This is a genomic window from Litorimonas haliclonae, from assembly GCF_965138505.1.
Taxonomy (GTDB): domain Bacteria; phylum Pseudomonadota; class Alphaproteobacteria; order Caulobacterales; family Maricaulaceae; genus Litorimonas; species Litorimonas haliclonae.
Genome location: NZ_CBCSCO010000007.1, coordinates 1 through 115,343, shown reverse-complemented (window position 1 = coordinate 115,343; position 115,343 = coordinate 1). Strand labels below are relative to the sequence as shown.

96 protein-coding genes (1 of these 96 running past the window's edge) are annotated in these 115,343 nt (G+C 52.1%); 60 read left to right on the top strand and 36 right to left on the bottom strand.

All coding sequences use genetic code 11. The features are described from left to right. A protein-coding gene (locus ACNA05_RS13445) for a penicillin acylase family protein (protein ID WP_415812025.1) crosses the window boundary here: on the bottom strand, positions 1 to 552 show its 5' end (the start). The gene continues 1,596 nt to the left of window position 1, outside the view; 552 of the gene's 2,148 nt are visible here — the first part of the coding sequence; its start codon is at positions 550 to 552; the stop codon falls past the left edge of the window. A gap of 120 nt (positions 553 to 672) precedes the next feature. Between ACNA05_RS13445 and ACNA05_RS13440 the strand changes: the two genes are divergently transcribed. From ACNA05_RS13440 to ACNA05_RS13430, 3 genes are all read left to right on the top strand, one after another. Beyond that, positions 673 to 1,071 carry a Kazal-type serine protease inhibitor family protein gene (locus ACNA05_RS13440; RefSeq protein ID WP_415812034.1) on the top strand — a complete coding sequence of 133 codons (399 nt, stop codon included), beginning with the start codon at positions 673 to 675 and terminating at the stop codon, positions 1,069 to 1,071. A gap of 159 nt (positions 1,072 to 1,230) precedes the next feature. After that, a complete protein-coding gene (locus ACNA05_RS13435) occupies positions 1,231 to 2,418 on the top strand; it encodes a vWA domain-containing protein (RefSeq protein WP_415812024.1) in 1,188 nt (395 codons plus the stop codon). Between the two features lie 61 nt (positions 2,419 to 2,479). Beyond that, positions 2,480 to 3,061, top strand: a complete 582-nt coding sequence (locus ACNA05_RS13430) for an FKBP-type peptidyl-prolyl cis-trans isomerase (RefSeq protein WP_415812023.1) — start codon at positions 2,480 to 2,482, stop codon at positions 3,059 to 3,061. A 372-nt stretch (positions 3,062 to 3,433) separates the two neighbouring features. Here ACNA05_RS13430 and ACNA05_RS13425 read toward each other — a convergent pair whose 3' ends face one another. Further along, on the bottom strand, positions 3,434 to 6,367 hold the full coding sequence (locus tag ACNA05_RS13425; protein WP_415812022.1) for a M16 family metallopeptidase: 2,934 nt from the start codon (positions 6,365 to 6,367) through the stop codon (positions 3,434 to 3,436). A 46-nt stretch (positions 6,368 to 6,413) separates the two neighbouring features. Here ACNA05_RS13425 and ACNA05_RS13420 point away from each other — a divergent pair, with 46 nt between their 5' ends. The 16 genes from ACNA05_RS13420 to ACNA05_RS13345 all read left to right on the top strand — a co-directional run bounded on the left by ACNA05_RS13420 (position 6,414) and on the right by ACNA05_RS13345 (position 28,865). Continuing rightward, positions 6,414 to 7,091, top strand: coding sequence for an HAD-IB family hydrolase (locus ACNA05_RS13420; protein ID WP_415812021.1), 678 nt, complete (start codon positions 6,414 to 6,416; stop codon positions 7,089 to 7,091). Between the two features lie 139 nt (positions 7,092 to 7,230). Beyond that, positions 7,231 to 16,068, top strand: coding sequence for a peptidoglycan-binding protein (locus tag ACNA05_RS13415; RefSeq protein ID WP_415812020.1), 8,838 nt, complete (start codon positions 7,231 to 7,233; stop codon positions 16,066 to 16,068). 306 nt (positions 16,069 to 16,374) lie between these two features. Further along, a complete protein-coding gene (rplU, locus tag ACNA05_RS13410; protein ID WP_415812019.1) occupies positions 16,375 to 16,686 on the top strand; it encodes a 50S ribosomal protein L21 in 312 nt (103 codons plus the stop codon). Positions 16,687 to 16,720: 34 nt separating this feature from the next. Next, entirely contained in the window at positions 16,721 to 16,990 is a 270-nt protein-coding gene (gene rpmA / locus ACNA05_RS13405; protein WP_415812018.1) for a 50S ribosomal protein L27, read from the top strand. 143 nt (positions 16,991 to 17,133) lie between these two features. Then, positions 17,134 to 17,721 (top strand): GNAT family N-acetyltransferase, encoded by a 588-nt coding sequence (locus ACNA05_RS13400; RefSeq protein WP_415812017.1) that lies wholly within the window; start codon positions 17,134 to 17,136, stop codon positions 17,719 to 17,721. 28 nt (positions 17,722 to 17,749) lie between these two features. Then, positions 17,750 to 18,832, top strand: a complete 1,083-nt coding sequence (gene obgE, locus ACNA05_RS13395) for a GTPase ObgE (protein ID WP_415812016.1) — start codon at positions 17,750 to 17,752, stop codon at positions 18,830 to 18,832. 5 nt (positions 18,833 to 18,837) lie between these two features. Next, on the top strand, positions 18,838 to 19,989 hold the full coding sequence (gene proB / locus ACNA05_RS13390) for a glutamate 5-kinase (protein ID WP_415812015.1): 1,152 nt from the start codon (positions 18,838 to 18,840) through the stop codon (positions 19,987 to 19,989). Beyond that, entirely contained in the window at positions 19,982 to 20,557 is a 576-nt protein-coding gene (locus tag ACNA05_RS13385; RefSeq protein WP_415812014.1) for a nicotinate-nucleotide adenylyltransferase, read from the top strand. The genes proB and ACNA05_RS13385 overlap by 8 nt, the downstream gene beginning before the upstream one ends. A gap of 59 nt (positions 20,558 to 20,616) precedes the next feature. Continuing rightward, positions 20,617 to 21,066: a ribosome silencing factor gene (rsfS, locus tag ACNA05_RS13380; RefSeq protein ID WP_415812033.1), complete on the top strand. Its 450-nt coding sequence runs from the start codon at positions 20,617 to 20,619 to the stop codon at positions 21,064 to 21,066. Then, positions 21,067 to 21,543: a 23S rRNA (pseudouridine(1915)-N(3))-methyltransferase RlmH gene (locus ACNA05_RS13375; protein ID WP_415812013.1), complete on the top strand. Its 477-nt coding sequence runs from the start codon at positions 21,067 to 21,069 to the stop codon at positions 21,541 to 21,543. Positions 21,544 to 21,691: 148 nt separating this feature from the next. Next, positions 21,692 to 22,780: a murein hydrolase activator EnvC family protein gene (locus ACNA05_RS13370; protein ID WP_415812012.1), complete on the top strand. Its 1,089-nt coding sequence runs from the start codon at positions 21,692 to 21,694 to the stop codon at positions 22,778 to 22,780. Positions 22,781 to 22,899: 119 nt separating this feature from the next. Further along, a complete protein-coding gene (locus ACNA05_RS13365) occupies positions 22,900 to 24,267 on the top strand; it encodes a S41 family peptidase (RefSeq protein WP_415812011.1) in 1,368 nt (455 codons plus the stop codon). A gap of 12 nt (positions 24,268 to 24,279) precedes the next feature. After that, the gene (locus ACNA05_RS13360; RefSeq protein ID WP_415812010.1) at positions 24,280 to 25,668 is read left to right on the top strand and encodes a S41 family peptidase; all 1,389 of its coding nucleotides are present in this window, start codon (positions 24,280 to 24,282) and stop codon (positions 25,666 to 25,668) included. 68 nt (positions 25,669 to 25,736) lie between these two features. Beyond that, entirely contained in the window at positions 25,737 to 26,957 is a 1,221-nt protein-coding gene (locus tag ACNA05_RS13355) for a divergent polysaccharide deacetylase family protein (protein WP_415812009.1), read from the top strand. A gap of 13 nt (positions 26,958 to 26,970) precedes the next feature. Further along, positions 26,971 to 27,477 carry an RNA pyrophosphohydrolase gene (locus tag ACNA05_RS13350; protein ID WP_415812008.1) on the top strand — a complete coding sequence of 169 codons (507 nt, stop codon included), beginning with the start codon at positions 26,971 to 26,973 and terminating at the stop codon, positions 27,475 to 27,477. A 17-nt stretch (positions 27,478 to 27,494) separates the two neighbouring features. Next, positions 27,495 to 28,865 (top strand): TCR/Tet family MFS transporter, encoded by a 1,371-nt coding sequence (locus tag ACNA05_RS13345; RefSeq protein ID WP_415812007.1) that lies wholly within the window; start codon positions 27,495 to 27,497, stop codon positions 28,863 to 28,865. Here the strand turns inward: ACNA05_RS13345 and ACNA05_RS13340 are convergent. The 8 genes from ACNA05_RS13340 to ACNA05_RS13305 all read right to left on the bottom strand — a co-directional run bounded on the left by ACNA05_RS13340 (position 28,862) and on the right by ACNA05_RS13305 (position 40,451). Beyond that, positions 28,862 to 29,698 carry a metallophosphoesterase gene (locus tag ACNA05_RS13340; RefSeq protein ID WP_415812006.1) on the bottom strand — a complete coding sequence of 279 codons (837 nt, stop codon included), beginning with the start codon at positions 29,696 to 29,698 and terminating at the stop codon, positions 28,862 to 28,864. The genes ACNA05_RS13345 and ACNA05_RS13340 overlap by 4 nt on opposite strands. Before the next feature lie 39 nt (positions 29,699 to 29,737). After that, entirely contained in the window at positions 29,738 to 30,130 is a 393-nt protein-coding gene (locus ACNA05_RS13335; protein WP_415812005.1) for an ATP synthase F1 subunit epsilon, read from the bottom strand. A 28-nt stretch (positions 30,131 to 30,158) separates the two neighbouring features. Further along, on the bottom strand, positions 30,159 to 31,685 hold the full coding sequence (gene atpD, locus ACNA05_RS13330; protein WP_415812004.1) for a F0F1 ATP synthase subunit beta: 1,527 nt from the start codon (positions 31,683 to 31,685) through the stop codon (positions 30,159 to 30,161). Positions 31,686 to 31,707: 22 nt separating this feature from the next. Beyond that, a complete protein-coding gene (locus ACNA05_RS13325) occupies positions 31,708 to 32,601 on the bottom strand; it encodes a F0F1 ATP synthase subunit gamma (RefSeq protein WP_415812003.1) in 894 nt (297 codons plus the stop codon). 9 nt (positions 32,602 to 32,610) lie between these two features. Then, entirely contained in the window at positions 32,611 to 34,143 is a 1,533-nt protein-coding gene (gene atpA, locus ACNA05_RS13320; RefSeq protein WP_415812002.1) for a F0F1 ATP synthase subunit alpha, read from the bottom strand. Positions 34,144 to 34,153: 10 nt separating this feature from the next. Beyond that, entirely contained in the window at positions 34,154 to 34,711 is a 558-nt protein-coding gene (locus tag ACNA05_RS13315; protein ID WP_415812001.1) for a F0F1 ATP synthase subunit delta, read from the bottom strand. A 248-nt stretch (positions 34,712 to 34,959) separates the two neighbouring features. Next, entirely contained in the window at positions 34,960 to 37,926 is a 2,967-nt protein-coding gene (locus tag ACNA05_RS13310; protein ID WP_415812000.1) for a TonB-dependent receptor domain-containing protein, read from the bottom strand. Positions 37,927 to 38,297: 371 nt separating this feature from the next. Beyond that, entirely contained in the window at positions 38,298 to 40,451 is a 2,154-nt protein-coding gene (locus tag ACNA05_RS13305; protein WP_415811999.1) for a primosomal protein N', read from the bottom strand. Positions 40,452 to 40,510: 59 nt separating this feature from the next. Between ACNA05_RS13305 and fsa the strand changes: the two genes are divergently transcribed. Next, the gene (gene fsa, locus ACNA05_RS13300) at positions 40,511 to 41,164 is read left to right on the top strand and encodes a fructose-6-phosphate aldolase (RefSeq protein ID WP_415811998.1); all 654 of its coding nucleotides are present in this window, start codon (positions 40,511 to 40,513) and stop codon (positions 41,162 to 41,164) included. Positions 41,165 to 41,233: 69 nt separating this feature from the next. Here the strand turns inward: fsa and ACNA05_RS13295 are convergent, their stop codons facing one another. From ACNA05_RS13295 to ACNA05_RS13275, 5 genes are all read right to left on the bottom strand, one after another. Beyond that, entirely contained in the window at positions 41,234 to 43,414 is a 2,181-nt protein-coding gene (locus ACNA05_RS13295; protein ID WP_415811997.1) for a penicillin acylase family protein, read from the bottom strand. Positions 43,415 to 43,552: 138 nt separating this feature from the next. Beyond that, positions 43,553 to 46,201, bottom strand: a complete 2,649-nt coding sequence (gene ppdK / locus ACNA05_RS13290) for a pyruvate, phosphate dikinase (protein ID WP_415811996.1) — start codon at positions 46,199 to 46,201, stop codon at positions 43,553 to 43,555. A gap of 72 nt (positions 46,202 to 46,273) precedes the next feature. After that, complete coding sequence (glyS, locus tag ACNA05_RS13285) at positions 46,274 to 48,529, bottom strand: glycine--tRNA ligase subunit beta (protein ID WP_415811995.1); 2,256 nt, start codon at positions 48,527 to 48,529, stop codon at positions 46,274 to 46,276. Beyond that, positions 48,529 to 49,449, bottom strand: coding sequence for a glycine--tRNA ligase subunit alpha (locus ACNA05_RS13280; protein ID WP_415811994.1), 921 nt, complete (start codon positions 49,447 to 49,449; stop codon positions 48,529 to 48,531). The genes glyS and ACNA05_RS13280 overlap by 1 nt, the downstream gene beginning before the upstream one ends. Before the next feature lie 218 nt (positions 49,450 to 49,667). Beyond that, a complete protein-coding gene (locus ACNA05_RS13275) occupies positions 49,668 to 49,883 on the bottom strand; it encodes a putative signal transducing protein (protein ID WP_415811993.1) in 216 nt (71 codons plus the stop codon). Between the two features lie 104 nt (positions 49,884 to 49,987). On the opposite strand from ACNA05_RS13275, the gene ACNA05_RS13270 reads away from it, so the two are divergent. Beyond that, entirely contained in the window at positions 49,988 to 51,004 is a 1,017-nt protein-coding gene (locus tag ACNA05_RS13270) for a polyprenyl synthetase family protein (RefSeq protein WP_415811992.1), read from the top strand. On the opposite strand, the gene ACNA05_RS13265 is transcribed toward ACNA05_RS13270, so the two are convergent. From ACNA05_RS13265 to ACNA05_RS13250, 4 genes are read right to left on the bottom strand one after another with little or no spacing between them, the layout of a single operon-like run. Next, entirely contained in the window at positions 50,997 to 52,055 is a 1,059-nt protein-coding gene (locus tag ACNA05_RS13265; RefSeq protein WP_415811991.1) for an MraY family glycosyltransferase, read from the bottom strand. The two genes, ACNA05_RS13270 and ACNA05_RS13265, sit on opposite strands and share 8 nt — an antisense overlap. Further along, on the bottom strand, positions 52,052 to 52,894 hold the full coding sequence (locus ACNA05_RS13260; protein WP_415811990.1) for a 4-(cytidine 5'-diphospho)-2-C-methyl-D-erythritol kinase: 843 nt from the start codon (positions 52,892 to 52,894) through the stop codon (positions 52,052 to 52,054). Before ACNA05_RS13260 ends, ACNA05_RS13265 begins: the two co-directional genes overlap by 4 nt. Before the next feature lie 8 nt (positions 52,895 to 52,902). Beyond that, on the bottom strand, positions 52,903 to 54,630 hold the full coding sequence (locus ACNA05_RS13255; RefSeq protein WP_415811989.1) for a tetratricopeptide repeat protein: 1,728 nt from the start codon (positions 54,628 to 54,630) through the stop codon (positions 52,903 to 52,905). Positions 54,631 to 54,663: 33 nt separating this feature from the next. Beyond that, positions 54,664 to 56,349 carry an electron transfer flavoprotein-ubiquinone oxidoreductase gene (locus ACNA05_RS13250; RefSeq protein ID WP_415811988.1) on the bottom strand — a complete coding sequence of 562 codons (1,686 nt, stop codon included), beginning with the start codon at positions 56,347 to 56,349 and terminating at the stop codon, positions 54,664 to 54,666. A gap of 205 nt (positions 56,350 to 56,554) precedes the next feature. Between ACNA05_RS13250 and rimK the strand changes: the two genes are divergently transcribed. Genes rimK through bla form a run of 3 tightly spaced genes read left to right on the top strand, consistent with a single transcriptional unit; the run spans position 56,555 to position 59,566 of the window. Further along, positions 56,555 to 57,931 (top strand): 30S ribosomal protein S6--L-glutamate ligase, encoded by a 1,377-nt coding sequence (gene rimK, locus ACNA05_RS13245; protein ID WP_415812032.1) that lies wholly within the window; start codon positions 56,555 to 56,557, stop codon positions 57,929 to 57,931. An 11-nt stretch (positions 57,932 to 57,942) separates the two neighbouring features. After that, a complete protein-coding gene (locus ACNA05_RS13240) occupies positions 57,943 to 58,698 on the top strand; it encodes a uracil-DNA glycosylase (RefSeq protein WP_415811987.1) in 756 nt (251 codons plus the stop codon). 28 nt (positions 58,699 to 58,726) lie between these two features. After that, positions 58,727 to 59,566 (top strand): subclass B1 metallo-beta-lactamase, encoded by an 840-nt coding sequence (gene bla, locus ACNA05_RS13235; protein WP_415811986.1) that lies wholly within the window; start codon positions 58,727 to 58,729, stop codon positions 59,564 to 59,566. On the opposite strand, the gene ACNA05_RS13230 is transcribed toward bla, so the two are convergent. The 3 genes from ACNA05_RS13230 to ACNA05_RS13220 form a co-directional block, all read right to left on the bottom strand. Next, positions 59,526 to 60,116, bottom strand: coding sequence for a TIGR04282 family arsenosugar biosynthesis glycosyltransferase (locus ACNA05_RS13230; protein ID WP_415811985.1), 591 nt, complete (start codon positions 60,114 to 60,116; stop codon positions 59,526 to 59,528). The two genes, bla and ACNA05_RS13230, sit on opposite strands and share 41 nt — an antisense overlap. Further along, a complete protein-coding gene (locus ACNA05_RS13225; protein ID WP_415811984.1) occupies positions 60,109 to 60,789 on the bottom strand; it encodes a glycosyltransferase in 681 nt (226 codons plus the stop codon). The genes ACNA05_RS13230 and ACNA05_RS13225 overlap by 8 nt, the downstream gene beginning before the upstream one ends. Before the next feature lie 109 nt (positions 60,790 to 60,898). Beyond that, a complete protein-coding gene (locus ACNA05_RS13220; RefSeq protein WP_415811983.1) occupies positions 60,899 to 61,453 on the bottom strand; it encodes a hypothetical protein in 555 nt (184 codons plus the stop codon). Positions 61,454 to 61,584: 131 nt separating this feature from the next. Here ACNA05_RS13220 and ACNA05_RS13215 point away from each other — a divergent pair, with 131 nt between their 5' ends. The 4 genes from ACNA05_RS13215 (at position 61,585) to ACNA05_RS13200 (ending at position 68,021) form a co-directional block, all read left to right on the top strand. Beyond that, complete coding sequence (locus tag ACNA05_RS13215; protein WP_415811982.1) at positions 61,585 to 62,223, top strand: ribonuclease HII; 639 nt, start codon at positions 61,585 to 61,587, stop codon at positions 62,221 to 62,223. Between the two features lie 169 nt (positions 62,224 to 62,392). Next, the gene (locus ACNA05_RS13210) at positions 62,393 to 63,514 is read left to right on the top strand and encodes an efflux RND transporter periplasmic adaptor subunit (RefSeq protein ID WP_415811981.1); all 1,122 of its coding nucleotides are present in this window, start codon (positions 62,393 to 62,395) and stop codon (positions 63,512 to 63,514) included. After that, a complete protein-coding gene (locus ACNA05_RS13205; protein ID WP_415811980.1) occupies positions 63,511 to 66,612 on the top strand; it encodes an efflux RND transporter permease subunit in 3,102 nt (1,033 codons plus the stop codon). The genes ACNA05_RS13210 and ACNA05_RS13205 overlap by 4 nt, the downstream gene beginning before the upstream one ends. Next, positions 66,609 to 68,021, top strand: a complete 1,413-nt coding sequence (locus tag ACNA05_RS13200; RefSeq protein ID WP_415811979.1) for a TolC family protein — start codon at positions 66,609 to 66,611, stop codon at positions 68,019 to 68,021. Before ACNA05_RS13205 ends, ACNA05_RS13200 begins: the two co-directional genes overlap by 4 nt. 106 nt (positions 68,022 to 68,127) lie before the next feature. On the opposite strand, the gene ACNA05_RS13195 is transcribed toward ACNA05_RS13200, so the two are convergent. From ACNA05_RS13195 to ACNA05_RS13185, 3 genes are all read right to left on the bottom strand, one after another. Next, positions 68,128 to 70,698: a TonB-dependent receptor domain-containing protein gene (locus ACNA05_RS13195; protein ID WP_415811978.1), complete on the bottom strand. Its 2,571-nt coding sequence runs from the start codon at positions 70,696 to 70,698 to the stop codon at positions 68,128 to 68,130. Between the two features lie 131 nt (positions 70,699 to 70,829). Beyond that, on the bottom strand, positions 70,830 to 73,625 hold the full coding sequence (locus ACNA05_RS13190; RefSeq protein WP_415811977.1) for a hypothetical protein: 2,796 nt from the start codon (positions 73,623 to 73,625) through the stop codon (positions 70,830 to 70,832). A gap of 236 nt (positions 73,626 to 73,861) precedes the next feature. Further along, the gene (locus ACNA05_RS13185; protein WP_415811976.1) at positions 73,862 to 74,419 is read right to left on the bottom strand and encodes a tetratricopeptide repeat protein; all 558 of its coding nucleotides are present in this window, start codon (positions 74,417 to 74,419) and stop codon (positions 73,862 to 73,864) included. Positions 74,420 to 74,788: 369 nt separating this feature from the next. On the opposite strand from ACNA05_RS13185, the gene ACNA05_RS13180 reads away from it, so the two are divergent. From ACNA05_RS13180 to ACNA05_RS13145, 8 genes are all read left to right on the top strand, one after another. Beyond that, the gene (locus tag ACNA05_RS13180) at positions 74,789 to 75,415 is read left to right on the top strand and encodes a hypothetical protein (RefSeq protein ID WP_415811975.1); all 627 of its coding nucleotides are present in this window, start codon (positions 74,789 to 74,791) and stop codon (positions 75,413 to 75,415) included. Positions 75,416 to 75,563: 148 nt separating this feature from the next. After that, the gene (locus ACNA05_RS13175) at positions 75,564 to 77,243 is read left to right on the top strand and encodes an alpha/beta fold hydrolase (protein WP_415811974.1); all 1,680 of its coding nucleotides are present in this window, start codon (positions 75,564 to 75,566) and stop codon (positions 77,241 to 77,243) included. 166 nt (positions 77,244 to 77,409) lie between these two features. Beyond that, positions 77,410 to 78,387, top strand: coding sequence for an alpha/beta fold hydrolase (locus ACNA05_RS13170; RefSeq protein ID WP_415811973.1), 978 nt, complete (start codon positions 77,410 to 77,412; stop codon positions 78,385 to 78,387). A 12-nt stretch (positions 78,388 to 78,399) separates the two neighbouring features. Further along, complete coding sequence (locus ACNA05_RS13165; protein ID WP_415811972.1) at positions 78,400 to 78,951, top strand: phasin family protein; 552 nt, start codon at positions 78,400 to 78,402, stop codon at positions 78,949 to 78,951. Between the two features lie 12 nt (positions 78,952 to 78,963). After that, on the top strand, positions 78,964 to 79,602 hold the full coding sequence (locus ACNA05_RS13160) for a TetR/AcrR family transcriptional regulator (RefSeq protein WP_415811971.1): 639 nt from the start codon (positions 78,964 to 78,966) through the stop codon (positions 79,600 to 79,602). Between the two features lie 114 nt (positions 79,603 to 79,716). Beyond that, entirely contained in the window at positions 79,717 to 81,630 is a 1,914-nt protein-coding gene (locus ACNA05_RS13155) for a DUF885 domain-containing protein (protein ID WP_415811970.1), read from the top strand. Positions 81,631 to 81,740: 110 nt separating this feature from the next. Further along, positions 81,741 to 82,685 carry a glutaminase gene (locus tag ACNA05_RS13150; RefSeq protein ID WP_415811969.1) on the top strand — a complete coding sequence of 315 codons (945 nt, stop codon included), beginning with the start codon at positions 81,741 to 81,743 and terminating at the stop codon, positions 82,683 to 82,685. Positions 82,686 to 82,754: 69 nt separating this feature from the next. Continuing rightward, on the top strand, positions 82,755 to 83,729 hold the full coding sequence (locus ACNA05_RS13145; RefSeq protein WP_415811968.1) for a glutathione S-transferase family protein: 975 nt from the start codon (positions 82,755 to 82,757) through the stop codon (positions 83,727 to 83,729). A 13-nt stretch (positions 83,730 to 83,742) separates the two neighbouring features. On the opposite strand, the gene ACNA05_RS13140 is transcribed toward ACNA05_RS13145, so the two are convergent. The 3 genes from ACNA05_RS13140 to ACNA05_RS13130 all read right to left on the bottom strand — a co-directional run bounded on the left by ACNA05_RS13140 (position 83,743) and on the right by ACNA05_RS13130 (position 85,600). Beyond that, on the bottom strand, positions 83,743 to 84,153 hold the full coding sequence (locus tag ACNA05_RS13140; protein ID WP_415811967.1) for an arsenate reductase family protein: 411 nt from the start codon (positions 84,151 to 84,153) through the stop codon (positions 83,743 to 83,745). An 11-nt stretch (positions 84,154 to 84,164) separates the two neighbouring features. Then, complete coding sequence (arsB, locus tag ACNA05_RS13135; protein ID WP_415811966.1) at positions 84,165 to 85,184, bottom strand: ACR3 family arsenite efflux transporter; 1,020 nt, start codon at positions 85,182 to 85,184, stop codon at positions 84,165 to 84,167. Positions 85,185 to 85,264: 80 nt separating this feature from the next. Then, positions 85,265 to 85,600, bottom strand: coding sequence for an ArsR/SmtB family transcription factor (locus ACNA05_RS13130; protein WP_415811965.1), 336 nt, complete (start codon positions 85,598 to 85,600; stop codon positions 85,265 to 85,267). Positions 85,601 to 85,763: 163 nt separating this feature from the next. Between ACNA05_RS13130 and ACNA05_RS13125 the strand changes: the two genes are divergently transcribed. Further along, entirely contained in the window at positions 85,764 to 86,306 is a 543-nt protein-coding gene (locus ACNA05_RS13125) for a hypothetical protein (RefSeq protein WP_415811964.1), read from the top strand. Here ACNA05_RS13125 and bioB read toward each other — a convergent pair. Then, on the bottom strand, positions 86,303 to 87,325 hold the full coding sequence (gene bioB / locus ACNA05_RS13120; protein WP_415811963.1) for a biotin synthase BioB: 1,023 nt from the start codon (positions 87,323 to 87,325) through the stop codon (positions 86,303 to 86,305). The genes ACNA05_RS13125 and bioB overlap by 4 nt on opposite strands. Before the next feature lie 326 nt (positions 87,326 to 87,651). On the opposite strand from bioB, the gene ACNA05_RS13115 reads away from it, so the two are divergent. After that, positions 87,652 to 88,752, top strand: coding sequence for a site-specific DNA-methyltransferase (locus ACNA05_RS13115; RefSeq protein WP_415812031.1), 1,101 nt, complete (start codon positions 87,652 to 87,654; stop codon positions 88,750 to 88,752). 75 nt (positions 88,753 to 88,827) lie between these two features. Here ACNA05_RS13115 and ACNA05_RS13110 read toward each other — a convergent pair whose 3' ends face one another. Together ACNA05_RS13110 and mutY are read right to left on the bottom strand one after the other, a co-directional pair. Further along, positions 88,828 to 89,145 (bottom strand): DMT family transporter, encoded by a 318-nt coding sequence (locus tag ACNA05_RS13110; RefSeq protein WP_415811962.1) that lies wholly within the window; start codon positions 89,143 to 89,145, stop codon positions 88,828 to 88,830. A gap of 133 nt (positions 89,146 to 89,278) precedes the next feature. Continuing rightward, on the bottom strand, positions 89,279 to 90,355 hold the full coding sequence (gene mutY / locus ACNA05_RS13105; protein WP_415811961.1) for an A/G-specific adenine glycosylase: 1,077 nt from the start codon (positions 90,353 to 90,355) through the stop codon (positions 89,279 to 89,281). A gap of 56 nt (positions 90,356 to 90,411) precedes the next feature. On the opposite strand from mutY, the gene ACNA05_RS13100 reads away from it, so the two are divergent. The 13 genes from ACNA05_RS13100 to ACNA05_RS13040 all read left to right on the top strand — a co-directional run bounded on the left by ACNA05_RS13100 (position 90,412) and on the right by ACNA05_RS13040 (position 102,698). After that, complete coding sequence (locus ACNA05_RS13100) at positions 90,412 to 90,942, top strand: DUF721 domain-containing protein (protein ID WP_415811960.1); 531 nt, start codon at positions 90,412 to 90,414, stop codon at positions 90,940 to 90,942. Between the two features lies 1 nt (position 90,943). Continuing rightward, positions 90,944 to 91,732, top strand: coding sequence for a thioredoxin domain-containing protein (locus tag ACNA05_RS13095; RefSeq protein ID WP_415811959.1), 789 nt, complete (start codon positions 90,944 to 90,946; stop codon positions 91,730 to 91,732). Positions 91,733 to 91,851: 119 nt separating this feature from the next. Further along, on the top strand, positions 91,852 to 92,328 hold the full coding sequence (gene dps / locus ACNA05_RS13090) for a DNA starvation/stationary phase protection protein Dps (RefSeq protein WP_415811958.1): 477 nt from the start codon (positions 91,852 to 91,854) through the stop codon (positions 92,326 to 92,328). Positions 92,329 to 92,571: 243 nt separating this feature from the next. Beyond that, complete coding sequence (locus ACNA05_RS13085) at positions 92,572 to 93,312, top strand: thioredoxin domain-containing protein (protein ID WP_415811957.1); 741 nt, start codon at positions 92,572 to 92,574, stop codon at positions 93,310 to 93,312. A gap of 5 nt (positions 93,313 to 93,317) precedes the next feature. Next, complete coding sequence (smc, locus tag ACNA05_RS13080; protein WP_415811956.1) at positions 93,318 to 96,770, top strand: chromosome segregation protein SMC; 3,453 nt, start codon at positions 93,318 to 93,320, stop codon at positions 96,768 to 96,770. 227 nt (positions 96,771 to 96,997) lie between these two features. Continuing rightward, positions 96,998 to 97,333 carry an AtpZ/AtpI family protein gene (locus ACNA05_RS13075; RefSeq protein ID WP_415811955.1) on the top strand — a complete coding sequence of 112 codons (336 nt, stop codon included), beginning with the start codon at positions 96,998 to 97,000 and terminating at the stop codon, positions 97,331 to 97,333. A gap of 9 nt (positions 97,334 to 97,342) precedes the next feature. After that, the gene (locus ACNA05_RS13070) at positions 97,343 to 98,107 is read left to right on the top strand and encodes a F0F1 ATP synthase subunit A (protein ID WP_415811954.1); all 765 of its coding nucleotides are present in this window, start codon (positions 97,343 to 97,345) and stop codon (positions 98,105 to 98,107) included. Between the two features lie 39 nt (positions 98,108 to 98,146). After that, on the top strand, positions 98,147 to 98,374 hold the full coding sequence (locus tag ACNA05_RS13065) for a F0F1 ATP synthase subunit C (RefSeq protein ID WP_415811953.1): 228 nt from the start codon (positions 98,147 to 98,149) through the stop codon (positions 98,372 to 98,374). A gap of 33 nt (positions 98,375 to 98,407) precedes the next feature. After that, the gene (locus tag ACNA05_RS13060) at positions 98,408 to 98,959 is read left to right on the top strand and encodes a F0F1 ATP synthase subunit B family protein (protein ID WP_415811952.1); all 552 of its coding nucleotides are present in this window, start codon (positions 98,408 to 98,410) and stop codon (positions 98,957 to 98,959) included. A gap of 13 nt (positions 98,960 to 98,972) precedes the next feature. Next, positions 98,973 to 99,473 carry a F0F1 ATP synthase subunit B family protein gene (locus ACNA05_RS13055; protein ID WP_415811951.1) on the top strand — a complete coding sequence of 167 codons (501 nt, stop codon included), beginning with the start codon at positions 98,973 to 98,975 and terminating at the stop codon, positions 99,471 to 99,473. A gap of 157 nt (positions 99,474 to 99,630) precedes the next feature. Beyond that, on the top strand, positions 99,631 to 100,737 hold the full coding sequence (locus tag ACNA05_RS13050) for a PD-(D/E)XK nuclease family protein (protein ID WP_415811950.1): 1,107 nt from the start codon (positions 99,631 to 99,633) through the stop codon (positions 100,735 to 100,737). Positions 100,738 to 100,746: 9 nt separating this feature from the next. After that, a complete protein-coding gene (locus ACNA05_RS13045) occupies positions 100,747 to 101,412 on the top strand; it encodes a hypothetical protein (protein WP_415811949.1) in 666 nt (221 codons plus the stop codon). Between the two features lie 17 nt (positions 101,413 to 101,429). Continuing rightward, on the top strand, positions 101,430 to 102,698 hold the full coding sequence (locus ACNA05_RS13040) for a M24 family metallopeptidase (RefSeq protein WP_415811948.1): 1,269 nt from the start codon (positions 101,430 to 101,432) through the stop codon (positions 102,696 to 102,698). A gap of 25 nt (positions 102,699 to 102,723) precedes the next feature. On the opposite strand, the gene ACNA05_RS13035 is transcribed toward ACNA05_RS13040, so the two are convergent. Next, complete coding sequence (locus tag ACNA05_RS13035; RefSeq protein ID WP_415811947.1) at positions 102,724 to 103,929, bottom strand: potassium/proton antiporter; 1,206 nt, start codon at positions 103,927 to 103,929, stop codon at positions 102,724 to 102,726. A gap of 88 nt (positions 103,930 to 104,017) precedes the next feature. On the opposite strand from ACNA05_RS13035, the gene ACNA05_RS13030 reads away from it, so the two are divergent. Beyond that, positions 104,018 to 104,161 (top strand): DUF2256 domain-containing protein, encoded by a 144-nt coding sequence (locus ACNA05_RS13030; RefSeq protein ID WP_415811946.1) that lies wholly within the window; start codon positions 104,018 to 104,020, stop codon positions 104,159 to 104,161. 21 nt (positions 104,162 to 104,182) lie between these two features. Further along, positions 104,183 to 104,923 carry an SDR family NAD(P)-dependent oxidoreductase gene (locus ACNA05_RS13025; protein WP_415811945.1) on the top strand — a complete coding sequence of 247 codons (741 nt, stop codon included), beginning with the start codon at positions 104,183 to 104,185 and terminating at the stop codon, positions 104,921 to 104,923. Here the strand turns inward: ACNA05_RS13025 and ACNA05_RS13020 are convergent. Further along, the gene (locus tag ACNA05_RS13020; protein ID WP_415811944.1) at positions 104,888 to 105,529 is read right to left on the bottom strand and encodes a P-loop NTPase family protein; all 642 of its coding nucleotides are present in this window, start codon (positions 105,527 to 105,529) and stop codon (positions 104,888 to 104,890) included. The two genes, ACNA05_RS13025 and ACNA05_RS13020, sit on opposite strands and share 36 nt — an antisense overlap. A 3-nt stretch (positions 105,530 to 105,532) precedes the next feature. Beyond that, a complete protein-coding gene (locus ACNA05_RS13015; protein WP_415811943.1) occupies positions 105,533 to 106,546 on the bottom strand; it encodes a hypothetical protein in 1,014 nt (337 codons plus the stop codon). A gap of 163 nt (positions 106,547 to 106,709) precedes the next feature. Here ACNA05_RS13015 and purM point away from each other — a divergent pair, with 163 nt between their 5' ends. The 3 genes from purM to ACNA05_RS13000 all read left to right on the top strand — a co-directional run bounded on the left by purM (position 106,710) and on the right by ACNA05_RS13000 (position 109,890). Then, positions 106,710 to 107,747, top strand: coding sequence for a phosphoribosylformylglycinamidine cyclo-ligase (gene purM / locus ACNA05_RS13010; RefSeq protein ID WP_415811942.1), 1,038 nt, complete (start codon positions 106,710 to 106,712; stop codon positions 107,745 to 107,747). Positions 107,748 to 107,749: 2 nt separating this feature from the next. Beyond that, a complete protein-coding gene (purN, locus tag ACNA05_RS13005) occupies positions 107,750 to 108,343 on the top strand; it encodes a phosphoribosylglycinamide formyltransferase (RefSeq protein ID WP_415811940.1) in 594 nt (197 codons plus the stop codon). A gap of 176 nt (positions 108,344 to 108,519) precedes the next feature. Beyond that, the gene (locus ACNA05_RS13000) at positions 108,520 to 109,890 is read left to right on the top strand and encodes a TadE/TadG family type IV pilus assembly protein (protein WP_415811939.1); all 1,371 of its coding nucleotides are present in this window, start codon (positions 108,520 to 108,522) and stop codon (positions 109,888 to 109,890) included. A gap of 78 nt (positions 109,891 to 109,968) precedes the next feature. Here the strand turns inward: ACNA05_RS13000 and ndk are convergent, their stop codons facing one another. Further along, the gene (ndk, locus tag ACNA05_RS12995) at positions 109,969 to 110,391 is read right to left on the bottom strand and encodes a nucleoside-diphosphate kinase (protein WP_415811938.1); all 423 of its coding nucleotides are present in this window, start codon (positions 110,389 to 110,391) and stop codon (positions 109,969 to 109,971) included. A 114-nt stretch (positions 110,392 to 110,505) separates the two neighbouring features. On the opposite strand from ndk, the gene ACNA05_RS12990 reads away from it, so the two are divergent. Both ACNA05_RS12990 and ACNA05_RS12985 read left to right on the top strand, forming a co-directional pair. Next, positions 110,506 to 112,398: an ABC-F family ATP-binding cassette domain-containing protein gene (locus tag ACNA05_RS12990; RefSeq protein ID WP_415811937.1), complete on the top strand. Its 1,893-nt coding sequence runs from the start codon at positions 110,506 to 110,508 to the stop codon at positions 112,396 to 112,398. 116 nt (positions 112,399 to 112,514) lie between these two features. Next, positions 112,515 to 113,321, top strand: coding sequence for a hypothetical protein (locus tag ACNA05_RS12985; protein WP_415811936.1), 807 nt, complete (start codon positions 112,515 to 112,517; stop codon positions 113,319 to 113,321). A gap of 8 nt (positions 113,322 to 113,329) precedes the next feature. Here the strand turns inward: ACNA05_RS12985 and ACNA05_RS12980 are convergent, their stop codons facing one another. Beyond that, positions 113,330 to 113,830: a hypothetical protein gene (locus ACNA05_RS12980; RefSeq protein WP_415811935.1), complete on the bottom strand. Its 501-nt coding sequence runs from the start codon at positions 113,828 to 113,830 to the stop codon at positions 113,330 to 113,332. A 222-nt stretch (positions 113,831 to 114,052) separates the two neighbouring features. On the opposite strand from ACNA05_RS12980, the gene ACNA05_RS12975 reads away from it, so the two are divergent. Both ACNA05_RS12975 and ACNA05_RS12970 read left to right on the top strand, forming a co-directional pair. Further along, entirely contained in the window at positions 114,053 to 114,505 is a 453-nt protein-coding gene (locus ACNA05_RS12975) for a hypothetical protein (RefSeq protein ID WP_415811934.1), read from the top strand. A 2-nt stretch (positions 114,506 to 114,507) separates the two neighbouring features. Further along, positions 114,508 to 115,068: a DUF6680 family protein gene (locus tag ACNA05_RS12970; RefSeq protein WP_415811933.1), complete on the top strand. Its 561-nt coding sequence runs from the start codon at positions 114,508 to 114,510 to the stop codon at positions 115,066 to 115,068. The last annotated feature ends 275 nt before the right edge of the window (positions 115,069 to 115,343 follow it).

Below are 115,343 nucleotides of genomic sequence, written 5' to 3'. Positions count from 1 at the left end.
GAACAGCTCCTCTAAATACCCATCAAGACGATAAAAGAACGGTGTTGCCCAAGTAAACCCGGCTAGAACATCTTGTTCTGTAATCGGCAAAACGGCTGGTAGAACCGCTTCTGGGTGCTCAACAGCATAAAGGTTCAGAGCGTCTGCATAGCCTTTCGCCACCGCTTTCACGTCATCACGAACCTCCGTGTCATATTTCTCGGAAACAGCCTCATGGACCTTAAACAAATCATAAAGGTAATCCTGCGGCGCAACTGACTTACCCTTATACTGCGCGCTCATTCCGCGGGCCGCGATGACAACGTCCTGAATAGTTGTCCAGTCATCTTCGGCATGGGCATAGCCAAAGCCAAAGCTGGCATCCGCATCCGTCTGGCCAAAGACATGCGCAACACCGAAATTGTCCCGAATGATACGGGCATCATATTCAGACGCGACCGCCTTGATTTCGTCTTCGTTATATTCAGCGCCTGACGGGGTCCATAAATAGACCCCACCCGTGATAAGGACGACTAAGATAAGAACTGCGAGAATCTTTAGGACTGTTTTCATAAAACCTTTGTGCCGTCTGCAGGGCCGAAGGGAAAGATGAAATTTACGTATAGCATTTGTGCGGCGCCTGATGATACCCTAACAGGAAGGAATAAATTGTTCAGACTGGAGTTCACCGTGATGAAAAAAATATTCCTTTTGTTATCCATTACCGCACTGTGTGCCTGCGCCGCGCCCAACACTAATGGTCCAGCTGACCCGCCGCCTCCCGGAACAAAGAATCAGCCCCATCTTTCCCCGCCGGATTTGACCGAGTCCGAAACCGATGACGAAAGTGTCAAATATTGCGGCGGCATGGTTCAGGGCGAAGGCCCCCAATGCGGACCAGAAGAGTTTTGCAAACGGACTATTGGCGACATGTGCGGGGCAGCGGATGCGCCAGGTCAGTGCACTACGGTTCCGGAAATTTGTACGCAGGAATATCGCCCGGTTTGCGGCTGTGACGGCAACACCTATTCCAACGAATGCGCGGCCAATGCCAAAGGCATCAGCGCGTCATATGAAGGTGAATGTAAGTAAAAACTGGCTCTGTTGTTCTCTACCATAAGCTTGAGATAATCATGACACGTGCGGCGCGAATGGCAGACCTTTAGAATTTGTTGTTTTCATATACCCTGCGCGTGATAGGTCATGCCAACCGATCCTGAACCAACACGTCCTGAAGAGGTAGAAAACTAAGTGTTTCATTCATTTTTCAACGAACTTCGCGCCGCAAAGGTCCCTGTGTCTATCCGGGAATATCTAACCCTGCTGGAAGGCGTTGAAAAAGGGGTCGCGCATGAAAGCTTGGACGGGTTTTATTATCTGTCGCGCACGGCCCTCGTAAAGGATGAGCGAAATCTGGATAAGTTCGATCAGGTCTTCTCTCATGTTTTCAGAGGGCTGGATTATGTCGGTGATATCTTTGGTCAAGATGAGCACCAGATACCGGAAGATTGGCTTCGGAAGATGGCCGAGCTTCACCTCTCCCCCGAAGAAATGGCGGAGATTGAAAAACTTGGTGACTTCGACAAAATTATGGAAGCTCTGAAAGAGCGCCTTGAAAACCAAGACAAACGCCATGAAGGCGGCAATAAAAATATCGGCACGGCCGGGCGCTCGCCCTTTGGCGCCTATGGCTATAACCCCGAAGGCGTCCGTATTGGCCAGAAAGAAGGCCGCCACGGGAAAGCCGTAAAAGTATGGGATAAACGTCAGTTCAAAAACCTCGACGGGGATAAAGAGATCGGCACGCGTAACATTAAAGTCGCGCTTCGCAGACTTCGTAAGTTTGCCCGTGAAGGCGCGGCGGAAGAATTGGATTTGAACGGCACGATAAAAGGTACAGCCAAACAGGGCTGGCTCGATATTAAAATGCGGCCCGAACGGCGCAACGCCGTTAAAGTCCTAGCCTTTTTCGACATCGGCGGCTCAATGGACGCCCATATTCAGCAGGTAGAAGACTTATTCTCGGCCGCCCGCAGCGAGTTCAAACGCCTAGAATACTTTTACTTTCATAACTGTCTGTATGAGCAAGTCTGGACAGATAATGTTCGGCGAATGAACAACGTCACACCAACTTGGGATATTTTACATAAATTTGGGTCTGATCACCGCGTTGTTATCGTTGGCGACGCAGCGATGAGCCCCTATGAAATCGCCATGCGCGGCGGCTCGGTTGAGCATTGGAATGAAGAAGCCGGCGGCGTCTGGCTCAAAAGGCTCGCCGATATCTATCCCCATATTGTCTGGATAAACCCGACCTCAGAAAAATATTGGGATTATTCTCAAAGTACAAAAATGATTCAGGACATTATTGGCAAAGACCGGATGTTTCCTATGACTCTTTCTGGATTAGAAGACGCCATGAGGGAACTTGCGCGCTAGTCAGTCGTATGGCTCTTTGATATCCGTTTTTACGAGTTTAATGCATAGAAAGGTTTTTTACATGCGCTCACTTAAAACAATTGCCCTCGCAGGCTTTTCGGCCCTCGCTTTCACAGCCTGTAATTCTGGCGGCGACGGAAGTAGCGAAATGGTCTATACATGCCCCGTTGATCAAGTCTTTACCGCCAATGACGCCTACGGTGATGACGCGAACGCCCCTGCCCTCGAAGGCACAGATTACGCCGCTTACCACACCGCCAATGACGAACGTGATGACGTCACCACAACAACCAGTGGTCTGCAGTATAAAGTCGTCCAAGAAGGTCTTGATGACGGCGCCTCCCCTGAGGGCAGCGAGATGGTGACGGTCCATTATCACGGCTATTTTCCGGATGGATCCGTTTTTGATAGCTCCTATGAGCGCGGCGAAACCATTGAGTTCCCGGCTGACGGCGTCATTAAAGGCTGGATTGAGTCCCTTCAGGATATGAAGGTTTGCGAAGCCCGCACGCTCTATATCCCAGGTGACTTGGCTTATGGCCCTCAAGGACGCCCGGGCATCCCGGCAAATGCGACGCTTCTGTTTAATGTACAACTTGTCGGCGTCGAAGAACCCGCAGGTGTCACAGCCCCAGCTGAATAAATCGGACTACCATACATCAAATTAGAAAGCCGCCCATCCGGGCGGCTTTTTTATTGATGAACTCGCTTCGTTACGCCGTTAACCGGAGCTGTATGAGACTTCCCGCGATGGAATTATAAGCCTCCCTCACGACAGCTCCGCTCCTAGCTGTGAAGAAATTATCATTTGAGGTCGCAGACTCAGCTTCGAAAAGATTTTCTCCATCCTAAGAAGGTCCCTTGGAGCAAAGCTCCCACAGTCCGCCCGACCAGGAATTTTCACCGTTAGATCGCGTCTCTAAAGCCTAATTTTATGGTAAATATACAATTAAACCCTCAGTAATAGTGAGGATTTAAGGTTAAGAAAATTAAGAAACTCCATATTCGGCAACGATTAGGTCTCGGGCAAAATCTGTACGCGAAAGGCTGAACCGGGCTCAAACACAGTTTTAGCACGGGCCCGAAGATCTTCTACTTTCATATTTTGATACGCCTCGGATCGCGAGCGGTGACGAGCAAGACGCTCTTTATCCGTTTGCGCTTCAGAAATTACACTCATCCAATACCCATTGCTTTCCAAAGACGTCTCGATACTTTCCAAAACCGGCTTGATGGCGCGCTCAAAAAGTTCGTCGTCAATTTGTCCGGCTCTAAACTCTGCCGCGATCTCATCCACTCTGGCGCTGACGCGGTCAATATCTTCGGGAGAAACTTCGAGCGACACACCTAAATAGCCATAATCAGGGAAAGTCCGAGACGTGTGGGCAAATGCTGACGGTGAATAGCTTGCCCCCTCCTCTTCCCGCAACACCTCTGTCAGCCGCAATCGAAACAATCTGGAAATCATCGAAATTTCGCGGCTTGTCTTAGCATTGCTTCCATCAGGGGCCGGCCAATATGTCCGAAGCAACGCTGTGCTCGGGTCGCCGGCATGTGTGAGTTTCACCGGACGTTTCTTTCCATCCGGGAATGTGACTTGAACATCTTCTTCAGCGAGTTTCTGAAATGATGTCTGCCGATCAGGCAAAGCGCCAAATGTCCGCGACACAGCTTCTATGGCTCTATCCGGCGTTATATCTCCGACAATGCCGATCTCAACAGCGCTATCCGTAAGAAAGGGGTCCAACCAGTTTTTGACCATATCCGTATTTACCCGAAGCATTTCTTCCTCGCTCGGAAATCCAAATCGGGCATCGCCCGAGCGGATCAATCGATCGACATCGCGCGAAGCGACGCCGCCCGGTGTAGAATCCAAAGTTGGATAAAATGACTTGATATATTTGGCATATTGCGACTTCGCTTCAGGGCGGTAGCCCGGCGCCGTTGCGTAGGCCGCCATCAGGTCCAGCTGTAAATCCAGATCATCAGGCACGGTTGAGCCGTTAATATAAAGACGGTCATCTCCCAGACTTTGGCTCGCCCCGACAGAGCGGCCCGCCATAATTTTCCGAATATCGTCCACTTTGTGGGCCTCCAATCCGCCCAGACTAAGCGCATTAGAGGTAAAAACGCGCAATCCCGGTTCATCTCTAGGCAAAGTGAATTGTCCGCCGCTCATCGCGACCGAGATGGAAATTACGTCTTTCTGATAGGGCGTCTGTTTCACATTTAATTTGACACCATTGTCAAAAACCACGCTCTCGAAGCCTATATCTTCGATTGTTTCCCGGCTGACGACCTCCCCTTTTGGGCCCCAATCCGTATACGCAAATTCAAGTGTTTCCTGCTCGGCTCTCGGTTCAATTTCGACAGAACGGGCCGATTCCAGAGCAGCAATTAATTTTGCATCTGCGTCTTCTATGATTTCAGGTGTCGAAAGATAAAGCTGCGGAGCCTCCATAACGCCGTCCCACTGCGCGCGGAACGCTTCGTTGACCTCTTCCAGAGTAATGTCGTCCACATAGCCATTAAAGCGCTCCAAATTATAGGCGGGGTCCGTCACGACATTTTCACTTGCAAAAGAAGACAAAATTGAACGGGCCAATCCCGGCGTGCGGCGTGTTGGGGAAGTCTGAACTGCCACTTCCAAAGACTTGCGCGTATTGGCAATTTGCTCGTCTAGTTCGGCTTGGGAGAAACCGTATTTCAATGCCTGCCGTAGGAGAGGCTCCGCCCCGCGAAGCGCACTCGCCCATTTTCCCTTTTCCGGCCGGATTGACAACGAACTTAACTCGGTAATGTCGAAAAGATTTGAATTACTGGCAGATGCGCTAATAAAAGGCGCGTCTGTCGTGCGAGAAAGCTCGCCTAATCGCCGAGACAAAATACGATTTCCTAATCCTTCGACAAAATTGTCCCGACGGCTCTGCGCTGTGTCGTCTTTGATTTCGGCCGGACGAAGTGTGGACAGAGTGAGGCTCGTTTGGATTTCCGGATTTACGTAATAGCGGGTACGGGCCTCTCTCGCGGGCAAAGTTTCAGCCTCGTATTTTGCAAGCGCCTGGCCGTCTGCTTCCCAGTCACCGAAATATTCTTCAATCTTCTTCGCTGCATAGTCTGTTTCAATATCCCCCACCAAAACGATGAAGGTGTTTTCAGGACGGTAATAGCCTTCGTAAAACTCTCTGAATTGCTCGGGCGTCACCGAGTCGATCGTTTCAACCGTTCCGATAGGAATGCGGTCCGGAATAGGGCTATCGCCCAGGTAAAATTCAAGATTGTCAAGTGAGGCATCAAAAGCCGGGCTGCTACGGGCCCGTTTTTCCGCCTGGATGATCCCTCGTTCACGGTCAATCGCCTCAGGATCAAGGGTAAGTCGGTCTGCCGTTTCGCGCATAATCATCAACGTTTCATCAAGAATAGCCTCATCTACTTCAGGCAATTCCAACTGATAGGTCGTTTGCTCAAAACTGGTTGAGGCGTTTGTATCTGCGCCAAAAGCCAAACCAAACTTTTCCAACCGTTTGATCATCTCGCCTTCGGGGATATTTTTTGACCCGTTAAAGGCCATGTGCTCCAAGAAATGAGCTAGCCCCCGCGTCTCATCCGTCTCGTTCAGAGATCCTGTATCGACGCGCATTAATAGGGTCGCGGTTTTAGTCGGCGTCGAATTTGACCGCACAGCATATCGCAATCCGTTAGGAAGCATTCCATACTCAACGTTCGGGTCGACGGTAAGGTCGCTATTATCCTGCGCAAATGCCGGCAATGTGCTTATTTTTTCATTTTCCTGATTTCCGGAACAGGCGGAAAGAACCAAAGCGGTTAAAACCAAAGGGTAAGCTATCATTCTGCGCATATTTGTACCTATTTGAGGGTCGAAGACGATATCTTCATGTAAGCTTTGGCGGAAGGTCGCAAGGGTTGTTTCAGCTATTAACCATGGCATCCCACAGTGGCTTGAAATTGCTTTTTTTATGGGGCAATTCCTCCAGGTGGAAAATGATTCGTCAAATAAGCCTGTGCCGCCTTCTGAAAAGCTGAAGGGCGCTAAAAAATCAGGTCAAGCTGACGAAGGCCTGATCGTATTTGATTTTGACGGCACGATTACCACCAAAGACACTTTTGCACTCTTTTTGCGGTATCACGCCGGCTTTTGGCGATGGCTGCTGAATATTACGCTCCTCCTCCCGACCTTCATTGCCTACAAGCTCGGGCGGATTGACCGCCACCAAGTTAAGGCAGCGGTGATAAGACGATTTTTCAAAAATAGCTCCGTCGCCGAAGTCGATGACCGGGCGAAACGATTCGCCCAAGAGGTCATTCCGGGCCTCATTCGCCCTAAAGCTCTGGCTTGCTTTAAGGAAAAAATGGCCGAGGGAGACCACGTCTATATCTGCAGCGCCTCTATTTCGCCCTATCTGCTTCACTGGGCCGAGTCCCACGGTTTCCCGGGAAAAAACGTTCTTTCTGTGGAACTTAGCGAGGCCTCTGGAGTACTTTCCGGAGAGATAGCGGGCTATAATGTATGGGGCCCAAACAAAATTCGACGCCTTAACGACGCGTTACGTTCAGGCAATATTCATATAGCAGAAGCTTATGGAGACAGTGAAGGGGATGGCGAATTGCTTAACGCCGCAAAAGAGTCTTTCTACCGACCTTTTCGCGTCTGACCGTCGTCGACATTGAATTGAAAAATTTTCCTCTTAACAGGGGATTAACGCCTAGTCATATGGTTAACATTTGTTTAGGCTATTGGAGAGTTTGCTATTTGCGGACTGTAGTAATTTAGACTTTTAGGGGTTTTCCGAAATGAAACGTACTCTTTTACTGGCCGCATCGGCTGCCGTGCTTGCTGCACCCACTATTGCCCAGGAATTGCCCCCGGGCAATCCGCTGCCCGGTGAGTGTTTTGCTCGGGTAATCGTCCCCGCGCAATACGAGACATCAACCGAGCAAGTGGTTTTGCGCCAGGCTGGTGAAGAGCTTCGGAAAATTCCAGGCCGCCTAGAAACCGTCACAGAACGAGTTCTTGTTCAAGAAGAAAGCTTTGAACTCGTCGTTGTCGGCTCAGGCGGAACGATTATCCCAGGGCGCGGCGACATTACTGTCACTATTAATCAGACCCCTTACAATATCGACTCCTCCAGAACAGTTACAGACCGCAACGGACGCCGGATCGGCTCTGTTGACAGCGACGGCAATATTGTTGGCGCGAACGGGAATGTGCTTGTTGCCAATGCAGTTGACCCCCTCACACTGATTGGCCGCGGCTCTAACATGACCACTCTCAATCTTGGCTCCAACAGTTATTCCGTCGCGTCTGATCGTAGCGTTCGCAACGCTTCCGGCGCACGCATCGGCATGATCGACTCAAATGGCAATCTTGTTGGAACAAATGGAAATGTTATTTCCCGCAGCGCTGTAAACGCATTTTCTGGGAATACTGGAACAACAGGTCAGCCGACATTCAACACGGTTACTGAAACCATTGTCGCGCAAGAAGCCTCAACTGAACTCGTCGTAATTCCCCCTGTTTATGAAACAGTGACTGAGACGGTCGTAGTGCAACCGCAATCCGTTGAGTATGTCACTGTCCCGCCTGTCTATGAAACATTTGAAGATACTGTTGTAGTTCAAGAAGCCTCAACTGAACTCGTTACCATCCCCCCCGTTTTTGAAACGGTTACTGATACAGTTGTCGTTCAGGAAGCCACAACAGAACTGGTCACTATCCCAGCGACTTATGAAACCGTAACAGATACGGTTGTCGTCCAGCCTGCCGGCGTTGAATATGTTTCTGTTCCTGCAGAATATGAAACAGTGACTGAAACTGTCGTGACGCAAGAAGCGTCCACAGAGCTCGTCACTATCCCTGCCACATTTGAGACTGTCACAGACACAGTCGTCGTGCAGGAAGCCACAACCGAGCTTGTGACGATCCCGCCAGTTTTTGAAACCGTCACAGAGACCGTCGTGGCCCAAGAAGCGTCTACTGAACTCGTCACAGTTCCGCCAGTCTTCGAGACCGTGACAGATACTGTCGTCGTAACGCCTGCCTCTGTCACCTATGAAACTATTCCGGCTGTTTATGAAACCGTCGAAGATGTTGTTACGGTACAAGAAGCTTCTACAGAGCTTGTGACCATTCCGGCAACCTACGAAACCGTCACAGAGACAGTTGTCACACAAGAAGCGTCTACTGAACTCGTGACCGTTCCCGCGGAGTTTGAAACCAAAACAGATACTGTCGTGGTTCAAGAGGCGTCAACTGAACTCGTCACGGTTCCAGCCACTTATGAAACCGTTACTGACACCGTCGTCGTTCAGCCCGCCGGCGTCGAATACGAAGTTGTACCGGCGCAATACGAAAATTACGAAGAGACAGTCGTGGTTCAAGAAGCGTCAACAGAACTCGTCACTATTCCGCCTGTATTTGAAACTGTCACCGACACAGTCGTCGTGCAGCCTCAGTCCGTCGAATATGTCGTCGTTCCGGCTGTCTATGAGACAATTGAAGAGCCTGTCGTCGTTCAGGAAGCCTCAACAGAGCTCGTCACCGTTCCAGCGACTTACGAAACGGTCACTGATACCGTCGTGATGACCCCTGAAACAGTTGAATATGTATCTGTTCCGGCGGTTTATGAGACAATCGAAGAGCCTGTCGTTGTTCAAGAGGCGTCTACAGAACTCGTCACTATTCCGCCTGTATTTGAAACTGTCACAGATACCGTCGTCGTTCAGCCTGCTGGCGTCGAATATGAAACTATTCCTGCCGTTTACGAAACTGTAAACGAAACGGTTGTCGTTCAAGAAGCGTCTACAGAGCTGGTGACGATCCCGGCCACTTTCGAGACCGTCACAGATACAGTCGTTGTACAACCTGCGGGCGTCGAATACGAAACGGTTCCAGCCGTTTATGAAACGATTGAAGAACCCGTTGTCGTGCAAGAGGCGTCAACTGAACTCGTCACTATTCCGCCCACATTTGAAACTGTCACAGACACTGTTGTCGTGACCCCGGCGACTGTAGCTTACGAAACGATCCCGGCTGTTTTTGAAACAATAGAAGAGCCTGTGGTCGTGCAAGAAGCGTCAACTGAACTCGTCACGATCCCTCCAGTGTTTGACACAGTGACGGATACGGTTGTCGTGCAGCCGCAAACCGTAACTTACGAAGTTATTCCGGCGGTTTATGAAACCATCGAAGAACCTGTCGTCGTACAGGAAGCGTCAACAGAACTTGTGACCGTTCCGGCGACTTATGAGACTGTCACCGACACTGTTGTCGTCCAGCCTCAAACCGTTGAATATGTAACAACTCCTGCTGAATTTGAATCCTTTACGGAAACGGTTGTTGTTCAGGAAGCGTCGACAGAGCTCGTAACGGTTCCCGCGACCTATGAAACCGTAACCGACACCATCGTTGTCACACCGGAAACGGTTGAATATGTGTCTGTTCCGGCCGTTTACGAAACTGTCGAAGACACCGTTGTGGTTCAAGAAGCGTCCACAGAACTCGTCACGATCCCGCCTGTGTTCGAAACCGTTACGGATACTGTCGTGGTGACACCTCAAACAGTTGAGTATGTGTCCGTGCCGGCCGTTTACGAGACAATCGAAGAGCCTGTTGTGGTTCAAGAAGCCTCCACAGAACTGGTCACAGTACCGGCCACTTATGAAACTGTGACAGATACTGTCGTTGTTCAGCCCGCCGGCGTTGAGTATGTGACTGTTCCGGCTGAGTATGAGACAGTCACTGAAAATGTTGTGGTACAAGAAGCCTCAACAGAGCTGGTGACTATCCCGCCTGTTTTCGACACAGTCACAGATACTGTTGTCGTTACACCGGCAACGACGACATATGAGTCTGTACCGGCTGTTTATGAAACCATCGAAGAGCCTGTCGTCGTTCAAGAGGCATCAACAGAACTCGTCACGGTTCCAGCCACTTATGAAACCGTAACGGATACCGTTGTCGTGACACCTGCAACAGTCGATTATGAAACTGTTCCGGCTGTTTATGAAACCATCGAAGAGCCTGTCGTCGTCCAAGAAGCGTCTACAGAGCTCGTCACCGTGCCGGCGACCTTCAAAACGGTAACAGAAACCGTTGTCGTTCAAGAAGCGTCCACAGAACTCGTCACAATTCCAGCCGTTTATGAAAATGTCACCGAGACTTATGTGGCTCAGGAAGCCTCGACAGAGCTCGTTACCGTTCCGCCTGTTTTCGAAACAGTCACGGACACCGTTGTGGTACAACCGCAAACTGTTGAATATGTACTTCAGCCTGCTGAATATGAAACTTACGAAGAAACGATTGTTGTCCAGGAAGCCTCAACTGAGCTTGTGACCGTTCCGGCAACTTTTGAAACAGTTACGGAAACAGTCGTCGTTCAGGAAGCTTCAACAGAACTCACAACTATACCGGCCGAATTTGAAACCGTGACAGACACAGTCGTGGTCAAAGAAGCCACGACAGAACTCGTCACGGTTCCGGCAACCTTCAAAAATGTCACCGACACGGTCGTCGTCTCGCCTGAAACTGTTGAATATGTCACTGTTCCGGCTGAATACGAGACATATGAAGAAGCTGTCGTCGTCCAAGAAGCGACGACCGAGCTCGTTGTTGTCCCTGCGACTTATAAAGACGTAACCGAAACCATTGTAGTTCAAGAAGCGTCCACAGAACTCGTCACCGTTCCGGCGACTTACGAAACTGTGACAGACACCGTGGTCGTCACGCCTGAAACCGTTGAATATGTCGCGCAACCCGCAACGTACCGGACAGAGCAAGAAACTTACGTCCAACAAGACGCGGCGCAAGAACTGGTCGTCATTCCAGCCACCTACGAGACTGTCACAGACACAATCGTCACGCAGGAAGCCAGTACACGCGTCGAAGTGGTCCCGCCAACTTATAAAACTGTGACGGAAACCATTACGGTCCAACCTGCCCGCACAGAGCTGGAAGTTATCCCGGCTAAGTATGAAACACGTTCAGAGCGCGTTCTCATCGAACCTGCGCGCGAAGAATGGAAGCCTGGGAGCCAAGCCATCAATTATGGTTCTCTGACAGCCGGCGGACAAATCAATACTAATACGCGCGGTCAATTCACCGTCTTTAACGGTGTTTCCGAGCAAGTAGTTGAATCTACTCAAACAATTGTGAACCAAACCGGAGAAATCCTCTGCCGCGTACTAATCCCGGCCAAATATAAGACAATCACCAAGCAAGTCGTCGCAGAGCCGGCCCGCACGGTTGAGCGTCAAATTCCGGCGGTCACGAAGCAAATCACGAAACGTGTTGTGGACACTCCGGCAACAACACGTGAGGTGGCCATCCCGGCCGTCACTGAAACGGTGACCCGCCGCGTTGTCAAAACTCCGGCCCGCGTAGAAAAGCGCAATGCGACTGATGCGACCTATAGCCAGAAAATCGGCTCGGTTGAGAAACAGGTTCTCGCAGAAGAAGCCCGTATCGTAGAACGCCGTATTCCAGCCGTAACGAAGACAGTTCAGCGGCGCGTAACGAAAACGCCTGCGACAACAACAGAGCGCGTCATTCCGGCTGTGACTGAAACCGTAACGCGCCGCGTTGTGGATCGCCCGGCCTCTACACAAGAACGCGTCATCCCGGCTGTTACCAAAATGGAAACTCGCCGCCGCGTCGTAACTCCGGCTCGGACAGTTGAAAAAGTCGTTCCAGCCGTGACGAAACAAGTCACTCGCCGCGTTGTTGACCGCCCTGCCTCTACGCAAGAGCGCGTCATCCCTGCCGTGACTAAGACAGAGAGCCGCCGCGTTGTTAAAACGCCGGCCCGCACTGTTGAAAAGACGATCCCAGCTGTCACTGAAACTGTTTCTCGCCGCGTCGTGAAAACGCCGGCAGCGACAACAGAGCGTGTCATTCCGGCCGTCACAAAAACGGAAACGCGTCGCCGTATCGTCTCTCCGGCCAAAACCGTTGAGAAAATCATTCCGGCCGTCACGAAATCAGTATCTCGCCGCGTCGTGAAAACGCCGGCTCAAACTGTTGAGAAAGTTATCCCGGCAGTTTCGAAAACACGTCAGCGCCGCGTGGTGAAAACGCCGGCCCGCACGGAAGAGCGCGTTATTCCGGCTGTTACAGAAACTGTCACCCGCCGCGTCGTCGATGTTCCAGCCTCAACCCAAGAACGGGTCATCCCGGCTGTGACGAAGATGGAAACACGTCGCGTCGTGAAAACGCCGGCGAGAACAGTTGAGAAAAAAGTGCCTGCTGTCACCAAAACTGTCTCTCGCCGCGTGGTTAAGACACCTGCCTCGACACAAGAGCGCGTAATCCCGGCTGTTACCAAAATGGAAAGCCGCCGCGTGATCAAAACGCCAGCAAGAACGGTTGAGAAAGCTATTCCGGCTGTCACGAAGACCGTTTCCCGGCGCGTGGTCAAAACGCCGGCTCAGGTCACAGAACGTGTCATTCCTGCTGTCACCAAAGCACAAACCCGCCGCGTGATCAAAACACCAGCAAAAACAGTTGAACGCGCTGTTCCGGCTGTAACGAAAACGGTTTCCCGCCGTGTCGTGAAAACACCGGCGTCTACACAAGAACGCGTCATTCCTGCTGTGACTAAGATGGAAACGCGCCGCGTTGTGAAAACACCGGCCTCTACCGTTGAAAAGGTTATCCCAGCTGTGACAAAACAGGTTGAGAGACGCGTTGTGAAAACACCGGCACAAACCCAAGAACGCGTCATTCCGGCCGTGACTAAGGTCGAAACGCGCCGCGTTGTGAAGACACCGGCGTCTACAGTTGAGAAAGTTATTCCAGCTGTGACGAAAACTGTTTCGCGCCGCGTAGTCAAAACGCCTGCGGCAACGACAGAACGCGTTATTCCAGCTGTTACCAAACAGGAAACACGCCGCCGCATCGTTACGCCTGAAACAACCGTTGCGCGCGTCATTCCGGCTGTCACCAAACAGGTTCAGCGCCGCATTGTGAAATCTCCGGCCTCTACGGTTGAGAAGGTCATACCGGCCGTTACCAAGATGGAAAGCCGCCGCGTTATCAAGACGCCGTCTAAAACAGTAGAGAAGGTTATTCCAGCGGTAACCAAAACGGTTTCCCGCCGCGTGGTCAAAACGCCGGCCCAGACACAAGAACGTGTCATTCCGGCTGTCACGAAAATGGAAAGCCGCCGCGTCGTAAAAACACCAGCGAAAACTGTTGAGCGGGCCGTTCCGGCGGTTACAAAAACGGTTGAACGCCGCGTCGTTAAAACGCCGGCTCAGACGCAAGAGCGGGTCATTCCGGCGGTTACAAAGATGGAAGCTCGCCGCGTGATCAAGACACCGGCAAGAACAGTTGAACGCGCCGTCCCAGCGGTTACAAAAACTGTCTCTCGCCGTGTCGTCAAAACACCGGCCTCTACGCAAGAACGCGTCATTCCGGCGGTTACAAAGGAGCAAAGTCGCCGTGTGATCAAGACACCGGCAAAAACAGTTGAGCGCGCCGTCCCGGCCGTCACAAAAACTGTTTCGCGCCGCGTCGTGAAAACACCGGCCTCTACGCAAGAGCGCGTCATTCCGGCGGTTACAAAGATGGAAACACGCCGCGTTCTAAAAACACCGGCTTCTACAGTTGAGAAAGTTATCCCAGCTGTGACAGCTCAAGTTGAACGCCGCGTTGTGAAAACACCTGCTTCGACTCAAGAGCGGGTTATTCCGGCCGTGACAAAAATGCAGAGCCGTCGCGTCATAAAGACACCGGCTCAAACGGTCGAGAAAGTCATTCCAGCCGTCACTAAGCAGGTTGAGCGCCGCGTCGTCAAAACACCGGCTCAAACACAGGAACGCGTTGTTCCGGTTGTGACCAAGCAGGAAAGTCGTCGACGTCTCGTCTCTCCGGCTCGCACGGTAGAGCGCGCTATTCCAGCTGTGACGAAAACGGTTTCTCGCCGCGTCGTGAAAACGCCAGCGTCTACGCAAGAGCGGGTTATTCCGGCCGTGACCAAGCAGGTTGAGCGCCGCGTCGTCAAGACACCTGCTCGAACTGTTGAGCGCGCCATCCCGGCCGTGACAAACACAGTTGAGCGCCGCGTCGTTAAAACACCGGCCTCTACTCAGGAACGGGTTATCCCCGCGGTCACGAAGGTGGAAACCCGCCGCGTGATCAAGACACCAGCAAGAACGGTTGAGAAACAAGTTCCGGCTGTGACCAAACAGGTCAGCCGACGCGTTGTGAAAACGCCGGCTCAGACGCAAGAACGCGTCATTCCGGCTGTCACGAAAACTGTTGAGCGCCGCGTTATGAAAACGCCGGCTCAGACACAAGAGCGGACCATCCCTGCCGTAACGAAGCAAGTCAGCCGTCAGGTCGTGAAAACGCCGGCTAAGACGCAGGAACGGGTCATCCCGGCGGTCACGAGCACTGTTGAACGCCGCGTCGTCAAGACACCGGCTCGGACTGTAGAGCGTGCGACGCCAGCTGTGACAAAGACTGTTCAGCGCCGCGTCGTAAAAACGCCGGCTCAGACCCAAGAACGGGTTATCCCAGCGGTCACAAAAACTGTCGAACGCCGTGTTATGAAAACGCCTGCGCAGACGCGCGAGCGGGTTATTCCGGCTGTCACTAAGACGGAAACGCGTCGCCGCATCAAAACACCAGCTCAGACACAAGAACGGGTTATCCCGGCTGTTACAAAGCAGGTTACGCGCCGCGTTGTTAAGACGCCAGCGACGACACAAGAGCGTGTCATTCCAGCGGTAACCAAAACAGTGACGCGCCGCGTCCCTGTCGGTGCCCCGAGAATTGAACGCCGCGTGATCCCGGCTCGTTACGAAACGATTGAAGTGCAGCGTGTAGTCGAAGCCCCTCGTACTGAAACGGTCGTTATCCCACCGGAATACGGAACCATTGAACGCCGCACTCAAATCTCAGCTGAAAGGGCCGAGTGGCGTCAAGTTCTCTGTGAGGCCAATGCAAATGTCACCGTGATCTCCGCCATCCAACGGGCTCTTCAAGCTCAGGGCTATTATAGCGGCGCGATTGACGGAGCCTTGGGCCGCGCAACCTATGCTTCTGTTGAGTCCTTCCAGCAAGACAACAACCTTTCAACGGGTGGTTTGACCCTTCGGACAGTTGATGTATTGGGCGTTGACTGGCGCTCAATGGTCGGCGGGGTTTCCGGAACGGAACGCGGCGCATTCCAAAGCGGTCAAGCTTTTGACGGTGGACGTTCTAATAGTTCAAGCACAGGCTTTACGTCCGGCAACACGACTACAACCACGACCACAACCCGCACTGGCTACTCTATCGGAGCAGACAGAACTGTCCGCGACAGCTCCGGCCGCCTCATTGGGCGTCTGGACGGGAACGGCAATGTTGTTGACGCCTCTGGCACCATTATTATCCGCGACTTCGCAACACGCTCCGGCGCGCTCGGATCCGGCGAGATGGGTCTTGGCTCAGTCGGCACAACAACTGGTTCTATCTCCACGACGAACTCTGTTAACGGAACTGTCACCGATAGCCGCACAACAGGCTTCACAGTCCGGAATGACGGATCCGTTGTTAACGCCGAAGGCACTGTTATCGGCCGCGTTGATGGAAACGGAAATATCGTGGATGCAAATGGCCAAGTGATTGGTCGCGTCAACCCGCGCTAAGCCCTGACAAACAGGAATGGCAACGTTCCTTACTAGACTTAGCCCTGCCTCCCTTCTGTGAGGCAGGGCTTTTCATTTCATCCGTCAGAACATTTCACTTTGCCAAAACGCCCTGAAACCTGTAAAAGATGAACCCTGTGCGTTGACAGAGACGGCTCTGACTGTATAAGGCGCAACGAATTGGCCGCCGCCTTTCGTCTGCGATTCCCTTGATAAGGTTCAAAGGATGTCAGACAAGCCCGAGGCGGCTTTTGAATTTTTGGGTGTCCTTCTTGATGTTTGGACGCCTTATTGGAAGGAAAGATCATGTTTGCAGTGATCCAAACCGGCGGTAAACAGTATAAGGTCGCCGAAAACGATATTATTGTTGTTGAGAAACTTGACGGCGAAGCCGGAGACAAAGTCTCTTTCGGCGATGTCCTTATGCATGGAAAAGACGGCGACGTAAAAGTCGGCGCCCCGCTTGTTAAAGGCGCCAGCGTTGCAGGTGAAATTCTAGAGCAGCGCAAAGGCGCAAAAGTTCTTGTCTTCAAAAAGAAGCGCCGTCAGAACTACCGTCGTAAGAAAGGCCATCGTCAAAACGAAACGGCCATCAAAATCACAGGAATTACAGGCTAGGCTTCGCGCCCGCCTTTTGGAACAGGAGTAACTCATGGCTCATAAAAAAGCAGGTGGTTCGTCCAATAACGGTCGCGACAGTGCAGGCCGTCGCCTGGGCATCAAGAAATCAGGTGGCCAAGCGGTCATTCCTGGAAACATTATTTTGCGCCAGCGCGGCACAAAATATTATCCTGGGGCAAATGTAGGCATGGGCAAAGACCACACTCTATTTGCCAAGTCCGAAGGCCGCGTGTCCTTTGAAACCAAACGCAATGCACGCACATTTGTGTCTGTCATGCCGCTGGCCGACGCCGCAGAATAGACCCATTTTAAATTGGGTCCCGCCAAACAGGCGACCCGATAAAGAACAGCAGGGAAATCGGGTCTCCGATTTCCCTTTTTTGTTATTTGCAAGAGTAGTGAAAGAAACAATTCCCCTGCTACGCCCTATGTGAGGAGGCGAGCATGAATGAGACTTTAGAAACCGAAAGATTACTCTTACGCCAACTGCGTGACGAAGACGCTGTGGCGCTATCCAAATATGGGAGCAATTTTGACATTGCCCGTATGACAGGAAGCTTCCCTCACCCCTTCCCTCTCCTTTCTGCCGAATTTAAAATTCTGCACCTAAGAGCTCAGAAACGCCGAAGCCTAGCCTATCCTTATGCGATCACCGCTAAAGGAAATGACGATATGATTGGCATCGTTGATCTGTTTCGACGCACCGAAAAGTCGCCCTTGGAATTTGGATATTGGGTAGGTGATCCATTTTGGGGCAAAGGATATGCCTCCGAGGCGTGCCGTCGCCTCATGGCTGAAGCAGATCGACATTTCGGACCAACGCTACTAACCGCTGGTGTATTCTCGGATAACCCGGCCAGTCTGCGCGTTCTCGAAAAACTCGGCTTTAGGCTCACTGGGGAAAAGGAACAGTATTTCTCGATGGCCAGACTAAAAAAGGCGGAAAGTGTATTATTGGAACGTCCTGCCCGTTCTGCGGCTTCTTTAAGTGAGAGCGAGACCCATTCGTCGCTAGTCATCGAAGCCGAATAGTTTTAGATACGGGCCTGAAAGACAAATTATGAAATTTCTAGATCAAGCTAAAATATTCGTGAAATCCGGCAATGGCGGCGCAGGCAGCGTCTCCTTCCGCCGTGAAAAATATGTTGCTTTCGGCGGACCCAATGGCGGCGATGGGGGTAAGGGCGGTGACGTCTGGGTCGAAGCGACCCGCGACCTCAACACGCTGATTGACTATCGTTACCAACAGCATTTCAAAGCAGATACCGGCGTGCACGGCATGGGCCGGGATAGGACAGGTGCGGCCGGCGAAGACGTTACTCTGAAAGTCCCGGTCGGTACGCAAGTGATTGATGCTGACACGGACGAAGTTCTGGTCGATCTAACCGAAGAAGATCAGCGCGTTTTGCTCGCCAAGGGCGGGAATGGCGGATGGGGAAATGCCCGGTTCAAGTCCTCGACCAATCAAGCGCCCCGCAAGGCCAATCCCGGCGAAGAAGGCGAAGAACGTTGGGTCTGGCTCCGTCTTAAACTCCTTGCCGATGCGGGACTTGTCGGTCTCCCCAATGCCGGAAAATCGACCTTTTTGTCCACAGTCACGGCAGCTTCGCCTAAAACAGCAGATTATCCCTTCACAACGCTTCACCCGCATCTCGGCGTGGTAAATCTTGGGGCGGCGGAACGTTTTGTGCTGGCCGACCTGCCCGGTTTGATTGAAGGCGCGTCTGAAGGCGCAGGCCTTGGACATCGTTTCTTGGGCCATGTAGAACGCTGCGCGGCTGTCCTTCACCTTGTGGATGCGTCCGCCGACGATCCAGCCGAAAACTACCGCATCATCCGTAACGAACTGGTTGAATATGACGGCGGTATTGAAGACAAACCGGAAATCATCGTTCTGACCAAGTGCGATTCTCTAGATGAAGATCTTCTCTCCGAGGTATCAGAGAGCGTTGAAGCGGTATGTGGCCAGACTCCCCTTTTAATTTCCAGTGTGGCTAACCAAGGACTGAAACCTGTGCTTTTTGCCGTCTACGAGCACGTTAAAAAACGCCGCCAAAAAGAAGACGCAAAACGCGAAGAAAAACGTATCGCTCAAGCGGTAAAAGACGGCGAAATGGAAGAGCAAAAAGGCTGGTCTCCCTAAATTTTATGTCGGAGGGGTCAGACATTCCTAATAAGCGCTTAGGCACTTATAAGCGTCTGGTCGTGAAAATAGGCTCAGCCTTGCTCGTGGAAACCGAAACCCATGCGCTGAGGCAGGACTGGCTAACTGATCTCTGTTCAGAGATCGCTAGTCGACACAAAAACGGGCTTGAGACGCTGATCGTCTCCTCCGGAGCTGTCGCTTTGGGTCGCGCTCGACTAGGCCTTATTGGGAAACCCTTGTCTTTGCCAGAAAAACAGGCCTGCGCCGCCGCAGGACAGTCTCATTTGACCCAAGCCTATGATCAAGCTTTGGCACAATTTGGCCTGCACGCCGCGCAAGCCCTCTTAACCCTCACCGATACAGAAGACCGTCGTCATTGGCTCAATGCCCGTTCTACCTTAGAAACCCTTCTCAGCCTGAACACTGTTCCCGTAATTAACGAGAACGACACCGTCGCGACGGACGAGATCCGCTATGGCGATAATGATCGCCTCGCTGCCAGAACAGCGCAAATGGTCGGAGCGGACGGTCTTCTGCTTCTCTCCGATATTGACGGTCTCTACACTTCTGATCCTCGAGTCGATAAATCGGCAAAGCACATCCCGCAAATTGATAGCGTTACGCCGGAGATACTTGCCATGGGCGCGGGCGCAAATACTGACAGAGCGGTCGGGACGGGCGGGATGGCGACCAAACTCGCCGCCGCACAAATTGCCACTCAGGCCGGCTGCGAGATGATTATTATGGACGGCCGCGCGCCCGCCCCCTTCTCGCGTCTAGAAGGCGGGGAGCGGTCAACCTTGTTTTTGGCGGCTACTAATCCGAAAAATGCAAGGGCGCAGTGGATTATTGGCTCTCTCAAGCCAAAAGGAAGCCTTCAGATAGACTCAGGCGCCGTCAAAGCTTTAAACAGTGGGAAAAGCCTGCTGGCGGCAGGTGTGACGAGTTTAAAAGGCAACTTTCAGAAAGGCGAGGCTATCGGGATTTATGATACGTCCGGTGTAGAAGTTGCCAGAGGCCTTTCAAGCTATGACAGCCAGGACATCCAAAAAATTATGGGACATCAAAGCGATAGAATTGAAGGCACATTAGGCTATACAAATGGGCCGGCCCTCATCCATCGCGATAATTTAGTGATGATATCCCATGTATGAGGGCCTTAAAATTGGCCTGTTCGGAGGGTCGTTTAATCCGGCGCATCCGGGCCATCTTCATGTGGCCACGTCGGGGCTTCGGGAGTTAGGTTTGGATCATATCTGGTGGCTCGTTAGTCCGCAGAACCCTCTCAAGCCTGAACAGCCTAGCTATGACAGCCGTGTCGAGACCGTGAAGGCCCTAAACCTGCCCCCGCGTATGGACATCAGCCATGTTGAGAAACAATTCGGCACAAATTATACAATTGATCTGCTCAGACGTTTGAAAAAGCGGTACCCTCGGACTCACTTTGTTTTCATGATGGGGGCAGATAATTTTGCGCAACTCCCGAAATGGCGGAGCTGGCAGGAGATCATGAGCAGTTTTCCCATTGCTGTGATTTCGCGGCCGGGAAACAATATAAAAGCGCGGCTAGGACAGGCCGCCCGTCAATATGCTGACTATCGCCTGCCAGAACAAAGCGCAGCCTCACTAGCAGAAATGACAGCGCCGCGGTGGACTTATCTGACTTTGCCCCTAGATAAGAGGTCTTCCTCAGCCCTTCGGGTCAAACTGGCCAGAGACTGAACTTTATGTTATGTGATTCCCATTAACAGGAAAAATGGGACGCACCGTCCACTGTGAAAATGGAGAGCCTTCTGAGCACCCAAACTGCTGTCAGCACACCCTCACCGTCCAAATCTTCTGCCGCCGATCAAAAGGCGTCGAAACAGCTGTCTGACTTTATACAGCATATTTTGGACGAGAATTCTGCTCAAGACATTATCGAAATTGACGTGCGGGGCAAATCCTCTGTCGCCGATTACATGATCGTGGCCTCTGGTCGCTCCAATCGGCACGTCAGTGCCTTGTCCGATTATGTTCTACGAGCGCTAAAAGACGCCCAGTTCAAAGATATCGGAGTCGAAGGGCAAGAGGGCTGTGACTGGGTTTTGGTGGATGTCGGTGACGTCATTTTGCACATCTTCCGTCCAGAAGTCCGTGTTTTCTATAACCTCGAAAAAATTTGGTCTGTTCCTATGCCGGAAGGCTTGCAGAACGTCGCCGAGGAAGCCCCTGCCGACACCGAGCTCTAAGTGGCAGCTAAAATTATTATCCGCGCCGGTGGGGCCATGCGCGCGGGGCCCGAACGCGACATGGTGGATGATTACATCAACCGCGCTAACCTTCTGGCCCGCCAAACGGGGTTTCTTTCCGTCGAAGAACAGGCCGTGGATGTCCGTAGCTGCAAATCCCGAGAAGAAGAAACATTAAAACTTTTTGAGCCTATCCCGAACACGGCTCTTTGCTTTGCGCTTGATGAGCGCGGCAAAGCGTTTGCATCGCGGCAAATGGTGAAGACACTCTCCCAAGCGCGTGATGACGGGCAGTCTGAAATTTATCTAGTAATTGGGGCCGCCGACGGCTTCGAACCCTCCGCCATTCCCTCAACAGCCCGCAGATGGTCATTGGGCACGCAAACCTGGCCACATAAGCTCGTACGCATCATGATCGCGGAACAAACTTACCGGGCTTTATCCATCATGGCCGGAACCCCGTATCACCGGGATTAGAGACTGAAATCCACTGCCCGTATTAAGGCGGCGTTAAACGGGACTACGCTACGTAAAGCTCATGTTAACCCTGAGGCTCATCTGCTGTTTTACCATTTTGCTATGCCTCTGCCCTCCGGCTTGGGCGCAGTCACAGAATCCAAAAGACTTGGACGCCCTTACCCAAGCCGAAAAGGCCGCACGCGCCGAGGCAAAAGCGCTAGAAGAACGCCGCAAGGTCGTGACAAGCGAAATTTCCGATCTCGAAAACTCGCTTGAAAAACTGAGCCTTGAAATTCGCGGGTTTGAAAAAGACGCTTTGGCCCTGCAAGAGAAAAAAGCAAAAATCGACGTCAATATTTCTGAAATTGAATATGCCATTCGGTTGGACGAAGCGGAGCTATTAAAGCTCTTAGCTGCCTTGCAACGCTTGGAGGCCAATCCGCCGCCGACCCTCGCTTTGCGCCCTGACAACGCTATTGCGACGGCGCAGGCCGGGCAGCTCATGGCGACCCTGTCCAAGCAGCTAGACCAAAGAACAAAAGTTCTAACGGCTCAATTAACCACCTTGGCCGAAGAACAAATGCTCGCAGACGAAACCCAAGCGCAAATTGAAGCCAATCAGAGACAGTTGGAAAGACGGCGGGCTAAAACTGAGGGTCTGGTGAAAGAAAAATCAAGTTTAAGAAAATCCATTGATACGCAGCGCGAAGAAAAACAAGCCTTGGCGAAAAAACTGGCCCGAGAATCAGAGACCTTGCGTGAATTGCTCGAAAAGTTGGAATCAGAGGCTAAGTCCATTCGACCTCGCGTGAAACCGGGGCGCGGCGTCACCCAACCCTCCAAACCCCCGGCCCTGCCGCTTGCCTTGCCAGAAGGCATTGGGCCTTTTGCCAATGCCAAAGGGCGGTTGACGCTCCCCGTCTCAGGGCCTCTTACGAGAGGCTATGGCGGGAATGAACAAGGTCTTACCTTCTCGACCGCCTCTCGCGGGCAGGTCTTAGCCCCCTATGCCGGACGCGTCGAATTTGCGGGACCTTTTAAGAATTACGATAAAGTGATTATCGTTGATGTCGGAGAAGGCTATTATATCCTCATGACAGGACTCGGCGATATTTTTGCAGAGATAGGCGAAACCTTAAAACAAGGAGATCCAGTAGGGTCGATGCCGTCCAGCTCGTCTGGATCGAATGAGCTTTATCTGGAGGTCAGAAAAGATGGACAAACTGTCGACCCCGGTCCTTGGTTGGCTTTATAGGCCTCTGAAGGTCAATATGGGCCATATTGAAATCTTACGCTTTCAAGGTGGAAATTACAGTTTTTTGACTTTCCAGCGGCGTATTGGCGACATAAGTATAGAGTCCGAACTGATTTTGCATGAAAATTGCAACCTGTTTGGCGAATATTCGAAAGGCTGACACGATGAAGTATATTTTACCTGCAATAGGCTCAGTCGCAGCCATAGCGCTCTTTGCTTTCTCTTCGGCAAACCAGACAGCTGTTGCCGTTGAGCCGGCCTCTGAAACTAATACATTTGAGCAGCTGGACCTCTTTGCGGACGTGCTCGCCCGCGTCAGAACCGACTACGTCGTCGAGGTGAACGACGCAGAACTTATCGAAAACGCTCTAAACGGGATGTTGCAGTCACTGGATCCTCATTCGAGCTATGTCACGCCGGAACAATTTAAAGAACTTCAGGTCACAACCAGCGGCGAATATGGCGGGCTCGGCATGGAAGTGACGATGCAAGAGGGCTTTGTAAAAGTTATCGCGCCAATTGACGAAACGCCTGCGAAACGCGCCGGGATCAAAGCGGGTGATTACCTGACCGAAATCAATGGCAAATCAATTCTCGGCCTCTCTCTGACAGAAGCCGTCAAACAAATGCGCGGGAAACCGGGCGAAGACATTACGGTGACGGTGGTCCGGAAAGACGAAGAGCCAAAAGACATCACAATTACGCGTGAAGTTATCAAGCGGGTCGTGGTCAAAAGCGAAGTGAAAGACGGAATTGGGTATATCCGTTTAGCACAGTTTAATGACAAAGCCGAAGAAGGCGTCGTGGATGCGATTAAATCTCTAAAGAAAGAGTTTGGCGGTAAAATTCCCGGCGTCGTGCTTGATTTACGCGCCAACCCTGGCGGGCTTCTGGATCAATCCATAAAAGTTTCCAGTCTGTTTCTGGATGGCGGCGAAATTGTCTCCACCCGCGGACGTGTCGCCTCCGACACTCAACGCTATAACGGCGAAGCCGGAGAATTGGCTAAGGGTGTTCCCTTGATTGTTTTGATTGACGGAGCCTCAGCCTCAGCCTCTGAAATTGTGGCCGGAGCCATTCAAGACCGCGGACGCGGACTGTTGGTTGGTATGCAAACATTTGGCAAAGGCTCTGTTCAGTCCGTTATCCCGCTGCGCGGCGGCCGGGACGGCGGATTGCGGATGACAACGCAGCGTTATTACACACCGTCTGGTAGCTCCATCCAAGGAACAGGCATTACCCCCGACATCGCCGTTGCGGCTGGGCCTGATAACGGCAAAGCTGATCGCATGCGCCGCGAAGCCGATCTCCCTAACGCTATTCTAAACGAAAACTTGGAAGCGGAAGGAGATGAGGAAATGGAAGAATTAGTCATCGATTATCCCGCTGAAGACTTTGATGTCGAACAGGATTATCAACTTCAAAAAGCCATCGCGCTGCTCAAGGGCGGGCAATATGCATCTAAACTCGCAGATTTGCAGGGTTAGGGCTTAGACAGAATGTCCCTCACTCGCACGACAGGCTTTCTAACATCGGTCCTCTTTGTAGGTCTCATGAGCTTTACGGCCCCCTTGGCCCTAGCTCAGGACCTAGCAGAGAGTGAGGATTCGACCAAGAAAACCCAACCGAGCAACGAAGTCATTTTGGACAAAATGGAACTCTTTGCCGATGCGTTGACCCGGGTCAGGGATTATTACGTTGAGCCCAAGGATGAGACAGAACTTATAGAAGCTGCTTTAAACGGCGCGCTTTCTTCCTTGGACCCCCACTCTAATTACTCGCCGCCGGCCGCTTTCACAGATCAAAGGGAAGCAGCGAAACGCGAATATGGCGGCTTAGGCATTGAAGTCAGTATGGAAGGCGGCTTGGTCAAAGTGAACTATGCCATCGAGGAAGGCCCTGCCTACCAGGCTGGAATACGCTCCGGTGATTTTATTTCTGCTGTAGCGGGGGAATCCATCCTTGGAAAAGACCTCAACGACGCCGTTGAAAATATGCGGGGGCCTGTCGGTGAACCCGTTAAAGTGACTATCTTGTCTGGAGAGGATGAACCCCGCGACCTGGAAGTGGTGCGTCAGGTCGTTAGAGGTCGCGCGGTGCGTCACCGCGTAGAACAAGGTCTAGGTTATGTCTTTATCGAAACCTTTAACAATGACCGCCTAACAGAGGATTTAAAGAATGCGCTGAACATTCTCAAAACCGATTTGGATGGTTCTCTGCCGGGACTAATCATTGACATGCGGGGAAATCGAGGCGGACTATTAGACCAATCAGTTTCTGTTTCGGGTCTCTTTCTCGATGGCGGCGAAGTGCTTTCAGCCAGAGGGCGGGACGATTCCGATACGCAACGTTACCATGCTGAACCCGGCGAGCTGTATCCCGACATGCCAATTGTCGTTCTGGTAAATTCCGGGTCAGCCTCAGCGGCGGAAATTGTGGCTGGAGCGCTGCAAGATCGCGGCCGGGCCGTGGTTGTTGGTCGCCGTACCTTTGGCAAAGGCTCCGTCCAATCGGTAATTCCTTTGGTGGAAAATGGCGGCGCTCTGCGCATGACCACGCAACGTTATTTCACGCCTTCGGGCAATTCCATTCAAGGCCGGGGAATCATGCCCGATCTTTTGGTTGCCGCCTTCCCGGATGAAGGAGAGATTCAGGATCGTTTCCGCGAAAATAGTTTGCCTCATTCACTCATCAATCCGGATCATTCGGATTTTGAAGAAAATTATGCAGATATACTCTACCCTTCGGACGACCTGCCCGACACCGTAGATTTCCAACTTCGGAAAGCGGTCGACATTCTGAAAACCTCCCGGTATCGCACCCTTTTACAAGCGCAAAATAATTTGCCCGAAGGCTTCGCTTCAGCAATTCCGACTGTTTCTCAATAGGCTTTGAAACATGCGGAAACGAAGTCGATATAGACCTCAGTTCCAAATCGCCCTAGTCCCCTTCCTATATGAGTGAACCTTCTGGATATCCGCGCCCTGAGTCGGCCACTGCGTCTTCACGCAGACGACGACAGTTAGAGCTTCCGAAGCGGCGTTGGCACATTCTAGGCGCCTTTGCGCTTTTAGCTCTCGTAGCCATTACTAGCGTTATGGTCCTGATAAAACCTGCGCCTGATACCGACCCATACACAAGCGGGCAGTTGGCTCTTGAGCCTCTACCTCAGCCGCTTTTAGCAACAAACTTAAATAGTGATAATGACGCTTTGCCCGACCTATTGGCGGGCGAAGTTCCTGAAGGTGAAAACCCGACTCAAATAGCCCGAAATCAAGGGAAGACGGACGCCCTGGGAAATCCGGTCAAAACAGACATTGAAACACCTGCAAGCCCCCCGAAAGTTGAGCCAAAGGTTGTTCTCGTGGACGGGAAGCCTTTGGATGACGGCTCTGCTAAAACTTACGCCGAACTGACGGTAGAAGGCCCCTTCGGCCCCCTTCCCCAAAAGGCAGAGAATGGAAACACTTCATTCAAGGCTTACCGGAAAACCAATTCTCCTGAAGCTGGACTAAATTCCGTTTCCATCATTATCGGCGGACTTGGCGTGAATAGGAACCTAACCCAAAGAGCGATTGACGCCCTACCTGCCAATGTCACGCTCTCTTTCGCCGCTCATAGCCCAGACCTTCAGAGCTGGGTGGATAAGGCCCGGTCTAACGGCCACGAAGTTTTGCTCGAAATTCCTATGGCGTCGGACAATTCAAATTCTGATGAACCCGGCGCAGATCATATGTTGAAGGCCGGAGAAACAGATAAAAACGAAGAGAATTTAGATTGGCTGTTAAGCCGCGCCCAAGGCTATTATGGCGTCATCAACTACAATGGGGATGCCTTTTTGACCCGCGCCGATGCCGCCGCGACGACCTTGAGCCGTTTGTCAGACAGTGGGTTGGCGTTTATCTCCGACGGATCCTTCGCCGCGCCGTCATTGGACGCCCTCGCCCAGTCAGTCTCCCTCCCTTATGCCTCTGGTCACGGATTGATTGATCCCGAGCCCAAAAGCGCGCTCATCGAAATTGAACTTTCCAGACTCGCCGACCAAAGCGCGAAAGGCCAAACGCCTATAGGCGTCGGGTTTGCCTATCCCGAAACGCTTACATCCGTAAAACGCTGGATTGACGATCTGCCAGGGCAGTCTTTGCAACTCGTCCCCGCCTCCGCTGCCATAAAATAATATAGACCTTAGTATGACCCTACCCTCCGAAGCTTATCGTCCCGAGGACTACCGCCCCAATGTCGGCGCCGCTATTTTTAACGCCCAAGGCCAAATTTGGCTTGGTAAGCGTTTTGGCGAAGACGGCCCCTATGCCTGGCAATGCGCGCAAGGCGGGATAGATGACGGCGAGGACTTTTACGAGGCCGCTTTGCGCGAGCTATGGGAAGAGACAGGTATCCGCAAAGACAAGCTCACTTTGCTCGGGCGCATTGAAGAATGGCTCTATTATGACTTCACCGAAGAGGCCCGGCTAAATCGGCGTAAGCGCGAACATAAGGGGCAAAGGCAGAGATGGTTCGCCTTTCGCTATCACGGCGACGGGTCTGATATAGACCTTTGCGCTCATGGAGAGCAGGAATTTTCAGATTGGAAATGGGCGGATTTAAAAACCATTCACGAGTCTGTGGTGCCTTTTAAACGGGGCGTTTATGAACGACTGATTGCCGAATTTGCAGACTTTGCAAATCCGATGACATAGCGTGAGTCCGCTGGATTATGGCGGGTCAACCTTACGGTAAGAATGCACTTATATTTGTGCTGATCACAGTGATGATCAATTCCGTCGGTTTCGGAATTATGATTCCGGTCTTGCCGGATTTGCTCAAAGAGCTGACGGATCTCCCCAATAATGAAGCGGCCATCCATGGCGGGTGGCTCACCTTTGTTTTCGCCCTGCTTCAATTCATTTGTATGCCCGTTGTCGGCGGTCTTTCAGATCGCTTTGGCCGCCGCCCCATTATGTTGCTATCGCTATTCGGGTTGGCGCTCGATTATTTCATCATGGGCTTTGCCCCGACGATTGCCTTTCTTTATTTCGGGCGCATAATTGCCGGCTCATTCGGGGCGACATTCTCGACCGCAAACGCCTATATCGCGGATATAAGCCCGCCTCAGACGCGTGCGCAAAACTTTGGCCTGGTTGGAGCGGCTTTTGGCGTTGGCTTTATGCTCGGCCCTGTGATCGGAGGATTGATAGGAGACGGATTCGGCCCCCGCGCCCCATTTATCGCAGCAGGTATAATTGCCCTGATCAATGTCGTGTACGGTTTTATCTTTTTGCCCGAAACCCTCGTCCCAGAAAAACGCCGCGCTTTTAGCTGGAGACGTTCTAATCCTCTCGGGTCTTTAGAGTCACTCGGCAAAATTAAAGGCGCTAAAGGCCTCCTTTTTGTTCTTTTTGTTTTGGCAGTGGGTCACACTGTCTATCCTTCAACGTACTCCTTCTCGACGATTGAAGGTCTTGGCTGGGACGCCGGAGATGTAGGCCTCTCACTTGGCGCGTTTGGTATCGCCAGCATTATTGTTCAGGGGGGCTTAATTCGAATTATTATCCCGAAAGTCGGTCTGTTTTGGGCGGGTATTATTGGCATCATCTCTGCCGTAACCGCTTATACGATGATGGGCAGCGCCAATGCGGGATGGATTATCTATGCCGCCGGTCCGTTTGCGGCTTTTGGCGGTCTATACGGCCCTGCTCTGACTAATATGATGAGCTCTCGGATAAGCGACAGTGAACAAGGCGAGCTACAAGGCGCCATTGGCGCGGCTCAAGGACTGGCCATGATGGTTGGGCCGCTTACCATGACCGGAATTTTCGAATATTTCGCTGCCGCCTCCCACAAAGCCAATTACGATCTCGAAGGATTTCCATCTGGAATTTATCACATCTTCCAGCACCTGTTTGTACAAACCCCCGTTCCCTATGTCCCCGGCGCGCCTTTCCTCTTGGCCGCAGGATTAGCCTTTACCGGACTTGTCATCTATCTATTTGTTACAACAAAAGCGGATAGACAGGCCCGCTACTCGCCGACGGCTGTCGCCGAAGCTTCCGATACACTTCACGAACCGCTGACCGAGAATATTTAGTTTGCCTCTGTAAGAGTAATCACAACAATTTCCGGCGGCGCACGAAAGCGAGCCGGGAGCAATGAGGTGCCAATCCCAGAAGTGACATAAACAGGCACGCCGCCTAGCTCTTTCAGCCCATAGGCTAGAGGCTTTCCTGCCTCCGTCGAGGTGACGCGCCGCCCAATAAGCGGCAGATTTATCTGCCCGCCATGAGTATGACCCGCCACAGCCAAGGTCGTATCTGTTCTGAGAAAACGGAAAGCATCCGGCGAGTGTGTCAGAACTATCTTTGCATGGTTTAGTTTGCAGTCTTGGTACCCTGCCGAAGAAGGATAGTCAGTATCAAAATCCGACATACCGATGAGGCAGATCTCTGGTAAATTTACTCCCTCATTCGCAAGGACAGTTGCCCCATTCTCCTCAAGTTGGTTTCTAATCCACGCGCCATCATACCAATTGTCATGATTGCCTATGACGGCATAGGTGCCATGTGAGGCCTTTAGTCCGGCTAAGGCCTCAACCCCCTCCTCTATGGCATTATTCTGTACCAACGAACGATTGGACCGTGGCAAACTGCCATCAACATAGTCTCCGGCCAAAAGAACCACATCAGGCTCTAGACGATTCACAGTGGTAGTCAGAGTAGCGATGCGAGACGCTGGCACGTGACGTCCCCCAATATGAAGATCAGAAAGTAGAACGAGTCGCAACGGCGGCCCTTGATAGCTTGGCGCCGGGAGGGACACTTCCCGGACAACTAGCCTTTTGGGCTCCACGAAGAAGCCATAAAACAGACAAGCGAGCGAGAGCGCGCAAAGTGACAAGAAGATATAAAAAAACCGGACTTTCATAAGCCCGGTTTTTTAGAATAATATGTGCGTATTAAGGCCCTAGAGTGACGCTGCAACGGCATTTAATCCATCTAGATTTTGCTGAACCGCCAAAGCCGCTTCGCCTTCGAGACCCACGAGGGAGTCTTTTGCAGATGCAATATCCTCTTGGATACGTTCGGACGTCAGCTCTGACATAGGCGCTGCGCGCTCGGCCAAAACAGTCAAGCCTGCTGGCGTCACATCAGCGAAACCACCTTGAACGAAAAACTGCTTTTCCGCTCCGTTTTCGTAAACGGTGATCGCGCCCGTACGGATCGCGGCCATAAGTGGCGCATGATCCGGCAGAACACCGAAATTGCCTTCGGTGCCCGGGATATCGACCTGATCGACTTCGCCCGCATAAAGTTCACGTTCAGGCGAAACGAGAGAGAAATGTAGCTTATCAGCCATTCTTTATCCTAACCGCAGTCAATACAGCCTAAGCCGCGTCTTTCGCCGCCATTTTACCGGCTTTTTCGATCACGTCGTCAATGCCGCCAACCATGTAGAACGCTTGTTCCGGTAGGTGGTCATATTCACCTTCGACCAGACCTTTAAAGGAGCGAACTGTGTCCGCAAGATCTGTGAGGATACCCGGAGAGCCGGTAAAGATTTCAGCAACGTGGAAAGGCTGAGACAAGAATTTCTCAACTTTACGCGCACGGGACACAACAAGCTTATCTTCTTCGGACAATTCGTCCATGCCGAGAATAGCAATGATGTCCTGCAAAGATTTATAGCGCTGTAGAATTTCCTGAACCTGACGCGCAACTTCGTAATGTTCCTGACCAACAATACGCGGCTCAAGAATACGGGATGTGGAGTCAAGCGGGTCAACCGCCGGATAAATACCTTTTTCGGAAATCGCGCGGTTCAGAACCGTTGTCGCATCCAAGTGAGCAAAGGAGGTCGCTGGCGCTGGGTCAGTCAAGTCATCGGCCGGGACGTAAATCGCCTGAACGGATGTAATAGACCCTTTATTCGTGGACGTAATACGCTCCTGCATCTGGCCCATTTCAGTGGCCAAGGTCGGCTGATAGCCCACCGCAGATGGAATACGGCCCAATAGCGCGGACACTTCGGAACCGGCTTGAGTAAAGCGGAAGATGTTGTCGACGAAGAACAGAACGTCTTTGCCTTCTTCATCGCGGAAATATTCGGCCTGAGACAAACCGGTCAGCGCGACGCGAGCACGGGCTCCGGGAGGCTCATTCATCTGGCCGTAAACGAGGGTCGCACGGCTTTCACCGTCGAGATCGATAACGTTGGACTCGATCATCTCGTGATAAAGGTCATTTCCTTCACGAGTCCGCTCACCAACACCCGCAAACACAGAGTAGCCACCATAAGCTTTGGCGATGTTGTTGATGAGTTCCATGATGAGAACGGTTTTACCCACACCCGCACCGCCGAAGAGGCCAATTTTACCGCCTTTTGCGTAAGGGCAAAGCAGGTCAATAACTTTAATACCGGTCGCAAGGACTTCGGATTCAGTGGATTGATCCACAAAAGGAGGCGCTTCTTTATGAATAGACGCCTTGGCTTTTGTCTTGAGCGGGCCGCGTTCATCGATCGGGTCACCAATGACGTTCATGATACGGCCAAGTGTTTCCGGTCCAACAGGAACGGTAATTGGCGCGCCGGTATCAGTCACAGATTGACCGCGCACAAGGCCTTCGGTTGCGTCCATAGCGATGGTGCGAACCGTGTTCTGACCCAAATGCTGAGCGACTTCCAAAACCAGACGGTTGCCTTGGTTGTCTGTTTCCAGCGCGTTCAGGATGGCTGGCAAATTGTCTTCGAATGCGACGTCTACAACGGCCCCGATCACCTGAGTGATTTTACCGGCTGACATGGCTTTGCTCACGACCTTTTTAGTGGTTGCGCGCTTGCCTGCCGGCTTTTTGGCGGTTGTTTTCTTAGCGGCCGTTTTTTTGGCGGCTGTCTTTGTTGCTGCTTTCGCCATGAGTGTGTTCCTCTAGCTTTCTTTAAAGCGCTTCCGCGCCTGAAATAATCTCAATCAGTTCAGATGTAATCTGGGCCTGACGTGTTCTGTTGAAGGTCAATGTCAGCTTGTCGATCATCTCGCCGGCATTACGCGTGGCATTATCCATCGCGGTCATTTTAGAGCCCATCTCTCCGGCCTGGTTTTCCAATAACGCCGTAAAGATTTGCGTGTTGATATTGCGCGGCAAGAGGACCCGTAAGATTCCAGCCTCGTCCGGCTCGTATGTATAAATCGCGCCCTTGAGATCGGGCCCGGTATCTTCATTGTCCTCGTCAATAGAGGCGATGGCTGGGATAAGCGTATTGGCCACGGCGTCCTGTGTCATCACATTAACGAATTTTGAATAGACCAGTTTACAAACGTCAAATTCGCCTTCGCGGAACATTTCCGTGATCGTTTCGCCAATATTTTGGGCGATGCCAGCGTGAAGTTTACGCTCTTCTTTCAAAGAGATAAATTTAACAATATTATCGTGATAAAGGCGGTTAAGCTGATCATAGCCCTTTTTCCCGATCAGGAAGAGTTTGACCGTTTTCCCCTGCCCTTCAAGCGCCACGATTTCTTCGCGGGCCTTCCGGACAATATTGGTATTAAAACCGCCGCATAGACCGCGATCGGCTGTCGCCACGACGAGGAGAACTGTGTCTTCCCTGCCGTTTCCGACCAAAAGCTCCGGCGCGTCACCGACACCGACCATGGAACTGGCCAGATTTGTGATGACATTGTTAATGCGCTCCGCATAGGGGCGCGCATTTTCCGCCGCTTCCTGCGCTTTGCGCAGTTTCGCGGCCGCGACCATTTGCATGGCTTTGGTAATCTTCTGTGTGTTTTTCACAGAAGAAATACGGTTTTTAAGATCCTTGAGGCTGGCCATGAGGCGTCCTTAGGCTGCGAAGTTAGACGTGAAGTTTTCCAACACAGACTTGATTGTGTCTTCGATATCGTCCGTCAGTTTCTTTTGGGTAGCAATATCCGACAGCAGAGAGCTGTGCTCGCCTTTCAGATGTGAGAGCAATTCGCGCTCATATTTCTGAACGGATTTAACAGGAACGCTATCGAGATAACCGCGAGTACCAGCGTAAAGCACGATAACCTGCTCTTCCACTTTCAAAGGAGAGAATTGCGGCTGCTTCAAGAGCTCTGTGAGGCGTTCACCGCGGGCCAACAGGGCCTGAGTGGAGGCGTCCAAATCTGAACCGAACTGAGCAAAGGCGGCCATTTCGCGGTACTGAGCGAGTTCGCCTTTAATCGGGCCGGCAACCTGTTTCATCGCCTTAACCTGAGCGGAGGAGCCTACTCGAGACACGGACAGACCGACGTTAAGCGCTGGACGGATGCCCTGGAAGAACAAATCTGTCTCCAAGAAAATCTGACCATCTGTAATCGAAATCACGTTTGTCGGAATAAAGGCCGAAACGTCGTTACCTTGAGTTTCGATAATCGGCAGAGCGGTCAAAGACCCGGAGCCGTTATCTTCGTTTAGCTTCGCCGCACGCTCTAGGAGGCGGGAGTGAAGGTAGAAAACGTCACCAGGATAAGCTTCACGGCCCGGAGGACGGCGAAGAAGAAGTGACATCTGGCGATAAGCCACAGCCTGCTTCGACAGATCATCATAAATGATCAGGCCGTGCATGCCATTATCGCGGAAATATTCGCCCATCGCGCAACCGGCAAACGGTGCGAGGAACTGGAGCGGAGCAGGTTCTGACGCTGTCGCGGCAACGATAATGGAATATTCCATTGCGCCGTTTTCTTCGAGCGTTTTGACAAGCTGCGCCACTGTTGAGCGCTTCTGGCCTACAACAACATAGATGCAGTGAAGTTTGTCATTTTCGCGGTCTTCGTCAAACGCAGCTTTCTGGTTAAGAATAGCGTCAACGGCCACGGCTGTTTTACCTGTCTGGCGGTCACCAATGATAAGTTCGCGCTGACCACGGCCTACGGGGATAAGAGCGTCAATCGCTTTAATACCAGTCTGAACAGGCTCGTGAACACCTTTACGCGGCATGATGCCCGGCGCTTTAACATCCACACGGCGGCGCTCTGTTGATTCGATTGGACCTTTGCCGTCAATTGGCTCGCCGAGCGGGTTTACAACGCGGCCTAAAAGACCTTTACCGACAGGCACGTCAACGATTTCGCCGAGGCGTTTAACCGTGTCGCCTTCTTTAATGCCGCGGTCATCACCAAAGATAACGGCACCGACATTGTCAGATTCTAGGTTGAGGGCCATGCCCTTGATTCCGCCAGGAAATTCGACCATCTCGCCGGCGCGGACATTGTCCAGACCATAGATACGGGCGATACCATCACCGACTGAGAGAACCTGACCGACATCAGAGACTTTGGCTTCTTTACCAAAATCTTTGATCTGCTTTTTCAGGATGCTGGAAATTTCCGCAGCACGAATATCCATTGTATAACCTCTATGCTTCTTTGAGGGTTAAGCGTAAGTCCTCAAGTTTAGTCTTGAGGGAGCTATCATATAGGCGCGAACCAACGCGCACGACGAAACCACCCAAAAGGTCTTCATCCACAGATGTTTCGACCTCTACCGGGCGTCCCAGCGATTTTTTCAAATTTGATTTCAATGACGTGACCTGCGCGGCTGTGAGCTTTTTCGCGCTGGTGACTTTCGCCACTTGTGACCCCTTACGGCGGGCAACCATCTCTTCAAATGCAGACAAGATTCCCGGAAGATCTTCTGCCCGGCGATTCTCTGCAACCAAACCGACAAATTGCACTGTCAAAGGCTTGAGCTTTGCTTTTTTGGCAATCGATGTAAGCGCGGCGACTTTATCTTCAGTGGCAAACACCGGAGAGTTTATCAAGGCGGTCAAATCCGCGCTATCCGTAAACATCACCTTTAGCGATTTCACGTCTTTTTCTATAGCTGACAAGGACTTAGCGTCCTCCGCGAGTTCAAGCAAAGCTTGGGCGTAGCGTGTTGGGGCTTCGCCTGTAATGACTTCTGTCTCTGACACGTATCAGGTCCGCTCTTCGGAATTGGGCTGTAAGACAGCCCCTTTAACATAAATATAGCGGGTCGAACTCTCCCGGGATTTTCACACCCAACAGGCCGCTCCGCCAATCTCGCGCGGGGCTTAGCACGGTCAATTCAATGTGCCAAGTGCGGAATTCCATAAGGTGTCAGTCGTTTTAAGAATATATCAAACTCGCAAAAAAAAGCAGGCCCCGAAAGGCCTGCTAAATTCTAGAACTGTCGTAAAGCTTAGAGTTTTACGTTCAGACCGAAGAATACAAACCGGCCTGTGTCATAAGTAACAGGGTAAGTGTTACCGTTTCCGAGTGGCGGACCAGAGGAAACAGAGACAGGAGGCTGCTCTTCAAAGATGTTGTTCACACCTGCGCGGAATGTAACGCCTTCGACAACTTCGTAGTTACCTGAAAGGTCGAAGTAGTCTTGTGTACCAAGGCGCTGATCAATTGGCGCTGGGTTAGCAGCGATGTTGTCAACACCAGAAAGGTGACGCCAAGTGACTGTCGCTTCCAAACCAAATGGAGCGGCCCAAGTTGTCAACAAACGGTGACGGTAAGTTGGGTTCACTGGCTGTACGCAATCGTTACCATACATACCTGCACACTCGATAGCGTCTCCACCCGGGAATGGTGTGAAGTCGAACTTGTCGAGGTAAGTCGCAGCGTACTGGATACGAAGGTCACCGGAATTGTTCATGCCGAAGTCAGCAAGATCCAGGCTGTAACCAGCTTGCAAGTCAAGACCAGATGTTTCCAATGACGCGATGTTGATGTTTGTCGCCAAGAAACCAACACCAGCTTGGCCTGAGTTCAAGGAACCACGGCTGTCACGAGTGATAAGGTCACAGAAGGCCGCATCACCAGTTGCAAGACACTGATCAAGTGTTGTCTGAGCGCCAATACCCGCGCTGATGAAGTCATCAACAGTGATATCGAAGTAGTCAACAGACGCTGTCAATCCAGGGATTGCGCTTGGAGTGATAACAGCACCGATTGTGTAAGTATCTGAACTCTCAGGGTTCAGGTTCGGGTTACCGCCTGTGATAGACTGAGTTTGACCAGAGAACACGTCAACAATGTTGCCGTACTGAGCCGCTGTAACGCCAGTATTTGCACAAGCTGCAGCAGACGCAGTTGGGTTAGCTGTCGCACATGGATCGTAGGCACCGTTTGAGAGCTGGTTCAGGTTAGGCAAGTTTGTGTCTTGACCTGTGTAAAGCTCGATAACGTTCGGTGCGCGCACTGAGCGCTGATACTGACCACGGAATTTCACATCTTCAACTGGCGCCCATGAAAGCTGAAGGCCGTAAGCGTCTGTGCTGAAGCTGTTTTGCAATCCGTTACCGTTCGTATCGTAATCAGAATAACGGTACTGACCGTTAAAGACCAATTCTTTCGCGAATGGCATGTCTGTGACGAGCGGAACCTGCACCTCGGTGTAAAGTTCGAAGACTTCGACTTCACCTTTAACAGGAAGCGTCGCGCCGCCTACGCCTGTGAAACCACCACCAGGAACCTGGCTGATTTCGTCAGGATTGGATTCAAGCTTGTCTTCACGGTATTCAATACCGCCCAAGAAGCCAACACCGCTGTCAGACCATGGAGACTGGATACCATATTCGCCAAGGTCTGCCTGAGCGTTAGCGCCGTAAACGAGCTGCTCAGTTTCACCATTCACGATACCGATACCTTGAATGTAGTCAGTCTGATCGGTTGTGACCATGCTTTCGCCATTCGGGCCGCGTTGGAAAATGTTGTAAGGAATACAACCAGAGTTTCCGCTTGCGCAAACTGCGGTGCCTGTGCCGTCATCCACGGCAAACAAAGCGTCCTGAAGGTTAGCAATTACGAAGTCGTTTGTTGAGATAGACTGGTCGGTTGTACGAGAATACTGACCGAATAGTTCGTAGTCCCAAACGTCTGCGACAGTACCGCGAAGACCGCCGACCATACGGTAGGCTGAGTTTTCAAGACGGGAGTTACGTGGTCCGCCTTCAACGTTACGGTGAGACATTGATACGTTTTCTTTAATGGCACCAGATGCAATTTCAGCAGCTGAACAGCCATAGACAGCAGACGCGATAGAACCACCGCCAGCGACAACGTCGTCTTGGATCAGTGGGTTGTCACAGTTAATGTCATAAGATCCAAATGACGCAGATGGCGCGATTTGAGCATCAGAAAAGTTGTTTGTGAAAGATGCACTAGCGAAAATCTCGTGACCTTCGGCGATTTCATAGTGACCTTTACCATACATTTGGAAACGCTCGGCAGGGCGTTGGAAGTAGTTGAACGGACCAAAGTTAAATGTTTGGGCCGGGCCGCCTGCGTAAGGAACAAGTGTACCATCTTCTTCCTGGAAGAAAGAACCGCCGTCGCCGCCGAAGAAGCGGAAGTTACCAGAACCGACACAACCAAAGCCGTTTGTATCACCTGCACCCAAAGCACAGCCAGAGAACGAACGGTTATCTTGTGTGATTTCTTCGCGGTTTTGGTAAGATGCAAAGATTGTTGCATTACCTTTACCGTCGGCCGTGTTGGCGCCCAACGCAACAGACGCGTTGAATTCTTCGCCGTCTACACTTCCGTCTGGAACAGGCTGGTTAGCTGAACGAAGAACATCATCAAATCTGTCGATGCCGTTGCCGTTTTGAGCGAAACCGTACTGAACGTCCAGCTCTGCACCTTCGAAATCATCCTTAAGGATAAAGTTAGCAACACCGCCGATAGCGTCAGAACCGTAAACAGCAGACGCGCCGCCCGTCAGGATTTCAACGCGGTCGATCAAAGCTGTTGGAACAAGGTCCAAGTTAGCTGGAGAAAATGTTGATGAACCATAAGGAAGACGACGTCCGTCGATCAAGGTCAAAGTACGTGTCGCGCCCAAACCACGAAGGTTCAAAGTCGCTGTACCAGACGCGCCGTTAGAAACTTCACCGGCTTGACCAGCAAAGACTTGCGGAAGGTTGTTCGTCAGGTCTTCGATGTTAACTGTACCGCGTGCCGCGATTTCTGCATCGTCAACGCGGAGAACCGGGTTGGCAGATGTCAGGTTAGGGTTAACGTTCAAGCGCGAACCAGTAACAATGATCTCGTCACTATTGTCGTCGGCGTCTTGGGCGAATGACGGAACGGCACTTGCCAGCATGGCGCTGGAGAGCAGTGTCCCTATCAACAGATTTCTTTTTGATGATTTCACAGTAAAATCCCTTTATAGATTGTGTTATCAATTAAGCCCTCCCGCGACACGGGAAGATTGGAGCTATGGCTATTGATGATTTTCCCTTAACGCAATATATTTTGTGACACTTTTGTAAGAAGCAGGTCCTTTTTAGACTGACCTGTTGCATAAAGAGCACTAAATAGGGTGATTTCGTTAACGATTAGAAAGTTTTTCCCGTTTAGAAGGTTAACGAGAAATAAATTTTTACTAGTCTGCACTTGGCGAAATTAATTGCTGCACCAGTTTTGTGCATTAAATTTTTAGAGCGGCTAATTACGCAATTTTATTTAATTCAGTTAATCAAACCTCCACGAGATAGAAGCTCAACCTTACAGGCCGGCTTGCACTTACATAAAGCTTTGCGGGTCGATATCGATTTGGATTTTAAACTTTGCCGGCGGACGTATCCTAGCGCGCCACACCGCCATATAACGGGGTAAGTTGACGCCCGGCTCCGCTTGGATAAACAGTCGGCGACGATAAAGCCCCCTTAATCTCCCGATGGGCGGCTCGGACGGTCCGAGAATTTCGATACCCTCTGCGCGCGGTGCGACGCTCACCATTTTTTTAGATAGACTTTCGGTCTTTTTTAGATCAGGGCCAGAAATAATTACCGCCGCCAACTTACCGAAGGGCGGCAGGCCCAGCATCTCGCGCATAGCCAATTCTACGCCTATGAAAAGCTCTCGGTCGCCTGCCGCGAGCGCCAAAAGCGCTTCATGTTCCGGTTGATGAGTTTGAATGAGTGCCCGTCCAGGTTTTTCGGCTCGGCCAGCCCGTCCGGCGACTTGCACCAAGGTTTGATAGGTCCGCTCTCCGGCTCTAGGGTCGCCGCCCGCCAGTCCCAAATCCCCATCGACCACGCCAACAAAAGTCAAATGCGGAAAATTATGGCCTTTGACGACCATTTGCGTCCCGACAAGGATATCAATCTCTCCTGCCGCCATCCTATCCATTCGGTCCCTGATGGCGTTGGGGTTCCCCGCGGTATCTGAACTGAATATCTCAATCTTGGCCCCGGGAAAATGTCGCGCGGCCTCTTCTGCCACGCGCTCGACCCCTGGCCCAACGGCCGTCAGACTATCCTCGGCTTTGCAGTTCGGACAGAGCGTCGGCATCCGCATTGAAAATCCTGTCAAATGGCACATGGCGCGGCCTGTTGCCCGATGCTCAACTAGCCAGCTATCCGTATCAGGACTTTTGAGCTTTTCACCGCAAGACTGGCAAATGATAAGCGGCGCATAGCCTCTACGGTTTAAATAGAGCATAGACTGATCGCCCTGCTCCAGCCCTGCCTTGACCGCCTCAATTAACGGTTGAGAGAGGAAGTCACCTTTTTCAGGCGGATTGTCTTTCAGGTCTACCAATCCAATTTCCGGCAAAATGGCGGCGCCGGGACGCTCCGGAAGGACAATGTGGGCAAACCGTCCGCTACGAGCATTGTGCAAACTTTCCAGAGACGGTGTGGCCGAAGCTAGAATCACGGCGTGCCGCGACAGTTTTGCCCGAACTATCGCCATATCCCGCGCATTATAGATAACGCCTTCTTCCTGCTTATATGACGTATCGTGCTCCTCATCGACGACGATGAGTTTCAAATCCGCAAATGGCAGGTAGAGCGCAGACCTCGCGCCAACGACTAATTTTGCGCGTCCTTGTGCCACCTCCCGCCAAACGCGGCGGCGCGGCGCGTCTCCGACCGCAGAGTGCCACTCGGCGGGTTTGACGCCGAAACGTTTTTCAAACCGGGACATGCCGGCCTGTGTCAGCGCAATTTCCGGAACAAGGATAAGCACCTGCCCGCCTTGGCGTAGGGCTTCCGCCACAGCTTCAAAATAAACCTCCGTTTTGCCTGACCCGGTCACGCCGTCGAGCAAGCTGACCGAAAAGTCCTGCAATTGCATTTGCGCAACGAGCTCTTTTGCAGCGTCCTCCTGCCCTTCCGTTAGCTCCATTCCGGGGTGATCCGGATTAGGCTCCTGGAAAGGCGCATCGACCGGCAATGCCAATTCCTGCATCGCGCCGACTTTGACGAGGCCTTTTACAACGCCCGCACTAACCCCGGCGCGAGCCGCTATTTCGCTGGCGCGCGCCGGAAACGGGCCGCCTTCGCGGAGAACTGCACGCCGCGACGACGTCAATTGGGATGGGGTCACGCCTGTCGGCGAATAATGAGAGACGACAGGGCTGGGATCGAGCGCTTTGTAGGAACGCAAAACCATACGGAAAACCTGCCCGGGCGAGGCGACGTTATATTTGGCTGTCCACTCGATGAACTTTATCATCTCCGGCGAGAGAGGGCGCGTGAGCTTGCGCTCCGCAATTTCTTTCAGCTTCCGCCCCTCCTCCGCCGGCCCTAAACCTGTCACGACCCCGAGCTTCATTTGTTTTCCAATCGGCGCATAGACAAAGTCGCCTACGCCCAATTCCATATCCTTCGGCACAGCGTAATCAAACGCGCCGGGCACATTCACTGGAAAAAGTATTTGAGCGTTTTGCATCGGAATGATTCGTGATAACAGGCCACGAACTTAACCACAGCCCTACGGGACATAAAGCCATGAAATTTTTTGTTGATAGTGCCGATCTGGACGCGATCTCTGCGCTAAACGACATCGGACTTGTTGACGGCGTCACGACCAATCCATCCATTATCGCCAAATCCGGCCGCGACTTCAAAGAGGTCATCGCCGAAATTTGCAAAATTACCGAAGGCCATGTCAGCGCCGAAGTCGTGGCAACAGATGCTGATGATATGATCAAGGAAGGCCGCCACCTACGCAAGATTGCCGACAATGTTTGCGTAAAGCTGCCTCTCACGATGGACGGACTGAAAGCCTGCAATATTCTGTCCAAGGAAGGCACGCCGGTTAATGTCACGCTTTGCTTCTCGCCTAACCAAGCCTTGCTCGCAGCAAAATGCGGCGCGACTTATATTTCGCCCTTTATCGGACGTCTGGACGACATTACACTGGACGGGTTGGAGTTGATTGAGGACATCCGCACAATTTACGACAATTACGGGTTCGAGACAGAAATTCTCGCGGCTTCTATTCGAAACGTAAACCACGTCAAGGAATGCGCCCTAGTCGGTGCCGACGTTATGACCGCCCCGCCAGGCGTAATTGAGAGCCTGTCCAAGCATGTTTTGACTGATAAAGGCTTGGAAGCCTTTCTTAAGGATTGGGAAAAAACGGGTCAGAGCATCCTTTAAGAAACACTCGCTCGAAACAACAAAGCCCGGCAATTTGCCGGGCTTTTTATTTGCCTAGAATTCCGCCGCCTATTCGCCGGGACGGTACGTCCTCACGGCGCGAGCTTCCACGTCGTCGCGGTAATAGGGCACGTCCTTGAACTCGACATTTATATAAGGCTCTATCTGGTCATCAAAATGCGGCGAATCCGGGTCGTTGCTCTGCCCGCCCGCGAGCAGGCTCTTGGCTTGGACTTTCTCGCCAAACTCAACCACGGCGACGAAACTGTTTCCGCGATAGCCGTAAATTTTCTTTGTGTTCTCACCTTGGCTCGCGCCATAAGCGGCGAGCGCGCCCCAACGCCCCGACGCCAACGGCACGGGATAGCTCTTCTGAGCGTCATCAAACTCCAGATCAATATCACCCGAGAGCCGCTGGAACCGATTGATCTCGCCCCATGGCGTTTTCCAGGTCCCGTAGTCAGCCGTCATTTTACCCATTGCTTTGTCTAGGAGCGCCATTTGCTCCTGCGGCGTTCCTCTCTCAAAGAAGTGCATATACGTTTCCATCCGGCTAGCCCCTTTCGGCCTGGCGTCGGATTGCAACATTTCCATGCCGTAAAAATGCGCCAGAGACATGGCGACCGAGTCAGCGGAGACGGTATGATCCCACCCGTCCAAAACCGCAATCGCTTCGGCGTAGCTTGGGTCCTTATTCGTCAGCTCATAGGAATCGACAAGGCTTGGGATAATGAACTCAAACGCGGGAAGCGCCGGGTCATAAGCCAGGTCAATCAAACCATTCAACGTCAGATCGTCCGCCTCATCCAAAAGGCGTATGGCGTGAACGGCTCTGAAATTCTCTTTATCCGGCGCCATATAAGCGGGGTAATCCTCCCGTTTCGGACTATTATCCCCTGCCGCCGTGAACGGCGTCGAATTGGCATTCTGTATCCATCCATTGGGCGGGTTTAGCAATGTAATGGCCTCCTCCACCGGGTGCGTTCCGTCCCAATCGGTTCGCGTGTCCCATCCATTTACCGTACCGGAATAATCGATCATCGGGTCACGCTTGGGAATGAAATTGCCGTGGTAATAAGCAATATTGCCCTGCGCGTCCGCATAGACCGTATTGTTGGAAGAATTTGTACGAATATCCATCATCTCGTTAAACTCGGCATGGCCGTTCGTTTTGGTGCGAAGGAAAGATTGCTTAAGCGCATTGACCGGATCCCAATTAATCTTGGTCGCCACCCATTTATCGCCTTCCATATGTGTCACCGGCCCGTGATGGGTGTGATACATCGGGAACGTCCGCGATTTCAGTCTCTTGCCGTCTTTGTAATCCAGCGTCACCTCAGAGACCTGAACCGGACGCATTTCGTCGCCGTAACGGTAAACCATTTTACCAGCCTGCTCCGAAATATCTTCGCGGAATTTATCGATGAAATCGACATAGGTGGAAGTGTGCATCCAGCCATTCTTTTCGGAAAAGCCCTGATAGACAAAGAATTGCCCCCAGGTCACCGCGCCGTAGGCGTTGAGCCCCTCTTCGCTGACGACATGGACTTCACCGCGAAAATAAAAACTCGTATGCGGATTGATGAGCAACATCGGATTACCGGAGCGGGTTAAATCGCCTGACACCGCAATCCCGTTTGATCCCGCAGGCTCCGGGTCTTCAAAGGGCGCATTGGAGGTGAGCAATAAAGCGTCCCCCGGCTCTTTATCCTGATAAAAGGCTTTGATGCCGGCCAGCGGGATCTGCTCGATATCACCGCCAATGGACCCCTCAGAGAAGAACATCGGCATCCAGGGCTCAAACCGAGTCAGCAGCTCCGGCTCCACCTCAGGATGGGTCGCGAGGTAATAATTCAGCCCGTCCGCAAAAGCGTCACAAAGCGCCTTCACGTCGGCGGGCGCATTTTCATAGGCCGCCTTCGCCTCGTCCATCGTCATATAGAGCCGCGCGCGAAGGTCGCTATAAATAGCCTCTTCGCCTTCTATCTCGGCCAAACGCCCCATCGCCCAGACATAATTGCGTTCGATACGGGGAAAATCATCCTCGGCCTGAGCGTAGAGAAGTCCGAAGACAGCGTCCGCGTCCGTTTTGCCGTAAATATGGGGCACGCCGTAATCATCGCGGATAATCTCGACATTTTGGGCCTGAGCTTCCAGCCGCGCCATTTCAGTGGGGTCAGCGGTCCGCGTCTCCAACGTGGCGCAGCTCGCCAATAAAAATACAGAAACAACAGCCCAGACTCGAAACATAAACCCACCTTTCTGACGCCACGCTATGAGGCAATGACAAAAAGGACAAGCAAGATTCGACCTGAGGCCTTCAGCTTGGTTATTTTTCTTTTACGGCAGCCGAATGAACGCCTGCCGTGAAACTTTTCTAGGCTATTTTTATTTTGTTTTAATCGCCGCCTGCGCCGCAGCGAGTCTCGCGATCGGAACTCGATAAGGCGAGCAAGACACATAGTCGAGGCCGGCCCGGTGGCAGAACTCCACGGAAGCCGGATCGCCCCCATGTTCACCGCAGATGCCGAGTTTGATAGACTCGCGGGTCGTGCGGCCGCGCTCCGCAGCGATGTGGATAAGGTCGCCGACCCCGTCCTGATCGAGCGTCACGAACGGGTCTTTTTCCATAATGCCCTGATTGACGTAATCCGGTAGGAACCGTCCGGCATCATCGCGGGACAAACCAAAGGTCGTCTGCGTTAAATCATTCGTCCCGAAAGAGAAAAACTCGGCATATTCCGCAATATCGGCGGCCCGGAGGGCGGCGCGGGGTAGCTCAATCATAGTCCCGATTGTATACTCTAGAGCGCCAACTTCTTTGGCAATCGCATCAATTTTCCCCTTGAGGATTTCAAGCTCTTTGGCTGAACTCACGAGTGGGACCATGATTTCTGCAACCGGGGTCGCGCCATTTTCTTCCGAGACAAGCTTTTGCGCTTCGAAAATCGCCCGCGCCTGCATTTCGTAAATTTCAGGATAGGAGATTCCGAGGCGGCAACCGCGATGACCGAGCATTGGATTGCTTTCCTGCAAATCATTGGCGCGGTGCATCAATTCTCCGGCGGGAACGCCGAGGGACTTCGCCACGGATTCGATATCGGCCTCACTATGCGGAAGGAATTCATGCAAAGGCGGGTCGAGCAAGCGAATGGTGCAAGGACGGTCTTCCATTATGCGGAAAATCGCGGCGAAGTCATCGCGTTGAACCGGCAGAATTTTGGCTAGAGCCGCTTCGCGGTCTTCTTTGTCCTCGGCCAGAATCATTTCGCGGAAATAGCCGAGACGGTCCGCTTCGAAAAACATGTGTTCCGTGCGGCAAAGACCGATACCTTCGGCGCCGAAATCTTTGGCGGTTTGAACGTCGAGCGGTGTTTCCGCATTAGTTCGAATACCGAGCTTTCTCGCCTCATCCGCCCATTTCATAACCTTGGCAAAATCACCGGACAGCTCTGGCTGCTGCATTTCGACCGCGCCGAGGAAAACCTGGCCGGTTCCACCGTCCACTGTGACCGTCTCGCCTTTTTTGACGGTGCGGCCCATAACGGTGAGGCTCTCGGCCTTGTAGTCAATGCGGATTTCCCCCGCGCCCGACACACAGGGCCGGCCCATACCGCGCGCCACAACGGCGGCGTGAGAGGTCATCCCGCCGCGGGCTGTGACAATGGCTTCGGCGGCATGCATGCCGTGAATGTCTTCCGGTGAAGTTTCAACGCGCACGAGAATGACTTTGTGCCCGGCTTTCTTCAGCGCTTCGGCTTCGTCCGAGTTAAAAACGACTTCGCCAATCGCGGCGCCCGGAGACGCGGGAAGTCCCATCGCGATCATATCGCGTTCAGCGTCTGGCTTGAGCGTCGGATGCAAGAGCTGATCAAGGCTGGCAGGCTCAAGACGCAGAAGGGCTTCGTCCGTCGTGATCTGTCCGTCCTCTGCCATATCAACGGCGATCTTCAGCGCGGCTTTGGCCGTGCGTTTCCCTGTGCGGGTCTGAAGCATCCAGAGCGTGCCTTCTTCGACGGTAAATTCGATATCCTGCATGTCGCGGTAATGCGCCTCCAGTGTCTCGAACGTGTCGGCAAGCTGGGCATAGGCCTCCGGAAGGGCCTCTTCCATGCTCGGCAGGTCTTCTTCCATTTTCTCGCGTGACGCCTTGGTCAGTGTCTGCGGCGTGCGAATACCGGCCACCACATCTTCGCCCTGAGCATTGATCAGAAATTCGCCGTAATAGCGGTTTTCCCCTGTGGACGGGTCGCGGGTAAAGGCCACGCCAGTCGCAGAGGTGTCGCCCATATTGCCAAAGACCATCGCTTGAACATTCACGGCGGTTCCCCAAGCGGCGGGAATATCGTTGAGACGGCGATAGACAATCGCGCGTTCATTCATCCAGGACCCAAACACCGCATCTACCGCGCCGTTGAGCTGCTCCATCGGATCTTGAGGAAAGTCTTTTCCAAGTTCGCGTTTGGTGGCGGCTTTGAATTCCTTGATGACAGAATCCCAATCCATAGCCGTCATTTCGGTATCAAGCATATAGCCTTGGGTGTCTTTATGGTTTTCAAGAATGTCTTCATAGATATGGTGATGCACGCCGAGCACCACATCGGAATACATGGTGATAAAACGGCGATAGCTATCCAGCGCAAAGCGTCGATCGCCGGACAGTTCAGCAAGGCCTTCGACGGTTTCGTCGTTCAATCCGAGGTTCAGGACGGTGTCCATCATGCCAGGCATAGAGGCCCGCGCGCCGGAGCGAACAGACACCAAGAGCGGGTTTGACGCCTCCCCGAATTTTTTGCCTGTGAGCTTTTCGATTTCTTTCAGACCGCCGGCAATTTGGTCATTCATATCCTCGGGATAGGTTTCGCCGTGATCGTAATAATAGGTACAGACATCGGTGGAGAGCGTGAAGCCCGGCGGAACCGGAAGACCCAGAGACGCCATTTCGGCCAGATTGGCCCCCTTTCCGCCTAAAAGGTTTTTCATGGAAGTATCGCCTTCGGCAGAACCCCCGCCGAAATTGTAAACCCATTTTGTCATTTGATTGACCCTCGTTTTTCACCAAATTCTGTCGCTCCGAGCTTTAGAGACACCCGGAATGACGAGGCATAATTACCCATTAATCGCTTCAAAATCCGCAATCTGGCGCGCCGTATCACGGATTAAACCTAAAAGTCGAAGATTGTTTTCTTTGACAGCGTTGTCATCGGAAATAACCTGTACTTCGGTAAAAAAGGCATCAATTGGCGCGCGTAATTCGGCCAAAGACAGCATCGCTTTTTCAAAATTTTCGTCCTTGAGAGCGAAAGAAATCTCAGATGATGCCGTCTGGAGCGCATCGAACAAAGCCGCGCCGTGTTGATCTTCAGGGCGATTCGGTAAACCTTCCGGTAGATCGCCCTTCTTCGCTTCCGCTTTGAGGATATTTGCCGCGCGTTTATATCCTGCGAGCAGGTCTTCACCCTCTTTCGTCTCTAAGAACGATTGAAGTGCTTTCACTCGATTTACGATCGCAACAAGATCATCTTCGCCGAGTGCAAATACAGCGTCAATGAGGTCGTGGCGAATACCCTGGTCGCGGAGATAGACTTTGAGACGGTCGGCGATGAAATCGAGGAGGTCTTCACTCCTTGAAGAGACAGCTCCCACTAAGTTGCCAAACCCCGCAACATCTAACTCAAACACGGTAGAGGATAATTTTTCAATCCTCTCCTGGATTTTTTGTTTTTCGCTGCGAGCTGACGGCAGGTTCAAGCGGCGTACTTCCTCATATATCTCATCCTTTAAGCTTGAAACTTGTTCGTTAGGAACAAATCTCATTGTCCGAACGACTGGAGAAAACATTGCTCTTTGAATTCGGAAAGAAAAAGAACCTTCGCCTTCAACTGATTCAAAACGAACCTCATTCTCCAGAATTATTCTAACAACGCCCAACGCGGCTCGACGCAAAGCAAACGGATCTTTACTACCCGTCGGCTTCTCATCAATCGCCCAGAACCCGACGAGCGTGTCGAGCTTATCCGCCAAAGCCACAGCCACGGCAACCGGATTGGTTGGCACCTCGTCACTCGGCCCTTTGGGTTTGTAATGGTCTTCAATCGCGACCGCGATATCTTTATCGCCGCCTTCGCCTACATACATTAGGCGACCGATTTGGCCTTCAAGCGAGGTGAACTCAATCACCATCTGAGTGACCAGATCATTTTTGGCGAGCTTAGCCGCGGCTTCCGCCTTGTCCGGATCGGCCCCAACTTTGGGCGCGAGTTCACGGGCCAGCGCCGCCACACGTTCGGCCTTATCTTTGATCGTGCCGAGCTTCTTGTGAAAGACTACGGTGTCGAGTTTATCGTAATAGTCGGCGAGTGTTTTCTTCGCGTCTTCGGACTGGAAAAACTCCGCATCAGCGAGGCGCGCAGAGAGCACTCGGGAGTTACCCGCCGCAATCGCTTTACCGCCATCCGGCGCGTCTTGATTGGCGACCACAATAAAGTTTGGCGCCAGCTCTCCGCTCTTTGGATCGCGCACCGCAAAATATTTCTGATGCGTCCGCATAGAGAGGCGAATGACCTCTCCGGGGAGCTCCAGAAAGCTCGGATCCATATCGCCGAGAATGACCACAGGCCATTCGGCGAGACCCGCGACTTCCGAAAGAAGGCCTTCATCCTCGACCAGTTCCAAGCCCTTCTCTGCGCAGGCTTTCCGCGCCTGCTCGATAATTAATTCCTTACGATTATCATGGGAAAGCACGACGTGACCTGCGCCTTCGAGTAATTTAACATAAGAGTCGAAGTCATTGATTTTAAACGGCCCCTTACCATGCTTTCTGTGGCCTTCGGTCATATCGCCAGATTTAATTCCGCCGACTTCAAACGGAACCACTGCCCCGTCGAGCAAACAAATAATGCCTTGCAAAGGCCGCACCCAACGAAAGTTTGAGCTGCCTGACTTCATGGATTTAGGCCATGGGAAATTCCCCATGACTTCCGGCACAAGCTCGCTGACAATCTCTGTCGTATTGCGACCTTCGCTGTTTAGAATAGCAACGTAATACTCGCCCTTTTTCGGGTCGCTGTGAATTTCCGCCTCGGAGACATCCGACAGCCCTGCCCCGCGAAGGAAGCCTTCAATCGCCCGGTCGGGTGAGCCGACTCTCGGTCCCTTGCGCTCTTCGGAAACATCAGGAGAGCGGAGCGGAACTTCGGCGACAAATGTGAGGCGTCGCGGCCCCGAAAAGACCTTTGCGTCCTCGACTGTCAGGCCGGCTTTGATCAGACCGTCTGTCATCATTTTGGACAAATCTTCCGCCGCGCGAACCTGCATCCGCGCCGGAATTTCTTCGGAGAATATTTCGAGAAGTAGCTCAGCCATTATTGCCACGCCCGGTCAGCGACCGCCTCTTCACTTTGAACATGAGCCTCTGCGCAGCCCTTGGCCAGATCGCGAACGCGTTTGATATATTCCTGCCTCTGCGTCGGCGAGACCACGCCCCGCGCATCCAATAGATTGAACAGGTGAGACGCTTTCAAAGCGTGCTCATAAGCCGGAAGCGGAAGCGGTTTTTCAAGCGCTAAAAGGTGCTCACATTCGGCCTCAGCCATTTTGAATTTCTCCAGGATTTTATCCGTGTCGGCATGCTCGAAATTATAGGTCGATTGCTGGACTTCGTTCTGATGAAAGACATCGCCGTAGAGCACTTCGGGCGTGCCGTTTTTTTCATTCGCCTCGGTGAAAACGAGGTCGTAAACATTCTCGACGCCCTGCACATACATGGCGAGACGCTCCAGCCCGTAAGTCAATTCCCCCGATACCTTCTCAACGTCCATGCCGCCGACCTGTTGGAAATAGGTATATTGGCTGACTTCCATCCCGTCGCACCAAACTTCCCAGCCAAGGCCCCAGGCCCCGACCGTCGGGTTTTCCCAGTCATCTTCGACAAAGCGTATATCGTGCAAATCGCGGTTGATACCAATCGCGTCCAGAGAGCCGAGATACAGCTCCTGAAAATTGGCCGGGTTCGGCTTCATGATAACTTGGAATTGGTAATAATGCTGCAAACGGTTCGGGTTGTCGCCATATCGGCCATCGGCCGGGCGGCGCGACGGCTGAACATAGGCTACATTCCACGGTTTCGGGCCAAGGGATCGCAGCACAGTCGCCGGGTGCAAAGTCCCTGCCCCGACCTCAGTGTCAAAGGGTTGCAGTATAACGCAGCCCTGTTTCGCCCAATAATTTTGAAGCGTCAGGATGAGCCCCTGAAATGAAAGCGTTTGAGCAGGTTTATCGGACATAACGAAGCCAGTTTAATTTTTGCGAGACACTATTCATGCGCGGTTGAATTTCAACCCTTTAACGCTATTCCAATCAATTGCTGATACCTTAAGTCACATGAGACTTATAAAAACTATAAAATCTGCTCTCATGGTCCTGATTGGGGGAGTATTCACCCGTAAAAGCAACTGGCCCGTAGAGAGTTTCGAAGACTGGACGATTGAATAGCTTTTCAGCCTTACTGAAGATCAGCTTCTAATCCAGCTAGCGTAAGCGCGCGTCTCGCGGCTTCCACATCTTCCTCAATTACCATGACGCGTTTCGGTATCATTATGCCCGGCTCAATGACCGACATATTCTGATCCATAACGAAGCATTCCATACCAGCTTCTTTTAAAACGGCTTCGGCGAAACTAATAGTCGCCGGATTGTTTGTTTTTATAATGGCGATCATTTCTGCGCTTTCTTCTGCAAAGCTGCCAAGTGCGGCACTAAAACCCTTGTGAGTAGCGCTAGCGCAGACTACATATAACGCCAAACAAAAAAGGCTTTATACGTGTGAGTGCACCCGCCACAGTTCGAAAAACATCCTCAGACAAATCCCCGGCGGAAACGCTTTGGGACTTGGCGCGTGAGGATATGGCTGCCGTTGACGCCTTGATCCTTGAGCGGATGCAGAGTCCTGTCGGGCTCATCCCCAATTTGGCGCAGCATTTGGTCGGCGCAGGCGGAAAGCGTCTTCGCCCTCTTTTGACCGTCTCGACCGCCGCCATGCTCGGCTATAAAGGCACGAGCCACCACAAATTGGCCGCCGCTGTCGAGTTCATCCACTCCGCCACGCTTTTACACGATGATGTCGTGGATGAGAGCAATTTGCGCCGCGGGAAAAAGCCCGCTAATCTGATTTGGGGTAATAGCGCCTCTATTCTAGTGGGTGACTTCTTATTCGCCCGGGCCTTTAACCTCATGGTTGAAACCGATTCCATGGAAGCGCTGGGAATTTTGTCTAATGCGTCTTCTGTGATTGCCGAAGGCGAAGTGCATCAGCTTGCCGCGTTGCGGAACCTGAAAATGACCGAAGCGGATTACATGTCCGTGATTAAAGCAAAAACGGCTGCCCTTTTTGCTGCCGCGACCGAAGTTGCGCCCGTCATTTCAGAACGTCCGGACAAAGAGCGGGCCGCCCTCCGCGATTACGGCCTAAAGATCGGCTTGGCCTTTCAGCTGGTCGATGACGCGCTGGATTATGGCGGGCTCGAAAGCGCGCTCGGCAAATCTGTCGGAGATGACTTCCGCGAAGGCAAAATGACGCTTCCGGTTATTCGGGCGCTAAAGACGGCTTCGGATGAAGAACGCGCCTTTTGGCGCCGCGTTATCGTCGACCAAGATCAAAAGCCGGTAGATCTAGAAACGGCTGTTTCTTACTTACGCTCCGCCGGGGCGCTGCAGAGCACGATGGAGATGGCAAAGCAGTTCTCAGCCGAAGCCCGCGACGCCTTGATGGTTTTTGCGCCGTCGCCTTGGCGGGAAACATTGGCCGATCTCGCCGATTATGTGGTGGAACGCATTAGTTAGCCCGCCTGAGAATCCGGCTCGCCAGAAAATATAGCGCCGAAATAAACACGACATTCAGACTAAAAAATCCTGGCGAAGAAATGCGTTCGGATTGCACGGCGAATATGGATATGTTGGCAAAGACCAAGGCGAGAATGCTGTAAATCCACGTCACCTGTAAATGTGACATCCCCCGCCCAATCAAGCGTTGATACATATGGTCCCGGTGAGCGTGCAACAAATTCTGCCTGCGTTTTGCCCGTGAGGCCAAAGTCAGCAGAACATCAGCGAGTAGCGGCAGAATTAAAAGTGGCCCCAAGAACAATAAAGGTAGGGTGGCGGACGCATTCACCGCCGACAGCGCGGCCAAGGCAAAAGTAAATCCCGCCACCAAAGACCCTGCGTCGCCGAGAAATATCGCTGCGTCCCGTCTTTGGTTATAGGGTAAAAAGCCAAGAAACCCGACAATAGAAACGCCGCAGAAAAACGCCGTTAAAACCGAGCCAAGGCTTAACCCAATCACGCCCAAAGCTACCGAGGCAATGACGAGCGTATTAGTTATCAATCCGTTTGCGCCGTCCATGAAATTCACAGCGTTCACGACGACAAACACCCAGAGCAGAGCTCCAAAAAACCCTATAATAGTTGGGATGGACCACATCTCGCCTCCAAACGGGAAAGCCGCAGGAATGCCTACAGAGAGCACGCCGGCCCCGGCCAATATGATCATTATTCCAAATTTAAGTTTAGCCGACAAAGCAAAGACATCATCGCAAAGGCCCAGCAGTCCCATCGCAAACACAAGGGAAAGAATTTGAGGAAAATTCACCGGAAGAAATCTAAGCAAAAATGGATAAAGCAGAGCCAGGGTTACTCCGCATATTCCAAAAGCAGCTATTAAACCTACCCCTCCCGAGGTCGGCGTAACGCGCCCATGACTACTTCGAGCGTCGGGCTCATCCCCTAATCCCGCCACGACCATGAAGCCCGTGACTGCAAGGCTTGTGAAAAAGCCCAAACCTGCCAGATTAATCACGGGCCATAGGAGGAAATTCCAGAAGTTTTCACTCACGGCGCATCCCCTAACCGACAGGGTCTAACCCACCATTCGGGGTGCGTATTTTTGATTATGTCAGCCGCAGCCACCGCCGCATCATCTGACTTAAAAAGGCCAAAACAGCTGGCGCCGCTCCCGCTCATTCGCGCAAGTCGGCACCCCTGCTGCTGCTCTATCGCGTTAATCACGGATTTGATGTCAGGGACTAACTCGCCCGCTATATGTTGCAAATCATTTTGTCCGTCGAGAGCTCGCTGTAACAATGACCCTTCTCCCGAATTCTGGCGGGGCAACTCTTCACGGGCCTCTGAATCAAAAGCCGTGAATATTGCGGCTGTTGAAACGGGAACAAGCGGATTAACCAGCACCGCAGAAAGCTGCCCTAAATTTGGCAAGACCGTGATTTTCTCGCCAATTCCCTGCATCAAGGTCGTCTGAGACAATCGGCACACAGGAACATCTGCCCCTAGCGGCGCCCCTTCGATGCGTCCGTCAAGATCAAAACATCGCAGAACGGCCGCCGCATTTGCGCTTCCGCCGCCAAGTCCCGCAGAAATCGGGATATTCTTTTCCAATTGCACAGACTGAGACGTTGCTCCGCTCGCCCGCAAGGCGCGGCTCACAAGGTTATCGGAATTTGTTTCCAGCCTATTACCAAACGGGCCCGTAATCTCGAAGTATGGCTCTTCGGCAGGCGTAAACACAAGCCTATCCCCGAAATCCGCAAAAACCACGAGACTATCAACGGGGTGATACCCTTTAAAACGGCCATCAGGAATAGCTCTCCCAACGTGGAGGGTTAGATTAATCTTCGCCCGAGCAATCTCCGTAACAGTTCCCGTTGAGGCAGACATGGACCAGCTTAGGGAGCCGTTTCAGCGCCGGACAGGCCGGACTTCAGCTTCGCCTCAATTGTCTCGCGCTCTTCGTCTGTCGGATTATAGATCAGCGCCCGCTCCCATTGATAGCCGGCTTCGCGGTAACGTCCCAATTTCCAGTAGACATCGCCTAAATGGTCAACGATCGTGGATGAAGACGGCGACAGCTCCACCGCTTTCTCAAGCTGAACTTTAGCCGCTTCATATTGGCCAAGTTTATAATGAGCCCAGCCTAGACTATCAATAATGGCGCCGCTCTGAGGCTCCAGATCAACCGCCTTTCGGATCATCTCAAAAGCTCTTTCCAGGTTCTCTCCCCGGTCAACCCAAGTGTATCCCAAATAGTTGAGGGCGTCAGCGTTTTCGGGCTCTATGTCCAAGACACGCAGAAAATCGGCTTCCGCTTTCTCCCAATCTTTCGTGCGTTCATAGCTTATGCCCCGGAAATATAGGGGCTGCGTATTTTTTGCGACCTCCTCCTCAGACATGGACTCAATAATCGCCGTATAAATAGGTAGTGCATCTTCATAATTTTCGCGAATGAGACGGGCACGGCCCAAAGCTTCCCGCGTTACGAACGTTTCGTGGCGGTTATTTACATCCTCAAGAACCCTCAACGCCTTTTCGTCGTCTTCGCGGTCAAAATATATGTTGGCTTCCGACAGGCGGGCAGAAATCACATAAGGCGAATCTTCTGAAAAGCTTTTGTAAATGCTCATAGCCTCATCAGATCGCTCCGTATTTTCCAAAAGGCTCGCCAGCCAAAGCTCGGCCTTTTCATTTTGAGGATCAACATGAAGTGCTAGGCGGAGATAAACTTCCGCCGCGTCGGCCGCCCGGTTACGCAGGAAAAATTCATATGAAGGGTCCGTCAAGGCACGCGACAACTGCTCTCGGGCGTTCAATGGCGCTTCAATGTCGTCGCCTGCGCGCAAGGCAGCAGCGTAAGCTTGCAGCGGCCCGCTCTCGAGGCCAGTTTCATCAATATAGGCGTCAAGGCGCTCCAAAGCCTTCGCTTCCCGGCCCGTATTGGCGTAATGCCGGGCCGTCGCAAGAGCTGTTTCAACAGTAGATTGAGTGGTCTCTTTGAGCTCTTCAAAACCCTCATCCGCCGCAGCTCTATTCCCCTCAAGGGCTTCCAAATTCGCAATTTGCAACTTGGCTAACTCCCCAAAATAAGGACGAGCGGCTTGTTGCTTAAAGGCCGTTCTAGCGGCCTTTTCTTTTCCCATCGCATATTCGTTCCAGCCATCCGTGAACGCCATGACGATACCCATGGTGATATCTGCCGTATTCGGATCGAGATATTTTTTTGCCTCTTTGTGTTCGCCTTTTGTAAACGCATCTATGGCGAGGACGGCCGACGCCATGCTCTCCGTGTCATCTACGGCGTAGACCTCTTGGGCCAGCTCTGTGGCTTTTTCGAAGTCTCCAGCCGTTAAGGCAGAGGTGACGGCTCGCCGGCCAATATTCACATTTGTCGGCGCCGCCTCAAACGCGCGCGAGTAATATTTTGACCTGGCGTCAGAATCATCCAGAAAATTCGCATAGGTTCCGGCCAGATAATCGCCCAAAAGCGACGCATCTTCCGGCTGGTTCATAAAGGCCATCTCTTCGGCGGCTTGCGCGCCGCCTCCGATCAAAACGCTCATGAGCGCAACCGCTGAAACCGAAGCGGCTTTCAATGGCCGATATAATTCTGAAAATGTCATCAATGTCCGCTTTGCCGTGAGTGTTCAATCAAACTACATATTCGAATAGTTCGGGCCGCCGCCGCCTTCGGGCACGGTCCAAACTATGTTTTTACTCGGGTCTTTCAGATCACAGGTTTTGCAGTGAATGCAATTCTGCGCGTTGATCTGGAACCGGGGATTAGAGCCGTCATCATCGCGAACGACCTCGTAAACTCCCGCCGGGCAATAACGCTGCGCGGGCTCATCAAAAACCGGCAGGTTAATATCAATCGGAACCGACGGATCAATTAGCTTGAGATGCCCCGGCTCATCTTCACGGTGATTTGTCGCCGTGAAGCTCACATTTGTAAGGCGGTCAAAGGTCAATATTCCATCCGGTTTCGGATAGTCGATTGGCTTATGTTTATCTTTTGGCTCGGTCGAGAGCGCGTCGTCCTTGGCATGTTTCAGAGTGCCAAAAATGTTGATCTTCGCGATCGTCGCCGCCCACATATCCATCCCGCCGAGGATCATCCCGCCAAGGAAAGGACCGAATTTCGCATTTAGCGGCGCCACATTTCGGACCGGACGCAAATCATCGCCAATTAACCCGTCATGCAGCTCATCATCATAATCGACAAGTTCGTCTCCCTGACGACCTGTTTGCAAGGCATTATAGGCTGCATCTGCCGCCGCAATTCCTGACAACATGGCATTGTGATTGCCTTTAATCCGCGGAAGATTAACAAGCCCGGCCGTACAGCCCAATAAGGCCCCGCCAGGGAAGCAGACTTTAGGCACGGATTGAATGCCGCCCTTGGTCACGACGCGGCCACCATAGGAGACGCGCTTCCCGCCTTTTAAAAGCTCTGCGACATCAGGATGCGTCTTCCATTTTTGGAATTCCGCATAAGGATAAAGATAAGGATTCTTGTAATTCAGATCGACGATCAACCCCAAAAAGACCTGATTGTTTTCAGCGTGATAAATAAAGGAACCGCCGCCTTGTTTTGCGCCTAGTGGCCAGCCGGCTGTATGAACCACCGTGCCTTCAGAGTGTTTTTCAGGGTCGATATCCCAGATCTCCTTCATGCCGAGACCGAATTTCGGAGGCTGGCAGTCAGCATCGAGGCCAAATTTGGCAATCGCAGCTCTGGAAAGAGAGCCCCGCGCACCCTCGGACAAGAAAACATATTTCCCGTGGAGTTCCATACCCGGTTCATAATTAGGGCCCTTGGAGCCATCTTTTTGGAATCCAAACTCACCGGCGACAACGCCTTTTACAGAGCCGTCTTCTCTGTAAACCAATTCGGAACAAGACATACCCGGGAAGATTTCTACGCCGAGATTCTCGGCTTGCTCAGCCATCCATCGGCAAGTCGCACCCATAGACACGATATAATTCCCATCGTTATGCATGAGAGGCGGAAGAAGAAAATTCGGCAGTCTGAACGATCCCGCCGGACCAAAAACGACCATCTTGTCTTCCTTGACCTTGGACTTCACCGGGCAATCGGGCATCGTTTCGAAGTCGGGGAAGAGTTTTCTCAATCCCACGGGGTCAAGAACAGCGCCAGACAAAATGTGAGCGCCAACTTCGGAGCCTTTTTCCAGCACGACAACCGAAAGGTCTGCATCTAATTGCTTGAGTCGGATCGCCGCAGACAGGCCAGCCGGGCCAGCCCCCACGATAACGACGTCGTATTCCATGCTCTCGCGCTGATTATTGTCTTCTATTTCTGTAGCCGTTTCTGACATTTTATGTTTTACCTTTACTCATAACAGGTCTGAAACCTTTAAGTCTCTTCGATAGTTCCTTAAAGGGATTAAAGAGTATTCACACGCGGGACAAGGACGCGTCTCGTCACAGAGCAAATAATATCAGACTAATTCGGTCATATTGCTCGATTCAGGCAATTAACATCAGGAGATCACCATTCCTTCTACAGACGATAAAAATCCGATTAATCTCCTTTTAGGATGGGAAGAATGGGTGGGACTCCCGGATTTGTCGCTACCTGCGATTAAAGCAAAAGTGGATACGGGCGCGCGTACATCCGCTTTACATGCCGTTGCTATTGAACCCTTTGGTACGGAAGCCAACCCTCAGGTTCGTTTCATCATGCACCCTGACCCGTCTGATCCAGGTGTCGAAGTCGTGTGCTCGGCGAAAGTTATTGACCGCCGAAATGTCACGAGCTCCAATGGCTCCACCGAATTACGCTACGTTATTCGCTCCACTATCCATATTGGCGGAAAAAAATGGCCGATTGATATTTCACTAACTAATCGCGAAACCATGGGATACCGAATGCTTCTGGGCCGCTCAGCGCTTATTGATGAAGTCAGTGTGTCGCCAGGCCAGAGCTTCCAGCAGCCTCAATTGTCATTCTCCGTTTATAAGAAGCCCCAAGGCCGAAAGGCCATACCCCGCCGCCCGCTTCGCATTGGGATACTCACCCAAGAACCGAGAAATTATTCTAACCGCCGCATGATCGAGGCCGGGGAAGCCCGCGGCCACGTTGTAGACTGCATTGAGACGTCGCGCTGCTATATGGCAATCAACGCCCATAAACCCGAGGTTTATTATGACGGCGCGCCGCTGCCGCGTTACGATGCCATCATTCCGCGAATTGGATCGAGAATGACATTTTACGGCATGGCCGTTGTTCGGCAATTTGAAAGCATGGGCGTATACTGCCTGAACAAAAGCAGCTCGATCGGAAATTCCCGCGATAAACTTCTCGCTCATCAGGTTTTGGCCCAGCACGGCCTTGGCATGCCGACAACGGCCTTTGCAAAAAGCTCTCGTGATACGAAAGGAATTATTGACCTCGTGGGAGGCTCCCCGGTGGTCGTCAAGCTGCTTGAGTCTACTCAAGGGAAAGGCGTTGTTTTGGCGGAAACCCGTAAAGCGGCCTCGGCCCTCGTCGACGCTTTCCGGGGCCTCAACGCTCATTTCCTCGTTCAGGAATTTGTCAAAGAGGCCAATGGTTCTGACCTTCGGTGCTTCGTAGTGGACGGTAAGGTCGTCGGCGCCATGATGCGCACGGCGCAAGCGGGCGAATTCCGTTCGAATGTTCATCAAGGCGGAACCGTGAAACGCGTCAAGCTCAAACGCGAAGAAACTCGCATGGCGATCAAGGCGGCCAAGATATTAAAACTAAATGTCGCCGGCGTTGATATTCTGCGCTCCGATACCGGTCCTAAGATTCTCGAAGTCAATTCTTCTCCAGGGCTTGAAGGTATTGAAAACGCTACAAATGGCGATATCGCCGGTGATATTATTCAGTGCATCGAAAATAACGTTCGCACAGTTTTCAGAACCCGTGGAAAATAAGGCAAAACTGAATGGATAAGGCGCTGCGCTCTCTGGTCGATTGGTATGCTAAAGTCGGCGTGGACGTCCCTGACTTGGCCCCAAGCGTCCCGCCGCGTAAAAAACGAAGGACGCTGACGCCGCCTGCCCCTGCGGCGGCAAAACCCACGCGGCCAAAGCCTCAGGAAGACCTCCCTCTCCCCAATTCGGACATAATTGCCAAAGCCGCCAAAACACTGGACGAGCTTCGGGCGGCGATGCAGACATTTGACGCCGGGACATTATCGGACGGGGCGCGCCAAGCCGTCTTTGCCAGAGGAAATCCGGAGGCCGATCTCATGGTTATCGGCGAGGCTCCCGGGCGGGATGAAGATATTCAAGGCAAACCCTTTATTGGTCAATCCGGACAACTTTTAGACCACATGCTCGCCGCCATCGGTTTAGGAAAAGAGAATTTCTACGTCACCAATTTAGTAAATTGGCGCCCCCCCAAAAACCGCAATCCCAAGCCCGAAGAAATAGAAATGTGCCGACCTTTTCTGGATCGGCATGTTGAGCTCGCGAAACCCAAAGTCATTTTATTGGTCGGCGGCGTATCAATGACCGCATTAACCGGAATGACGGGTATCATGAAAAACCACGGCCAATGGCAAGACATTGAAATCGGAGGGGGAACCCTCCCCGCTCTGCCGCTTTATCATCCGGCCTTTTTGCTCCGCCAGCCCGCGCTAAAAAAGGACGCGTGGCGGGACTTGCTAAGCTTGCGGGCAAAACTAGAGACGTTATAAATCGTCTGAATTTCTACAGGAACTGATTATGCGTTTTGCCCTTTGTCTTCTGTCTGCCTCTTTACTTTCTTTGAGCGCTTGCGGAAACTCTCAGTCGACTCCTTCGGATACTTCGTCAGCCGATAGACCGTCTCCGGTCCAAAGCTCCCTCACTGATTTGCAGAAGGCTTACCCGATAACACTCTCTAAAATCGCCGATAATGTCTGGGTTCACACCTCTACTTACACTATTCCCGGCCAGTCCCCCATTCCGGTTAATGGCCTTGTCATTGTGGATGGGGAGGATGTTATCTTAGCCGACGCCGCTTGGGGGGAATTAGCGACACTTTCCTTGCTCGAAACCGTGGAGCAAGAAGTCGGCAAGCCTGTCACAAAACTTATTACGACGCACCATCACGCCGATCGCGTCATGGGCGTTGATGCGGCTGAATGGAAGGGCGTGGAAGTCTTTACCCATCCCGACACTCCCGCCCTGGCGGCGCGCAGCGGATGGCCTGTGCCTAACACCTCTGTCGCGGCGCTAAGACAGCCTGGCTCACGTATCAAAGTCGGAAATGTAGAGGTCGCCTATCCCGGCCCCGGCCACGCGCAGGACAATTTAGTCGTCTATATTCCGTCCGAAAACATTCTCTATGGCGGATGCGCTGTCAGGGGCGCAGAAAGCAAATCCCTCGGCAATGTTTCAGATGCCGACCTCTCAACATGGGCCGAAAGCCTCGCATGGGTGAAGGCCACATATCCAGAGGCTAAACTCGTCGTGCCGGGACACGGAAAAGGGGCGGATCTTAGCTTAATTGACCATTCCCTGAAAATGCTCTCAGCCGAGGTTAATTCCCAAAGCGCGGATTCAACCGGCGATACGCCCTAAGGTCAGAAATTTCGTCAATATCGGTCAGGCAGCGCAGCGTCTCGACACGGCCCTCAACATTACTCATCACATCCTCCAGCGTCCGTTCCGTTGACCAGGCGACATCGTCAAATACACTGTCAGGCAGAGGGCCATTTGCGCCAATGAGCCAAAACCCGCCATCTTTGGCAGGCCCAAAAACCACTTGGCATGATTTCAAAGCTTGCAGCGCCTCCGCAATATCTTGCGACCGAATCTGCGGAGAATCTGTCCCAATGACTATGGTCGGACCTTTGCGAGCGAAACACGCCGCCAAACGAGGAGAAAGCGATCCGGAAACTTGCGCCACTTGTGCGTAACCGTCCCAATCCGGAACCCGTCCTATGGCACTGGGCGGCGAAACAGCCAGTATCGTTTTCCATCTCGGGTCTTTTACCCGACGCAATACGCGGGCCACCATCATCCGGTAGAGACGTTTGGCGTGAACGATGCCTGTAGAAGCCGCCAGCCGTGTTTTCGTGCGACCAAACACCGGGGCCTTGGCAAAAATAAACAAGACTGGCTTAGTCATTATAATATCGCTGCATGAGTTGGGAGACTGAGTCTCCGCGCTGGAAAGCGCGCATTAGCTGGAAGTTTCGCCAGCCGCGTTTCCACCAGCCCTGCGTTTCATATGCGCTGGTGTCTGTGACGACAAAGGCGCCGAGAGGTCTAATATTTGAGCGCCCAAGGCCCGCTTTCAATCGGTTCATTATGTCTACATCTTCAAATAAAGGGAGATCGGAATATCCGCCTATCGCCTCGTAAGCTCTCGCGCTAATCAACAATCCTTGATCACCGTAAGGCAGTTTCCACGCCCAACACCGCAGAGAGACAAGCGTTTTTTGAAGCCAAGGCCAAAATCCGTCGCCCTGACGCCCATATCGAAAATAGCCGACAGAGTCCGGATAGGCAGAAATATGATGTTCGACCTCGCTCTGCCAATTTGAGGAAAGCTGCGCATCGGCGTGTAGGAATAAGAACCAATCGCTCCCGCGCAAATTCGCCAGCGCCGCGCCGCGAGCGAATTGCGGCCCCCGGCCGGCGCTCCCGAAACAAAGAGTCGCATCGGCGTCAATCGCCAGCTCCATCGTGGCATCTTCCGACCCGCTATCACTGACAATCAGCCTGCGCCCCCTCAGACGCGGCAGTGTCTTTTTAAGAGACGCCTCAGCGTTTCGGGTTGGTATGATGAGAGTGAGCATTGGGGGTCATTAAGAGACAGGAAAAGAAGTTCAATCGCAAATCAACATATGGCCATAAAAAAACGGCCATCTAATGATGGCCGTCTCGATTGATTTTAAACCGGAAAGATTAGTCTCTGTCGGTGATTTCGTCTGTCGCGTCTTCATACGCGTCAGCAGCGTCTTCCAAATTTTCAGCCTTATCCTCAGCGGCTTCCTCCATTGCGTCGCCGCGGCCCTCGGCCAATTCTTGATCGGCATCGCTCATGTTTTCAGCAGTTTCTTCCATCGCGTCACCCGCATCATCCGCGATCTTTTCCATTGCATCGCCGGTGTTGTCTGCCGCGTCTTCAACGGCGTCACCGGTCTCCTCGATCATTTCGTCTGAATTGTCGACATTACCCATCATGGCCGGAGCAGAGACAAGCGTGACTTTACAAAAAGCGCCTTCGCTGATTTCTTCGCCGTTGCACTCTTTGACGCCCAATTGCTGACCATCATAAATTTCGTCCATATATTCAGCCGGACGAACAGCGACCACACAGACAGTTGCGCCTTTCACTGAGAAGACCTGCCCGCCTTCATACTCACAATCCGCTTTGGATTCGATAGCAGAGGCAGACGCCGCTGAAAGAGCAGCAAAAGTCAAACCGAGCGCAGCAGCGCCGAAACGAAAATTAGTCATGGAAAACTCCTTAGTAAATCTTTAACGGTCTATATCAGACCTTTTTATGTGCCAAAAGGCTCTATTGTCACAAACTCGTCTTTCGCCTGGACTGTTCCATCAAAAAACCAGATCTGCTCCCAAAAGTCTTTATGTCAAAAACCACTCCGGATTATTCATTTGAGTCCCGATATTCGGGCCTCGTTTGCGGCGTAGATGAGGCCGGGCGCGGGCCTCTGGCAGGGCCTGTCGTCGCTGCGGCGGTCATCCTGACACCTGAATCCGTTCCGAACGGTTTGAATGACAGTAAGGTTTTATCGCAATCCCGACGTGAACTCTTGCTGAACGAAATGCTCACCAGAAATGACATTTTCGTAAGCCTGGGAATCGCTGAGCCTGAAGAAATTGACCGCCTCAACATCCTTCACGCCTCCATGATTGCGATGCGCCGCGCCGTCGAAGGATTACCGCATTTGCCTGAGATGGCCTTGATAGATGGGAACCGAATTCCGCCGAATATGCCCTGCCCTGCGCAATCCATCGTGAAAGGCGACGCCAAAAGCCTGTCTATCGCCGCCGCCTCTATTGCAGCCAAAGTTACGCGAGACCAGTTGATGAAAGAAGCGGATTTACGTTTTCCCGGATATGGCCTGGCCGGACATAAGGGCTATCCTACTACGGCCCATAAAACCGCTTTGCAAAGATTGGGAGCCAGCCCAATTCACCGACATAGTTTCAAACCTGTGGCAGAAGCTCTGAAGGGGAAAAGGTTCTACCTTAAAAATTTGTAACCGTTTTTCGCTGAAAAAGACCCTTCTGAAATCTGGCAACATCTGACAAACGTATTAGTGTTTGAACGATCAAGTGGCTGTGAAGAAGGATATGTAAGGGCTATAAATCCTACCACCCTGCGACGCCATGAAAACTTAACGTCGCTCGTCAGGGCAAAGGAAGCTTAAATTGTCGAATCATTACGGTCATATAGTTTTCTGCGGCATTGCCTTGTCAGTCATGCTAGCAGGATGCGGTGATAATTCGGCTAGCCCTGAGACACAAGCATCGGCGCAGACAGAATCATCTGTTGAGATCATCCCGCACACTGTCGTTTATCAAGAGGATGTTATTAGCGTTGAAGCCATCGGGACAGCGCGCGCTGAAAAATTTGCCGTTATCCGCGCTGACAGCGGCGGTGAAGTCACGCGGGTGAACTTCAAAGCAGGCGACAGGGTTGAGAAAGGCGACGTCCTTTTAACACTCGAATCCGACGAGGAACGGCTTGCCGCAAATCGTGCTGAGGTGGCACTGAAAAACTCCCAGCAGTTAATTGACCGCTATGAGAGGATTGATGTTCCGGGCGCGATTTCGGACAGCCAAATTGACGAAGCCAAAACCGCCGTCGAGGCCGCCCAGATAGATCTGGAATTGGCCGATGTTGCGTTATCCAGACGCGCCGTCAGAGCTCCCTTCTCTGGCACTGTAGGTCTGACAGATATTGATGCCGGGGCGCGTATCACGCCTGAAACCGAGATTACCCGGCTGGATGACCGCTCGACCTTGTTCGTTGACTTTCAAGCGCCGGAGCAAGTTTACAGCTGCATCACTCCTGGTGACACAATCTCAATGGAACCGTTTTCTGGTCAAGGCAGAACTTACGAAGCGACAGTTTTGACAATTGATAGCCGCATTGATCAGGTGAGCCGGAGTTTTACAGTCCGCGCCGCCATCGACAATGAAGACGACACTCTACGCCCGGGCATGAGCTTTAAAATCGGGTTTGATGTTGCGGGGCAAGCCTATCCCGTCGTTCCCGAAGCTGCCATCATTTGGGGGGGAGACGGCGCTTACGTCTGGGCCGTCGAAAAAGGACGGGCCACACGCGTATCCGTCACGATCGTTGACCGCCAAGACGGAAATGTCTTGGTTAGAGCTCCTATCCCTGAGGGGAATACAATTATTTCCGAGGGCGTGCAGAAAGTCAGAGAAGGCACACCTGTCGATTTAACAAGAATAAATCCGACGACCTCCGCCATTGAGAAACAAGGCCCTACGGGTCAGGCTCCAAACATGGTAGAGGGAACATGAGGGCCTCACAAACAGGACTTCCTGAACTCGCCGTTAAACGGCCATTACTGGTAACAGTCCTAAATTTGCTCATTGTAATTGCGGGCCTTGCCGCGTTTCTTGGCTTGGACGTTCGGGAATTACCGGATGTGGACAGGCCCATCGTCTCCGTCAGGGCGAGCTTGCCGGGCGGCGCGCCTGAAACCATTGATGCAGAAGTAACAAGTGTTTTGGAAAGCGCCGTCGCACGCGTTTCCGGCGTAAAAGAAATTCGGTCCGCGAGCGAAGAAAACAGCGGACGCATTCGGGTCGAATTTTCCCCTGGCATTGATTTGGACACTGCAGCTTCAGATGTACGAGAAGCCGTCAACCGGGTCGCGCGACAACTGCCCGACCGGGTGGAAGATATCTTTGTCACCAAGGCCGATGATGACGCCCGGTCTATCATTACCCTTGCCGTTATTAGTGACGTTTACAGCGAAGAAGAACTAACCAGAATAATTGACACAGACATATCGCCTGAAATTCTCACGATTGACGGTGTGGCGGCCTTGCAGGAATACGGAACGCGCTTGCGGCAAATGCGGGTTGTGGTCGATCCTCTGAGGCTCAGCCGCTTTGGTCTGACAATATCAGACGTTAGAGATGCCCTTGCACAGGCGCCCTTTGATGTTCCTGTCGGCAGCTTCCGGTCCGCAGACCAAGAACTGATTGTGCGGGCCCAAGCCACGGCGGCAACCCCTGCTCTTATCAAAGATGTCGTTATTTCCGGTGCAACGAAGATAGGTGATATCGCAGATGTGACCTTGGCGCCTGCAGATGCTACCAATCTACTTCGACTTGATGGCCAGCCAGTCATCGGGCTGGGAGTTGTGCGGCAGGCTCAATCAAACACAATCCAAATCTCGAATGAGGTGAAGGTTAAGCTAAAACAGCTTAATGCTCGCCTCAATGATTTGGAAATTAAGGTCACATCAGACGAAGCCGTTTTCATTCGAAACTCGGTTCAAGAGGTTGTCTTCAGCCTCTTCCTAACCGTCTTAATCGTTGTGGCGACTATCTGGATTTTCCTCGGCTCTTGGAAAGCCACCTTAATTCCGGCAACGGTTATTCCCGTGGCCCTCATCGGCACGCTTGCTGGGATTTGGGCGCTTGGCTTTTCTATCAATCTTTTGACCTTGCTGGCCTTGGTCCTTGCGACCGGGCTGATTGTGGACGATGCCATCGTCGTTTTGGAGAATATCCAGCGACAACAGGCTGATGGCATGAAACGCCGCCCTGCCGCCGCCATCGGGGCGAGGCAGGTTTTCTTCGCCGTCGTAGCGACTACAGCTGTCTTGATTGCCGTCTTCGTCCCCATCTCATTTCTGCCCTCGACAACGGGACGCTTGTTTCGCGAGTTCGGGTTTGTTCTGGCCCTCTCGGTCGCAATTTCCTCTTTTGTAGCCTTATCAATGGTCCCGGCTATTTCGGCCCGTATCGATTTTTCAAATCAACACGGATTTAAATTTTTGAACCGTATCGGCGGCAAACTAAACGGCGCTTATGAGAAGATTTTGTCCTCCTGCCTCCGGCATCCGTTTATCACGGTTTCCATCTCACTCATTGCCTTTGCCGGAGCTGCATTTCTCGTGACCGTCGTTGAACAGGAGCTGGTACCAGAGGAAGATCGCGGACGGGTTGAAGTCTTTGCCACAGGACCGGACGGCGTCGGCCTCTCTTATATGGAGCGTCAGGCCGACCAGATTGACGCTGTTTTACAACCATATTTAGACAGCGGTGAAATCAGCTCCCTGTTTACCGTAGTTGGACGATACGATCCAAACCGGATCGGGATTACCGCAACCCTCGCCCCATGGGAGGAGCGCACACGTAGCCAACAAGACATTATTCAGGAACTTACTGAACCCTTGTCCCGTATTCCCGGCTCCCGCGTCTCAGTTTTTGGTCGGGGTAGCTTGTCAGGCGGCGGCAACCGGGATGGATTAGAGGTAGCATTAACAGGTGGTGACTATCCGGCTATCTATGAAGCCACTCGTGAGCTGGCAGAGGCTATTGAGACGCGCTCTGACATTTTGTCCAATGCCGAGATTTCCTATCAGCCAACGCAGCCTCAACTTTCTATTCAGATTGATCGGCGCCGGGCTGCGGATTTGGAAGTCCCACTGGACGAGCTTTCGCTGACCTTACGGACCATGGTGGACGGCGAAGACGTTGTGGACCTAAATGTTCGCGACCAGGCCATACCTATTATTCTTGAAGCGCAGACTACCGCGATTGAATCCCCTTCTGACCTGAGGAACCTATTCGTTCGGTCAAGCAATGGGTCGCTCATTCCCGTTTCCAGCCTTACAACGATTGTCGAAGAAGGCGTCGCCGCTCAGCTAGACCGTTTCGGACAACGGCGGGCGATTGAAGTCGAATCCGACGTCGCGCCCGGAGTTCCGCTGGCAGAAGCTATAGCCGAGATTGACCGCTTGGCAGATGAAACCCTGCCAAGCGGCATCAGCATGATCTTGCAAGGGGAAGCTGCCACGTTGGAAGAATCTTCGCGAGACTTATTAATTACCTATGGATTTGCCGTGTTGATCGTGCTGCTGGTTCTTGTGGCTCAGTTTGAAGGTTTGACCAGCCCGTTTGTTGTTATGTTGAGCGTCCCCTTTGGCCTCGCCGCTGCCGTGTATGCTGTGTTTTTAACAGGCGGATCGCTGAATATTTACTCGCAAATTGGGCTTATTCTGTTGATTGGTCTGATGGCCAAGAACGGTATCTTACTCGTGGAATTTGCTGACCAACTCCGCTCGGAGGGCCGCTCGGTCCGCGACGCCGTCTATGAGGCCGCCATAATCCGGTCGCGCCCCATTGTCATGACGGTGATTTCAACCGCCCTTGGGGCGCTTCCGCTCATCCTCTCTACTGGCGCTGGCGCCGAGGCAAGAGACGCTATCGGCTGGGTGATATTTGGCGGCCTCGGCCTGGCGGCCGCCTTTACTCTGTTCTTAACGCCCGTGATCTATCTGGGAATTTCTCGCTTTAGCGGGTCCACCGGAGAATCTCACAAAGCTCTATCTCAAGAAATGGATGAAGCGAGAGCCCATCTCGCTTCACAGTCTAAATGAACCTACGCCTCCCCTTTCCTGCTCTCTTACTCGGTAGCGGCGCATTACTACTCTCTGCGTGTGCAACCGTCGGCCCGGAGCCGGTCGCACCTATTCTTGAGACCCCGCCCGAATTTGTAAGTTCCGGCTCAGAGGCGCAGGAAAATAAAACCACCGATACTCGTCCCTGGTGGCTGGATATTGAAGATGAAACTCTAACGAAATTGATCTCCACTTCGCTCGAACAAAATTTTGATATAGGCATTGCGGTTTCAAATTTAGTGCAGGCCCGGGCCGGGGTGAATGCTTTTCGCTCTGATTTATCTCCGCAATTTGATGGTTTCGTCGACAGCCAACTCCAAGGTATTTTGGCAGAAACGGGAGATGGGGACGCCGAGGGGTCTTTTAGTGCGGGCGGCGTATTTAGTTACGACGTCGATATAGCGGGACGAAATCGCCGGAGCTTAGAGGCCGCGAAAGCCCGTTTTGAGGCCAGCGCCTTCAATTTATCAGATATACGCCGGCTCACGGCTGCGGCTATCGCGAACCAATATATAGAGCTGCGCCGTGCCGGGGCCCGTCTGGTTTTGCTGGACTCGTCTTTGGACATTCAATCGCGCACAGTCGAAATTGTTCAGGCCCGCTTTGACGCCGGATTAACTCCTGCTCTCGACGTAGATCGAGCCGCCGCAGATCTCGCCCGCACCCAAGCCCAGCGTGGACTTCTAAATTCAAGCCGCGAGACAGCCGGTTTTGCCTTATCCGTTCTGATTGGAGAATTTCCCGGTTCTCTCGACTTAGGCATCCCGGAAGATGATATTATCCCTGACTTCAACCGTGAGCGGCATGTCGGGGTTCCAGCGGACCTATTGCGGCGAAGACCGGATGTGAGGACCGCCGAGAAAACCTTGATTGCCGAGATCGCGGATATCGGTGTGCAAGAAGCAGACCTATATCCATCCCTGACTTTGCCAGGGAGTATCCAAATTGGCGATACCACAGCCGGATCGACTATTGCCGCTCTGACCGCCAATATTGGCGCGATGATTGATATCCCGCTCTTTGACGCAGGGCGCAGACAGGCAGAAGTGCAAATCGAACGGGCTCAGGCCGAAGCAGCTCTGTTCGCCTATCGCCGGAGCCTTCTCGGAGCGGTGAGTGATGTGGAAAGCGCGCTCGTTCAAATCGCGGCCCTGAATGAACGCCGTGTAGAACTTAATAAAGCGGTCGACTCAAGCCAATCCGCGTATGAGCAACTCGACGCGCTCTATAGTGAAGGACTTGCCAGTTTTATCGACGTACTGGACGCTCAACGCACCCTCATATCGAGCCGTGAAGCACTCGTTGAAAACGACGCCAATCTGGCCTTGACCAAGGTCAGTCTTTACACGGCTCTAGGCGACGAAACCTCTGATTTAACTGAGAGTTAAATAAACAAAGGCGGGCCGGTGACGAGGTTAGCAATCACCGACCCTACACTCTCGGACAAGCCTCAAGTGATCCCTATAGAGCAGAGATTTCTCTCTGCCTTAGACTTTAGAAACTAGTGGACAGGGACGCTGAGAAACTGACGCCACGTCTGTAAGTGTTGAACTCGGAACGGCCGGCCTCTTCGCTCGTCTGGAATTCTTCGTGGTCTGTATTCAGAACATTGCGAGCGCTCAGACCGACATTGAATTCTTGCCCCTTAACGTCAACTTTACGCCGATAGACGAGATCCAATTGAGGCCCGGGGCTCTCAACCACATCAGGCACAATACTCAATCCGCGTAATCCGCGGCGAGACACCCGGTCATCTACTATCCCAAACAAAATAGTGAATTGGTCATTGTCTGACTCCCACCCGAATTGTGAGTTGAAAATGTGCTTCGGGGTTCCTTGCAAAGGCTGACCATCAATACCGAACAATTCGGCAGAGATTGGCGTTCCATCAGCTTGAATAATCACGTCCCCCGCCGCCGCATTTACTGTTGCGTCAGTGTAAGTATAGTTGACGGTGAAGAACCAATCACGTGAATCGAGGAACTTGATATTCCCCGGCATATTAAAGTTGGTCCGAGCTTCAGCTTCAAATCCTAACAGTTCAGCAGCAGGCGCGTTGATGAAAGAGGTCTCAAACACGTTCGCCGAAGTCTCAAATGTGGATTCTTCGATAGGGTTTTTGATATTCTTATAGAAACCTGAGAGAGCAATAAATTGGTTGCGACCAAAATAGCGCTCTAGACGCACGTCAAAGTTCTCAAACTCAGAGTCAACCAGGTTAGGGTTGCCTACGAAAGTTCGGTCAGATTCTGGGTCCAAAAACCGTGAGGACGCCAATTCACGGAACTGAGGCCTCGCAATCGTATTGGAATATCCAAGACGTAGTTGCGTATCGTCAATGAAGTTCCATGTGAAGGAAGCTGACGGTAAAACATAGTTATTTTCGAGATTAGACGTAACGCCCAAATTACTGAAACGGTCTAATGTTTGTACATTCAATTTGGACGTTTCATATCTTACGCCATAATCAGCGCGCACTGTTGGCGAAAATTCAATATCTGTTTTCAGATAGGCACCAAATACGTCTAAATCACCAAGATAGTTGTCACTTGGACGCGGCGGGATTTCCTGAATTGTAAAGATCGGCCCAATCGTTGCATCCGAGAACAACAAGTCAACCCGCGCAGCCGCCAGTTGCGGGTCTAGCAGCGTTGAAGTTGTATATTGGAGATTCAAATCGGCAAATTCCCGATCCGTTTCCGCGTAATCCACACCCCCCGCAATTTCGACTTCCCAAGCGCTTGTGCTTGGAACGTAATAACTCAGGTCCAGACCGCCGCTGGTAATCTCATCATTTACTTCCGAGAACGATATGCTGTGGGCGTTATTACCAGGAAATAACAACGCGTCGCCTCGTAGCTGACGCTCAAGTTGGCGCTCATAAGGGGCATCCCGGGACGCCATTGAGTAAGAACCGCGCCAGTTTGCGGTGAAATCCCCTAGCAGATGCTCACCGTTAAGTTGGGTATAGAGAAGCTCACGGTCATAATATCCGCTTTTCTCTAAGAATATACCGTCTGGCTCACTAAAAGTTCTACCTTGGTCAATCTGGGCTTCTTTGGCTGTATCATGAACATAAAAAACGGTGCCTTGAATAGAGTCGCCGGAGTCGAAGTTCAGGGTCGTCGACCCCAAAGCGTTCCACGTCACCTGATAGGTAGATTCAACGGATTCCAAACTGTCTTCAATTCGTCCATTGGCTTGGACTTGTCTTGTGGAACGCTCTGTTGACCAACCATTGTCAAAGCCGGCCGTTCCCACAAATCCAATTTCGCCGAAACCGACCCCAATGGTTTTCGCGACATCAATCGAGACGTTCATGTCCGGGAATGTTTCATCATAGGATTGTAGAACAGTCAGATTCGGATCGACAAGAAGCTGACCAATCAATTCTAAGTCTGCGTCAGACTGATCGGACAATCGTTCGCCGCGCTTAACGACACCGAGCAATGGATCGGGTATATCGCGCGTTCCGTCATCGAAGCCCAGAGCATCATAGTCCCCGCCATGAACGAAAAGACTTTCTTTGCCAGTCGTCTCTGTATTCGCGCCTACACCAATTTTTACTTTAAAAAAGTCGTCGATTGGCGTTTTAAGCGTGTTCAAAGCGATAACGCCGCCGCCAAATTCGCCGGGATAGTTTGGAGAGAATGTTTTCTGAACAGTAATGCCGTTCAATACGCTGGACGGAAACAAGTCCAAGGGCACAGTCCGGCGAAGGGGCTGAGGACTTGGGAGCGGAGATCCATTAAGCAAGGCGGAGGAATAGCGATCTCCGAGCCCGCGAACATAGGCAAACCGTCCGCCCACAATACTCAAGCCGCTGACACGTGTCAGCGCCAAGGCCGCATCTGAGTCGCCCTGACGGATTAGGTCTTCCGCTTGTAAGAATGAGGCAACTTGAGAGGTCGCGCGTTGCGGATCCGGGATGAAGCTACCCGTTACAACCACCTCATCGACGCGTGTCGGGGCGGCCTCAGTGCCTGCATCTTGAGCCATCGCTTGAGTGCTTAATACTGCGGCTGAAAGCGAAAGTACCGCCTTTAAAGAAAATCTGTAATTCATGGGAAACCTTTGATTACAACTTAAAAAAGGGGCGTCTGTATTCGAGAATAAAGACCGACCCCGGGTAATAATTTTATTGAGTCGAAAGTTCAGAGGCCGCGAAAGCCGCGGCCTCTGAATTCATCCTTTGGTTAGCAAGGGCTTGCGTCCTCCAGGCCACATGTCCAACCTTGCCACCAAGTGTCATCGGCGTCTTTAACGGCCCCGACATAGTCGACAGCCTCAAAGAAACCGTTTTCCGGGAGCGGCGTAACCGTCACAGCATTTTCGTTGTCGCCGTTAATAAAGGTATCAACGAGGCTGTTTCCGCCAACCACGTTATTGGCGTCGGCATCAACTGCAGCTTGACCTGTTACGGGGTCTGCATCGTCACCAGATGTCAACAAACCTGCTCCACAGTCAAACAGTACCGATTGAAAAGCTGGGTCTGCACCTGGTGTGAAGCCCGCTGTGCCGTCACCCGCATCATCTTCGTAATCAAGACAAGAGTTTTGCTCAACGATAACGCCGTTTAAGTAGCTTCCGATGGTTCCGGTGTTCATACGAATACCGTTACTGTCAGTATTATTAATCGTCGAATTGTTGACCAAGGTAAAGTTGGAGAAAGTCGCGTTCGACGCAGGAGTGACGCCCGGAGCTACGGAACTTGCTTCGATACCATTATCGGAGGAGTCGCCGCCGCGCTGGATAGCGATGACAAACTGAACATTGCCGTTATAGCCATTATCCGTGTCGAGTTGCTCATCGTCGTTCCCGGTCACAACAACATATTTTGCGTTAACACTGCCACCGAAAAATTCGATGCCGTCATCCGAGTTATTGTGGACTTGGACATTCTCAATAACTGTACCATTGCCGACACCGCCAAGTGTGATGCCGTTAAGCTCCACATCCGTGGCGACTTCAAATCCAGCGTATTTAACTTGAACAAATCGGAGAGAGCCTGAGTTATCCTCGTTATCAGATCCACCGTAAAGGGCGTCTGGCTCTGTCACGCCTTCAATGGCGTTTTCACAGGCATTTGTTCCGCCTGTTGCGCCCGGTACGTTACAACGATTGATCGGTGCGTCTCCGAGGATAACAAGTCCGCCCCACTCGCCGATTGCGTTTTCACGATCGCCGGCTGCGTCTGTCACATCATTTTCAGAGGTGAAGATAACAGGGTTTGAACGCGTTCCGTTTGCAAAAATCTGAGAACCACGGTTTACAACGATATAATCAGAACCACTGCGGCCAAAGACAGTCACACCAGATTCGATTATGAGCGTGCCTTCGTCTCCATCAGGCGCTGCGCCTGCGGCGCCGACATCAACGCCCACATTTACGCGGCCTACAAGTGCATAGATATTGCCGCGAGTAAGACGAAGTGTGTCAGTCACATCTCCGGTCACGTTACATAGGTTTTGACCGTTCAATTGGCCTGCTGCTGTCGTCCCTGTTGGACACTCGGCATCCGGGAAGAGGTCTTGCGTCCAACCGGTCGCCCAGTTGTCTGTCTCAGACTCGTCTGGCCCGAAAGCCCCGATATATTCAACATCATCAAAGAAGTCGTCATCCAGGTTCGTGGCTGTTACGGCCAATTCATTTGGTCCCGGGAAGAACCCGCCGAGAGAGTTTGTTCCTTCGACATTATTGGCGTCTGCATCAACAGCGGCTTGGCCGGTCGCCGGGTCTGTTCCGTCCCCTGTCGTTACAAGACCTGCGCCGCAATCAAAGAAAACAGACTGGAAGGCCGGGTCATTTACCGGATTAAATCCTGGCAAGCCGTCACCGGCATTATCTTCATAATCCAGGCAAGAATTTTCTTCGACGATGATGCCGTTTACGTAAGTGCCTACTGTACCAGTGTTTAAGCGGATACCATTACTGTCCGTATTGCCGTTTCCGATTAGCGAGAAGTTAGCGATTGTCGCATCTGACGCAGGCGTAGCCCCTGGATTTACCGAACTGGCTTCGATGCCGTTATCAGAAGAGTCTCCGCCGCGTTGCGTGGCGATAACAAACTGAACATTTCCTTGATACCCGTTATCGGTATCAAGTTGCTCGTCATCATTACCTGTGAGTGCGATATATTTCGCGTTTACGGTTCCGCCGAAAAATTCCACGCCATCATCCGAGTTATTGTGGACCTGAATGTGATCAACCGTTGTCTCAGAACCGACACCGCCCAAAGTCAGGCCGTTAAGCTCGACATCAGTGGCAATTTCAAAACCTGCGTGGCGAATTTGAATATATTGTAGCGTCCCGCTGTCCGCCAATGGATCGGCGCCGCCATAAAACGCATCTGGTTCAGTCACGCCTTCGATCGCGTTTTCGCAGTCGGCTGTGCCGGGGTTAACACCTGCAACATTACAGCGGTTAATCGGAGCGTTGCCCAGAACAACCAATCCGCCCCATTCGCCGATCGCATTGGCGCGGTCGCCTGTGCCCGTAATATCATTCTTACTTGTCATGATAATAGGCGCAGAAGCTGTCCCCGCGGCCTCAATCTGATGTCCGCGATTAACGACGATATAGTCTTCGCCCGAGTCGCCGACAATTCTAACGCCTGGCTCAATTGTCAGAACAACCGGAGTATCTGTCCCATCGGCGCCAGCGTCATCGCCGATATTAAGACGGCCCGAAAGCTCGTAAACGACGCCTTCGCGAAATTCTAAAGTAGCGCTCTCAGTCAAAGTCCCGTTTAGCGTCGTAAGATTTCCGAGCGGCGCGTCACATAAAGTGAAACTGCCAAGGGAGGATCCGTCCGTCCCGTCAGGACAAGCGCTTGCAGATGGCGGCGGCGGAGGTGGAGGCGGGGGCGGCGCAGGAGTAGCAGGATCTACAACAGTCAGACCGGGAGATATAATGTCACTCCCCTGTTGGCAGCCAACTAAAGCTAAACAGGCCGCAGACGCCAGTAGCAAATTACGCATTGAAAGTGTCATTAGATATCCTTCACCATTAAAAACTTCACGGTGCGGATAGGTGGCTTTAACAAAGACTCAGATCCGCATTTGGGTGCGGATTTGGCAGTCTAATGTGACAGGGAAGTAATGCTATTATGCCAGTTCGGTAAAAGTTTGGTGACGTTTAGGTGACGCTGACTGTCAAATAAAATACACAAAACCAGCCGGTGAACCGGCTGGCTGTAATTTAACTCTCTTTATAATGGGTATTAAATTCAGGCCCTGATGCGGGAGAGCTCTTCCTGTGGCGCCTGCCAGTCAGGTCGTAGCTTGGCCGCTTTAGAATAAGCTTCAAAGGCGCCGGATTTATCTCCGGTAAGTTCTTTTGTCATGCCCAGACCATAATAGGCGAGCGGCGCGGCTTCGTTATGTGTCATGCAATCATTAAAATAAGCGATTGCTGTCGCATAGTCCGCTTGCAACATCGCAGCAAAGCCTTCGCCGAGATACGCAATTTCGTTGACGCTATTGAGCTTAGCGGCGGATTTGAAATCTCGGGAAGCCCGATCATAGTTTTTGGCTGAAAGTTGCAACCAGCCGCGCCGCGTCAGAATATCTGATTTCACATCATAATTCGGAATGGAGGCTTTATATGCCTTCGTGCACGCACGAATGGTTTTACTGGTCGCGGCATCAATGTCCGACCCCATGCATAGCTGCATATTTTGGTCTGCCTGAGAGTTGACGATATTTTGATCGCCAAAATCACTTGCAAATGCGGGGACGGCGCTCATCGACGCCACGAAGAATGTGGATATTAGGATGTTTCTCATGGTGATCTCCTTTTTGAACATCACCAACGTATATTTAGACTGCAAACATGCGCCGTTGGCCTACACATCGTTAGCCTAACCTCTATGACACTTTTATTACACCTTTGTTGCAAAACTGTCAAGAAACTGTTGTGAATGATCGTAAAATTACACAATCTGTTGTTTTTGTTATAGTTTTTTGTTTCTGGCGGGAATTACAGCTATTTACGCCATGATAAAAATAGAGGGGCGGCATGATTTAAGCCGAATCTTCCCTGAAAGTCCGCTTCGCGACGATTAGGATGCGCTTTCTAATTATTCTCCTTATCTTGCAATCATTGAATAAACGCCTGCGAATTACGTAGGCCAAACTGAAAGAGGAATTTTATCATGGCCACTGCCAAGACAAAACCAGCAAAGAAAACGATTGCAAAGAAAAATGCGGCGGCGAAAACGTCTGCGAAGAAAACTGTAAAGTCTGCAAAGAAAACAGCTTCCAAGACAGCTAACGCCGTTGAGTCACGCACTCAACGCACAACAGCCATGCTGCGCAAAGGCGTTTTGGCCTATGTCGGTCTTTACGGCGCTGCTTATGAGCGTGCTAAAATGCGTACAGAGCAAGTCCGTACAGCCGCTGACAAAGCCCGCGCCCAAGGCGAAGAGTTTTTTGGTGATCTCGTTGTAAAAGGCGAAAAAATCGAAAAACAGGCTGGTAAATTGGCCAAAGATGCCCAAGGCACTGTTGTTGAAACTTATGAAGAAACATCCGGAAAAGTCCGTTCTTTCGTTCCTTCAAAAATCCTGCCTTTCTCTGCCAATGATCGCGTAGAAGAACTCGAAGCCGAAATCGCCGCTTTGAATAAGAAAATTTCTGCTTTGTCTACAAAGACGGCTAAGCCGAAGAAGGCTGTCAAAATGAAGACAGAGAAAACAGTTAAAACAACGCCGTCAGAAGACGCTGTCGTCAAGACAGAGACCAAGGAAGTCGAAGTCAAAGCGGATACAAAAGCTGCTTAAGCGCCCCCTTAAGTTGCTTATAAGGCGGTGCATCCCACTCTCTCTCGGGATACACCGTTTTTTTATGCCTTAGGGGATTTTATTGCGTGATTGCCAGATGACATCAGCCTGTCTAGTGTTGATATAAATCATATCGGGGATAATTTTCATGGCACCTAAAAAAGAGAAAATCGGGAAACAGGCGGCTGAGAATACCACGGCTGTGAACTCGCTTGTCGGGTTTCGGCGTAGTGAAGTGGTCAAATCTCTCGGCATGATGGCCGGATATATGGCGAAGCAGCCGAAGCCTTTTGCCAAACACGTCAAAAATTATGCCGGAGAGCTTCTGGATATCGCCAAAGGCTCCTCGGAGCTGACGCCTCACCCCAAAGATCGCCGTTTCCAAGATCCGACATGGCAGACTAATCCGCTTTATAAACGCGGCCTGCAGAGCTGGCTGGCCATGAAGCGCGAGCTTAACGGCTGGATTGACGACTCCCGCATGCACCCGGCCGATCAGACCCGCGCCCGTTTTGTCACGGATATGCTCACCGATGCGCTGGCGCCGACCAATACGCTCCTCGGCAACCCGACAGCGATGAAACGCCTGTTCGAAACAGGCGGCGGATCGCTCTTTAAGGGCTTGCAAAACGCCTATGACGACCTTCGCAATAATGGCGGCATGCCAAGCCAAGTCGATGGCCGTCCGTTCAAGGTCGGTGAAAACCTCGCCAATTCCAAAGGCGCGGTGGTTTATAAAACCGAAATGCTCGAGGTCATTCAGTATCAACCCAAGACCGAACAGGTCCACAAGATACCATTGATGATCATCCCGCCGCAGATCAATAAATTTTACGCGCTCGATCTGGCGCCGGATAAGTCCATGGTGCGGTTTCTGACCTCTCGCGGCTATCAGGTCTTTGCGGTGTCCTGGCGCAATCCGGGACGTCAGCACGCCCATTGGGGTCTCGAAGAATATGTCGCGGCACTTATCGAAGCCTCTGACGCCGTGAAGAAGATCTCCCGCAGCCCGCGCCTGAATGTCAGCGGCGCCTGCTCCGGCGGCATTACCATGGCGCTGTTCCTCTCCGAACTTGCAGCGCGCGGCGATAACCGCGTCAATGCCTTTACGGTCATGGTCAGCGTGCTCGACGGCAAAAAATCGGATTCCGAAATTGGCTTGTTCGTCACGGACGGCGCAATTGAAGCCGCGCGCAAACATTCCAAACGCAAAGGCATATTGACCGGCGAAGAGCTTGGCCGGAGCTTTGCCTGGATGCGCCCCAACGATCTGATCTGGAATTATGTCGTCAATAATTATCTGCTCGGGGAAAGCCCGCCGCCCTTTGACGTGCTGTACTGGAATAATGACGGCACGAACCTGCCGTCGCAGCTTCATTCCGACTATCTGGATATTTTCCAGGACCGCCGTTTCCGGCCCGACAAAGATATCCATTTCCTCGGTCATGAGATCGATCTGGGCGCCGTGTCGCAGGATTGTTTCATGGTGGCCGGAATTACCGACCATATTACGCCGTGGAAGGCCTGTTACCGCAATATCCGCCTGTTTGGCGGCGAAGTAGACTTCGTCCTGTCAAACTCGGGCCATTTGCAGTCTCTGCTTAACCCGCCCGGCAATCCGAAGGCGCAATATTTCATCAATTCGGATCACCCGGCCCGCGCCGACCGCTGGCTGGAGGCCGCGGAATCGGTTTCCGAGAGCTGGTGGCTCCGTTGGGATAAATGGCTGTCAGAGCGCTCCGGCGAGATGAAAGCCGCGCCTAAATCACTCGGAAATAAAGCCTTCCCTCCGCTTAGCCAGGCGCCAGGAGAGTATGTCTTTACTTAATGCATTGGCTGGATAGCGGCCATTCACAGTCAGGCGCTTTACAGAGGGCCTGACCGCCACCACTTTAAAGCATAGAGAATATTAAGAATCAGAATGGAATGTGGGAGCTGATTCGCACCAGATAATTGCAGAGGGCTGAAAACCTACTGCGGGAAAGATGACAGATATGCCAAAGAGCGCTAGCTCCAAAAAGGCCGAGGCGATTAATCCCGGCCCTCCTTCTGTCGCAACGGACTACCATCCGAACTTGCCGCGTATCTTTTATTCAAAAGTCGGCAATCAGACACTTCGTACGGCCATATGGAAGGGAACAGATAAAGGCCGCGGCAAACGCACGCCCCTGCTCTTTTTCAATGGAATCGGTGCCAATCTCGAGATTGCACAAGCTTTTGCCGATACATTTACCGGTCGGGATATCATTACATTCGATATGCCGGGCGTCGGCGGATCGCCTGATCCGAGTTTTCCTTACCGCCCATGGTGGGTAGCCAAGGCTGCCAAGCAAATCCTGATCGAAAACCGTTATACCAAAGTTGATGTGCTAGGCGTCTCCTGGGGCGGCGGTCCGGCCCAGCAATTTGCCTGGCAGTATAAGCGCATGGTTCGAAATCTGGTGCTTTGCGCGACGACGACCGGCTCCACCATGGTGCCGGGCAAACCCAAAGCTTTGTCCAAGATGATTTCGCCCAAGCGTTATATTGACCGCGATTTTCTCGCCAAAAACTTCGAAGCGCTTTACGGCGACGCAGCCGGAGAAGGCGTGCGTGATTTCTCCATCAATATGGTACCGCCCTCCGTTAAAGGTTACCTGTTCCAGCTCAGCGCTATGGCGGGGTGGTCTTCTCTGCCCTTTATTCGCCGCATCCGCGCGCGAACGCTCGTGATTATGGGCGAGAAAGATCATATAGTGCCCGTCGTGAACGGCCATATTTTGAATTACGCCCTGAAAGATTCCCGTCTGAAAATTATTGAAGGCGCAGGACATCTCTTCCTGCTTACCCGCCGGGATGAAACCGTCGAGATGATCCGCGACTTCTTCGGTGAACCCGAAGTGCCCTGCCCGCATGTTAACCCCATGCTCTTGCCGTCCGTCGCCGCAGCGTTTAATCATAAGCACGACGTCAGCCCCGTCCCCGCCACTTAACCGGAGCGCATCATGGTCAAAAAAGAAAAAGACGATAAGAAAACAACGGATACAGCCCGCCGTATCTGGCTGGCCGGTATTGGCGCCTATGGACGCGCACTAACCGAAGCCAAAGGCGCCGTAGGCGAACTCTCCGGCAAATCATCGGAAGTTTTCGAAGACCTCGTTCAAAAAGGCGAAATGCTTGAAAAGGTCGTGGAATATAAAGGCAAGGAAATGGTCGAAAAGTCCGGCCTCCGTGACTTTGATTTAAATGACCGCATCAAATCCATGCGAGAAAGACTCTCCGGCGGAAAATCGGATCGCGTCTCTGATCTGGAAGCGCAAGTCGCCGAGCTCAACGCCAAACTCGACGGCCTGTTGAAGCAACAGCAAAAAACCACGGCCAAGAAAACCACTTCAACTCGCAAGAAAACAACGACCCAGCGCACAAGTGCAAAGAAGCCAGCGGCAAAAAAAGCTAGCCCCAAAACATCAAGTGCCGCAAAAAAGGCTTCGACCAAACCGCGCGCGACAACGAAAAAAGATGCCGCCAAGACAGCTCCGACAAAAAAGTCTGATTAGACTTTTCTTCAAATGGTCGAGCGCAGCGCCACGAAAACAAAAATTCTCGCCACTGCGCTGGAGCTGTTCAACAATGAAGGCGAAAGCTCTATCTCTTCAGTGGATATTGCCTCTGTCATGGGCATCAGCCCGGGCAATCTTTATTATCATTACAAAGGCAAGGACGAAATTATCGTCCAGCTCTTTGCCGATTTCGAGGAAGAAATCCGCCTTGTCCTGAGCGCGCCAATCAATGCGCCCCTCAGCATCGAAGATAATTGGGTCTATCTTTACATCATCTTCGAAGAAATTTTCGACTTCCGCTTTTTCTATCGTAATCAGGCCGAACTGATTGGGCGCATCCCGGAACTCCAGACGAAATTTGCCAATATCCTCGCTCTGAAAGAACGCACCGCTTACTCCCTCCTCTCAAAACTCCACAAGGACGGGCATCTGACCTTTGACGAAGGCGAGAAAAAAGCTCTGTCAGGCCGCATCGCGCAGCATTTTACCTTCTGGCTCCAATATCATGACCTGCGTTTCGGCACCGCCCCGCCAAAATCCCTAATCGACCAAGGCGTCTTCATGACCCTCGTCCAGATCACGCCTTATTGGAAAGAAGGCGAAGGCTACGCGCACCTATTACAAGAGTTCGCGGAAGATAAGGTTTGAGGTCTTAATGAGCTTCAAAAATTCCTTTATATCACTAAGCCTTACCTTTGCCTAGAACTTGACTCTCCCCCTGCTTTCGTAAAGCCTGCTTTTCAAAGTTTACGGAGAGACTCAATGCGTTTTACCCCTCAATTTTCCCCTAAAAAATCGTCCTGCCAATTTCTCATGATGCTCTTGGCGTCCAGCGCCATGGCGGCCTGTTCCCCGTCCTCCCCCGCGCCGGAAGAGCCGCCTGCGGCAGCTGAAACGGCAGAACCAACTGCGGATGAGATCGCGGCCGAAACAGCTCGGTTAAACGCTTGGTTTGAAGAGAAATTTGAAGAAGAGATTGCCTTTAGCCCTATCCAGCAATCTTTCCTCGGGCGGAAAACAAATTACGGCCAAATGGATGATATGTCTCAAGAGGCGGCGGATGAGCAGCTAGCCTGGCGAAAAGCGACGGTTGAAGAAATGAAAAGTGAGTTTGATTATGACAAACTGACGCCTGAGGCGCAAATCTCATGGGATATTTGGGATTATCAATATCAAGCCGCTATGGCCGAAAATGAGTTTCAGACGAATGAGTATATTTTCGAGCAAATGGGCGCAATCCATACCTTCCCTCCGTCATTTTTGATTTCCGTACACCGAGTAGACAACGCCTCTGATATGGAAGCCTATATCAGCCGTATTTCTGAAACAGGCCGCGCTATTGAACAGATGATTGTCCGGTCGAAAGCCAATGCGCAGACAGGTGTTCGCCCTCCTCGCTTTGCGTTTGAATCGGTTATTGATTCCGCGCAAAAGATCATCACGGGCGCGCCCTTTGATGAGGGTGAAGACAGCGCCATTTGGGCCGATGCCCAGTCTAAAATAAGTGCCTTGGTCGAGGCCGGCGAGATTGATGATGCCAAAGCGGAAAGCCTGAGAGAAGCGGCGCAAACAGCCCTTATCGAAGACTGGATGCCGGCCTATGAAAATCTGATCGCGTGGCAGAAAGAGGATATGCCAAACACGCCGGACGTCGGCGCGGGCGTTGGCGCTCTGCCAAACGGCGAAGCCTATTACAATGAGAGACTGGCCAGTCACACAACAACCGACCTGACGGCGGATGAAATCCACCAAATTGGCCTTGATGAAGTCGCGCGTCTGCGCTCCGAAATGATTAAAATTAAAGATGAGGTCGGCTTTACCGGTGACCTTCAAGAGTTTTTCGCCGAACTTCGGGACAATAAAGATAACGAAAAATATTACTATCCGGATACGGATGAAGGCCGCCTCGCCTATATCGCGGACTCGACTGCCGCGATTGAGCGCATTGAAGAGGAACTTCCAAATTATTTTGGAATTCTGCCCAAGGCCAATCTTGAAGTGAAACGCGTCGAGGCGTTCCGCGAGCAAGACGGCGCCGCTCAGCATTACAGACCGGGCACGCCCGATGGCTCACGTCCAGGTATATATTACGCTCATCTCTCCGATATGAAGGCCATGCCAAAAAGAGAGCTTGAAGTGATTGCCTATCACGAAGGACTGCCGGGCCATCATATGCAGATCTCTATCGCGCAGGAATTAACGAGCGTACCGACATTTCGGACACAAGCCGGTTTTAACGCCTATTCCGAAGGATGGGGTTTGTATTCGGAAAAGCTGGCAACAGAATTTGAGGGCACATATGAAGACCCCTATTCTGATTTTGGCCGCTTGGGATCAGAAATCTGGCGCGCTATTCGCCTCGTCGTCGATACTGGCCTACATTCTAAAGGCTGGTCAGAAGAAGAAGCGGTCGCGTATTTCTTGGAAAATTCAGCCATCACTGAAGCGCAGGCGCAATCCGAAGTCCGCCGCTATATGACACTGCCCGGACAGGCGACCGGATATAAAATCGGGATGATCAAAATTCAGGAGCTTCGCCGCAACGCCGAGCAAGAGCTGGGCGATAAATTTAACCTTCCGGGTTTCCATGACGCGATTCTCGGCGGGGGCGCTATGCCGCTGAGCGTATTGGAGCGCCGGGTTGATCAATGGATTGCCGACGTTAAGGCCGGCTAATTTCTATAATAGCGGCGGTGGGGGAACGATTTGTCTCTCGCCGCTTTTGCTAATAGACCGCTATAGCCTCGGCTGTAGCTCATGAACCGCCACCCAAAGTCGACCTTTTAATGACGCCAGATGATTTACAGACTATCGTAGAGGAAATCACCGCCGAGATGGCGCAGGAGCACCGGCGCGGCAAAGTCGCAGATTACATTCCAACCTTAGCGTCGGTTTCGCCGACGCAATTTGGCATGACTATTATAGATCATGAGGGCAAATGCTACACGGCCGGAGACGCCGATACGCCCTTTTCCATACAGAGTATCACGAAGGTTTTCACGCTGACCATGGCGCTTGGCGCGGTCGGCGATACGCTTTGGTCGAGAGTGGGCCGGGAGCCATCCGGCAGTCCGTTTAACTCCATTGTGCAGCTGGAGTCAGAGCAAGGCATTCCGCGCAATCCGTTTATTAATTCCGGCGCGATTATTGTCGCCGATGTCCTGCTGGCGAACTACGAGCCGCGAGAAGCGCTCGGCGAGTTTATCCGTTTTATGCAAATGGTAACGGGGGACGAGAGCATTATGATCGATGAAAAGGTCGCCAAATGCGAACACGATACCGGATTTCGTAATCTGGCCCTCGGCAATTATATGCGCGCTTTTGAAAATATTCATAACCCGGTCGAAGAAACTTTAGGTACATATTTCCACTTCTGCGCGCTTTCTATGAGCTGCCGACAATTGGCTATGGCGGGTCGGTATCTAATGTGCGGCGGGCGGCGTCACCCCAATACAACAGACACGATTATTTCGCGCCAGCGGACGCGGCGTATTCTCGCCCTCATGATGATGTGCGGCCATTATGACGGATCAGGCGAATTCGCCTATCGCGTCGGCCTGCCCGGCAAATCTGGCGTCGGCGGCGGCATTTTGGCCGTGGCGCCGGGCATCGCCTCTATCGCGGTGTGGTCGCCGGGACTAAATGACCAGGGTAATTCACAACTCGGCATGAACGCGCTTGAGCGTCTGGTTCAGAGAACCGGCTGGTCCGTCTTTCGGGTGGATAGATAATATTGGAACTGCTTCCGTTTCAAATCATTCCTTTTCTGGAGTTCATTATATAAAAATGAGAGATGAGTCATGGGCCTATTGGTTGACGGATTTTGGCAGGACAAATGGTACGATACGGAAAAGTCAGGCGGCAAATTTGAACGCGAAGACGCCGTTTTTCGGAACTGGATAACGAAAGACGGCTCGGCGGGGCCAAAGGGCAAGGGCGGTTTCAAGGCCGAGGCCGGCCGTTACCATCTCTATATTAGCCACGCCTGCCCTTGGGCAAATCGCACCATGATTTTCCGCACTCTGAAGGGATTGGAAGAGATGATTTCCGTCTCTGCCGTGCATTGGTTCATGGGCTCGACCGGATGGACCTTTCGGCAGGACGAACACACCCAGCCTGATCCGCTGGGTCACCGTTATCTTCACCAACTTTATACCCGGGCCAAATCCGACTACACTGGACATGTCACGACGCCGACGCTGTGGGACAAGGAAAACGATACGATCGTCTCCAATGAATCCGCAGATATTATCCGCATGTTCAACAGCGCTTTCGACGATATCGGCGCGACGGGACCGGATTTCTATCCTGAAAGGCTTCGCTCTGAAATCGACAAGATAAATGAGCGCGTTTATGAAACCGTCAATAACGGCGTTTACAAGGCGGGCTTTGCAACAACGCAAGATGCGTATGACGAAGCCGTAGAGCCTTTGTTTGAGACATTGGATTGGCTCGACAGCATTCTATCCAGAAACCGCTATCTTTGCGGCGACACAATTACAGAGGCGGATTGGCGGCTCTTCACAACACTCATTCGCTTTGACCGTGTTTACGCCATTCATTTCAAATGTTCCAAACGGCGAATTTCCGACTATCCAAATCTCTGGCCCTATACACGCGAGCTTTATCAGTGGCCCGGCGTCAGCAAAACGATCGTTTTTGATCATATTATGAAGCATTATTACGGCAGTCACGACATGGTCAATCCGAACCGCATCGTGCCGGTGCGCCCGTCCCTCGACCTGAATATTCCTCATGATCGGGAGGCGATGTAAGGGCCGATAGCCCCTAAGACTTATCGCCCAAATCTAAAAGGTCTCCGTCCTCTTTGTAATAGGGCGAGGCCGGCTTGCTTTCGAGGACCTCCAAAACGGCCTCACTGGGGCGGCAGAGTTTCACGCCTTTGGGCGAGCAAACAATAGGGCGATTAACAAGGACGGGATGCTCTAGCATTTGCGCGAGAATTTCCTCTTCATCCACATTTTCTTCGAGCAATCCAAGCTCTTTGGCCGGTGATTTGGTCGTTCGTAGAGCCGTTTTCGGCGTGAGGTCCGCCGCGGCGAAAAGCGCCAAGAGCTGTGGTTTTGTCCACCCCTCTTTCAGATACTCAATGACCACCGGATCATAGCCAGAGGCGCGAATGATGCCGAGAACATTGCGCGAGGTGGCGCAATCCGGGTTATGATGAATAACGATCATGGGCTCTGTCCTTAGGCCGGAAATCTGGATCGGGTTCTGTTGGCAATTGCAACGAGCGACAGCATGACGGGAACCTCGACCAGCACGCCGACCACTGTCGCAAGCGCCGCGCCGGAGGAGAGACCGAACACGCTGATCGCCACCGCAACGGCGAGCTCAAAAAAGTTGGACGTTCCGATTAAAGCGCAGGGCGCCGCAATATTATGAGGCACTTTCCAAAGCCAGGCCGCGCCGTAAGCCACAGCGAAAATGGCGTAGGATTGAATGAGGATTGGCACGGCAATCAGCACAATGATCAAAGGACGCGCGAGAATGGTATTTCCCTGAAACCCAAAGAGCAAAATAACCGTCGCCAAAAGACCCAATATCGAAGCAGGTTTGATTTTCGCGATAAAATCTTCGACCGCTTTCTCGCCGCCTTTGCGCAGCAACACTGCCCTCGCCGCCATTCCGGCGGCCAGAGGGATCGCCACATAAAGTATGGCCGAGAGAACCAGCGTATCCCACGGCACGACAATATCCGTCACGCCGAGCAGAAACGCCACAATCGGCGCAAAGGCAACGACCATGATCGCGTCATTCACGCTCACCTGCGCGAGCGTGTAAGTCGGGTCTCCTTTGGTAAGTTGGGACCAGATAAAGACCATTGCCGTGCAAGGCGCCGCGCCTAGCAAGATCAGCCCCGCGATATAGCCTTCGGCCTCGGCAGGCGGGATTAGATCAGCAAAGACGAACTTGAAAAATAGAACGCCTAGAGCCGCCATCGTGAAAGGCTTTATGAGCCAGTTCACCACAATTGTGATCACGAGGCCCTTCGGCTTGTCTCCCATTTTCTTCAAACTGGCAAAATCGACGCCAATCATCATTGGCCAAACCATAGCCCAAATCAAAATCGCAACGGGAAGGTTCACACTGGCATATTCCATCGCCGCCAAGGCCTGAAACACGCCCGGCAAGACTTTCCCTAGCAGAATGCCTGCCGCGATACACAGCGCCACCCAGACAGACAAATACCGATCAAAAACACTCATGCCGACTCACTTTCATTTGAGAGCCACCTAACCTTAAAACCACTTCATTTCAATAGTTGTCGAAATATCGTAATGATTTTTTAGCAGGTTTTGTCTGAAAGCTTCGCAAGGGTGACGCAGACCTCGGGATGACCATCGCAGCAATCTTCGACGAGGCTTGAGAGCAGATCGTTCACCCCGTCAATTCGGGCCTTATATATGAGCGACCGCCCCTCCCGCGTAACAGTCGTCAAATCTGCGCGGTTTAAAATGGCCAGATGGCTCGACAGCGTATTCGGCGCGACCTTTAGCGTTTCTGCGATTGCCCCGGCCGGAAGCCCAGACTCCCCTGCCCGCATCAGAGTCTGAAACACCGCAAAGCGGGTTTCCTGCGCCAAGGCCGAGAGTTGTTCAATGGTTTTGCGAGTCTCGCTCATGGCTTTTAATACAGAAAATTTTTTCAGATAGCGAGAGATGGCTTTCTTCTTTAATAATGAGCCCTGCGACCTGCCAATCTTCGAAAATCCAATTTTCTACTTGCGAATAAGTCTCAATAGTGTATCTCATATTTGCGAGTTATTCTTAATTGCAGGTCTGTCTATGTCTCCCTTCCTAGAAAACACCTTCATCACCGATCTTGGATTTGGCGGTGGGTTTGCGCTCTGGGGCTTTCGGGCCATGGCGGCGGGGTGCGGAGGATGCCGGACATTACGCGGAGGGTTTCACAAGGCCTTCAACCAAAATGCGGCAGGCCTTAGGTCTCCCGATGAGATGACAGAGGGTTTATTGGCGATGAAAGCGCTAGCGGGCTTTTGCCGAAGCCTTGGCGAGAACGGAAAAAGAAAAATTCTGCTCTCGGAATCCGGAACAATGCGCCTTACGGCCGATGAGGTGAGCCTTGTCGCGGCCCTCTCGGCGGCTCAGGCAAATCAGATATCGCTCTGCCGCGCCCACCTTCTCTGGCTTCAAGGCAATTCGAAAACCAAGGCCGCATGCGAGGCAGCAGCGGAATACGGCCTAATTTGCGCAGAGGCCGAGATATTTATTGAGGCGCCCAGAGTGCAGATTACTCAGCTATCCACAAGCCAAACCGCAGAACATTGCACACCGCTTCACGAGGCCCGTTCCGATAGCGTGCATTAGCTTTCCGGCTGTATTCCCAAACGATCAAATAAAAGACGGTCCTCAGTTTCGCTCGGATTGTCTGTGGTCAGCAGAGTTTCGCCGACAAATATGGAATTTGCTCCGGCAAGGAAACAGAGCGCCTGCGCTTCATCCGTCATGGTCTCCCGTCCTGCGGATAAGCGGACATAGCTTTCCGGCATCATGATGCGGGCGACGGCAATCATGCGGGCGAAATCGATGGGGTGAACGGGTTCGCTATCGCCGAGCGGCGTGTTCGGAACGGGCACAAGCGCATTGATTGGCACGGATTCCGGCGCCGGATCAAGATTGGCAAGCGCCAACAAAAGTCCGACATGATCTTCGGCGGTTTCGCCCATCCCGACAATCCCGCCGCAACAGACCTTCATCCCGCTCTCGCGCACGAGGTTGAGTGTATGGAGACGGTCTTCGAATGTACGGGTCGAAATCACCCGCTCATAATCTTCGGGCGAGGTGTCGATATTGTGATTATAATAGTCGAGACCGGATGTCTTGAGCCGCTCTGCCTGGGCCGGGGATAGCATACCCAGCGTCATACAGGTCTCCATCCCCATGGATTTGACCTCGGACACCATATCGCAGAGCGCGTCCATATCTCGGTCTTTCGGCTCCCGCCAAGCCGCGCCCATGCAGAAACGGCCAGCCCCGCCGGCCTTGGCCTTTTTCGCGGCCTCAATCACGACCTCTGCGTCGATAAGTTTCTCGGCCTTCAGACCCGTGTCGAAATGGGCGGACTGATTGCAATATCCGCAATCCTCGGCGCAGCCGCCTGTCTTGATAGAGAGAAGCTGGGACATCTGGACTTCGTTCGGCGCGTGGTGGGCGCGGTGAACGGTTTGCGCTTCCAATATCAAATCCATGAACGGTTTTGCGAAGAGCGCGTCGACGGCCTCGCGCGTCCAACGCTCAGAGGTTGGATGCGGCGCGTAATTCTCTGGAAGAGACGGAACGGCTTTAGCTTTTCTACGGGGGGCAGTTTGGTCAAACAGCAAAGTCATAATCGGGCACTTCTTTTTCTAATCAGGAGCGCAGTCGATACGGCCATTAACGAGACGGTTCAACGGAAAATCCGGACGCTCTCGGGCTTGTGACCCTGTGGATATTAACCGCTCGGTAAGACCCCCTAACAAAACCTTAAAAACTAAGTTTAATCAATGGTTTAAGAGCTTGGTAACCGAATCAGCAAAAAGGTCTCTTCCAATTCACAAAAGCGGGGATGTGGCCCGCACTAACCAAGAGACCGATTTTAGACATGGCGACTTCCCCGACTTCCGATAATCCGCACCCACATTTGCGACTGGTGTCCGACCTTGATTCTGTGGACATGCCGCCCTTGCCACTTGGCCGCATCATGCAGGGGGACTGTATTGAGGGAATGAATGCCCTGCCCGCAGAATCCGTGGATCTTATTTTCGCCGACCCGCCCTATAATTTGCAGCTTGGCGGCGATCTCTCGCGCCCGGACAATTCTGTCGTTAACGGCGTAACTGAGGACTGGGATCAGTTCGACACGATGGACGCCTATGACTTGTTTACCCATGACTGGCTGAAAGCAGCGCGGCGCATCCTAAAACCGAACGGCGCGCTCTGGGTCATCGGCAGCTATCACAATATTTTCCGCGTCGGCACCGTATTGCAAGACCAGCAATTCTGGGTTCAGAACGATATTATCTGGCGCAAATCCAACCCTATGCCGAATTTTCGCGGCACGCGATTTACCAATGCGACCGAAACCCTCATCTGGGCGACCAAGACCGAGGACGCCAAGCCGACCTTTAACTACGACGCAATGAAAATGCTCAATGACGGCGTTCAAATGCGCAATGACTGGGTTTTGCCGATTTGCACAGGCAAGGAACGCTTGAAGAAAAGCGACGGCAAGAAAGCCCATCCAACGCAAAAGCCGGAAAGCCTGCTTCACCGCGTCCTCCTCTCGACGACCAACCCCGGCGATGTCGTCGTAGATCCGTTCTTTGGCACAGGCACAACGGGCGCGGTTGCGAAAAAGCTTGGGCGTCACTTTATTGGCTTTGAAATGGAAGAAGAATATATTCTCCACGCGCAAAAACGGATCGATAAAATCAAAAAAGGCGCAGGCACGGATATTCAAGTCACAGCCTCAAAGCGCTCCGCGCCGCGCGTCCCGTTTGGCCGCCTGATAGAGCAAGGTTTTCTGTCGCCGGGGATGTTCCTCCACAACAGCACAGGTCATGTTAACGCAAAAATTCGGGCGGACGGCTCGCTTCTGGTCGGTGATTTCTCCGGATCCATCCACCAAGTCGGCGCCCGCGTTCAAAACGCGCCGAGCTGTAATGGCTGGACCTATTGGCATTACCATAGCGAAGAAGGCCTCACCCCGATTGACGCCATTCGCGATGAAATCCGCGCGACAATGGCCGGGACGTTAAAACCAACGCCCGTTTAAGGCTGACGCCATAAACATGGACGGAGCAACATGCCTTTCCAGCGTTGCTCCGCCTCCCCTTGGAAGGGGTCGAAGCTAAGCGCTAGAAACTTTCATAAGAATCAAACCGGAAATGATAAGCAGCGCCGCCAATATCCGCGCCGCATTCACAGGCTCAGACAACAATATAATTCCCAATATAAATGCCCCGACCGCACCGATGCCTGTCCATATGACATAAGCCGTGCCGAGCGGAATTGTCCGCATGGCCAGCGCCAAAAGCCAAAAACTGCCTAACATCGCAATCAGTGTAATGATCGTAGGAATTGTGCGCGTGAAGCCTTCTGACTGCTTCATCGAATAGGCCCAAACGATTTCCAGAAGACCCGCGATAAAAAGATAGAACCAGGGCATAGCCCCTCCTCTTCAAATCAAGCCGGGCCGTCCCGGACATTCTTCTCAAGATGAGGGAGGCCGTCCTCCGTGATTTCCAACATTATAAAAACCCAATGGGGAAAAGCGAATAAAACGCCCTCTTTTCAAACAGTCAGAACTGCACCGTTTTAAGCGCTTTTTTAAACACGGTCGGCAATCCGGCGAGCAGGTAATCATCTGCCCAAGCCTGATTGCTGTCAGGGCGGGTTTCAAACTCGGCTTTATAGACATCGAGCCGTAGCTCAAAATGCGTGAAAACATGTTTCACCTCATTATCTGATTTGACCCAGTCCCCCTCAAAAGGAGCCGCTTCCAGCGGATTCTTCAACGGCTCAGCCGTCCACTCACTGCCCGGCAGACCCGCCATACCGCCAAGAAGGCCTTTGTCCGGACGCGTTTCCAAAAGGACTTCGCCGTCATGGAGCGCGACAAACGCCGCTCCGTATCGAATGGGTTTGGGTTTTTTAACCGACTTTTTGGGATACGCCTCCGGATGGCCGTTTGCCTTGGCCAAACAATAGTTATCCCACGGGCAATCTGGGCAATTAGGAGACCGCGGCGTACAAATGGTGGCGCCGAGATCCATCACGGCCTGCCCGTAATCACCGGCGCGCCGGGGGTCTGCCAGCGTCCCGGCCAAAAGACGCAAAGGCTGCCTTGCTTCTGGCAGAGGTTCTTCGATTTTGAAAATGCGGCTGATGACCCGCTCCACATTCCCGTCGACAATATTGGTCGCTTGATCAAAACATATCGCGGCAATCGTCGCCGCTGTATAGGGACCAATGCCGGGGAGCTTTAACAACGCCGCCTCTGTTTTCGGAAAAGCGCCGTCATAGTCGTCGCGAATAATTTGAGCGCATTTGTGCAGGTTCCTCGCGCGGGCATAATAGCCGAGCCCCGCCCACATGTTTAAAACAGTTTCGCGTTCCGCATTGGCCAGATCGATAACGGTCGGAAACGCCTCAAGAAATTTGTGCCAATAGGGCGTGCCATGCGGAACCGTGGTTTGCTGCAACATGATCTCGGAAAGCCAGACCGCATAAGGGTCAGCCGTTTTTCCGGCCCTGCGGTCTTCGGGCCGAATGCGCCAAGGCAGCGTCCGCCCCTCCTCGTCATACCAGTCGAGAAGCCCCGCCCGCATCTGTTCGATTTCCTGCTCTGACTTATTTTCTGTCCGGCTTTTAATCATAGACCCTGATGTGTGTACTTTACGCCTCGACTTCAATGGGGGAAAAGGGAACTCTTATGACGATCACGCGCGAAGACAGACAAAAAATCAATCGCTGGCTGGAAAGCCAGCGGGCGCGGCCGCAATTTCGCAGCACGCCTTCTGCCGGAATGGCGGTCTCGCGGGTCATGCGTCCTTTATCCAAAAAATATGGCGGCGGCTCCTCGGCTCTGTCCCTCGCCCGCCTCTGGCCTGAAATTGTCGGCGAGCGGTGGAGCAAAATCTCCTCCCCTGTCCGGTTTACAACTGGGCGAAGCGGACGCACGCTAGTTATTTCCGCTCCCGGGGCGGCGGCGTCTCTTATTATGGCGGCAAGTGGGCCAATAATTGACCGGCTCAATACGCATTTAGGGCCGGACCATGTCAAAGCGATTAAAGTCGTTCAAACTAAAATGCGCACAGACGGCGCGAGCGTGAAAACAAAGCGCGGCCTTCGCCCGAGCGAGGCGCTCCGCCTCCGCGAAAGCCTGAACTCCGTTGAAAACGAAAATCTAAAAGCGTCTCTAGAAAGATTAGGGCGCGGAATTCTGACGAAAGACGAAAATTGATATGTCTAAATTATTCTTGACCTCAAGCATTTTGGCTACAGGGCTCTTTGCGCTCACGACTGTTAGCTCATTTGCGCAAACGACTCCAAAATCGACCCCCATTCCAGAAGACCCGATAGAAACCGCCCCAGAAACATTGCCAACAGACGAAGTCGACTTTGTGTTCAGCGAAGCCCCGGGCGATCATGTTATAGGGTCTGACACCGCCCCCATAACTATGATCACTTATGCCTCTGTTACTTGCGGCCATTGCGGCAAGTGGTTCCAGGATGAATGGCCTGTCGTAAAACGTGAACTCATCGAAACGGGGAAAATGCGCTTTGTACTACGTCCCTTACCGACGCCTCCGGCCATGTTGTCCGTCACCGGGTTTTTAATGGCGGAATGCGCGCCGGAAGAGGAGTATTTCTCCTCTATTGAATATCAAATGAATAATCAGGAAACCATTTTCGAGGCAGCGCAAAATGGAACAGTTCAAGAGGAATACAGCAAGGTTGCCGCGCAAGTCGGACTTAATAATGATGAAGAAATCAACGCCTGCCTCAGCATACCGGAAAATATGGCGCGCCTTCAACTAAGCCAAAAACGCGCCGATGCAGCAGAAGTCCAGGGCGTCCCCGCTTTTTATGTTGGTGGCCAAGCCTATAAAGGAAAGCAGGACGGAACGACTCTCGTCTCTCTTATCAGTTCAATGTATGAGTCCGGACAGTCAAACCTGCCTGAAAGCGCTTTGAAAAAAGACGCCGCTCACGAAACCGAAGAAGGGCATCATCACGAGCATGAAGGTTAACGGCCTCACAAGTGCGACATAATGCTTTTAGGGGGAACCAGACACCCAATTGTATCGTAATAAAGTCGTAAGGTCGCCTAAAGGCGGCCGCAAGTTTATAAATATGTACGGAGAGTATTATGCCTAAAGCCTATGTAAACCGCCTTGATGATGAAGCACGCGAAAAATCTATCTCACTCTTGAAGGATAATCTGGCGATTGCGCTGGATTTGAGCTTTGCGACGAAGCAAGCTCATTGGACCCTTAAAGGCCCAAGCTTTATCGGATTGCATGAATTGATGGATCAGGTTGCCATGCACATTCGCGAGGCGTCTGATATGATTGCCGAAAGAATTGTTATTCTTGGCGGACAGCCGCACGGTTCCGTTCAAGCCGTTAGCAAGGACACGAGCCTCGACGCCTACCCTGTCGATATCACTGACCAGAACAAGCATGTCGATGAAGTGACCTCCCGTCTTATGGCGTTTGGCGCTTCGCTCAAAGACGCGCTGGACGCGGCCGGAGAGATTGGCGACGAAGATACGGCAGATTTGTTTACCGAAATAAGCCGCACCGTCGATAAAGACGCCTGGTTCGTAGGAGCCCATAACAAATAGGCCCCACGCCAAAATCCAAAAAATTAGACTTAGAGCGCCCTCTTCTGAAGGGCGTTTTTTTATGTTCAAGACAAATTCGGCCTGTGGATATCACGCAAACGAAACGATTTTTGACCCGCTTTCGAGACAAATATGCGTAAAATGCGTGAATCCTCCACAGTTTCGTCCTAAATCGGCTTATATCCTCCGACTTATCCCCCTAGGCCTTATTGCCATCACACTGAAAATTGCGAGACTTCCCTTATGACCGATTCGTTTACACCTGATTCCCTTCGTCGCTCCGTCCTGACTGCACTCGTCGGGGGGGTCGCCGCTATTTCCCTTATCGCCTGTGGTGGGGGTGACACATCCTCAACAACGGCTGCCAAGGGCGACCCGTCGCAATTTGAATTAGCCAATGATTACGGGATCGGCGCCGAAGACGCCCCGGTGACACTCGTCGAATACGCCTCCGTTACTTGTCCGCATTGTTCTAATTGGAGCAAAACCGTCTATCCCGACCTTAAAAAGAAATATATCGATACGGGTAAGGTTCGTTACATTTTCAGACCCTTCCCAACACCGCCGCAAGATTTGGCGGACGCCGGACACATGATCGCCATGTGCTCAGGCGATGACAAATTCCTGACAAACATCAAATATCAATTTGAAAACCAAGAGCAGATCCTGAATATGGCTCGCGCTGGTGACGCCCGCAAAGCTTATGTCGGGATAGCGAAAAACTCCGGCTTGTCGGAAGACGAATTTGCAGAGTGCATCACGAACCCTGACATTCAAAAAGAATATCAGGCTATCGTTCAGAGCGGGATTGATGCAGGCGTAACAGGCACACCAGCCTTTATCGTCAACGGCGAATATACCAAAAAAGCGCCAAGCGGCGATGCGTTCTACACGCTCGAATCCATCGAAGAAGTAATCCTTCCGCTCCTCGGTGAGTCCGCTCCGGCAACAGACTCGGCGGAAACAGAAGAAGCTCCTGAGTAACTTTCATGGGGTCTTTGGTCTTCAATCAGATAAAGCTCGCGGGGTTTAAATCCTTCGTCGAGCCGACTGATTTCCACATTGAGCCCGGCCTAACCGGGATTGTGGGGCCAAATGGCTGCGGAAAATCCAACCTGTTGGAAGCTATACGCTGGGTGATGGGGGCCAATTCCGCCAAAGCCATGCGCGCGGCGGGCATGGATGACGTTATCTTTAACGGTACCAAAACCCGCCCCGGCCGTAACCAAGCCCATGTCACACTTACTATCGACAATAGCGCGCGGATTGCTCCGCCCGCTTTCAATGACGACGACATACTCGAAGTTATGCGCGTCATTACCAAAGGCAGCGGCTCGAAATATAAAATCAATGGCAAGACGGTTCGCGCCAAAGATGTTCAGCTTCTCTTCGCCGATGCCTCTACCGGGGCCAACTCTCCGGCCCTTGTTCGTCAGGGACAAATCAGCGAGTTGATCGCCGCCAAGCCGTCCAATCGCCGCCGCATCCTCGAAGAGGCCGCCGGGATTTCTGGTCTTCACACACGTCGTCACGAGGCCGAACTGCGCCTTCGCGCGGCGGAAACCAACCTTAATCGGCTCGACGACATTATTGGCCAGATTGAAGGGCAGCTCTTATCGCTTCGGCGTCAGTCCCGTCAGGCGACACGCTATAAGCGCCTCGCCGGAGAGATAAACGAATATAAGGCCCTACTCTGGCTAAAACGCTGGATCAGCGCGATCGATACGCTCGCCGCCGCGACGGAAGCCTCGACGGAATGTGAAAACCGCGTCGCCGATACGGCAACCAAAGCCACGACGCTGACCCGTCAGGCGACAGAACTCGCAGGTTTGCTGGAGCCGAAACGCGAAGAGCAAATCATTGCCGCCGCCGTATTGGGGCGTTTGAACGCGGCCAAAGAAGCGCTCGAGGCCGATGAAGAAGCCGCGAGTTCCGAAATCCAAAAACTGGAAGCCCAGATTAAAGACCTAGCCTCTGATCTGGAACGCGAAACCGGAATTGTGCAGGACGCGGAAGAAGCCGAAAAGTTGTTGAAAGAGGAATTTGATCGCTTGTCCGCCGTGGCAGATACGTCTGCCGCCTTGGACGCCGCCGCCGACGCAGCTTCCGAAGCCATTAAGACTCGCTCCGCCCTTGAAGCCGATTATAACGAATTAACCCGTCAGGCCGCGGATCAAAACGCCCGCCGGGAATCCGCTGAACGCGAACTTTCCCAGGCGGAAAGCCGTCTGCAACGCGTCACGCTTGAACGGGACAATACGCAGGACCGTCTTGCGGGCATGAGCAAGGACGGCGGATCATCAGGTAATCTGTTTGCCGCTGGCTCCAAAGACGCTCTCGCCGCATTAGAGGCTGCCCGCGCCGAAGAACAAAACCTCGCCAAGGCGCTGACTGCCGCCGAAGAAACCGATCAGGCCGCGCGCGACGCCCTCTCCAAATCCCGGCAGGCGCTATCAGGACTTTCCGGAGAGCGGACGGCGCTGGAACGTATGCTCGCCCGCGCCCAGGCCGGAACCTTTGAGCCTGCCCTCAATCAATGCCAGGCCAAACCCGGATATGAAACAGCCCTCGCCGCCGCGCTCGGCGAAGATCTCGACGCCGCCGTTGGGGGAGACGCCGCGCTACGCTGGAGCGGCGCGTCCGTTTCCGATCAGGCGCTGCCGGGCGGAGCGAACCCGCTCAGCGACTATGTCTCTGCGCCAAGCGAATTGGCCGCAAGGCTCTCTCAAATCGGAGTCGTCGACAGCGCGGATATTTCGACGCTGGCCCCGCAGCTCAAACCTGGACAGCGCCTCGTCACGCAAAACGGACAACTCAGCCGTTGGGACGGTTTTGAAATGGCCGCCGGCGCAGAGACTTCTGCTGCCGTCAAACTAAAGCAACAAAACCGTCTGACCGAAATCACGGCCGAAATTGAAAGCGCGGAGCAAAAGGTCGAAACAGACCAAAGCGCATTCGAAATTGCCCGCGCCGCCCGCAACGAGGCGCAGGAGTCTGTCCGGACTGCACGGCGGGCCCTACCCGATCTTGAGCGAGCTGAACGCGCGGCGCAAGCGGCGTTATCGCAATATGAAACCGATGTCGCCCGCGCCAATGCTGAACGCCGCAATCTGGAAGACCGGATAGAACGGCTCGACTCAGAGCTTAAAGAGCTGACCGCGCAGCGCGACGCGGCCCAAGCCAATCTGGACGGTCTCGGCGCGGTCGAAGACGTTTCCGAACAACAAGAGGCGTTATCCGAAAAACTGAGCGACGCCCGCGCCGCCGCGGACGAAGCCGGGGCGACTTACCGTAGCCTGAAAAACGAAACCGAGGCCCGCGCCGCCCGCCTGAAAGCCGTGGAAAAAGAGCGCGCCGATTGGGCGAAACGGTCCGCAACCGCGGCGCAGCGCGTCTCTCAGCTGGAAGCCCGGGCAACTGCCGCCAAAACCACTTTGAGCGCCGCCACAGATGGGCCGGATAAATTTGCAGATCGCCGCGCGCGTCTGTTCTCTGAACTTGAAAGCGCGGAAACGCGCCGCAGCACCGCGGCAGACGCTTTGGCCACAGCCGAGACTCAATTGAAAGAAGCCGAGAGCGCTGCCCGCGAGGCGGAACAAGCCCATTCCGCCGCCCGCGAAGCCCGCGCCGGCGCCGAAGCCCGCAAAACGGCGGCGCAGGAACGCATCGCAGAAACCAAGGCGCGCATTAACGAAACCCTATCCTGTGAGCCATCAGAGCTGAAACAACATCTCGGCGACCTCTCCCCTGAATCCGGCCTGTCCGAAAATGACATCGAGAAAAAACTCGACCGCCTCTCCGTCGAACGCGAAAAAATGGGCGGCGTTAACCTGCGCGCCGACGAAGAAGCGGCAGAGCAAGAAGAACGCCTCTCGGCTATGAATGAAGAGCGGCAGGATTTGATCGCCGCCATCGCCCGCCTGCGAGAAGGCATTGATGAGCTAAACCAGGAAGGCCGCGAACGCCTCTTGAAAGCCTTCGATGTCGTCAATGGTCACTTCGGACGTTTGTTCACGACTTTGTTTGGCGGCGGCGAAGCCTCGCTCGCTTTGACCGAATCGGACGACCCGCTCGAAGCCGGCCTTGAAGTCATGGCCCGTCCGCCCGGCAAATCCCTGAAAGCGATGTCGCTCCTCTCCGGCGGCGAACAGGCTCTGACGGCGACCGCCCTTATCTTTGCGGTCTTCCTGTCCAATCCGGCCCCGGTCTGCGTCCTCGACGAAGTCGATGCGCCGCTCGACGATGCCAATGTGTCCCGCTATTGCGACCTTCTCGACGACATGAAGAAACACACCGACACCAAATTCATCGCGATTACCCATAACCCGGTGACAATGAGCCGGATGGACCGCCTCTTCGGCGTGACCATGGCCGAACAGGGCGTCTCTCAACTCCTCTCTATCGAATTGAACGCGGCGGAGCAGCTTGTCGCGGCGGAATAAGACACCAGCACACTCTTCTTTCCATGAGTCTAAGGAAGATAAGATGCGACATATGAGACGCTCTGCACATTTCTTGGAAAATCGTTTTTTTACAATGCCTTACAACCTCTCAACTGCGGTTGACTTAATTAGGCCCCTTGGGTAGGTTCCGCGCGCTTTCGGAAGGGAGAGTTGGAGTGTCATTGGGGCATTTCGGGTCGAATAGATGGGGGCAAAGAACGAACGTCATGACAGAAGGTCAAAACCGCCAGACACAAGAGGCAGACAAAGCCGCGCTTAGCGCTCTCGGTGACAAGCTGAGAACCAAAAAGCCGCAGCCGGACCAGCCCAAACTTGTCGAAGGCACTTCCAACCTGGCGGTCGGTCTCAAATATGCCAGCGAATTTACCGCGGCAGTCCTGGTCGGTGCAGCCTTTGGCTATTTTGCCGATAAATTATCAGGATGGTCGCCATTCGGTTTGCTGGTCGGGTTATTTTTAGGGCTGTGCGCCGGCGTTATGAATGTCGTGCGGGCCGCCAAAGATGGTATGGACGCTCCGGTTGAAAACACCGAAGCGGATTAGGAAAGCAAGATGATTTTTGCCCTAGATCCGATTAAACAGTTTGAGATCCACAAAATGGGTCCGACTCTGAAAATCGGCAATTTCGACCTCAGCTTCACCAATGCGTCCCTGATGATGCTGGTTACAGTTGGCCTAGTTGTGCTGTGGCTTCTTCTGTCCACGAATAAGCGTTCTTTAGTTCCGACGCGGGCGCAGTCTGTCGCTGAAGTCACTTATGAATTTGTCGCCGATATGATCCGCTCTGCCTCCGGAAAAGACGGTCTGCGGTTCTTCCCCTTCGTCTTTACGCTCTTTATCTTTATTCTCTTTGCCAACTTGCTTGGAATGGTTCCGTTCTTTTTTACAACGACCAGCCACATTATCGTGACCTTTACCCTCGCCATGATGGTGATGACGCTTGTGATTGGGTATGGCGTATATAAAAACGGCTTTAAATTCCTCAAAATCTTCTGGCCGTCAGGCATTCCGATAGCCATCCTGCCATTCGTATCGCTGCTAGAGATTATTTCCTTCTTCTCTCGCCCGATCAGCCTTTCTGTTCGTCTTTGGGCCAATATGCTCGCGGGACATATCCTGCTAAAACTCTTTGCCGGCTTCTCCATTATGATGGTGACGGCCTTTGGCATGTTCCCCGGATTACTTGGCGCTCTTGTCCCGTTCACGCTGACACTGGCGCTGACCCCCCTTGAATTTCTCGTGGCCTTCGTTCAGGCTTACGTTTTCGCTCTTTTGACCTGTGTGTATCTTTCAGATGCGCTTCACCCCGGTCATTAAAAACACTGCAAATTAACCGCTTTTCCTAAGGAGATCATCATGGAAGCAGAAGCAGCAAAATACATCGGTGCAGGAATTGCCTGTCTCGGAATGGCCGGCGCCGGTATCGGTCTTGGCCACATCTTTGGTAACTACCTGTCAGGCGCTTTGCGTAACCCGTCTGCCGCTCAAGGTCAGTTCTCGAACCTCATCTTCGGCTTCGCCGTGACAGAAGCCCTCGGCATTTTCTCATTCGCCGTTGCTCTAATCTTGATGTTCGTACTTTAAGTTACGACTTTTAACGTTGTTTGAAAGCTCGCTATGACAGCCAGTGTTATCGGTATTGGAATGATGCTCGCAGCAGCTCCGGCAGGAGCCGCTGACAGCGCAGGAGAAGCGGCCTTCCCGCCGTTTGATCCGACCTATTTCGCCACCCAGATTTTCTGGCTGTTACTCAGCTTTGCGCTTCTTTACTTTCTCCTTTCGCGGATTTTCCTTCCGCGTATTGGCGAAACCATCGAAGAGCGTAGCTCCCGCATAGCGGATGATCTGGATACGGCGTCCCGTATGCAGGCCGACGCGGAGCAGGCTGAAAGAAATTACGAAAAGGCTTTGTCCGACGCCCGCGCCAAGGCGCATAATGTCGCTGAAGCCACGCGCCAATCCGTTGATGCGGAAATTCAGGCGGAATTGGACGCAGCAGACAAAGAGGCTGAGAAGCAAGCGGAATCAGCTGAGAAGCATATTCGCGACGTTCGAAACAAGGCTCTGTCTAATATCGAATCCGTAGCGGCCGAAGCGGCGCAGGCCACTGTCGAAGCCCTCACCGGTAAGAAGCCGACTTTGGCTTCCGTTAAATCCGCTCTGAACTAGGAAGGGTCAGACCATGCATTTTGATTTTGATCCCGGCAGTCCAACCATCTGGGTTTTCCTGGCCGTCATTCTATTTTTTATCGCGCTGGGATATTTCGGCGTTCACAAAAAAATTGCTTCGGCTCTGGATACTCGCGCAGATAAAATTCGCGTTGAACTCGAAGAAGCCCGCCGCCTCCGCGAAGAAGCTCAGACCCTTCTCGCCTCTTTCCAGCGTAAGCAAAAAGAAGCCGAGAAACAGGCCGAGTCTATCGTCAAGCAGGCCCGTATAGACGCCGAGAACATGGCGGCTCAGTCACGCAAGGATTTGGCGGATCGTCTTGAGCGCCGCGCTCAACAGGCCGAAGCTAAAATTCAAAACGCCGAAGCCCAAGCGATGGCGGATGTGAAGTCCAAAGCCGCCGATATGGCTGTGAATACAGCTGAAGCTCTAATGCGTAAAAATATGAAACCCGCCGATCATTCCGCGCTCATCAAAGACGGAATTACGCAAATGGGCAAAGTCATGAATTAGGCGTAACACCAATTTGAATAGAATAAGCCGTCCTTCGGGGCGGCTTTTTTATTGGGTTTTTTGTTTTATAGGTAGCAACTAGACAGGTGATAAAGGACGTGACAACTTAGACAGGCAAAATCACTTGTCTGATATTCTATACAATGGAAACAAATATATGCCTAAAATTGCCAATGGTCGACCTAATCTTTTTGATTTTGCGACAAGTGAATTATCACAAGATGCATTCATATGTTGGTTAGTGAGCTGGGCAGATGCCAAATTTGAAAAAACTAATGCTGATTTGTACAATGTTTCGCGAAAGTTCTTGGCTAGGTTAGCCGATTTAGAAGATATCTCCAAACACGCTAAGATTGAGGTGATGCGTCAATATAAAAATATTGATATTTTAGTTTCAGTTGAGAACATTTCAGATGAAAAGAATTATCTTATTTTAATAGAAGATAAGACATCTACCCGCGACCATGGAGGACAGCTAAACAGATATTATTCCAAAATTTTTAAAGAAACCCAAGGGGACGACCAGAAACACTTAGATTGGAGGGTGAAGCCTATATATTTCTTCACTGGCGACGAAGGAAATGCAAATCGTGTAAAACAATCTGGATATACGCCGTTTAATCGAAAAAAATTTCTAAAAATTCTGCGACAAGGAAAAAATATAAAAAATGAAATTTTTAGAGATTTCACCGATCGGTTAGAAATAATCGAAAGTCGAACTTTAGCTTACAAAACTACTCCCCTAAAAGAATGGACATATCACAACTGGCAAGGTTTTTTCTGGGCCTTATGCGAGAATCTAAACGAAACTAACAAATTCAATGAGACTGGAGAAGGAGCCGATTTTTTTCATGTTCCAAATCAAGGCGGTGGCTTTCTAGCCTGTGTATTTCCATTGATTCCGAAAACGTGGTCGCTGAACCGAGGTGACGAGAGCAAGCGAGATATTTACTGCCAACTTGAGGCAAGAAGAAGTAGTAACGCAGACACCTATTTTCCTAACTTCACTGTGCGATTAGCCACTGATAGTAAAAATGAAACGCAAGCTTTCCGCGGAGAAATCAGACCGGAGTTAAGAAAGGTATTTAACGGTCACTCTTACAAGCAGGCAAACCGTCTCGGCAAAAGCACTTGCGTTCTGATATTTGATGATATTTTTCAAATCAAAGATGACGGAAAAATTGATTTTGACAAAACCATGGACTCAATTACAAATCTTAGGAGCACAGCCAAACAGTTAAGTGAGTTCGAACCAAGCCACTAAATTACAACTATGAATCAAGATTCGATACCCAGAAAAGTACCTATTATATTTTTAACTGAAGTCTTAGATGACGAATTGTTAGAGTTAAAGCTTCGGATCTCAAAACTTCATAATTGCTTCCCAAAATTTTTATTATCTAGCACGTCTGCTGAGAGTGACACCCAAGAAGAAACTACAAATCATACCGATGAAAGTCACTATTTCTCAGATATTCTTCAAGACCCATCCCCAGAAAATTTTTTAGGGGCTGATATTTCTCGGGTCTCAACTTCTCCTGCTTCTGTCATAATCGTTATTCCGGCAAGACAGTTTTTGAAAGTTCAAAACGACTTGGGGCTTATTCTATTGCAATTAAGAGAAGCTAAAATACTCACGACTCTTGTGATGTATGATTTTTTTGTTGCAGGGCTGAACAGACCTCACATAGCATTTAAAAAGTTTATAGAAGCGGAAAGCCCCACCTTCTTCAATCAGTACTATTTGAGGCTAAAAGACTTCATGAATACATTGGAGCATTCACCATTTTACAACAGCGACATGAAAATGGAGGTGCTGTGGCCAACTTTCTTGGACGTGATAGAACAGACAATCAAACAAGCTATACAATCAAGCTTGCTCGTAGAAACTTATGCCGAACGGCTATTCGCTTATGCTACACAGAATAATAGCTTTTGAATAGAGGACGCTGCTATATGATCCAAATTTCAAAAAGAGACATCCTAATAGGCGCCGGCGCGCTTGGACTAGCCGGATTGCTCCCTTCACAACGGGCTTTTGCGCAATCTCCGAAAGTAGACAACGCACTTCCCAACCTCGCCGCCAACGTAAACCCCATCACAGCAGCTGAGCACCAATCTCGCATTGAGAAGGCCCAACGCCTGATGCAGGAACAAGGCGTCGGCGCTCTGGTCGTCGAGGCGGGCTCGGCCCTCACCTATTTCACGGGCATTCGCTGGTGGCGCTCTGAACGCTTCACCGGCGTCGTCATTCCGGCGCAAGGCGAGTTTACGGTTATCACGCCGTTTTTCGAAGAGCCGTCCATTCGGGAATCCATGAAAATCGGAGATGACGTCCGCACTTGGCACGAAGATGCCTCGCCGTTCAAATTGATTGTCGACGTCCTTCGGGAAAACAAAGCTCTGAAAAAACCTGTCGCGATTGAAGAAACCACGCGGAATTTCATTTCGACCGGAATTAATGCGCAAAAAGCGGGCGTGAAGCTCGTTTCCGGTCAGCCGATTACGCGCGGCTGCCGGATGTTCAAATCCGCGGCAGAACTCGCCCTCATGCAAACGGCAAATGACATCACCTTGACCGCCTATCGTGACATCTATCCGAAAATCGAGGCCGGTATGACCCGCCACGACATTTCCGCTTTGATGAACAAGGCCACGACAGCCCTCGGCGGATCTGTCGAATTCTCGCTCGTGCTGGTCGGGCCGTCCAGCGCCTATCCGCATGGCAGCGACATTGAGTATGAAGTGAAAGAAGGACAGGTCATCCTCATGGATTGCGGCTGTAGCGTGCATGATTATGAATCCGATATTTCCCGCACATGGGTTATGGGCGAGGCGAGCAAAGAGCAACGCGATGTCTGGAATACAGTCAAGCGCGGACAAGAATTAGCGCTTGAAACCGCCACACTTGGCGTACCTGCCGGGCGCGTGGATGACGTGGTGCGTAAATATTATGACAGCCTTGGATACGGACCCGATTATGCCGCCCCCGGCCTGACTCACCGCCTCGGCCACGGCATTGGCATGGACGGGCATGAACCTGTTAACTTCGTGCGCGGCGAGACAACTAAGCTCGCCCCCGGCATGTGTTTTTCAAATGAACCGGGGCTTTACCTACCCGGCAAATTCGGCGTCCGCCTGGAAGACTGTCTTTATATGGGTGAGGACGGACCGGTGCTCTTCTCCCCGCTTTCCAAATCTATTGACGATCCATTTGGTGTTTAAATCACGGCTTTCGCCGACGACATTCTCAGGAACTCGGCTCTTTAATTTCTTTTTCGTCAAGCTTTAGGGCTTTCCCTAACAGCCCCGCTGAAAATCCCTGAACAATCAGGGAGACGACGACGATGACGAAGACGGTGTTAAAGAATGTTGGGGTCACAGGCCCCGGCGTCACAACCGGATAGATTGCGAGCAAAATCGGCACCGCGCCTCTCAGGCCAACCCAACTGAGAAAGACTAATTCGCGAACCTTAAAATTGAGGGCGCCAACGCCTAGGAAAACAGCGATTGGCCGGGCGACGAAGGTCAATACAGCCGCGCAAATTAAGGCGGGGACCAATGTACCCGGTAGATCGCTCGGGGTTACAAGTAATCCCAAAATCAAAAACAACAAAATCTGGCTGAGCCACTGCATACCCTCACTGAAATTGGCAATGCGAACCAAAGGTATTTTCAAAGTATTTCGAAGGACGATACCCGCAATATAAATGGCGAGGAACCCGGACCCTCCGGCCAGGCTTGTCAGAGAGAAGGTCAGCATGCCGCCAGCGAGCGCCAAAATAGGGTAAGTCCCTGTCGGCATTCTCAGCCGGTTGAGCAATTCACTAAGCAAACGTCCGCCGATCAGGCCCCCGATAGCGCCAACCCCGACCTGCGCAATGATTAACCCCATATAAGGCAACCAGTCGATCGACTGATCTTGCATTGTGGTGTTGACGATGGCCGTCATAATCACCGTCAAAAAAATCGCCGCCGGATCATTGAAACCAGATTCCAGCAAAAGTGTGTTTTTAACCCGGGACGGAATTTTTAATCCCCCTTGCTTTATCAACATAAAGGTCGCGGCAGCATCCGTCGGCGCCAACACAGCGCCGAGCAAAAAGGCCAGCATTAAAGGCAAATCGAGAAAGTAATGCGCTGCGCCGCCGACAATGGCGGCTGTTATCAAAACGCCGGGAAAGGCTAGAATCAAGGCTGGAATACCGGAGGATCGGAAGACACCCTTATTGGTCTCAATACCCCCCGCGAATAGAATTACGGCCAACGCAATACTTCCCATGTCATAGGCGAGATTGAAGTTGTCAAACATTAGACCGCCTATACCCTCGTCTCCTGCCAACATTCCGACGCCGAGCACGACGACCAAAAGAGGCGTGCCTGACTTCCGAGCCAACGGGAACAAGGCAAGGCAAATAAGAACTGAGAAGCTTATGAGCGCGATGAGAGGGTACATAGGTCTTTCATTTCATAGATATCGCAAATTCCCGAGTCCAATTATAATATATCTGCCTACTTTCTACACTCTCAGCCGTAGGAAAGTCATGGCACACAAAAAACCGACCCTCCCTTCGAAAGTTTGCGCCGTATGTGGCCGGCCATTTAGCTGGCGGAAAAAATGGGAGAGGGATTGGGAATTTGTTCGGTTCTGTTCCGAACGATGCCGACGAAATAAATCAACCGACTAAATTCAAAAGTGAGGGCTTAGAATGATTTTATCGAGTATGAGCGAAAATTTACGTGTGATCGTCATTGGATCAAGCGGCGGAATTGGCGGGGCGTTTATTGACGCGCTTAGTCAATCCGATCAGGTCTCAAAAATCTACGCTTTGTCCCGTCAGGGGAGTTCTCACACCTCGCCGAAAGTCGACACCCTTACATTTGATTTAACCTCTGAAGAAAGCCTCCAAGCTGCCGCGGAAAGCTTGCGAGAATTGGACAAGTTTGATCTGATTATTATCGCGACGGGACTTCTGCAAGGAGACGGAATCGCGCCGGAGAAATCTATTCGGGATTTGTCTTATGAGGGGCTGGAAAAAAGCTTTCTCGTGAACACTATTGGCCCTGCCATGACCGCCCGCTATTTCCTCCCTTTACTTCGCGACGACCGAAAATCCGTTTTCACCGCCCTTTCGGCCCGCGTGGGGAGCATCTCCGACAACCGCATCGGCGGATGGTACGGTTATCGCGCCTCAAAAGCCGCGCTCAATATGATTTTAAAGACGCTCTCCATCGAGTTTGGACGTCGGCATAAACAGGCCGTCATACTGGGGCTTCACCCCGGAACAGTCGATACGAGTCTGTCCGAACCGTTTCAGGGAAACGTCCCCGAAGGAAAGCTCTTTACGCCGGACTATTCCGTGGCAAAACTTCTCGCCGTAATCGACAAGGTGGACGCGACCGACAGCGGAAAACTATTCGATTGGGCCGGAGAAGAGATCGCGTTCTAGGCGTCCGGACAGATATTGCGCTGCGAAATATTTCGTCAAATCGGCCTTTTCCTCAAGCGCCGTTTCGTCCAACGCCCGGACAAGGTTTCGCAACGCGCCCACTTCGCGGTCTTCATACCGCAAAAGATAGTCCACTAAGTCCTTTGTCACGACCCGTCCGCGATTTTGAAATAACTGCCGCAGTAAGGGCTCTAACACCTCTTCATCATAATCATCCATAACCATGACGGGCGTATTTGAAAGCCGCGACCGCAAATCAGGCATTTCAATTTCCCACTCAGCTATGGGTTTTCGAGAAGTCAGTAGAAGTCCGGAAACGTCCCCATTGAGCGCTAAGTTCATCTGCGCGAAAAGATCGGTTTCTTCCCGCTTATCTGCATCGTCAATCAACACGCCGCAGCTAAGGGTCTGCCAAGCCTCGCCTAGATGAGTCTTGCCCGTGCCTTCCGGCCCCAAAAGCAGCAATATCGGCGCAGGCCAATCCGGCCACGCCCGCAAGGCGGTCACGGCGATACGGTTGCTATCGGTAATGATAAAGCTCTCAAACCCGCTTGCAGGTTCGGGGCTTAGCTCGAGAGGTATCTGGGTTTCGGGTTTGCCGATCACCTTCTAACGACCAGACCGTGTCAGAACGACGCCCATCTCTCTGTCTTCACGAATATCCACACCCTTAAAGGAAAGCTCGCGTGTCAGACGGTCCATATCTCCGGCATAGGTCAGAGTCATTAAGGCCCCGTCTTTGGACATCGCATCCAAACGGGCATCTTGAATTTGCGCGGAGCCATCAATGGCGGTCTTCAAAGCCTGCCAGTCAGACAGAGAGTCATAGAGGACAGACACAGACATGGTCTCCGCCTGCCCGGCTAAGACGGCCGTATCGGCCTTCCACTCACGTTCCAAACGGGTCACGAGTTGATACTCAGGGTTTGACCCGGAGACAACGAACTCATCTGTTTCACCGCTATCCAGGGCAATATCGGTGACGCGAATACCACCGCCCGCATAATTCGCGATGAGGATTTGATCTACGCCCGCGATTTGTCCTAAATTCCGAAGGCGATCAATATCGCCAGCAATAGAGGGGGTCAGCCCCGACAGGCCGAGCGACGAAATCTGATCGGCCGGCAAAGCCCGGATCGGCGTCAACGCATTTGCATACCGGTTCTCGCCCCAGGCTTCATAAACATCGCCTTTGGGATTGAGTCCGCCGCCCAGAAAGGGAAGAACCAATCTCTCTCTCGATTGAGACGTGATCATGGTCAGACCGGCGCTATTTAAGTATGTCTGCACGTCCCGGGGTTTGAATGCGACGGTAATATCGCCGAGATAACGGTTGGACGAGCGTCTCTCATTAGAAATCTCCAGCGCGCGAATCATGCGGGCCGCGCTGTCTGCGCTTAGCGGCGGTAAAGGATTAGTCTGTCTTTCACTTTGCAGTGTCAAACGCTCGATCAGACGTCTCGCTGCTTCGGATTGCCCGTCCCGTATGGCCTTGGTCTGGGCTTCAATAGCGCTGCTGCCCCTGGCATCAACAGGCACGCCGGCAATGGTAAACGGGTCTGCCGCTCGGGCCGACAAAACCAGCCCGAAAAATAGAAAAAGCGATAGCAAAAAGCGTGTCATAATAATCCTCTCGGGGTCTATCGGGAGATACCGTGCTTTTTCCCACTTTAAAAGCCATGATATGCACTCTCTGTCTATGTCCTTTAAGGCAAAATTAAGTTACAGACCCTTGAATTTTTAATGAGAATCCGTTTCTTAGCGGCAAACCAGACAGAGCTTACCCATGCCAGATAGCAATTCCGATACTCAAAAAGGCCTCAGCTATTCCGATGCTGGCGTAAATATCGATGAAGGCGATCGCCTCGTTGATGCCATCAAGCCCCTGGCGAAATCCACCCGCCGTGCAGGCGCGGACGCGGCTCTCGGCGGATTTGGCGGCGCCTTCGATTTAAAAGCCGCCGGGTTCAAAGACCCTGTCTTGATTTCAGGAACGGACGGCGTCGGGACAAAGCTCCGTATCGCGATTGATACGGGCAAGCTCGATACGGTCGGCATTGATCTCGTGGCCATGTGCGTCAATGACGTGTTGGCGCAAGGCGCGGAACCTCTCTTTTTTCTCGATTATTTTGCGACGGGCCGCCTGGATACGTCCAAAGCCAAAGACGTTGTATCAGGAATTGCCGAAGGCTGCCGCCAAGCAGGCGCGGCCTTGATTGGGGGCGAAACAGCCGAAATGCCCGGTATGTATGCCGGCGATGATTTCGATTTGGCCGGTTTTGTTGTTGGCGCCGTAGAACGCGACGCAATTTTGCCGCGCCATCAAGATATGGCCGCCGGAGACATTTTGATCGGCGTCGCCTCTTCAGGCCCGCATTCCAATGGTTACTCCCTCATTCGTAAAGTCGTTGAGGTTTCGGGCCTGTCTTGGGACGCGCCCTCTCCTTTTGCCGAAGGTCAAAGCCTTGGCGAATCGCTTATGTCGCCCACGAAGATTTACATTAAATCTATCCTTCCCTTGATTAAGGACGGACTGGTCAGCGGCTTGGCTCACATTACAGGCGGCGGACTAACCGATAACACGCCGCGTATGCTGCCCGGCACTCTCACCCCTGAATTTGATTTTGGCGCTTGGCCGCGACCCGACGTCTTTAAGTGGCTCAAGGAAACAGGCCAAATTGCCGAAGAGGAAATGCGGCGGGCCTTTAATTGCGGAATTGGTCTCGTCATATGCGTGAAACCCGATAACGAAGCCAAGGTTCTGTCTGCCTTGAAAGAGAGCGGCGAAACAGCCTGGACCATCGGAACGCTCAAAGCGACCTGAACATGGCGGCCCAAAAAGTCAAAACAGCTATTCTGATTTCGGGCCGTGGCTCCAATATGGTTGCGCTCGTCGAAGCGGCGCAGCTCGAAACCTTTCCGGCGGAAATTGTCGGCGTTATTTCCAATAGGCCCGGAGCGGCAGGACTTGAGAAAGCCCAAGCTCTAAAGGTGCCGACCGCGGTTGTTGATCATAAAAATTACAAAACGCGAGAAGCATTTGAGCACGCTTTGCACGAGCAATTGCTTTCGATGGAAGCGGAACTTGTCTGCTGCGCGGGGTTTATGCGCATTCTGACGCCTTGGTTTGTTTCGAATTGGCAGGACCGGCTCATTAACATTCACCCCTCCCTTCTGCCGAAATACAAAGGGCTCAATACACATCAACGCGCAATTGACGCCGGCGACAGTGAAACGGGATGCTCCGTACATTGGGTGACAGAGGATCTGGATGCGGGCGCGGTCATCTTGCAAGATTCGGTGACAATATCGCCGAATGATACCGCCGATCTCCTAGCGGCACGTTTACTTCCGATTGAGCTATCACTTTATCCCAAAGCCCTCAGCAAAGTTGCGAAACAGATACAAAGCCGCGTCTGACCGAATGCTCAAAGACTTAACCTAAAATTGACCTTTTTCACGATTTGGGCGGCTCCATACTTTGTTAATCATAAACCCTAAGTCCCTCTAAACCCCTGCCATGCTATGCCCTATCCTCGTGTAGGGGGTATTGCGACTTTCGCGCCCCATTACACAAGAAACTTAGGATGTGGATTATGGGGACTGAAAACAAAATGAATGCTCTCTTCCGCCGGTTTAACCGGGATGAGAAAGGGAATATGGCCCTGATGATGGCGTTGAGCACGGTGGTCATTTTGGGCGCCGTCGGCGCGGCGGTCGACTTTTCTGTCGTTGCAAACGCAGATTCGAAGGCGCAATCTATCGCCGACAGCAGCGCCTTGGCTGCCGCGATCCATGTTAAAAACCACGGGAGCCAACCTTCCAGCAAGTCTGAAGGTCCATACGGGACCTACACTGCGAAAGAGCTGGGCTATGAAGTACCGGGATGGGTTATTGACGGCGCCGAAGGCATGAGAGTCGACGTCACTTATGACGATAATGCTAAGGAGGCCAAAGTGAAGGTAAGCGGCAAAACGCTTCCGACTTTCGCCCAGCTTATGGGGCATGACTCGCTACCCTTTAGTGCGGAAACCACTGTGAAATATTATGATGTCGAATTGAAAGATCCGGCTTCCATTGCGCTTGTTCTGGACAACTCCGGATCAATGGCGTGGGACGATAAACCCGTTGTTTTCCGAAATAATGGGTCACATTACACGCCGTCCGATGCTATTCCTAGAATCGATGCGTTGAAGACAAGTGCCAAAAACTTCATGACGAGCTTAGACAATCTCGTCGGCGATCAGGGCCTCACGCAAATTGGCAACCGCGTTTTACGAACCGGTATGCTCGCCTATAACTATCAAACCATCAATACTCGGACCGTCCACATGAAATGGGGGACTCTGAGTGACGGGAACATCAACTCAATGAAGGCCTCAGGCGGAACGAATTCGGCCCCGCCTATGGATACCGCGAGTACTTGGATGAGCCTAGAAGAGGCAGTCCACAAACTCGAACATGGTAAGGATCCGCTCAAATTCGTGATATTTATGACTGACGGTGTGAATACCTCCGGTAATACGGGGTGGGTCCCGGATGATACGACCGGATATTGGCGTAAATGGAGCTGTAGCTGGTGGAGTTGTCGCTATAATTATTATTCCGAAAGTGACTACCCGACCTATAACTTTGCTGCAAACGGCTTCGAAGAAGGCGAAAACAGACTTCTGTCGAACGACGAAACCCTCGCGGATTGCCAAAGAATGAAAGATGCCGGCGTGAAAGTTTACACAATCGGTTTCGCGCTTGAATCGGGATGGTATGAAGAAAACACCTATTCCAAAGGCAAAATGCAATATGAATTTATTGACGAGGATACGACCAATAGCGCTTACGCCTTTTTACAAGGCTGCGCCTCCAGTCCGAAGGAATTCGTGAAAGCGGAAAACGCTGAAAGCCTGGAAAAAGCGTTCGAAACAATCGGCAATGATATCGTTCAGGAAATCATCCGTATTTCAAACTAGGAATTTGCTCACGCAGTGCAAAGAAAAAGGCCGGGTCAAAAACCCGGCCTTTTTTATTTTTAAATTGTCTCGAAAGACTTAGCCAACGATTTCATCGTCAGAGAAGAAGAACGGAATTTCTTCTGCAGCTGTTTCAGGCGCGTCAGAGCCGTGGACCGTATTTGCGTCAATGCTTTCAGCAAATTCTGCGCGAATAGTACCAGCGTCAGCTTCTTTCGGGTTTGTTGCACCCATGACTTCGCGGTATTTTGCAATCGCGTCTTCGCCTTCGAGAACCTGAACGACAACAGGGCCGGAGGTCATGAACTCGACAAGGTCGTTATAGAATGGACGTTCTTTATGGATGCCGTAAAATTCGCCGGCTTGCTCTTTAGAAAGCTGAATACGTTTCTGGGCGATAATGCGAAGACCGGCGTCTTCGATTTTAGCATTTACCTTACCGGTGATGTTGCGTTTTGTGGCGTCAGGTTTGACGATTGAGAATGTACGTTGGACGGCCATAGGGGCGCTCCTTTATGGGATTAATCTTGGCGCACCCGTTAATGCGCGTTTCCCTTTATGTAAAGCCGTGTTAGCTGTGGCCCAGCTTTTTAAGTCTTAGTTCAAACCCGATTCATGCTCCATATTAACGATCTCACTTACCGCATAGAAGGCCGCCCGCTCTTTCAGCAAGCGACTTTGGCCATCAATGAGGGCGACAAAGTCGGGTTGGTCGGCCGGAACGGAACCGGGAAATCGACCCTTTTCCGGCTTATCAAAGGCGAAATCAGTCTGGATGACGGGAGCATTTCCCTACGCCGCAATATGAAGCTCGGCGTCGTCGATCAAGAAGTGCCCAGCGGGCCGCAGACTCTCTTACAAACGGTGCTAGACGCTGACAAAGAACGTTCCGACCTGCTCGCCGAGGCCGAAACCGCAAAAGACCCTCTGCGAATTGCCGCCATTCATACGCGGCTCGGCGATATCGAAGCGTATTCCGCCGAAGCGCGCGCCGGCGCTATTCTGTCGGGTTTAGGCTTTGACGGGGAGGATCAGCTCCGCCCCTGTTCCGACTTTTCCGGCGGCTGGCGAATGCGCGTGGCGCTCGCGGCCATGCTCTTCGCCCGGCCCGATATGCTTCTCCTCGATGAGCCGACCAACTACCTAGACGTCGAAGGGGCGGTCTGGCTAGAATCGCATATCCGCAAATATCCAGGCACGGCATTCATAATTTCCCATGACAGGGACTTTTTAAATCGGGCCGTGACCCATATTGCCCATTTGCGCGGCGGAAAGCTCTTTTCTTATTCCGGCGGCTATGACGAATTTGAGCGCCAGCTCGCCGAGCAGAACCGTCTGAATATGGCGATGATGGCCAAACAAGAAGATGAACGCCGCCACCTCGAAGCCTTCGTCAATCGTTTCAGGGCGCAAGCCTCGAAAGCCAAACAGGCCCAGAGCCGGATGAAACGGCTCGAAAAGATGCAGCCTATCGCCACGATCATCAGCGACCCGATTGCCCCGATCAGCCTGCCGGGGCCGGAACGCGCGCTCTCCCCGCCCATCATAAAGTTCAACGAGGTGAAGCTGGGTTATGATGACGTCACCGTCCTTCGCGGTCTAAATCAGCGTATCGACCATGATGACCGGATCGGGCTACTCGGTAAGAACGGTCAGGGGAAATCCACCTTCGCCAAAGCCGTGATGGGCCATTTGGAGGCGCAAGAAGGCTATATCAAACGCCATAAGAAGCTAGAAATCGGCTATTTCGCCCAGCATCAGGTCGACGCCCTCAACCCCAACCACTCCGCCTATGATCATGTTCTGGAGTTGATGCCGGATCACACCGAAGCCGAGCGGCGCGCGCGCCTCGCCTCTTTCGGCCTGGGCTTTGAAAAATCAGAGACAAAAGCCGGAGACCTCTCCGGCGGCGAAAAAGCGCGCCTCCTCTTTTCCCTCATCGGGTTTCACAACCCGCATTTGTTGGTTTTGGACGAGCCGACAAACAATCTCGACATTGACAGCCGCGCCGAGCTGATGCGCTCGCTGAACGCCTATAACGGCGCCGTTCTGCTGATTTCCCACGATAGGTCATTGCTGGAAACCGTCGTCGACCGGCTCTGGCTCGTGGACAAAGGAACTGTCACCACGTTTGAGGGGTCGTTGGAGGACTACCGCGCGCTCCAACTCGAAAAAGAACGCAAAGACAAAAACGCTTCATCCGGCGAGGATGAACGGAAAATCGCCCGCCGACGCGCCGCCGAGGCGAGAGCTAAAATTGCCCCGCTGAAAAAGGCCGCAGAGGCCCTCGAAAAACAAATCGAGGCCACCCAATCCAAGATGAAAGCCACGGACAAAGCGCTTTCGGTGGAGGGTCTTTATAACAAAGACCCTGAAATGGCGGTGCAGCTCTCCCAGAACCGCTCTGATCTAGAACGCACGCTCGAATCTCTCGAAACGGACTGGCTCGATGCGTTGGAAAGCTATGAAAAGGCGCACCGCGCCGAAGGCCTCGGCGACCTCGAATAATCCGGCGAGCGCCCCTCCCCACTCTGTAAAGGCGATATAAACCAATCTCTGTTACGGAAGGGAGTCTCTGAAACCTAATTCGAGATATTTACGTGATCCTTTTGAAAAAGACCATAATGCGGGAGGCAGAGGCACGCGGCCTAGTGACCCTCATGACCGGGCTTATCAAAAGCTATGGCCCGCCCAAAGCGCCAAAGGTTCCCTCGCCATTACGGGCCGCGCCGCAACTCTCCGATATTTTCAAATCCGACTTTAATTCCCAACCGATTGCGGACTGGGCCGAAGGCGTGTTCACGCAAATTAAATTTGACCTCGGGATGGAGAACTGGCCGGTCACACTGAAAAACGGCTCCGGCGCGCCAACTTCTCATAGGAATATAGCGCCCAAAAGTCCGGCGCAGTACAGCCTCATCCAGCCCTATTATGAGAGCCGCGCCCCAGGGGCGACAATGGAATTTGACCCGGAGCGATGCCACATACCGGGATATTTCGCCGTCGCCAGCATATTGACCCTCTCTGAAATAAAGTGGAGAGCGAGCGGCGGCGCCAAGCTGACCTCCGCGCAAGAGGCAATCATGACGCTGACGAGCGCCGCCTATAGCGGCCAAGGGTTTCTCCTCCTGCCCCTCAAAAGGCGCGTCCGAAATCACCTCGCAAGCCAAACATCCCATTCACCGCTCAATAAGGCGAAAGTTCAAAACACGCTCCTATTCACCGCCTGTCTGGGCCTTCGCGCGCTTAACCGCTCGCCTGAACAAATCATTGCGGCCTATGGCTGTCTGGTGTCGCCCAAGGTAAGACAGAAAATCAGGTTGACCTGTCAACAGATTGACGGCTTTGAGGCCGAGTTGGATTTATTGCAAAAGCTTTCCGCCCCGAGGCGGCAAAGTCCTCTTGGAATGAGACACGCAAACGTCGCTTGAGGGACGGCCTAACCGCAGTTTATCGTTTGCACATACCCTTCTTCGTCCAGCTCTATCGTCAGGCGGTCCTCATCCGGCGGGCCCAATGCAATCCGGTTATCGACGGTTCGAATGGACGGCGCGTAGAGAGATTGCTGCGGTAGGTAATCCCGAACTTCCAGAAAAGGCGGGTCCTCATCAATCCCCGGGACAAAGCTGTCATCAGTATATTCCAGGGTCGCGGGTTTTATCACGCGCTTAGTGCCTGGCAGGCCGGCAATGAAAATCGCGCCTTCATGCTGACCCAAAAGCCTCTGAAACAGTTGGGACTGACAGGCATCCACCGCCTGAATACGAGGCGTCGGAGACGGATTGAGATAGGCCGGGCGAACATATTGCCCCTGCCCCGGACGAGGCTGTTGCACCGGATAAGCATTATAGGGTGTGCCCAGAGGGCCAGACGCACAGGCGGATAGGCCGGTAAGAACCCCGATAAGGGCGGAGGAGATTATGAGAGTACGGAGAATCACGCGAGCATCGTGCCGGATAAGCCTTTACGCTTGGTTAACCATAATGGGGTGGGTAGAGATTTTACACATTGAGAGTTAAATTAGACTTTGGCATTGTAGTTACCGTTCGAACTATCCACAGGAATTGAATGTTCTTTGTTTGTGCTAATCACCAAACTAGCGCAGTGTTTTAAAATAGATATGAAAGTGCTTTCTTAGAGGCAACGAATTTGGGACAAGGCTATGTCAGGTAAAGACGGTAAAGATTTACAAACATCCGAAAGCCCCGAAAAGTCCATGAAGAAGTCTACTAAACTTGTTAAAAAGAATGTAACAAAAAGAACACAACAGAACCAATTGGAGGGCTTCTATTCGGCTTACTTTTCTGGAACCGCAGGAAATTCCTTTGGCGTCTTCGTTTTCAAGGATGGATTAATTAGGGGAGCAGATGCTGGCGGCGGAATATACAAAGGGTCATACGAAACAGTTGAAAATGAGGACTCGTTTAAAGGGAACATCATATTTCTCCTCTCTCCGGGGAGTTATACAATTACTGGGATGGAAAATGGAAGTGAGCCAGTAATTCTCGAAGTCCCAATAAAACTACCAGTCATTTTAAGAAAAACCGATGTTCATAGAATTGAGACACCTAATGGACCGATTAATGCAAAATTCGATAAAATTTCTGGGTTTTGATTATGACCGATGCTGAAAAAATCAACGTCACGATACTAGTTGTTACAATAATCGCAATTATTTTGGGTCCAGTTTTAGCTGTTTGGGTTACACGGATAATAGACCATAAGAGAGAAAAAACCAGTCGAAAGTTGAATGTGTTCAGAGCATTAATGAGAACAAGACAAGCGAGATTATCTGAAGAACATGTTTTAGCTTTAAATCTAATAGAATTAGAATTTTATGGCGACAAGGAGGTTATAAAAAGAAACCGAAATTACATAAAGCATCTTTCATCCCCACTTCCAGCCATTGAGGAACAAGACCGATATTATAATCAAAGGGGTGATTTGTTCATTGAACTAATGAAAGAACTGGGAAGTAATTTGGGGTATGATTTCGATACTGGTGATTTAGACAGATTGGGGTACGCACCAAAAGGCTGGATAAACGAACGACTAATTCAACAGCGGAATGCAAATTTGCTTACAGAGGTGCTTGAAGGGAGACGACCTCTACCAGTAGCAAACATTGCGCTTCCCCCTGACAATCCGTTTCCCCCAACTCCAAAAATTGAAAAATAAATGTCATAGCCTCCTCCTATTTTCCGCTATGGGATGAAACACAAACTTTTCCTCCCGTCATTGCAAGACCCCGTTCTTGCAATCCATCTCCTACTATTGCGTCTAGGGGATTGGGGTTAGTAGGGTTTTGCTGAGTTGGTTTAGTGCCCGTTGCGATGATCACTTGATGATATTGACGGGAGATGGATTACAAGGACAAGCCTTGTAATGACGAGGGAGGGTTGAGCCAAAGCGAGATGGGCGGTGTGCCTCCCCCCCTCTATACCCGCACACCC

Excerpts from the sequence above, each read along its gene's own strand:
- bioB (WP_415811963.1), bottom strand. The coding sequence starts at position 87,325 with ATGACTTTGCTGTTTGACCAAACTGCCCCCCGTAGAAAAGCTAAAGCC.
- obgE (WP_415812016.1), top strand. The coding sequence starts at position 17,750 with ATGAAATTTCTAGATCAAGCTAAAATATTCGTGAAATCCGGCAATGGC.
- atpD (WP_415812004.1), bottom strand. The coding sequence starts at position 31,685 with ATGGCGAAAGCAGCAACAAAGACAGCCGCCAAAAAAACGGCCGCTAAG.
- ACNA05_RS13175 (WP_415811974.1), top strand. The coding sequence starts at position 75,564 with ATGGCACCTAAAAAAGAGAAAATCGGGAAACAGGCGGCTGAGAATACC.
- proB (WP_415812015.1), top strand. The coding sequence starts at position 18,838 with ATGTCGGAGGGGTCAGACATTCCTAATAAGCGCTTAGGCACTTATAAG.
- ACNA05_RS13025 (WP_415811945.1), top strand. The coding sequence starts at position 104,183 with ATGATTTTATCGAGTATGAGCGAAAATTTACGTGTGATCGTCATTGGA.
- ACNA05_RS13055 (WP_415811951.1), top strand. The coding sequence starts at position 98,973 with ATGCATTTTGATTTTGATCCCGGCAGTCCAACCATCTGGGTTTTCCTG.
- ACNA05_RS13075 (WP_415811955.1), top strand. The coding sequence starts at position 96,998 with ATGACAGAAGGTCAAAACCGCCAGACACAAGAGGCAGACAAAGCCGCG.
- ACNA05_RS13340 (WP_415812006.1), bottom strand. The coding sequence starts at position 29,698 with ATGAAAGTCCGGTTTTTTTATATCTTCTTGTCACTTTGCGCGCTCTCG.
- rsfS (WP_415812033.1), top strand. The coding sequence starts at position 20,617 with ATGGAGAGCCTTCTGAGCACCCAAACTGCTGTCAGCACACCCTCACCG.
- ACNA05_RS13145 (WP_415811968.1), top strand. The coding sequence starts at position 82,755 with ATGGGCCTATTGGTTGACGGATTTTGGCAGGACAAATGGTACGATACG.
- ACNA05_RS13040 (WP_415811948.1), top strand. The coding sequence starts at position 101,430 with ATGATCCAAATTTCAAAAAGAGACATCCTAATAGGCGCCGGCGCGCTT.
- purN (WP_415811940.1), top strand. The coding sequence starts at position 107,750 with ATGGCGGCCCAAAAAGTCAAAACAGCTATTCTGATTTCGGGCCGTGGC.
- ppdK (WP_415811996.1), bottom strand. The coding sequence starts at position 46,201 with ATGACAAAATGGGTTTACAATTTCGGCGGGGGTTCTGCCGAAGGCGAT.
- ACNA05_RS13205 (WP_415811980.1), top strand. The coding sequence starts at position 63,511 with ATGAGGGCCTCACAAACAGGACTTCCTGAACTCGCCGTTAAACGGCCA.
- ACNA05_RS13430 (WP_415812023.1), top strand. The coding sequence starts at position 2,480 with ATGCGCTCACTTAAAACAATTGCCCTCGCAGGCTTTTCGGCCCTCGCT.
- ACNA05_RS13200 (WP_415811979.1), top strand. The coding sequence starts at position 66,609 with ATGAACCTACGCCTCCCCTTTCCTGCTCTCTTACTCGGTAGCGGCGCA.
- ACNA05_RS13160 (WP_415811971.1), top strand. The coding sequence starts at position 78,964 with ATGGTCGAGCGCAGCGCCACGAAAACAAAAATTCTCGCCACTGCGCTG.
- ACNA05_RS13170 (WP_415811973.1), top strand. The coding sequence starts at position 77,410 with ATGCCAAAGAGCGCTAGCTCCAAAAAGGCCGAGGCGATTAATCCCGGC.
- ACNA05_RS13350 (WP_415812008.1), top strand. The coding sequence starts at position 26,971 with ATGACCCTACCCTCCGAAGCTTATCGTCCCGAGGACTACCGCCCCAAT.
- ACNA05_RS13240 (WP_415811987.1), top strand. The coding sequence starts at position 57,943 with ATGGATAAGGCGCTGCGCTCTCTGGTCGATTGGTATGCTAAAGTCGGC.
- ACNA05_RS13100 (WP_415811960.1), top strand. The coding sequence starts at position 90,412 with ATGACGATCACGCGCGAAGACAGACAAAAAATCAATCGCTGGCTGGAA.
- ACNA05_RS13345 (WP_415812007.1), top strand. The coding sequence starts at position 27,495 with ATGGCGGGTCAACCTTACGGTAAGAATGCACTTATATTTGTGCTGATC.
- ACNA05_RS13400 (WP_415812017.1), top strand. The coding sequence starts at position 17,134 with ATGAATGAGACTTTAGAAACCGAAAGATTACTCTTACGCCAACTGCGT.
- dps (WP_415811958.1), top strand. The coding sequence starts at position 91,852 with ATGCCTAAAGCCTATGTAAACCGCCTTGATGATGAAGCACGCGAAAAA.
- ACNA05_RS13255 (WP_415811989.1), bottom strand. The coding sequence starts at position 54,630 with ATGACATTTTCAGAATTATATCGGCCATTGAAAGCCGCTTCGGTTTCA.
- ACNA05_RS13155 (WP_415811970.1), top strand. The coding sequence starts at position 79,717 with ATGCGTTTTACCCCTCAATTTTCCCCTAAAAAATCGTCCTGCCAATTT.
- ACNA05_RS12970 (WP_415811933.1), top strand. The coding sequence starts at position 114,508 with ATGACCGATGCTGAAAAAATCAACGTCACGATACTAGTTGTTACAATA.
- ACNA05_RS13165 (WP_415811972.1), top strand. The coding sequence starts at position 78,400 with ATGGTCAAAAAAGAAAAAGACGATAAGAAAACAACGGATACAGCCCGC.
- ACNA05_RS12975 (WP_415811934.1), top strand. The coding sequence starts at position 114,053 with ATGTCAGGTAAAGACGGTAAAGATTTACAAACATCCGAAAGCCCCGAA.
- ACNA05_RS13110 (WP_415811962.1), bottom strand. The coding sequence starts at position 89,145 with ATGCCCTGGTTCTATCTTTTTATCGCGGGTCTTCTGGAAATCGTTTGG.
- purM (WP_415811942.1), top strand. The coding sequence starts at position 106,710 with ATGCCAGATAGCAATTCCGATACTCAAAAAGGCCTCAGCTATTCCGAT.
- ACNA05_RS13415 (WP_415812020.1), top strand. The coding sequence starts at position 7,231 with ATGAAACGTACTCTTTTACTGGCCGCATCGGCTGCCGTGCTTGCTGCA.
- mutY (WP_415811961.1), bottom strand. The coding sequence starts at position 90,355 with ATGATTAAAAGCCGGACAGAAAATAAGTCAGAGCAGGAAATCGAACAG.
- ACNA05_RS13250 (WP_415811988.1), bottom strand. The coding sequence starts at position 56,349 with ATGTCAGAAACGGCTACAGAAATAGAAGACAATAATCAGCGCGAGAGC.
- ACNA05_RS13440 (WP_415812034.1), top strand. The coding sequence starts at position 673 with ATGAAAAAAATATTCCTTTTGTTATCCATTACCGCACTGTGTGCCTGC.
- ACNA05_RS13180 (WP_415811975.1), top strand. The coding sequence starts at position 74,789 with ATGGCCACTGCCAAGACAAAACCAGCAAAGAAAACGATTGCAAAGAAA.
- ACNA05_RS13230 (WP_415811985.1), bottom strand. The coding sequence starts at position 60,116 with ATGACTAAGCCAGTCTTGTTTATTTTTGCCAAGGCCCCGGTGTTTGGT.
- fsa (WP_415811998.1), top strand. The coding sequence starts at position 40,511 with ATGAAATTTTTTGTTGATAGTGCCGATCTGGACGCGATCTCTGCGCTA.
- glyS (WP_415811995.1), bottom strand. The coding sequence starts at position 48,529 with ATGGCTGAGCTACTTCTCGAAATATTCTCCGAAGAAATTCCGGCGCGG.
- ACNA05_RS13305 (WP_415811999.1), bottom strand. The coding sequence starts at position 40,451 with ATGCAAAACGCTCAAATACTTTTTCCAGTGAATGTGCCCGGCGCGTTT.
- ACNA05_RS13060 (WP_415811952.1), top strand. The coding sequence starts at position 98,408 with ATGACAGCCAGTGTTATCGGTATTGGAATGATGCTCGCAGCAGCTCCG.
- ACNA05_RS13195 (WP_415811978.1), bottom strand. The coding sequence starts at position 70,698 with ATGAATTACAGATTTTCTTTAAAGGCGGTACTTTCGCTTTCAGCCGCA.
- ACNA05_RS13130 (WP_415811965.1), bottom strand. The coding sequence starts at position 85,600 with ATGAGCGAGACTCGCAAAACCATTGAACAACTCTCGGCCTTGGCGCAG.
- ACNA05_RS13360 (WP_415812010.1), top strand. The coding sequence starts at position 24,280 with ATGTCCCTCACTCGCACGACAGGCTTTCTAACATCGGTCCTCTTTGTA.
- ACNA05_RS13295 (WP_415811997.1), bottom strand. The coding sequence starts at position 43,414 with ATGTTTCGAGTCTGGGCTGTTGTTTCTGTATTTTTATTGGCGAGCTGC.
- ACNA05_RS13325 (WP_415812003.1), bottom strand. The coding sequence starts at position 32,601 with ATGGCCAGCCTCAAGGATCTTAAAAACCGTATTTCTTCTGTGAAAAAC.
- bla (WP_415811986.1), top strand. The coding sequence starts at position 58,727 with ATGCGTTTTGCCCTTTGTCTTCTGTCTGCCTCTTTACTTTCTTTGAGC.
- ACNA05_RS13225 (WP_415811984.1), bottom strand. The coding sequence starts at position 60,789 with ATGCTCACTCTCATCATACCAACCCGAAACGCTGAGGCGTCTCTTAAA.
- ACNA05_RS13000 (WP_415811939.1), top strand. The coding sequence starts at position 108,520 with ATGGGGACTGAAAACAAAATGAATGCTCTCTTCCGCCGGTTTAACCGG.
- ACNA05_RS13140 (WP_415811967.1), bottom strand. The coding sequence starts at position 84,153 with ATGATCGTTATTCATCATAACCCGGATTGCGCCACCTCGCGCAATGTT.
- ACNA05_RS13035 (WP_415811947.1), bottom strand. The coding sequence starts at position 103,929 with ATGTACCCTCTCATCGCGCTCATAAGCTTCTCAGTTCTTATTTGCCTT.
- ACNA05_RS13085 (WP_415811957.1), top strand. The coding sequence starts at position 92,572 with ATGACCGATTCGTTTACACCTGATTCCCTTCGTCGCTCCGTCCTGACT.
- ACNA05_RS13355 (WP_415812009.1), top strand. The coding sequence starts at position 25,737 with ATGAGTGAACCTTCTGGATATCCGCGCCCTGAGTCGGCCACTGCGTCT.
- ACNA05_RS13150 (WP_415811969.1), top strand. The coding sequence starts at position 81,741 with ATGACGCCAGATGATTTACAGACTATCGTAGAGGAAATCACCGCCGAG.
- ACNA05_RS13425 (WP_415812022.1), bottom strand. The coding sequence starts at position 6,367 with ATGCCATGGTTAATAGCTGAAACAACCCTTGCGACCTTCCGCCAAAGC.
- ACNA05_RS13125 (WP_415811964.1), top strand. The coding sequence starts at position 85,764 with ATGTCTCCCTTCCTAGAAAACACCTTCATCACCGATCTTGGATTTGGC.
- rpmA (WP_415812018.1), top strand. The coding sequence starts at position 16,721 with ATGGCTCATAAAAAAGCAGGTGGTTCGTCCAATAACGGTCGCGACAGT.
- ACNA05_RS12990 (WP_415811937.1), top strand. The coding sequence starts at position 110,506 with ATGCTCCATATTAACGATCTCACTTACCGCATAGAAGGCCGCCCGCTC.
- ACNA05_RS13015 (WP_415811943.1), bottom strand. The coding sequence starts at position 106,546 with ATGACACGCTTTTTGCTATCGCTTTTTCTATTTTTCGGGCTGGTTTTG.
- ACNA05_RS13065 (WP_415811953.1), top strand. The coding sequence starts at position 98,147 with ATGGAAGCAGAAGCAGCAAAATACATCGGTGCAGGAATTGCCTGTCTC.
- ACNA05_RS13215 (WP_415811982.1), top strand. The coding sequence starts at position 61,585 with ATGTCAAAAACCACTCCGGATTATTCATTTGAGTCCCGATATTCGGGC.
- ACNA05_RS13280 (WP_415811994.1), bottom strand. The coding sequence starts at position 49,449 with ATGTCCGATAAACCTGCTCAAACGCTTTCATTTCAGGGGCTCATCCTG.
- ACNA05_RS13030 (WP_415811946.1), top strand. The coding sequence starts at position 104,018 with ATGGCACACAAAAAACCGACCCTCCCTTCGAAAGTTTGCGCCGTATGT.
- rplU (WP_415812019.1), top strand. The coding sequence starts at position 16,375 with ATGTTTGCAGTGATCCAAACCGGCGGTAAACAGTATAAGGTCGCCGAA.
- smc (WP_415811956.1), top strand. The coding sequence starts at position 93,318 with ATGGGGTCTTTGGTCTTCAATCAGATAAAGCTCGCGGGGTTTAAATCC.
- ACNA05_RS13045 (WP_415811949.1), top strand. The coding sequence starts at position 100,747 with ATGAATCAAGATTCGATACCCAGAAAAGTACCTATTATATTTTTAACT.
- ACNA05_RS13115 (WP_415812031.1), top strand. The coding sequence starts at position 87,652 with ATGCCGCCCTTGCCACTTGGCCGCATCATGCAGGGGGACTGTATTGAG.
- ACNA05_RS13095 (WP_415811959.1), top strand. The coding sequence starts at position 90,944 with ATGTCTAAATTATTCTTGACCTCAAGCATTTTGGCTACAGGGCTCTTT.
- ACNA05_RS13190 (WP_415811977.1), bottom strand. The coding sequence starts at position 73,625 with ATGACACTTTCAATGCGTAATTTGCTACTGGCGTCTGCGGCCTGTTTA.
- ACNA05_RS13185 (WP_415811976.1), bottom strand. The coding sequence starts at position 74,419 with ATGAGAAACATCCTAATATCCACATTCTTCGTGGCGTCGATGAGCGCC.
- arsB (WP_415811966.1), bottom strand. The coding sequence starts at position 85,184 with ATGAGTGTTTTTGATCGGTATTTGTCTGTCTGGGTGGCGCTGTGTATC.
- atpA (WP_415812002.1), bottom strand. The coding sequence starts at position 34,143 with ATGGATATTCGTGCTGCGGAAATTTCCAGCATCCTGAAAAAGCAGATC.
- ACNA05_RS13275 (WP_415811993.1), bottom strand. The coding sequence starts at position 49,883 with ATGATCGCCATTATAAAAACAAACAATCCGGCGACTATTAGTTTCGCC.
- ACNA05_RS13260 (WP_415811990.1), bottom strand. The coding sequence starts at position 52,894 with ATGTCTGCCTCAACGGGAACTGTTACGGAGATTGCTCGGGCGAAGATT.
- ACNA05_RS13335 (WP_415812005.1), bottom strand. The coding sequence starts at position 30,130 with ATGGCTGATAAGCTACATTTCTCTCTCGTTTCGCCTGAACGTGAACTT.
- ndk (WP_415811938.1), bottom strand. The coding sequence starts at position 110,391 with ATGGCCGTCCAACGTACATTCTCAATCGTCAAACCTGACGCCACAAAA.
- ACNA05_RS13365 (WP_415812011.1), top strand. The coding sequence starts at position 22,900 with ATGAAAATTGCAACCTGTTTGGCGAATATTCGAAAGGCTGACACGATG.
- ACNA05_RS13050 (WP_415811950.1), top strand. The coding sequence starts at position 99,631 with ATGCCTAAAATTGCCAATGGTCGACCTAATCTTTTTGATTTTGCGACA.
- ACNA05_RS13070 (WP_415811954.1), top strand. The coding sequence starts at position 97,343 with ATGATTTTTGCCCTAGATCCGATTAAACAGTTTGAGATCCACAAAATG.
- ACNA05_RS12985 (WP_415811936.1), top strand. The coding sequence starts at position 112,515 with ATGCGGGAGGCAGAGGCACGCGGCCTAGTGACCCTCATGACCGGGCTT.
- ACNA05_RS13220 (WP_415811983.1), bottom strand. The coding sequence starts at position 61,453 with ATGACTAATTTTCGTTTCGGCGCTGCTGCGCTCGGTTTGACTTTTGCT.
- ACNA05_RS13385 (WP_415812014.1), top strand. The coding sequence starts at position 19,982 with ATGTATGAGGGCCTTAAAATTGGCCTGTTCGGAGGGTCGTTTAATCCG.